The organism is Collimonas sp. GW821-FHT07E08, assembly GCF_059418905.1.
In genome coordinates, this window is record NZ_JBWKQR010000003.1 from 246,192 (window position 1) to 343,471 (window position 97,280).

General features: G+C 58.6%; 78 protein-coding genes and 4 tRNA genes (1 of these 82 only partly in view). 48 read left to right on the top strand and 34 right to left on the bottom strand.

Annotated features, from left to right (window positions below; genetic code table 11):
• Positions 1-195, top strand: partial view of a DUF4149 domain-containing protein gene (locus tag AC07RZ_RS05615; RefSeq protein ID WP_494667221.1) — the 3' end only. It extends 261 nt beyond the left edge of the window; only the last 195 of its 456 coding nucleotides appear in the window; its start codon lies beyond the left edge, outside the window; the stop codon is at positions 193-195.
• A gap of 49 nt (positions 196-244) precedes the next feature.
• On the opposite strand, the gene AC07RZ_RS05620 is transcribed toward AC07RZ_RS05615, so the two are convergent.
• Positions 245-715 (bottom strand): YhbY family RNA-binding protein, encoded by a 471-nt coding sequence (locus AC07RZ_RS05620; RefSeq protein ID WP_144736850.1) that lies wholly within the window; start codon positions 713-715, stop codon positions 245-247.
• Positions 716-746: 31 nt separating this feature from the next.
• Here AC07RZ_RS05620 and AC07RZ_RS05625 point away from each other — a divergent pair, with 31 nt between their 5' ends.
• The 7 genes from AC07RZ_RS05625 to AC07RZ_RS05655 all read left to right on the top strand — a co-directional run bounded on the left by AC07RZ_RS05625 (position 747) and on the right by AC07RZ_RS05655 (position 8,193).
• Positions 747-1,391 (top strand): RlmE family RNA methyltransferase, encoded by a 645-nt coding sequence (locus tag AC07RZ_RS05625; protein ID WP_494667222.1) that lies wholly within the window; start codon positions 747-749, stop codon positions 1,389-1,391.
• A 136-nt stretch (positions 1,392-1,527) separates the two neighbouring features.
• Positions 1,528-3,414: an ATP-dependent zinc metalloprotease FtsH gene (gene ftsH, locus AC07RZ_RS05630; protein ID WP_092394123.1), complete on the top strand. Its 1,887-nt coding sequence runs from the start codon at positions 1,528-1,530 to the stop codon at positions 3,412-3,414.
• Positions 3,415-3,526: 112 nt separating this feature from the next.
• A complete protein-coding gene (gene folP / locus AC07RZ_RS05635; RefSeq protein ID WP_494667223.1) occupies positions 3,527-4,372 on the top strand; it encodes a dihydropteroate synthase in 846 nt (281 codons plus the stop codon).
• 45 nt (positions 4,373-4,417) lie between these two features.
• A complete protein-coding gene (gene glmM / locus AC07RZ_RS05640; protein WP_092394117.1) occupies positions 4,418-5,755 on the top strand; it encodes a phosphoglucosamine mutase in 1,338 nt (445 codons plus the stop codon).
• 33 nt (positions 5,756-5,788) lie between these two features.
• Positions 5,789-6,487, top strand: coding sequence for a winged helix-turn-helix domain-containing protein (locus AC07RZ_RS05645; protein ID WP_494667224.1), 699 nt, complete (start codon positions 5,789-5,791; stop codon positions 6,485-6,487).
• Complete coding sequence (gene phoR, locus AC07RZ_RS05650; protein WP_494667225.1) at positions 6,484-7,827, top strand: phosphate regulon sensor histidine kinase PhoR; 1,344 nt, start codon at positions 6,484-6,486, stop codon at positions 7,825-7,827. Before AC07RZ_RS05645 ends, phoR begins: the two co-directional genes overlap by 4 nt.
• Positions 7,828-8,116: 289 nt before the next feature.
• Positions 8,117-8,193, top strand: a tRNA-Pro gene (locus AC07RZ_RS05655).
• A gap of 329 nt (positions 8,194-8,522) precedes the next feature.
• On the opposite strand, the gene AC07RZ_RS05660 is transcribed toward AC07RZ_RS05655, so the two are convergent.
• Positions 8,523-10,133 (bottom strand): sensor domain-containing diguanylate cyclase, encoded by a 1,611-nt coding sequence (locus AC07RZ_RS05660; RefSeq protein ID WP_494667226.1) that lies wholly within the window; start codon positions 10,131-10,133, stop codon positions 8,523-8,525.
• Positions 10,134-10,523: 390 nt separating this feature from the next.
• Between AC07RZ_RS05660 and AC07RZ_RS05665 the strand changes: the two genes are divergently transcribed.
• The gene (locus AC07RZ_RS05665; RefSeq protein WP_494667227.1) at positions 10,524-10,940 is read left to right on the top strand and encodes a hypothetical protein; all 417 of its coding nucleotides are present in this window, start codon (positions 10,524-10,526) and stop codon (positions 10,938-10,940) included.
• Positions 10,941-11,001: 61 nt separating this feature from the next.
• Here AC07RZ_RS05665 and AC07RZ_RS05670 read toward each other — a convergent pair whose 3' ends face one another.
• The 5 genes from AC07RZ_RS05670 to AC07RZ_RS05690 form a co-directional block, all read right to left on the bottom strand.
• Positions 11,002-13,389 carry a GspE/PulE family protein gene (locus AC07RZ_RS05670; protein WP_494667228.1) on the bottom strand — a complete coding sequence of 796 codons (2,388 nt, stop codon included), beginning with the start codon at positions 13,387-13,389 and terminating at the stop codon, positions 11,002-11,004.
• A 103-nt stretch (positions 13,390-13,492) separates the two neighbouring features.
• The gene (locus AC07RZ_RS05675) at positions 13,493-16,036 is read right to left on the bottom strand and encodes an EAL domain-containing protein (RefSeq protein ID WP_494667229.1); all 2,544 of its coding nucleotides are present in this window, start codon (positions 16,034-16,036) and stop codon (positions 13,493-13,495) included.
• Positions 16,033-19,683, bottom strand: coding sequence for a response regulator (locus tag AC07RZ_RS05680; protein WP_494667230.1), 3,651 nt, complete (start codon positions 19,681-19,683; stop codon positions 16,033-16,035). The genes AC07RZ_RS05675 and AC07RZ_RS05680 overlap by 4 nt, the downstream gene beginning before the upstream one ends.
• Positions 19,684-19,740: 57 nt before the next feature.
• A complete protein-coding gene (locus AC07RZ_RS05685) occupies positions 19,741-20,868 on the bottom strand; it encodes an ABC transporter substrate-binding protein (protein WP_494667231.1) in 1,128 nt (375 codons plus the stop codon).
• 335 nt (positions 20,869-21,203) lie between these two features.
• The gene (locus AC07RZ_RS05690; protein ID WP_494667232.1) at positions 21,204-21,575 is read right to left on the bottom strand and encodes a hypothetical protein; all 372 of its coding nucleotides are present in this window, start codon (positions 21,573-21,575) and stop codon (positions 21,204-21,206) included.
• On the opposite strand from AC07RZ_RS05690, the gene AC07RZ_RS05695 reads away from it, so the two are divergent.
• From AC07RZ_RS05695 to AC07RZ_RS05735, 9 genes are all read left to right on the top strand, one after another.
• Positions 21,574-23,361: a thiamine pyrophosphate-binding protein gene (locus AC07RZ_RS05695; protein ID WP_494667233.1), complete on the top strand. Its 1,788-nt coding sequence runs from the start codon at positions 21,574-21,576 to the stop codon at positions 23,359-23,361. The two genes, AC07RZ_RS05690 and AC07RZ_RS05695, sit on opposite strands and share 2 nt — an antisense overlap.
• Before the next feature lie 9 nt (positions 23,362-23,370).
• A complete protein-coding gene (locus AC07RZ_RS05700) occupies positions 23,371-24,120 on the top strand; it encodes an SDR family oxidoreductase (RefSeq protein WP_494667234.1) in 750 nt (249 codons plus the stop codon).
• A 25-nt stretch (positions 24,121-24,145) separates the two neighbouring features.
• The gene (locus AC07RZ_RS05705; protein ID WP_494667235.1) at positions 24,146-24,967 is read left to right on the top strand and encodes a citryl-CoA lyase; all 822 of its coding nucleotides are present in this window, start codon (positions 24,146-24,148) and stop codon (positions 24,965-24,967) included.
• Positions 24,964-25,770: a citrate synthase family protein gene (locus tag AC07RZ_RS05710; protein WP_494667236.1), complete on the top strand. Its 807-nt coding sequence runs from the start codon at positions 24,964-24,966 to the stop codon at positions 25,768-25,770. Before AC07RZ_RS05705 ends, AC07RZ_RS05710 begins: the two co-directional genes overlap by 4 nt.
• 103 nt (positions 25,771-25,873) lie before the next feature.
• Positions 25,874-27,985, top strand: coding sequence for a TonB-dependent receptor plug domain-containing protein (locus AC07RZ_RS05715; protein WP_494667237.1), 2,112 nt, complete (start codon positions 25,874-25,876; stop codon positions 27,983-27,985).
• 7 nt (positions 27,986-27,992) lie between these two features.
• Positions 27,993-29,123, top strand: a complete 1,131-nt coding sequence (locus tag AC07RZ_RS05720; protein ID WP_494667238.1) for an ABC transporter substrate-binding protein — start codon at positions 27,993-27,995, stop codon at positions 29,121-29,123.
• A gap of 88 nt (positions 29,124-29,211) precedes the next feature.
• A complete protein-coding gene (locus AC07RZ_RS05725) occupies positions 29,212-33,666 on the top strand; it encodes an EAL domain-containing protein (RefSeq protein ID WP_494667239.1) in 4,455 nt (1,484 codons plus the stop codon).
• A gap of 344 nt (positions 33,667-34,010) precedes the next feature.
• Positions 34,011-34,087: transfer RNA gene (locus AC07RZ_RS05730), tRNA-Arg, on the top strand.
• Between the two features lie 229 nt (positions 34,088-34,316).
• Positions 34,317-34,877, top strand: coding sequence for a hypothetical protein (locus AC07RZ_RS05735; protein ID WP_494667240.1), 561 nt, complete (start codon positions 34,317-34,319; stop codon positions 34,875-34,877).
• Positions 34,878-34,948: 71 nt separating this feature from the next.
• Here AC07RZ_RS05735 and AC07RZ_RS05740 read toward each other — a convergent pair whose 3' ends face one another.
• The 3 genes from AC07RZ_RS05740 to AC07RZ_RS05750 all read right to left on the bottom strand — a co-directional run bounded on the left by AC07RZ_RS05740 (position 34,949) and on the right by AC07RZ_RS05750 (position 38,005).
• Positions 34,949-36,295 (bottom strand): DEAD/DEAH box helicase, encoded by a 1,347-nt coding sequence (locus AC07RZ_RS05740; RefSeq protein ID WP_144736822.1) that lies wholly within the window; start codon positions 36,293-36,295, stop codon positions 34,949-34,951.
• Positions 36,296-36,577: 282 nt separating this feature from the next.
• The gene (locus tag AC07RZ_RS05745; RefSeq protein ID WP_494667241.1) at positions 36,578-37,045 is read right to left on the bottom strand and encodes a VOC family protein; all 468 of its coding nucleotides are present in this window, start codon (positions 37,043-37,045) and stop codon (positions 36,578-36,580) included.
• Between the two features lie 156 nt (positions 37,046-37,201).
• On the bottom strand, positions 37,202-38,005 hold the full coding sequence (locus AC07RZ_RS05750; RefSeq protein WP_494667242.1) for an inositol monophosphatase family protein: 804 nt from the start codon (positions 38,003-38,005) through the stop codon (positions 37,202-37,204).
• Positions 38,006-38,157: 152 nt separating this feature from the next.
• Between AC07RZ_RS05750 and AC07RZ_RS05755 the strand changes: the two genes are divergently transcribed.
• Positions 38,158-38,934: an RNA methyltransferase gene (locus tag AC07RZ_RS05755; protein WP_342828488.1), complete on the top strand. Its 777-nt coding sequence runs from the start codon at positions 38,158-38,160 to the stop codon at positions 38,932-38,934.
• On the opposite strand, the gene lexA is transcribed toward AC07RZ_RS05755, so the two are convergent.
• Positions 38,935-39,585 (bottom strand): transcriptional repressor LexA, encoded by a 651-nt coding sequence (lexA, locus tag AC07RZ_RS05760; RefSeq protein WP_092394063.1) that lies wholly within the window; start codon positions 39,583-39,585, stop codon positions 38,935-38,937.
• 315 nt (positions 39,586-39,900) lie between these two features.
• Between lexA and rpsF the strand changes: the two genes are divergently transcribed.
• The 8 genes from rpsF (at position 39,901) to AC07RZ_RS05800 (ending at position 47,668) form a co-directional block, all read left to right on the top strand.
• Positions 39,901-40,269, top strand: coding sequence for a 30S ribosomal protein S6 (rpsF, locus tag AC07RZ_RS05765; protein WP_038488331.1), 369 nt, complete (start codon positions 39,901-39,903; stop codon positions 40,267-40,269).
• Between the two features lie 49 nt (positions 40,270-40,318).
• Entirely contained in the window at positions 40,319-40,681 is a 363-nt protein-coding gene (gene priB, locus AC07RZ_RS05770; protein ID WP_144736814.1) for a primosomal replication protein N, read from the top strand.
• Positions 40,668-40,952: a 30S ribosomal protein S18 gene (gene rpsR, locus AC07RZ_RS05775; RefSeq protein WP_014006464.1), complete on the top strand. Its 285-nt coding sequence runs from the start codon at positions 40,668-40,670 to the stop codon at positions 40,950-40,952. Before priB ends, rpsR begins: the two co-directional genes overlap by 14 nt.
• Before the next feature lie 26 nt (positions 40,953-40,978).
• Positions 40,979-41,431, top strand: coding sequence for a 50S ribosomal protein L9 (gene rplI / locus AC07RZ_RS05780; RefSeq protein WP_144736813.1), 453 nt, complete (start codon positions 40,979-40,981; stop codon positions 41,429-41,431).
• A 117-nt stretch (positions 41,432-41,548) separates the two neighbouring features.
• Positions 41,549-42,949 carry a replicative DNA helicase gene (locus AC07RZ_RS05785; RefSeq protein ID WP_092394053.1) on the top strand — a complete coding sequence of 467 codons (1,401 nt, stop codon included), beginning with the start codon at positions 41,549-41,551 and terminating at the stop codon, positions 42,947-42,949.
• A gap of 186 nt (positions 42,950-43,135) precedes the next feature.
• Positions 43,136-43,762 (top strand): DUF47 domain-containing protein, encoded by a 627-nt coding sequence (locus AC07RZ_RS05790; RefSeq protein WP_014006461.1) that lies wholly within the window; start codon positions 43,136-43,138, stop codon positions 43,760-43,762.
• A gap of 3 nt (positions 43,763-43,765) precedes the next feature.
• Complete coding sequence (locus AC07RZ_RS05795) at positions 43,766-44,776, top strand: inorganic phosphate transporter (protein WP_144736811.1); 1,011 nt, start codon at positions 43,766-43,768, stop codon at positions 44,774-44,776.
• Positions 44,777-44,977: 201 nt separating this feature from the next.
• A complete protein-coding gene (locus tag AC07RZ_RS05800; protein ID WP_494667243.1) occupies positions 44,978-47,668 on the top strand; it encodes an autotransporter outer membrane beta-barrel domain-containing protein in 2,691 nt (896 codons plus the stop codon).
• Between the two features lie 108 nt (positions 47,669-47,776).
• Here AC07RZ_RS05800 and AC07RZ_RS05805 read toward each other — a convergent pair whose 3' ends face one another.
• The 6 genes from AC07RZ_RS05805 to AC07RZ_RS05830 all read right to left on the bottom strand — a co-directional run bounded on the left by AC07RZ_RS05805 (position 47,777) and on the right by AC07RZ_RS05830 (position 54,954).
• Complete coding sequence (locus AC07RZ_RS05805; RefSeq protein ID WP_494667244.1) at positions 47,777-49,354, bottom strand: DHA2 family efflux MFS transporter permease subunit; 1,578 nt, start codon at positions 49,352-49,354, stop codon at positions 47,777-47,779.
• Between the two features lie 75 nt (positions 49,355-49,429).
• The gene (locus AC07RZ_RS05810) at positions 49,430-50,644 is read right to left on the bottom strand and encodes an HlyD family secretion protein (protein ID WP_494667245.1); all 1,215 of its coding nucleotides are present in this window, start codon (positions 50,642-50,644) and stop codon (positions 49,430-49,432) included.
• Between the two features lie 40 nt (positions 50,645-50,684).
• Positions 50,685-52,202 (bottom strand): efflux transporter outer membrane subunit, encoded by a 1,518-nt coding sequence (locus AC07RZ_RS05815; RefSeq protein WP_494667246.1) that lies wholly within the window; start codon positions 52,200-52,202, stop codon positions 50,685-50,687.
• Positions 52,203-52,305: 103 nt separating this feature from the next.
• Positions 52,306-52,779, bottom strand: coding sequence for a MarR family winged helix-turn-helix transcriptional regulator (locus AC07RZ_RS05820; protein ID WP_494667247.1), 474 nt, complete (start codon positions 52,777-52,779; stop codon positions 52,306-52,308).
• A gap of 94 nt (positions 52,780-52,873) precedes the next feature.
• Positions 52,874-54,283, bottom strand: coding sequence for a sensor histidine kinase (locus AC07RZ_RS05825; protein WP_494667248.1), 1,410 nt, complete (start codon positions 54,281-54,283; stop codon positions 52,874-52,876).
• Positions 54,280-54,954 carry a response regulator transcription factor gene (locus AC07RZ_RS05830; RefSeq protein WP_092394033.1) on the bottom strand — a complete coding sequence of 225 codons (675 nt, stop codon included), beginning with the start codon at positions 54,952-54,954 and terminating at the stop codon, positions 54,280-54,282. Before AC07RZ_RS05830 ends, AC07RZ_RS05825 begins: the two co-directional genes overlap by 4 nt.
• Before the next feature lie 169 nt (positions 54,955-55,123).
• On the opposite strand from AC07RZ_RS05830, the gene AC07RZ_RS05835 reads away from it, so the two are divergent.
• From AC07RZ_RS05835 to AC07RZ_RS05845, 3 genes are all read left to right on the top strand, one after another.
• On the top strand, positions 55,124-56,140 hold the full coding sequence (locus tag AC07RZ_RS05835; protein WP_144736799.1) for an ABC transporter substrate-binding protein: 1,017 nt from the start codon (positions 55,124-55,126) through the stop codon (positions 56,138-56,140).
• Positions 56,141-56,240: 100 nt separating this feature from the next.
• Positions 56,241-57,089, top strand: a complete 849-nt coding sequence (locus AC07RZ_RS05840) for an ABC transporter ATP-binding protein (RefSeq protein ID WP_494667249.1) — start codon at positions 56,241-56,243, stop codon at positions 57,087-57,089.
• Between the two features lie 78 nt (positions 57,090-57,167).
• Positions 57,168-58,022 carry an ABC transporter permease gene (locus tag AC07RZ_RS05845; RefSeq protein WP_144736795.1) on the top strand — a complete coding sequence of 285 codons (855 nt, stop codon included), beginning with the start codon at positions 57,168-57,170 and terminating at the stop codon, positions 58,020-58,022.
• Positions 58,023-58,079: 57 nt separating this feature from the next.
• On the opposite strand, the gene AC07RZ_RS05850 is transcribed toward AC07RZ_RS05845, so the two are convergent.
• From AC07RZ_RS05850 to AC07RZ_RS05900, 11 genes are all read right to left on the bottom strand, one after another.
• Positions 58,080-58,820, bottom strand: coding sequence for a metallophosphoesterase family protein (locus AC07RZ_RS05850; RefSeq protein WP_494667250.1), 741 nt, complete (start codon positions 58,818-58,820; stop codon positions 58,080-58,082).
• Positions 58,821-58,966: 146 nt separating this feature from the next.
• Complete coding sequence (locus AC07RZ_RS05855) at positions 58,967-60,649, bottom strand: PhoH family protein (RefSeq protein WP_342828476.1); 1,683 nt, start codon at positions 60,647-60,649, stop codon at positions 58,967-58,969.
• Between the two features lie 219 nt (positions 60,650-60,868).
• The gene (locus tag AC07RZ_RS05860) at positions 60,869-61,339 is read right to left on the bottom strand and encodes a peroxiredoxin (RefSeq protein ID WP_494667251.1); all 471 of its coding nucleotides are present in this window, start codon (positions 61,337-61,339) and stop codon (positions 60,869-60,871) included.
• A 66-nt stretch (positions 61,340-61,405) separates the two neighbouring features.
• Positions 61,406-62,353 carry a polysaccharide deacetylase family protein gene (locus tag AC07RZ_RS05865; protein ID WP_494667252.1) on the bottom strand — a complete coding sequence of 316 codons (948 nt, stop codon included), beginning with the start codon at positions 62,351-62,353 and terminating at the stop codon, positions 61,406-61,408.
• An 87-nt stretch (positions 62,354-62,440) separates the two neighbouring features.
• Complete coding sequence (locus AC07RZ_RS05870) at positions 62,441-63,496, bottom strand: bifunctional UDP-4-keto-pentose/UDP-xylose synthase (RefSeq protein ID WP_144736785.1); 1,056 nt, start codon at positions 63,494-63,496, stop codon at positions 62,441-62,443.
• Positions 63,497-63,614: 118 nt separating this feature from the next.
• Positions 63,615-64,523, bottom strand: a complete 909-nt coding sequence (locus AC07RZ_RS05875; RefSeq protein ID WP_494667253.1) for a formyltransferase — start codon at positions 64,521-64,523, stop codon at positions 63,615-63,617.
• Complete coding sequence (locus tag AC07RZ_RS05880) at positions 64,520-65,476, bottom strand: glycosyltransferase (RefSeq protein ID WP_144736781.1); 957 nt, start codon at positions 65,474-65,476, stop codon at positions 64,520-64,522. Before AC07RZ_RS05880 ends, AC07RZ_RS05875 begins: the two co-directional genes overlap by 4 nt.
• A 16-nt stretch (positions 65,477-65,492) precedes the next feature.
• Positions 65,493-66,629, bottom strand: coding sequence for a DegT/DnrJ/EryC1/StrS family aminotransferase (locus AC07RZ_RS05885; RefSeq protein WP_144736779.1), 1,137 nt, complete (start codon positions 66,627-66,629; stop codon positions 65,493-65,495).
• A gap of 50 nt (positions 66,630-66,679) precedes the next feature.
• A complete protein-coding gene (locus AC07RZ_RS05890; protein WP_092394004.1) occupies positions 66,680-67,051 on the bottom strand; it encodes an EamA family transporter in 372 nt (123 codons plus the stop codon).
• A 12-nt stretch (positions 67,052-67,063) separates the two neighbouring features.
• A complete protein-coding gene (locus AC07RZ_RS05895; RefSeq protein WP_494667254.1) occupies positions 67,064-68,767 on the bottom strand; it encodes a glycosyltransferase family 39 protein in 1,704 nt (567 codons plus the stop codon).
• Entirely contained in the window at positions 68,760-69,158 is a 399-nt protein-coding gene (locus AC07RZ_RS05900; protein WP_092393998.1) for an Mth938-like domain-containing protein, read from the bottom strand. The genes AC07RZ_RS05895 and AC07RZ_RS05900 overlap by 8 nt, the downstream gene beginning before the upstream one ends.
• A 371-nt stretch (positions 69,159-69,529) precedes the next feature.
• On the opposite strand from AC07RZ_RS05900, the gene AC07RZ_RS05905 reads away from it, so the two are divergent.
• Together AC07RZ_RS05905 and AC07RZ_RS05910 are read left to right on the top strand one after the other, a co-directional pair.
• The gene (locus AC07RZ_RS05905; RefSeq protein WP_144736775.1) at positions 69,530-70,759 is read left to right on the top strand and encodes a pyridoxal phosphate-dependent aminotransferase; all 1,230 of its coding nucleotides are present in this window, start codon (positions 69,530-69,532) and stop codon (positions 70,757-70,759) included.
• Positions 70,760-70,850: 91 nt separating this feature from the next.
• Positions 70,851-72,161, top strand: coding sequence for a homoserine dehydrogenase (locus AC07RZ_RS05910; RefSeq protein WP_494667255.1), 1,311 nt, complete (start codon positions 70,851-70,853; stop codon positions 72,159-72,161).
• 161 nt (positions 72,162-72,322) lie between these two features.
• Here AC07RZ_RS05910 and AC07RZ_RS05915 read toward each other — a convergent pair whose 3' ends face one another.
• Positions 72,323-73,231, bottom strand: a complete 909-nt coding sequence (locus AC07RZ_RS05915; protein ID WP_494667256.1) for a YicC/YloC family endoribonuclease — start codon at positions 73,229-73,231, stop codon at positions 72,323-72,325.
• 106 nt (positions 73,232-73,337) lie between these two features.
• Here AC07RZ_RS05915 and AC07RZ_RS05920 point away from each other — a divergent pair, with 106 nt between their 5' ends.
• The 5 genes from AC07RZ_RS05920 (at position 73,338) to AC07RZ_RS05940 (ending at position 77,642) form a co-directional block, all read left to right on the top strand.
• Positions 73,338-74,354 carry a serine/threonine-protein kinase gene (locus AC07RZ_RS05920; protein WP_144736771.1) on the top strand — a complete coding sequence of 339 codons (1,017 nt, stop codon included), beginning with the start codon at positions 73,338-73,340 and terminating at the stop codon, positions 74,352-74,354.
• Between the two features lie 67 nt (positions 74,355-74,421).
• Positions 74,422-75,336 carry a PP2C family protein-serine/threonine phosphatase gene (locus AC07RZ_RS05925; RefSeq protein WP_144736770.1) on the top strand — a complete coding sequence of 305 codons (915 nt, stop codon included), beginning with the start codon at positions 74,422-74,424 and terminating at the stop codon, positions 75,334-75,336.
• 8 nt (positions 75,337-75,344) lie between these two features.
• Entirely contained in the window at positions 75,345-76,079 is a 735-nt protein-coding gene (gene rph / locus AC07RZ_RS05930) for a ribonuclease PH (RefSeq protein WP_144736768.1), read from the top strand.
• Between the two features lie 92 nt (positions 76,080-76,171).
• Positions 76,172-76,966, top strand: coding sequence for a TatD family hydrolase (locus AC07RZ_RS05935; protein ID WP_494667257.1), 795 nt, complete (start codon positions 76,172-76,174; stop codon positions 76,964-76,966).
• Positions 76,959-77,642, top strand: a complete 684-nt coding sequence (locus AC07RZ_RS05940) for an ankyrin repeat domain-containing protein (protein WP_494667258.1) — start codon at positions 76,959-76,961, stop codon at positions 77,640-77,642. The genes AC07RZ_RS05935 and AC07RZ_RS05940 overlap by 8 nt, the downstream gene beginning before the upstream one ends.
• 15 nt (positions 77,643-77,657) lie before the next feature.
• Here AC07RZ_RS05940 and AC07RZ_RS05945 read toward each other — a convergent pair whose 3' ends face one another.
• The 4 genes from AC07RZ_RS05945 to hpnC form a co-directional block, all read right to left on the bottom strand.
• Positions 77,658-78,788: an alpha-hydroxy acid oxidase gene (locus AC07RZ_RS05945; RefSeq protein WP_494667259.1), complete on the bottom strand. Its 1,131-nt coding sequence runs from the start codon at positions 78,786-78,788 to the stop codon at positions 77,658-77,660.
• A 115-nt stretch (positions 78,789-78,903) separates the two neighbouring features.
• Positions 78,904-80,247 (bottom strand): hydroxysqualene dehydroxylase HpnE, encoded by a 1,344-nt coding sequence (hpnE, locus tag AC07RZ_RS05950; protein WP_494667260.1) that lies wholly within the window; start codon positions 80,245-80,247, stop codon positions 78,904-78,906.
• Positions 80,248-80,294: 47 nt separating this feature from the next.
• Positions 80,295-81,128: a presqualene diphosphate synthase HpnD gene (hpnD, locus tag AC07RZ_RS05955; RefSeq protein WP_494667261.1), complete on the bottom strand. Its 834-nt coding sequence runs from the start codon at positions 81,126-81,128 to the stop codon at positions 80,295-80,297.
• A gap of 91 nt (positions 81,129-81,219) precedes the next feature.
• On the bottom strand, positions 81,220-82,032 hold the full coding sequence (gene hpnC, locus AC07RZ_RS05960) for a squalene synthase HpnC (protein ID WP_494667262.1): 813 nt from the start codon (positions 82,030-82,032) through the stop codon (positions 81,220-81,222).
• Between the two features lie 224 nt (positions 82,033-82,256).
• Here hpnC and AC07RZ_RS05965 point away from each other — a divergent pair, with 224 nt between their 5' ends.
• The 11 genes from AC07RZ_RS05965 (at position 82,257) to AC07RZ_RS06015 (ending at position 96,701) form a co-directional block, all read left to right on the top strand.
• Positions 82,257-83,474 (top strand): efflux RND transporter periplasmic adaptor subunit, encoded by a 1,218-nt coding sequence (locus tag AC07RZ_RS05965; protein ID WP_494667263.1) that lies wholly within the window; start codon positions 82,257-82,259, stop codon positions 83,472-83,474.
• A complete protein-coding gene (locus tag AC07RZ_RS05970) occupies positions 83,471-86,593 on the top strand; it encodes an efflux RND transporter permease subunit (RefSeq protein ID WP_494667264.1) in 3,123 nt (1,040 codons plus the stop codon). Before AC07RZ_RS05965 ends, AC07RZ_RS05970 begins: the two co-directional genes overlap by 4 nt.
• 116 nt (positions 86,594-86,709) lie before the next feature.
• Positions 86,710-86,796 (top strand) — tRNA-Leu (locus AC07RZ_RS05975).
• Between the two features lie 164 nt (positions 86,797-86,960).
• Positions 86,961-87,458 carry a CreA family protein gene (locus tag AC07RZ_RS05980; RefSeq protein WP_144736751.1) on the top strand — a complete coding sequence of 166 codons (498 nt, stop codon included), beginning with the start codon at positions 86,961-86,963 and terminating at the stop codon, positions 87,456-87,458.
• A gap of 171 nt (positions 87,459-87,629) precedes the next feature.
• Complete coding sequence (gene tig / locus AC07RZ_RS05985) at positions 87,630-88,985, top strand: trigger factor (RefSeq protein WP_144736749.1); 1,356 nt, start codon at positions 87,630-87,632, stop codon at positions 88,983-88,985.
• Between the two features lie 86 nt (positions 88,986-89,071).
• Positions 89,072-89,698: an ATP-dependent Clp endopeptidase proteolytic subunit ClpP gene (gene clpP / locus AC07RZ_RS05990; RefSeq protein ID WP_092393953.1), complete on the top strand. Its 627-nt coding sequence runs from the start codon at positions 89,072-89,074 to the stop codon at positions 89,696-89,698.
• A gap of 163 nt (positions 89,699-89,861) precedes the next feature.
• Positions 89,862-91,130 (top strand): ATP-dependent Clp protease ATP-binding subunit ClpX, encoded by a 1,269-nt coding sequence (gene clpX, locus AC07RZ_RS05995; RefSeq protein WP_014006420.1) that lies wholly within the window; start codon positions 89,862-89,864, stop codon positions 91,128-91,130.
• A 316-nt stretch (positions 91,131-91,446) separates the two neighbouring features.
• A complete protein-coding gene (gene lon / locus AC07RZ_RS06000) occupies positions 91,447-93,858 on the top strand; it encodes an endopeptidase La (RefSeq protein ID WP_092393950.1) in 2,412 nt (803 codons plus the stop codon).
• A 293-nt stretch (positions 93,859-94,151) separates the two neighbouring features.
• Positions 94,152-94,424 carry an HU family DNA-binding protein gene (locus AC07RZ_RS06005; RefSeq protein ID WP_014006418.1) on the top strand — a complete coding sequence of 91 codons (273 nt, stop codon included), beginning with the start codon at positions 94,152-94,154 and terminating at the stop codon, positions 94,422-94,424.
• 173 nt (positions 94,425-94,597) lie between these two features.
• Positions 94,598-94,674, top strand: a tRNA-Asp gene (locus AC07RZ_RS06010).
• Positions 94,675-94,766: 92 nt separating this feature from the next.
• Positions 94,767-96,701: a SurA N-terminal domain-containing protein gene (locus AC07RZ_RS06015; protein WP_494667265.1), complete on the top strand. Its 1,935-nt coding sequence runs from the start codon at positions 94,767-94,769 to the stop codon at positions 96,699-96,701.
• 50 nt (positions 96,702-96,751) lie between these two features.
• On the opposite strand, the gene AC07RZ_RS06020 is transcribed toward AC07RZ_RS06015, so the two are convergent.
• The coding region (locus AC07RZ_RS06020; protein ID WP_494667266.1) for an IS3 family transposase at positions 96,752-97,280 on the bottom strand (529 nt) is incomplete at its 5' end.

Consider the following 97,280-nt stretch of genomic DNA (forward strand, 5'->3'; position numbering starts at 1 on the left):
CTGGTTTGCACGCTGGTCGGTTATTTCTGCATCCAGCCGTTCATGGCGGATTTGCGGGAGGCAGCGGCCGGCGGCGTCATGAGCGCCGACGCCAAGACCCGGTTCGGTATCCTGCATGGCGTCGCCAGCGGCATCTACCTGATCCAGAGTTTGCTGGGAGTGGGGCTGGTCCTGCGTTTGCGCAGCTTGCGCTAGGCGGCTGGCCGCCCCGCGCAGGCTGTGGTATTTGCCGAAGCGGCAGGCATCAACGGCCCAATGCGGATTTCTTGCTGCTTTTCTGGCGCGGCTTGGCGCGCTTGATATTGCCGCCCTGGGTCACGCGTTCATTGCCTTTTACCATGACCTTGGTCACCGATGGCCGCTTGGTGCCGCTTGGGCTTGGCTTGACGATGGTCACTTCACGCATGCCCTTGCCACGGCTTTCGCTGCGTTCTTTGGCAGCATCTTTTTGCGGACGGTACAGGACCAGCAGCTTGCCGATGTGTTGTACCGGGGCGGCGCCGAGTTTTTCGCAAATGGTTTCGTAGATGGCAATCCGTGCCTCGCGATCATCACCGAATACACGCACTTTAATCAGGCCATGGGCGTCCAGGCTGGCATCGATCTCTTTCATCAGGGACGGCTTCAAGCCATCTTCGCTGATCAGGACCACCGGATTCAGTCCGTGGGCTTGGGAACGGAGCTCGCTACGCTCGGCGGATGTAAGTTTCAACATAAAAATTCCTTAAAAACGGTATTCTACGCGAATGGCAAAGAAGAAATTAAACAAAAACTGGCTGCACGACCACATTAACGACCCTTATGTGAAGCTGGCGCAGAAAGAAGGCTACCGTGCGCGGGCAGCCTACAAGCTGAAAGAAATCGACGAACTGGACAAGCTGATCAAGCCTGGCCAGATCATTGTCGACCTTGGATCGACCCCGGGCAGCTGGTCGCAATACGCGCGCAACAAGCTGGCTGGCCAGGACGGCGGCGGCATCCACGGCATGATCATCGGCCTGGATATCCTGCCGATGGAGCCGATCGCCGATGTCCATTTCATCCAGGGCGACTTCCGCGAGGCGGACAGCCTGCGCCAGCTGGAGCACCTGCTGGAGGGGCGCAAGGTGGACCTGGTGCTGTCCGACATGGCGCCCAACCTGTCCGGCATCGCCATTTCCGATGCGGCGCGGGTGGAGGAAATTATCGATTTGGCAATTGAGTTTGCGCAGCAGCACATGAAGCCGGGCGGCGCCTTGCTGGCGAAATGTTTCAACGGCACCGGCTACAATGAAGTGTTGATGAAATTCCGCCAGGAATTCAAAACCGTGGCCTCCCGGAAGCCCAAAGCCAGCCGCGACAAGTCCTCGGAAATCTTCTTGCTTGGCAAGATATTGAAAAATCCAAGGTAATTAACAAGTTTTCCTTGATTTATCGTGGGTGCGGCCACATATCCTGCCTAGCAAGCCGTATCTATTCCGAGTAAAATCTAAGGAATACCTCGAAGCTGTACCTATGTCAGGCGCGCAGCGCGTCCAAGGAGTTCTAGTGAACAACATGTTTTCCAAAGCCGCCATCTGGGTGGTCATCGCCCTGGTGCTTTTCACCGTATTCAAGCAGTTCGACGGCCGAGGACTGGCCAGCGGCGCAGGGCCGATTGCCTATTCCGATCTCATCACTGAAATCAGGGCCGGGCATATCACCGATGCGACGATTGAAGGCGGCAACATTGTCGCCAGCACTTCGGACGGCAAGAAAGTGAAAACCGCCATTACGTCGCTGGACCGCGGCTTGATCGGCGACTTGGTCAACAACAACGTCAAATTCGAAGTCAAGCAGCCGGAAGAACCATCGTTCCTGCAGCAGATCTTCATCTCCTGGTTCCCGATGATCCTGCTGCTCGGGGTCTGGATCTTCTTCATGCGGCAGATGCAGGGCGGCGGCAAGGGCGGGGCGTTCTCGTTCGGCAAGTCGAAGGCGCGCATGCTGGATGAAAACAGCAATTCCGTCACCTTTGCCGACGTTGCCGGTTGCGACGAAGCCAAGGAAGAAGTTTCCGAACTGGTCGATTTCCTGCGCGACCCTACCAAATTCCAGAAACTGGGCGGCCGTATTCCGCACGGCGTGCTGATGGTCGGTCCTCCGGGTACTGGTAAGACTTTGCTGGCGCGTGCGATTGCCGGCGAAGCCAAGGTGCCGTTTTTCACCATTTCCGGTTCGGATTTCGTTGAAATGTTTGTCGGCGTCGGCGCATCGCGGGTACGCGACATGTTCGAGAATGCCAAGAAACATGCTCCTTGCATCATTTTCATCGATGAAATCGATGCGGTGGGCCGTCATCGCGGCGCCGGCATGGGCGGCGGCAATGACGAACGCGAACAGACGCTGAACCAGATGCTGGTCGAGATGGATGGCTTCGAGGCCAATTCCGGCGTGATCGTGATCGCTGCCACCAACCGTTCCGACGTGCTGGACAAAGCCTTGCTGCGTCCGGGCCGTTTCGACCGCCAGGTGGTAGTGGGCTTGCCGGACATCCGCGGCCGTGAGCAGATCTTGAACGTGCACATGCGCAAAGTGCCGATTTCGACCGACGTCAAGGCCGATATCCTGGCGCGCGGCACGCCTGGCTTCTCCGGCGCCGACCTGGCCAACCTGGTTAACGAAGCCGCCCTGTTTGCAGCCCGCCGCGCCAAGCGCCTGGTCGAGATGCAGGATTTCGAGGATGCCAAGGACAAGATCGTCATGGGCCCCGAGCGCAAGTCTGCCGTGATGCGTGAAGAAGAACGCCGCAATACGGCGTATCACGAGTCCGGCCATGCCGTGGTCGCGAAGCTGCTGCCGAAAGCCGACCCGGTGCACAAGGTCACCATCATGCCGCGCGGCTTTGCGCTGGGCCTGACCTGGCAATTGCCAGAGCATGACCGCGTCAACATGTACAAGGACAAGATGCTGGAAGAGATCGCCATCCTGTTCGGCGGCCGTATTTCGGAAGAAATCTTCATGCACCAGATGTCGACCGGCGCGTCCAACGACTTCGAGCGCGCTACCAAGCTGGCGCGGGCGATGGTCACCCGTTACGGCATGTCCGAGACCCTGGGCACCATGGTCTATGAAGATACCGAGCAGGACGCGTACTTCGGCCGCATGTCGGCCAAGACCGTGTCGGAAGCAACCCAGCAAAAAGTCGACGCCGAGATCCGCAGCATCCTCGACCAGCAATACGCCTTGTCGCGCCGCCTGCTAGAGGAAAACAAGGACAAGGTCGAAGCCATGACCAAGGCCTTGCTTGACTGGGAAACCATCGACGCTGACCAGATCAACGACATCATGGAAGGCCTGGAGCCGCGCCTGCCGAAAGCCGGCAGCTCGGTGCGCAAGGCGCCTAGCGACAATTCGTCCGGCGGGGTTTCGCCGAACGCCACCGCACCGGCCTGACCTGGCCCGGAGCGCCTGTCTGGCGTCGCGGTTTGTGAAATGACCATCAGCAAGGGTGAGGAGCAATCCTCGCCCTTTTTGTTTATTTTCGCGCTTTCAATAGAATTTCTATATGCAACAGTATTTTCAATGCGGCCGCTACCGGCTGCCGGTCAACACGCCGCAGGCGCGGCCGCTGGTGATGGGCATACTCAACATCACGCCCGATTCGTTTTCCGACGGCGGGCAATTCCATTCGCTCGAATTCGCCTTGTCGCACGCGGAGCAGATGATCGCCGATGGCGTCGACATCATCGACATCGGCGGCGAGTCGAGCCGTCCCGGCAGCCCGGCGCTGTCGCTGGAAGAAGAGCTGGACCGCGTCATGCCGGCGATTTATGCCTTGCGCGATTGCGGCAAGCCGCTCTCCATCGACACCTACAAACCGGCCGTGATGCGCGAAGCGCTCGCCGCCGGCGCCGACCTGATCAACGATATCAACGGCTTGCGCGCGCCTGGCGCCCTGGAAGCTGTAAGCGACAGCGATTGCGGCCTGTGCGTCATGCACATGCAGGCCGATCCGCAAACCATGCAGATCAAGCCCGAGTACCAGGATGTGGTGGCGGAGGTCAGCGCTTTTTTGCATGAGCGGGTGGCGGCGCTGGAGCAGGCCGGGATCGGCCGGAATCGCATCAGCATCGATCCAGGCTTTGGTTTTGGCAAGACCTTGGCGCATAATGTTGCCTTGTTGCAAAGCATGGGAGATATCCAGCGTGCGCTGGATTTGCCCTTGCTGGCAGGCATGTCGCGTAAAACCATGCTGGGACAGCTGACCGGCAAGCCGTTGGAGCGGCGCCTTGCCGGCAGCCTGGCCGCGGCTTTGGCGGCGGTTTCGCAGGGTGCTAAGATAGTCCGGGTGCATGATGTGGCCGAGACGGTGGACGCGCTCAAGGTGTGGCAGGCGGCGCAGCGGACATGAGCAGCAAGACGGTTATGATTGAAATGCATGTGACTGAGGGTTGAGATGACAAGAAAATATTTTGGTACCGATGGCGTGCGCGGGCGCGTCGGCGTAGCGCCGATTACGCCGGATTTTGTAATGAAGCTGGGTTACGCCGCGGGTAAGGTGCTGGCCCAGGCCAAATCGGGAACCGGCAAGCCAACCGTGCTGATCGGTAAAGATACCCGGGTCTCCGGTTATATGCTGGAAGCCGCGCTGGAGGCGGGTTTTGCCGCCGCCGGCGTTGACGTGATGCTGGCAGGCCCCATGCCGACGCCGGCGATTGCCTACCTGACGCGAGCCTTGCGCTTGTCGGCCGGGGTGGTGATTTCAGCGTCGCATAACCCGTATGAAGACAACGGCATCAAATTTTTCTCGGCGCAAGGGAACAAGCTGGCGGACGCGGTGGAAACCGCCATCGAAGTTGCGCTGGAGCTGCCGATGGTTTGCGTGTCGTCGGATAAGCTGGGCAAGGCAAAACGCCTGGACGACGCGCCTGGACGTTATATCGAATTCTGCAAAAGCACGTTCCCCAACGAACTCGACCTGCGCGGACTGACCATCGTGGTCGATAGCGCCCACGGCGCCGCCTATCACATTGCGCCGTATGTCTTCCACGAACTGGGGGCGGAAGTCATTTCTATCGGCAACCAGCCCAACGGCTTCAACATCAACGCCGGTTTCGGCTCCACCGCGCCGGACGCGCTGGCGCTGGCGGTGCGCTCCAACCGTGCGGACATCGGCATTGCGCTGGACGGCGACGCCGACCGCTTGCTGATGGTGGATGCCGGCGGCCGCATCTACAATGGCGACGAGCTGTTGTATGTGATGGTCAAGGACCGCATGAAGACCGGGCCGGTCAAAGGCGCGGTCGGCACCCTGATGACCAACATGGCGCTGGAAGTGGCGTTCCGCCAGATGGGCGTCGAGTTTGCGCGCGCCAAGGTCGGCGACCGTTATGTGCTGGAGGTGATGAAAGAGCGCGGCTGGATCCTCGGCGGCGAGGGCTCCGGCCATCTGCTTTGCCTCGACAAGCATACTACCGGCGACGGCATCGTGTCCGCGCTGCAGGTCTTGTCGGCCTTGAAGCGCGACGGCGAAACGCTGGCGCAGCTGACTGCCGATATGACGCTCTACCCGCAAACCTTGGTCAACGTGAACGTGAGCGCAGGTTTCGACTGGCAGAAGAATCCGGCGATGGTGGCGGAGAAAGAAGCGGTCGAGCGTGAGCTCGGCGATAACGGGCGCGTACTGATCCGCGCCTCGGGCACCGAGCCGCTGATACGCGTCATGGTCGAAGCCAAGGATGCTGACCTGGCGCAAGCGATGGCGCGCCGGATCGCCGCTAAAGTCACTTCCTGACGATCGACTTCCCCTGAATAGAGCTTATTGCCGATGTCGAAATATCAAACCCACATCCTGATCGTCGAAGATGAACCCGGCATCGCCGAGCTGCTGCGGTTTACGCTCGACGACGCCGGCTTTTCCTGCGAAATAGCGTATAGCGCCAACGAAGCGCGGCAGGCGATCGTCGGGGTCTTGCCCAAGGCCGTGCTGCTGGACTGGATGCTGCCTGACACCTCCGGCCTGGCGCTGCTGCAAGAGTGGCGCAGCCAGCCGCGCAGCGCCACCTTGCCGGTCATCATGCTGACCGCCAAGGGGATGGATGAAGACAAGGTGCGCGGCCTCAATGCCGGCGCCGACGACTATGTCACCAAACCGTTTTCGCCCAAGGAACTGATTGCCCGGATCCAGGCGCTGTTGAGGCGCAAGATCCCGGAACTCGGACAAAGCCTGCTCAGCCACGGCTTGATCCAGATCGACACCGACCGTTACCAGGTGACGGTCGACAGCCGGGAAATCGAACTGGACCAGGCTGAGTTCAAGCTGCTGCGTTTCCTGGTGGCGCACCCGGACCGGATTTTCTCGCGCGCGCAGTTGCTCGATAAAGTCTGGGGCGACCATACTTTCATCGAAGAGCGCACGGTTGACGTCCACATCATGCGCCTGCGCAAATCGCTTGGCCTCGCCGCCGATTACGTGAAGACCGTGCGCGGCGTCGGCTATAAGCTCAACGCCGAGCCGGCAGCGTGACAAGAGCCAGACCCGGAACCAGGCCCGGAGCCGTCGCCAGCACCCGTAGCGCGCGCAAATTCTGGGTGCCGGCGCTGCTCTGGTTTGGCTTGCTGTCCCTGATTGCGGTAGCGGTGGCCGCGGTTGGCGGCGCTATCGTCGGCCTGCTGTTCTTTAGCTTGTCGCTGGCAGGCTTGCTGTTCCTGCAGATGTGGTCGCTATACCAGATCGAACGCTGGATGGATACGCCGGTCGGCGGCCGCCGGCCCAAAACCTGGGGATTGTGGGCGCACGCATTTGCCGCGCTGGAAGATATTCGCCTGGAAGACGAGCGCTCGCGCGCCGAGATGGCGGAATGGCTGGCGCGTTTTCGGCAAGCCATGAGCTTGCTGCCGGACGGCGTAGTGATCGTCGACGGCGTGATGCATCTGGAGTGGTGCAATCCCGCGGCGCAAACCCACCTGGGGCTGGACCTGAAGCGCGACGAAGGGCGTTTGCTGACCAACCTGATACGTTCTCCCGATTTCGTCGATTACATGCTCTCGGGGCGTTTCGAACAGCCTTTGCCGTTCATGCATCACGACAGGAAAATCCTGGTGCAGCTGATTTCATTCGAAAGCCGGCGCCAGATCCTGGTCACCCACGATGTCACGCAAAACGAAAAAATGGATACCATGCGGCGCGATTTCATCGCCAATGCATCGCATGAGCTGCGCACGCCGCTGACAGTCATCAACGGCTTTCTCGAACATGCGCTGAGCAGCGAAATGAGCGAAGAAACCCGGCAGCGCCAGTTGCATCTGATGGCTGAGCAGGGGCAGCGCATGCAAAGGCTGGTGGCCGACATGCTGACCCTCACCAGGCTGGAATCGCTGGTGCAGCCGCCATCGAACGATACGGTGCGCATCAAGCCGTTGCTGAATCGTTTGGTGGAAGAGGCCAGGGCCTTGTCCGGCGGCAGGCACAGCATCACTTTGCAGGTGCAGGACGTTGACCTGAAAGGCAATCACGATGAGCTGGAAAGTGCGTTTGCCAACCTGCTTTCGAACGCTGTCCGGTATACCCCGGACGGCGGCCGCATCGATGTCAGCTGGGGCATGGAAGAAGGGTGCGCCAGCCTGGTGGTTGCCGACGACGGCATCGGCATCGCGGCCGAACACCTGAGCCGGCTTACCGAACGTTTCTACCGCGTCGACAAAACCCGGTCACGCGCTACACAGGGAACCGGCCTCGGCCTGGCGATCGTGAAACATGTCCTGCTGCGCCATCGCGGCCGCCTTGAAATCACTTCCGAGTATGGCAAGGGCAGCCGTTTCAAGGTGAGTTTCCAGCGCGCGCAACTGGCGCTGCGGCAAGACTGATTAATTTTATAAATGATTTCGGCGCGGCGATTTTTGCGTGATATCGCTGCTTCTTTCCGTAGATTTGCCGATGTTTTAAGCAGAACCAAAAGCAGGCTGGAATTTTTGCCGAAATATGCGTTTTTCTCTCGCATATTTTTCCAAATTCTGGTCTAATCCGTCTCTCAAGTTTTTCAGCAGATAAGCTTTTGGCGGTACCGTTATTGGGTTGGTTTTTGCGGCAGGATTTGAAAATTTCCCTGTATAAAAATTTGACAAAAATCGGAATACTGTTTATTATCTTGCTTCTCGGAGTGTAGCGCAGCCCGGTAGCGCACCTGGTTTGGGACCAGGGGGTCCAAGGTTCGAATCCTTGTACTCCGACCATATTTAAGCTGTAAGATCAATGACTTGGAAGAGAAATCTTCCGAGTCATTTTTCTTTGTGCGCGATTTTTTTCGCACGACTTTCCGTTGATCACCCTGCGCAACCTGGGGATATTCCGCGTTTTCCGTACAAGATTTGCCATCCGGATAAGCGGTGCAATTGTCGGTGTAGGATAGTGCGCCGACATGTTGTTTACCCCATGGCCCATCAAACCCGCCCGGTCCTCGGAAAGGATGCCGGCATCACGCAGGCGCTGCCCGGATGTGCACCCTGAAAGCCCTCGGGGTGAGGGCATATTTTGCGGGACTTGCAAAGGGCCGCTGGCCGCTTTACAGGATGGCAGATGGCTCCTGTTCGGGGGCGGATCGATGGGAGCCAGTGGCGCCATGGTTTTCGCAAACGCGGTCACGCCCGCTGGATTTTGCCGCGTAAAGGGCCTTGTCAGCCGCCTGTATCAACTCTAACGGGTTATCCAGGTTTTGAATGGGAATAAACGCATCAACGCCAGCGCTGACGGTAACCACACCGGCTGAATTGCCGGTATGCTCGATACCAAGGTTATGGATCTCCAAACGGATTTTTTCTGCAATGGTCATTGCTCCGCGTACGTCAGTGCCGGGAAGCAGAACGCCAAGCTCTTCTCCGCCGTAGCGGGCAGCGACGTCGCCAGGCCGATTCTGATTGGTTTTAATTACCTGGCTGATTTTCCGCAAGCATTCATCGCCTGCTGCGTGACCGTATATGTCGTTATATTGCTTGAAGCAGTCAACATCAATCATGATGAGCGCCAATGAACTTGCCTCTCGCACCGCGCGGCTGAATTCTTTGTCCAGCGCGAGGTCAAAATGACGACGATTTGCGAGTCCCGTGAGACCGTCTTGCAATGCGAGCCTTTCGAGCGTCTGGTTGAGTGTTTCCAATGCATCCCGTGCTCGCACAAGTTCTGCTTCCGCATTCAGGCGTTGCTTGATTTGGCCGACCAGATGGAATCCCAGCATGCTCAATACGATGAGCAGTATCGCCACGCCGGTGGAGTGCAAATAGGTGTCTGTGAGCCAATCTGCGAGGATTTCATCTTCCGACAACGCCGTGGCGACGAACAAGGGATAGTGCTCCAAGTGTCGAAAGCTATTCAGGCGCCTCACGTTGTCTAGCGCAGAAACGATAAAAATCGTGCCGCTGGCCTTCTTCGCTACGTTGTCGCGAAACAGGGGGATGTTTGCAATATTTTTTCCATTGGTATCGGCCAAAAGCGGCCGGCGGGTCAGCATGATGCCATTGTTTAGCCCAAGCACGATCACGCCGTGCTGGCCAATCTCGAAGCTTTTGTAGAATTTGTTGAAATAATCCATGTTGATGGTGGCCAGCGCAACGCCGGCGAAGCTGCCGTCTGCATGTTCGATCCTGCGCGAAACGGTAATGATCCATGCGCCCGTTGAACGGCTTCGGATCGGCAGTCCAATGTACGGTTTCGGATCGGCGTGGGTGCTGTGATAGATGAAATAATCGCGATCCGAATTGTTAACGTTGGATGGCATGGCCGGTAAGGCGTTAACCAGCCAATTTCCTTTTTCGTCATAGACGAACAAGCCTTGGAGCTGAGGCAATTCTATAACCCTCCGCACCAGCAGTTCATGCATGCGCCGCAGGGCCTCGGGACCGGTACCGTCCGTTTGTACCCGTTCAACCAGGCCCACCAGCGTGGTGTCGGCTGCTTTAATCGTGTCGTCGGCGTGCTGTGCTATGGCTCGCGTCATGTTAGACGTGGAAATTCCCATCTCGCGCAGCTGGGTATTACGGGCGGTCCAGCTTCGCCAGCCGTCAATGAATACCAAGGATAGGCAGACAAGAACGACGAAAATAAAGGCCAACGACGTAATTGGTATCCGTTTTGTCACTAGTTCTGTTTGCCGCGCCAATGTGTCTCGAAGACCGTTCATGATTTTATGGAGGAGCTGATGACAAGTTTAAAAATCGGCGTATCTCTCTTCTGTCGCATAACCACGCGCTTGCGGATGCCGGAAAATATTTTCATGTGGAAACTATTATTGATCATAGAGCGCTATAGATCAATGCAATAGTAATTTATTAATTGCTTGGTGCCGCCGCGTTGGCGTGTGCTGTGCCGTCCATTCGCTGCCTTGCCCGCAAGAAAATTTTCCCCATCAGCTGCCGGTTACAGGTGATCGTAACGATTAAATAGGTGTAGAATTGATTCCAAATGGCAACATTTTGTAGGTTATTGTCGAACGTCAAGACTGACGCCAATCATTTGCCGGTGCCAATAGAACAGCTATTTCAACTCGGCATTCCCTCTTTTAGGAGGTGTTATGGACTCAATTCCATTCGAAAAAGTCTCGGTCTCGGAAGCAAAAGCCGTACTTGATGCAGAGCAGCGCAGGAAGCAAGAAAAGAATTGGGACCAATTGCGCCGCTTGCATGAGCCTGCCGATTTGAAATTGCAGGAACGGACATACAATTGGTTACTGTCGCTGCCTACGGAAATCTGGCCTTTATGGCTCATCAAACATTATCCGCGTATCGCCAATCAATTTGCCGCAGTTTGGCCGCGGCATGCCGCCAGTGAAAAACTGTTTGCTGAACTCTTGCTGGATCAACGAGGCACCCGCAAAGGTTTTCCTGCAGATGTCTCCAGGGAAATCATGGCTTTGAAGCTCTATTACGACACACAAAAAGTTCCAGCTGCCAAGCAGTCGAGCCCGCTGGAAAAGGCAAACGACGCTTGATTACGCCGAATCATCCGCCTCCTTGGAAGGGATTGATCTGGCAGGCCTGCCATTATTCGTCTTAGAGCATTCTTACTTGCTCCCAGTCGGTCAGGCCTTGAAATATCTTATCGATCCCGTCCTGTTTCAAGGTACGCATGCCTTCCCCAATGGCGGTTTGCAATATTTCCGGGACATTCGCTTTGGCATGGATTTTTTTCTTGATGGCGGGAGAGTTGACCAGTAATTCGTGTACGCCCAATCTGCCTTTATAACCGCTCTTGTCACATTTTTCGCATCCCACGGCCTTGTATAACTTGAGAGCAGTACCGTCGTGGCCATATTGTTTTTGCCATTGCGCTACCACGTCGTCTTCCCGGAGTCCGGTTTCCAGGCAATATTCGTAAGCAAGCATCTTGATTTGCTCGGCGGTGGCGGAATAAGGCTGGCGGCAGCTTGTACACAATTTACGCGTGAGCCGTTGACCGACTACGCCTAACAGCGCATCTGCAAAATTAAACGGATCCAGGCCGAGATCCAATAACCTGACGACGCTTTCGACTGCACTGTTGGTATGCAAGGTAGAAAATACCAGGTGCCCGGTCAGTGACGCTTCAATGACGGTCCGGGCCGTTTCCGGGTCCCTTGTTTCTCCTACCATGATGACATCGGGATCGGCTCGCAAAAAGCTCCGCAATACAGCGGCGAATGTCAGGTCGATTTTTGCGTGAACCTGCACTTGCCGCAGGCCTTTCTGGGTAATTTCTATAGGGTCCTCGACCGTCCATATTTTTCGTTCGCTGGTATTGATATAACTGAGCAAGGAATGCAAAGTCGTCGTTTTACCTGACCCGGTGGGGCCGCAGACGAATAGCAGGCCATGAGGTTTCAGGGCAAGTTTCTTGAGTCCTTCCAGCACCGCGGTAGACAGGCCTAGTGCGTCCAGGGATAAGGCCTTTGGCGCTGCGAGTATGCGCATCACGATATCTTCCAGGCCTTCCGTAGTCGGCATGGTGACGACTCGCAATTCAATTTTCGCAGGACCAAACTGCTCAAAATTCAGTTTCCCGTCTTGTGAGCGGCGCTTCTCGGAAATGTCGAGGCGGCTCATGATCTTAAGGCGGGAAACCAAGGCATTACGGTAGTTGGCCGGAATGTTCGAATAATCGACCATGATGCCGTCCTTGCGAAAGCGGACCCGGGTGGGCTCATTGCCTTTCATGACTTCGATATGGATGTCGGAGGCGCCTTGTTCGAATGCATCGAGGATGATCTTGTTGACCAGGCGAACCGTGGCGTTGTCGGATTCGGTAATGACCTCACTGCCAACCTGGCTTGGTTCGGCGCTGCCGCCATCATCCATTTTAGAAACAAACTCTGCGATATCCTGACGTTCCCCCTGCCGGCCATAAAATTTTGAAATGACCTCGGCCAGGTCAGTCTCCGACGCCATGACGGGATCAATCGTCAGCTTGGCGAAAAATGATAATGCCTTCAACGCTTCCGACGACAGCGGATCTTCCATTGCCACCACCATGCGTGACTGGGTTCGGTATAGCGGCATCACAATGTATTTTCGCGCCAGGTCGGCAGGCACTACCTTGGTTAAATTCAGGTCAAACTGGAACTGGGGCAGGGTAACGAAGGGGATGCCGAGTTTTTTCGCCAATATTCTTTTAATGCTTTCCTTGGTGACAAAGCCCATGCCGACAAGAATTTCGCCCAGGTGCAGCTTTCTGTCTTCATTCTGCTTCTTGAGCGCTTGTGCCAGCTGTTCAACGGTGATCAAATTCTCTTGAACCAATGCTTCCCCAAGCTTCAGGTGAGGCATCGATCTTTGTTTTTGCAACGCCTTTTCCACTTCCACTTCTGAGACCAGGCTTTCCAGCTGCAGATATTCTCCCAGCTTGGATTCCCGCAGCTGGCTTTGTTTCTTCAAACCCGCATCGACAGCGTCCGCCGACGCCATTCTCGTGTCTATCAGCATCTGGCCAAGCTTGTCGCCAATTTGATAACTGGCAATTGCTTCTGTTGGAATAAACCAGCGCAAAACGTTGTTGCCGACGCCAACAAGAAATAGAAAGATCCCGATTTCACGCGGAACGTAACCTATCGTTTCGGATAGCAAATGTTCCCCGTCCTTGAACAAAATCACGCATTTTTGCCGGATCGGGATGGGTAAATCTCCTTGTGTTTCGACCGTCGACGGCAGTTCCATTTTCTTTAGCTCTATCGGCGACGTTAAGCGGATGCTTTTGAAATTGGCAAAGCCGATACGCAAGTTGCCGCCGGCACGTTCCGGATGAAATTCTATCGACGAGGTTTGCAGGTCAAAACCCAGCAGATTTCCGACTTTCCGGTTGCCGTCGTTCATGGTAACGATGCATGGCGCCTTGCCATCATCCGCAGCCGGGGTTGCAGAGATTGATTCGAAGTGTGGCGGCAGCGGCCAGCCGAAATCGGTATCCATAGACTTCTCCGTTTTGATTCAAAAACTGTCGCATTCCAAGAAAAATTATCGTTTGGCGCAGCGCGCAGCGCGCAGCGCGTAGCGCGTAGCGAATGGCGATTCCTTATTTCAAAGCGGGTGCGATGACAGGCTTGATTTCCTGTTTCGGATTTTTACCCCTTGTGCGTGCTTCGTAGCGACGAAACGACTCCCTGACATGCTGCCGCAGCAATCGGTCATCCCACGGCTTTGTCAGGAATTTATAAACGGCTGTCTCGTTAATTTCACCGGTCGCCAGTTGTATTTCGGAATAGCCGGAAAGCATGATGCGGACTATATGCGGATAGAGTCCCCTGACCCGGCTTAAGGGATCGATTCCGGGTATTTCGGGTTTGCCCAAGTCGGATACAATGACGCCGACAGGATAGATCGCTAGCATTTCCAGCGCTTCAAGCGGACTGTTTGTGCTGAAAATCTGATAGCCGTCCGGTAGAAAAAGACGATTGAGGGAAGCCTGTATTTCCTCATCGTTACAGACAAGCAGCAGGGTGCGCTTGAGTTGCTCGCTGCGTTGATTGTCATCAAGGAGATGTGTTCCTGCGCTAAGCAACGCATCCATTTCTTCTATCGGCAATGGGCGGCTGAAATAATACCCTTGCATGGTGTCGCATCGGTTGCTGCTTAAAAATCCCAATTGGCCTTCTGTCTCTACTCCCTCGGCAACTGTCGTCATATGCAGGGACTCGGCCATGGCAATGATGGATTTGGTGAGCGAGGCGCCGTCGACGCTGTTGGTCACGTCGGTAATGAACGACTTATCGATCTTCACTACATCGAAGGGGAATTCCTTGAGATAGGAGAGGCTCGAATATCCGGTGCCGAAATCGTCCAGCGTTAACACCACGCCTATCTCTTTGAGCTGACGCAGTGTTTTTACCGCGGTCTGTCGATCCCGCATGAGTACGCTTTCCGTCAGTTCCAGTTCCAGATATTCAGCGGCGAGGCCGCTGTCAAGCAGAGCGCTACGTACGAGTTCGACAATATTCTGTTGTCGGAATTGCCGCGCTGATACGTTGACTGCCATGCTCAGCTCAAGATGTCCTGCAACTTGCCAGGCCTTTGCCTGGACGCAAGCCGTTCTCAATACCCACTCGCCCAGCGGCACGATCAATCCCGTCTCTTCCGCCAAGGGAATAAAGCTGTCCGGGGGGATCAAGCCGACTCCCGGGCGACGCCAGCGCAGCAGCGCTTCGACGCCATTGACTTGTCCACTTTTAAGATCGACCTTGGGTTGGTAGAAGAGCTCGAATTCATGCCGTACGACAGCCTGGCGCAGCGCATTTTCGAGCTCTGCCTGTTCCTCTACCTGAACCCCCATTTCACGGGTATAGAGCTGGAAGCAATTCCGGCCTTTTTCTTTCGCACTGTATAACGCGGCATCTGCCGTTTTAAGCAATGTTTCGCTATTGCCGCCATCTTCTGGATAAATACTCACCCCGATGCTGGTCGTGACATGCAGCGCATGGTCGCCGACCAGGAACGGGGAGGAAAACGCATCTAACACTCTTCGCACTGCGGTATCGGTATCGTTGGGGGCGCTGAAAGCCGGCAGCATGATGACGAATTCATCGCCTCCAATTCGTGCTACGGTATCTTCTTCGCGCGTCGCTGTTCTGAGCCTGGCAGCAACAGCCTTCAACAAATTGTCGCCTGCGGGGTGGCCGAAATTGTCGTTGATAAATTTAAATCGATCCAAATCGAGAAACATCACAGCCATGTGCTGGCCGGCACGGTTCGCATGGGCGATTGACTGCGTAATGCGATCGCTCAGCAAGTTGCGGTTGGGCAGGTCTGTAAGCGCATCATGGTTGGCCAGGTATTCGATCCGCGCCTCGTGCATCTTACGTTCAGTGATGTCTTGCAAAGTGCCTCGGAGTGTCAGGATCCGGCCTTGCTCGCGCAACGCTTCCGCCTGTTGGAGCACGATCCTCTCGTCTCCGTTGGGGCGTGTAATGCGGTGCTCCAGGCTATAGCTGATGCCTTCAGTGCGTAAATTCATGAAGGAATAAATCAGCTTGGGCTGCTCATCGTTGGGCGCCAGTTGCAGCAGCGATTCAAACCGTGGCGGACTATTACTCTCGTCGAGTCCCAGGATCCTGTAGACTTCCGGGGACCAGTAACCGTCGGCGCTTTCCGGGCTATATTCCCAGTTTCCCACATGGGCCAATCCCTGGGCATACGTCAGGCTCGCCTCGCTGCGTGCCAGGTCTTCCAGGGCTTCGCTGGCCCGTAACAGATATCGGACTCGATGCGGCAGCAATTTCCAGCGCATGGGCTTGGAGAGAAAATCGGTAGCCCCAGCCTCAAATGCCTGCGTAATCGACTCGTCATCGTCGTTTCCGGTAAGGACGACAATCGGTATGCGCTTGCCGTCAAGCAGTCCACGTATGTGCTTGCAGCACGCAAATCCGTCCATTCCGGGCATGCTGACGTCTAATAGAATGATGTCAGGCTGGAGGCGTTGAAACGCCTCGATGCCTTCGATGCCGCTTGCGGCTTCTTCCACCTTGAAACCCTCGGGTTCCAGCGCTTCTACAACAAGCATGCGGGTCATCGCATCGTCGTCAACGATGAGGACCACGGTAACGTCTTTAGTTTCCTTAGTCATGCGGCAACCCTTTCCAGAGCAAGCGCCACAAGGACGCGATCAAGTTCTTCCATTGCACCATCAAATGGAGCGGCGGTTGCCGCCACATCCGCAGAGCGCGCTAGTTGTTCGATTTCACGGCAGTACGCCGCAAGCAGCATGGCGCCGACATTTGCACTAGTCGATTTCAGCGTATGTGCAGCACGCTGCAAAGCATCAGCGTCATTCGCCGCAATGGCGTCACGCATTGCGGAAAGCAAGCGGGGAGCATCGAGGTTGAACATGTCGACAACCCGGGTGAGTACGTCGGGGCGGCCTGGCTTTTGCAGTGCGCGCAAGACTTCCAGCGCCTTGGGATCGATGGTGACGGCTTCCGGCGTGGCTGCCATGGCCGGAGCCGCGTCGGCGGCAGGAGCGGAGCTTGGCGCCTTTTTTTCATCTCGAGTCCAGTGCGCGAGTGTCTTTAATAATATGTCGCGGCGAAACGGCTTCGAAATATAGTCGTCCATGCCCGCTTCAAGGCAGCGTTCCCTATCGCCGCCAATGGCATTTGCAGTCAGTGCAATAACGGGAATGCGATGGCCGCCGGTTTCGTTTTCTCGCCGGCGTAGCTCGCGGGTCGCTTCGAAGCCGTCCATTTCCGGCATTTGGCAATCCATCAATATGACATCAAAATCGCTGCTCGCAAGCATGGATAGCACTACGCGGCCGTTCTCGGCTGCGGTGACCTGGTATCCGGTATCTTCAAGCATTGCTGTGGCGATTTCCTGGTTGATGGCATTGTCCTCAGCCAAAAGCACGCGAACCGTCATCCCGGGGAGCAGATTGGTTGCCGGAGCTGATGCAGGATCGATCGTCTTTATCATGGGCTGTGCGGTAGTTGGGCTGCCGGCTCCTGTTGCGGTGATGATGCAGTTGTAGAGATCGGTTCCACGTACCGGCTTGTTAAAGCAGTGTTCGATGCCCAGCTTGCGGGCAAGATTGATGTCGTCGACGGTGTCGAACGAAGTAAGCATGACAATCTTCGGCTGAAAAAGAGAAATATCGGCTTTGATCGCGTGTACCAGGGCAATGCCGTCCATGACAGGCATGCGAACGTCGATGATCGCTACGTCAAAATGCTTGCCGCCGGCCGCCGCGGCGCGCAGCTGATCCATAGCCTCTGCGCCGCTCGATGCGCTCACGGCATCCATATTCCATTCGCCCGCATGCTCCAGGAGGATACTGCGGTCGGTCGCATTGTCATCGACAATCAGCATCCTCAATCCGGCCAGGGATGTTCGTACGGCAGGAGCATGGGACGATATTTCGTCGGCCAGCCGCTCCAGCAGCAAGGTAACCGAAAAAATGGATCCCTGGCCTGGCGAACTTTTCAATTCGATTGTTCCCCCCATCATTTCGACGAGCTGCTTGGTGATGACAAGACCTAGTCCGGTGCCGCCATACTTCCGTGAAGTTGAACTATCCGCTTGCTGGAAGGGCTGAAAAAGATTCGCGGCCACCTCCGGTGCGATGCCTATGCCAGTATCCGAGATCGAAAAACAGACTCGGTCGCGATCGTCGCAGCGCACATCGACTACAATTTCTCCACGATCAGTGAACTTGATGGCATTGTTGATCAGATTCGTGATGATTTGGCGCACCCGGACCGAGTCGCCTCGCACATTTTGCGGCAGGTCCTCTGCCATAAGAAGGATGAGATCAAGGCCCTTGCGTTGAGCGCTATGAGCAAGCAGGACAACGACATCGTCGATCGTCTGTCTCAAGTTGAATCCGATTTTCTCCAATGTCAGCTTGCCTGCTTCGATTTTTGAAAAATCGAGAATGTCGTCGATAACTGTCAGAAGCGACTCGCCAGAGCGGTAAACCGAGTCGACGAAGCGTCGCTGCTTGGCATCCAGCCTGGTACGCAACAATAATTCAGTCATGCCCAGCACGCCGTTCATGGGAGTGCGGATTTCGTGGCTCATCTTGGCCAAAAACTCGGACTTCGCCTGGTTGCCGGCCTTTGCTTCCGCTGTCGCGTGCTTGAGCTGCGCGTCACGCCGCTCGATATTCTCGAGCATGCTGTTAAAACCGTTGATCAGTATTCCTATTTCGCCCGTGCCGTGCCCAGGCACCCGCAACGAAAGATCCTTCCCGCCTCGTATGCGTTCGATGGTGGCGGACAGGCTGGAAAGCGGGTGCGCGATCGATGTTCCGATCTTGGTATTGACAGCGATACCAGCGAAAGCCAGTAATAATGTTGCGATCACAATCACGACAAACGATCTATTTACCGAACTCTGCAAATTCGATACGACGCCTTGCTGTTGCTTGCCGATTTTTTCCACTTGCAAGTCGCTGTAAGCCAGTTTTTTCATCGAGACGGCATTGACCTGTCCGACGATTTCGCGTAACGCGGCGTCGCTTGCAAGCACACGCATCTTTGCCGTGATGATTCTTTCAGAGCCTTCATTGAGTATCTGGATAAGCCGGTTGATGGCATTTTCCTCTGCAATGTATTCGTTCTGCTGCGTGCCCAACAGCTCCTTCCTGAACAAAGAATCGCTCTCTTTCAATTCTTTTGCCTGGATCCTTGCAGCGGTCACGCTGGTTTTTAATTCAGGCTCCGATTCGCTCAGGATCACTCCCCCGATTGCGCTATTCAACTCGTTGACATCAATGGTGATGGCATTTCCAGCGTCTTTCACACGCGTCGCCTTTTGCAAGAATGCAACGGCTTCTTCAAGTTTGTGGCGGTCGCGGACCAGTTGCATTTCAATCGGATCGATAGCCTCGGATACTTTCGCGTCAATGGATTCAAATGCCTGAATGATGTTTGCTTTTTCCGAAAAATAGTCGGCCTCTGAGGCGGCGTTCGACAGGGCGTTGGAGCGCAACGCGATCAATCCGCCTTTATTGTTGAGAACACGTTCAGTCAATGCCGAAATGGCGTCGCCTATTTCCTTCATTTTTGTCGTGCCGTCCTGCGCGTAAGCAAGCCCTTTAATCGCATTTTCCGCAGCTTTCATGCGTTCTTTCAAGGGAGTGAGCCGATAGCGATTCTTTACCGTTTCAATCTCATCGATGATGATGATCATGTCTTTCACGCGCATTCTGATGCCGGAGAATTCTTTGATAATCTTGTTCGACGAAAGACTTGCCTGCTGCGCCGCCGCGACCACTGTTTCGGCCTGGGTATTCAGCGTGCCGATACTGGTCTTGATGGTGCTTATCGAGCGCTCTATGTTCTTTAGCGTCTCTTTGATGTTGTGAGCCTCGTCCTTGAATATTTCGGTATCCCGCAGGCGGTCGCCGACCGCAAGATTCATCTTTCCCTGCATCGCCTCATATAATGCAGGATCGATGTCAATCCCTTGCCGATCCATTTCTTGGATATTGCTCGTAAGAGTTCTGATCGACTTGATATTGCTAGCGATTGCCGATGACGACTGTTCTTGCTGTTGACGATCTGTCGACATGCCGAGCTTGAAAAAATTGTCTGACGTTCTTTCGATGGTGCGTTGCAGTTCGCCTGTTTTCAATTGCAGGGGCAGCGATTCCTTGGTAAGCCTGTACACGCTCGAAGAAACGCCATTCAGGGCGATGAGGCTAGCCGCCGCGATCGCGATCACTCCTAGCAGCAGCAATCCTGTACTCGCAAACAGCTTTGTTCTGATTTTCACCAAGGCCTCACTTTTGCAACGCGCGGTTCGTTCTTTTCAAGTCGGCTGTCTTGTGTGCTACTTTGGAATTGTGTCGATCGAGGTTATTTTCCCTTGCGATATTCTGGTCAAGAATACCGAATTGGATGCTTGATGATTATCCTGGCCGAGATTGAACTGCAGGCCGCCGATATCCAACCCCTTGATCGATTCGAAGGCGCGGATCAGTCCCGGCCGTGTCAACGCCGGCCCGGTCCTGTCCAAGGCGATGACCATGGCCTTGGCGCTGATACACCCTTCGAAATTGACAAATCCGAGTTTTTCTCCCGGAGCATATTTATTGATGAGTGCCGCGCATTCCCTGGCGAGCGGCAAATCATGATTTTGCGGGAATGGGACCACCTGCGATATGACGACTCCATCGCCGTCGGCGCCGACCAGCCTGACCAGATTGTCGGTGCCGACGAACGACACGGTCGCTAAACTGGCTTTCAACCCTTCGGTTCTCGCATTTTTGATGAATGTCGACAGCGGCGTATAGGGTCCGACCATGATCACGACGTCGGGCTTGCTCTCTATTAATGTGGCAAGCCCAGCCTGGATTGCAGTCGTCCCGCGCTGGAAAGTCGCCTTGGCCACGACATCAATGCCGCGCCGCTTTAATGCCGTCTCGGTTCCGGCCAGGACCGACAGGCCGAATCCATCGTCTTGGTAAAACACTGCAAAACGTTTGGCGCCTCTGTCCTTGATGAAATGATCAACCAGGATTTCCGTCTCGTCGCCATAGCTGGCGCGAAGATTGATCACTTCCGGAATGACTGGCCTGCGCAACAGCATCGCCCCGCTGAAGATGCCAACAAGAGGTATCTTGGTGTCCTTGATGATAGGCAGAACGGCGTTGGCGGTTGGCGTGCCGACATAGCCGAACAGAGAAAAAACATTTTCCTGGTCGATCATTTTCAATGTTGCATCGATTGCCTTGTCGGGATCGTAGGCATCGTCATCCACCAGTAAATTTATCCGTCGCCCGTGAATCCCGCCGTTGGTGTTGACGTCGTTGAAAACCGCCATGGCGCCAATCCGCATGCCTTGGCCCAGTCCGGCGGCCGCCCCGGATTGCGCATTAACCATGCCCAAGCGGATTTCAGTATCGGAAATTCCCGGATCCGCAGCGAATGACGGGCCCGCAAGCATCGTGCTGAACATGAAAAAGATAAGCGATTGCCTTACCACCAGTTACCTCCTAAATCCGTTGTCAGTTCTGTAAATATGGAGGAGAAGATTGACATCAGGCTGTCCGTGCGGCCATGGCAATAGTTGCCTTTTGTCTATAGCTGGCCAGAAAGATAACAAGGCAGTTCATGATCGACATATAGCCCCCCACACACATATGGCATGGCAATGACCGTGGCCGATTTTTCCCTGGTGAATAGCAGGTTGCGTCCGACGGCTGGGCAGTTCAATAGCCATTAACCGCTTTTTTAACATTAATGCATTAGATGTCACAAAAACAGCTGTCAATATTGATAGGTGGCAATCTATTAATAAGGTGGCAATATTGGCATCAAGCGATCAAGACCTGACCAGCATTTCCCGCCTGTGGTTTTTTGCATATTTATCTTCGGCTGCTGGCCGCTGGATGCCGGCGATGCATGTCTTCCTGGTCTGGATCGTTGTTGAAGCGCGTCGATCGGATTCTTTGCTTTGTGATTTGTTAAGACAAGACTACACTTAATTTCCATGTGGGAATATTTTTTCTTGCCCATTGGCCCTGTGAGGATGAACGGTGCGCATTGACGTGCCGCAGCAATCTTCCTGCCATCAGGAGAGGGATTTGGTATGGGTGCTGATAATTTTCCGGTATATGACGATATGCCGAGGAAGAATTGGGAGCGGCCTTCCGAGCCACCCATGGTAGTAGCCGACCTGCTGGTGGCCTATCTGGACCAGATGGAAATCGAATGCGTCTTCGGGGTTCCAGGCGGCGCCATCGAGCCTTTTTTCGACGCCCTTGCCAGAAGCAGCCGCAGGGGAGGAGTGCGCCATGTCCTGGCGCGGCACGAAGCGGGAGCTGCCTACATGGCCGACGGTTATGCCCGTGAAACCGGCAAAATCGGCGTCTGCTGCGCTACCTCCGGCCCCGGCTCCACCAATTTGATCACCGGGGTGGCCTGCGCCTACGATAACAATATTCCCTTGCTGGTGATTACAGCGCAGCCAGCCCTGCCTACTTTCGGCAAGCATCCGCTGCAAGAGTCGACTTGCACCGGCGTCGATACGCTGGGCATGCTGCAGCACTGCACACACTACAATTCTCTGGTGTCCCATCCGCAGCAGTTCGAAAACAAGCTCATGACCGCTCTGCAGCGCGCCATCCGCACGCCGGTCGGGCCCGTGCACTTAAGCATACCCATCGATGTGTTTCGCAGCCCGAATACGCAGTTGGCTCCCTCTTACGATTTACAAGCGCTGTTGCAGCCGTCGTCGTCGGTTGACGACGAAGCGCTGGCAACGCTGCTCCTGATGCTGTCCAGGGCCGAAAATATCGTTTTGCTAATTGGCGTGGGTTGCGGCGAAGCTATCGGCTCGATACTCCAGTTCGCCGACCTGAGCGGTGCCGCCGTGATTACCACGCCAGACGGCAAGGGCCTGGTAAGCCCGCGACATCCGCTTTTTCGCGGCGTATTCGGTTTTGCCGGCCACGCCTCCGCCGAGACGGCGATACGAGACAAGTCGGTCGACCTGATCATGGCGATCGGCACCGGGATGGGGGAGTGGAGCAGCGGCGGCTGGAGCGACGGTTTGCTCAATTCCCGGCTGGTGCACATCGACGATACCGAGGAGCATCTCAGCCAGACCCCGATGGCGCGCTTCCACATGCGGGGACGGATCCTGTCAATTTTCAATCGGCTGGTCAAGCATATGCAGGACGTTCGCCGTTCCGGCAATTTCGAGTATGAACAGAGGCGCTTCGTCCGCAAGCAGCATAGCAGCCAATGGGAGCCGGAGACCATGCTGATTGCTCCCAAAAAATACGAGAGCAGCGTCATGCCGATTCTGCCGCAACGGCTGATGCGCGAATTAAGCCGGCTGTTTCCGCCGACCACGCGTTTCCTTGCCGATACCGGCAATAGCGCCGCCTGGGCGATTCATTATTTGCAACCCCGGGACAGGCGCATATCCGAAAGACGCCAAGGCGGGGGAGGGAGCGCCCGCGCGCCGGGACGACGCAAAACCTACGGCGGCTGGCTGCGCGTCATCATGAATTTTGCACCGATGGGCTGGGCTATCGGCGGGGCCATCGGCACCGCCATCGGCAATCCAAAAATGCCTGTGGTATGCATTACCGGAGACGGTAGTTTCTTGATGAACGGCCAGGAAATATCGGTCGCTGTCGCCGAAAAGCTGTCCGTGATTTTTGTTGTCCTCAACGACCAGGCCTTGGGAATGGTCAAGCATGGCCAGCGGCTGGCAGAAGCCGAGCATATCGGCTGCGATTTGCCGCCTACCGATTTCGCTGCCCTGGCGCGGGCCATGGGAGCCGCAGGGCATACCATTCATGCGCCTGAAGATCTGGCCAAGCTGGATATCGCTGCGATGTGCGCGCGACCGGGGCCGACGCTGCTGGACGTGCTGATAGACCGCGACGAGGTGCCTCCAATAAATCTTCGCATGCGGGTTCTGGCCGGAACTTTATAAGGAATAGACATGGGCAAACTGGACGGTAAGACGGTACTCATCACAGGTGGTTCCAGCGGCATCGGTTTGGCAAGCGCCAAGCTTTTCCTTGAGCACGGCGCCCGCCTGGCGATTACCGGGCGTGATCCGGATGGCTTGGCGCGCGTCCGGGAGGAGCTGGGCAGCGACGTCCTGACGATCCGCAGCGATACGGCGAATCTCGCCGAAATCGCATCCTTGATGCAGCAGGTAGAGCGCCGCTTCACGCGTCTGGACGTATTGTTCGTCAATGCCGCCATCGCCACGGCGGCGCCAGTGGAATTGATCTCTGAAACACAGTTTGACGACATCATGGGAATCAACTTCAAGGGAGCGTTTTTCACCATCCAGAAAGCGTTGCCGTTGTTTAGCGGGGCGGCGTCCATCATTGTCACCACCTCTATCGCCAACCAGTTGGGATCGCCGAATTTCAGCGTCTACGGCGCCAGCAAAGCCGCATTGCGCTCCTTGGTGCAGTCGCTGGCGCTGGAGCTGATCAGTCGCGGGATCAGGATCAATGCGATCAGTCCTGGGCCCATCGCCACACCGATCTTCGACCGCTTCGGCCTGCCGCCCGCCGTAGCCGACGGCATAAAAACCGAGATTGCGCAAAAGTCGCCGAGCAAACGTTTCGGCCTTCCTTCAGAGGTAGCCAAGGTTGCCCTGTTCCTGGCGTCGGACGACGCTGCTTACGTGGTCGGCGAGGAAATCGTTGTCGATGGCGGCATGAGCCTGCTTTAGCCGTTTCTTTCGAATAAGGAACCAGATGAACGATAAAGAAAGCCCGCACAGCATCCGCAGCAGCGTCTGGCAAGAAGACGCTGAAGCGGACAACCCTTTTGCTGCCGCAGCCTGCTATTGCCGAGGTTACGATGTCTATGGCGATTTGCTCGGCAAGATCGGCTACATCGAATACCTGTATCTCCTGTTCAAGGGCGAACGCCCGCAACCGGCCGTGGCCGCGGTCTTGGAGACATTAGCCGTAGCCTTGGCCAACCCCGGCCCGCGCGATCCTTCTGTACATGCGGCGATGGCGGCCGGCGTCGGCGGCTCGACCGCTGCCTCGGTGCTCATGGCGGCGCTGGCTGTCGGCGCCGGTTCGCACGGCGGGGCGCGAGAAATCTTCCTGGCAGTGGAGGCATGGAAGAAGAATGGGAGCGAACTCGCAAACTGGCGCTCCGCTCTTGCCAGCCCGGCCGCACCGACCCGCCTGCAAGTATGGCCTGAGCCAGGCCACCCTCCAGGGTTCGATCCCTACGGCAAGAGTTGCGCAAATCCGGTACGCCAGACCCTCTCGCAATTGGCCGCGATGATGCCCGCAGGCCACCTGGCGTGGCTGTCGCAAGAAAGAGAGGCGTTGGAATCGATGGCCGGCCACCCGTTGGCGATGACCGGCGTGGCCGCCGCGGCGCTTGCCGATATCGATTTTTCTGCCAGCGAAGGTGAGATGCTGGCCTTGCTGCTGCGGTTGCCGGGCGCAGCCATCCATGCTTTGGAACAAGGCAGGCAGGGTTTTCGCCAGTTTCCATTCTTTGAACTGGATCTGGAAAACGATCCCGGCCCGGCCTTCGCCAAGGAGCAAGCATGAGGAACATCTTGCTGGACTATGAAGGTCCCCTGCGCACCGCGATGGGCGCATGTTTCCCGGGGGAGCGAGCGGTATTTCGCGGACACGATCTGCATGCCGATCTGAAGGACATGGATTGGATCGCACTATATGCCTTCGGCATCACCGGGCGTCGCTACTCGCCTGAGCAGATAACCATCCTGCATGCGCTCTGGACTTATACCAGTTACCCGGACCCCCGATTGTGGAACAACCGCGTTGCCGCCCTGGCAGGTAGCGCCCGCAGTACCGGCGCGCTCGGCATTGCCGCCGCGATCGCGGTTTCGGAAGCCAGCATTTATGGGTGGCAGCCGGAATTCGCTGCGGCAGATTTCCTGGTCCGCGCTCATGACCGCATCAATGCCGGGGAGTCGCTGGAAGCAGTTCTGCAGCAGGAGCTGCTGCAGCATCGACGCATCCTGGGATACGGCCGCCCGGTGGCGACATTGCAGGTGGATGAACGTATTCCGGCGATTCTCGCGCGCATGGAAAGCGAAAAAATGGCGCAGGGTCCGTATCTGCGATTGGCTTTTGATATTGAGCGGGAGCTGTCTCGAATGGGGCGCCGGTTACCGATTAACTACGCAGCTGTAGTGGTGGCCATCCCCTTGGATCTGGGCTTTTCTCCGCGCGAATGTTATTTATTCCTGCTTCCCTCGTTCATGGCGGGCATGCCTCCTTGTTATCTGGAGGCCAGCGAACGTCCGGCAGGAGCGACATTTCCGTTGCGCTGCTCACAGCTGCGTTACGAAGGACCCGGGCGACGGCTCTGGCGGGAGGAATAAGGCAGCAAGAATAAGGCAGCAAGAATAAGGCAGCTGATGCGAGAGGATGAAGGGCAGTGGCTCGGCATCCTGTGATACCTGGGTTCGATCGAATGGGGCAGCAATGAAAAACCGTTGGCAAACTCAAATTCCGTGTGCCGCCATCCTGTTCCTGGGCGCCGCTTCGGCCGCAGCGCAGCAAAATGCCGATGAAGACGATTTGGTGCTTTCCTACGGGAATAAAGCGTTCGTCAGCATCGCCACCGGCAGCCAGCAAGATATTTCCCGGGCGCCGGCGGTAGCCTCGGTGATAACCGCCCAGGACATCCAGGCCATGGGAGCGACCAGCATGAACCAGGCGCTGGAAAGCGTGCCAGGTTTGCACGTGTCTTACTCGGGCCTTTACAACGATCCCATCTATTCGTTCCGCGGCATCACCACGCAATACAATCCGCAGGCATTGATGCTGGTGAACGGTATCCCCGTCAACGATGCTTTTCTCGGTAATCGTGACTTTGCCTGGGGCGGTGTACCGATCCAGAACATAGCCCGTATCGAGGTTATCCGTGGCCCTGGATCGGCGCTGTACGGCGCGAACGCATTCGCCGGCGTCATCAATATCATTACCAAGACCGCGGCTGATATCAACGGCACCGCGTATGGCGCACGGGCGGGATCGTTCGATACGCACGAAGCCTGGTTCCAGCATGGCGGCAAGATGGGGCCGCTGGATGTGGCGTTCTATCTTGGAGCGGGCCACACCAGCGGCGCGAATAAAACGATAGACGCCGATGCGCAAACCAGCCTGGACAAAATTTTCGGAACGCAGGCCTCGCTAGCCCCTGGGCACGAGCAACTGATGCGCAACAGCCTGGACATGCAGGTCGATGTCGCCTATGACCTTTGGCGTCTGCGCGCCGGCTATCAGAACCAGGAAACCGGCACCGGCGTCGGCCTGGCCAACAGCCTCGATCCCGGTGCGCGAGTGCGGGCGCAGCGCTGGAATGCCGACCTGACCTATTCCAATCCCAATTTTTTCCGCAATTGGGATGTCACGGCGCAGGCGTCGGTGAAAAATATCAACGAACTGCCGGCGTCGCCGCCGACGGTGCTGTTCCCGCCGGGAGCTTTCGCGGGATCTTTTCCTGATGGCGTGATAGGCAATCCCGGCCACGCCGAACGAGACAGTCAATTCAGCCTGTCGGGGTTTTATACCGGGTTTGACAAGCATCGGATCCGGCTCGGCGCCGGCTATCGGATTGAAAACCTGTATCAGACCAGCGAGAGCAAGAACTTCAAGATCGTGGCGGTTCCCGGGGTCGGGGTCGAGTTCGTTCCGCTAACGAGCGTCATTGATGTAAGCGGCACCAGCGATGTATACCTGACCCCGCACAAACGTACGATCAGCTATGCGTTTGTGCAGGACGAATGGACCCTGGCGAAAGACTGGACGCTGACATCGGGGGTGCGGGTGGACCGCTATTCCGATTTCGGCAGCACGGTCAATCCGCGCCTGGCGCTGGTTTGGGATGCTGCCTACAATTTTTCCGTCAAGGCTTTATACGGCAGCGCGTTCCGCGCACCATCCTTCACCGAGCAATACAGCATCAACAATCCGGTCACCATAGGCAATCCCCATCTCGAACCGGAAACCATCAACACACGTGAGCTGGCATTCACGTGGCAGCCTACCCAGACGCTGCAAACAAACTTGAGCCTGTTCTACTACCGTATGCACAACATCATTCAGTTTGTGCCGAATCCTGACCCCTCGACCGGCTCGACCGCGCAAAATGCGGGCGACCAGACCGGCCGCGGCCTGGAACTGGAAGCAACCTGGGACGCCACGCGCAACCTGCGGCTTTCCGGCAGCTATTCCTTGCAGCACTCTACGGACCAGACCACAGGACAGGACGCCGGCCTGGCGCCGCGCCAGCGCTGGTTCGGCCGCGCTGACTGGCGTTTCGCATCATTATGGCAATTTGGCGCCACCGTCAATCGCGTAGTCGACCGCAAGCGGCAACCTGGCGACACCCGCCCCCAGATTCCCGATTACACCACTGTCGATTTGAATTTGCGCAGGGAGAAATTGATCGGCAACTGGAGCGTCAGCGCGATGGTGCTGAACGTGTTCAATCGAGATGCCAGGGAGCCCAGTTTCGCCCCAGGCAATATTCCTTTCGATTTCCCACTGCCAGGCCGTACTTTCTATGTACAGTTCCAGCACAAACTGTGAATCATCCGTGCTGATTCAACTGCCCAGGGTCTCCTGTGCGGTTGTATTGCGGATCGAAGCGAGCTTGCTTCTTTTGCTGGCGTGTACATTCGGCTACGCTGCCCAGGGGGGCGTCTACCAGGAGCCTGGCCGGCGCGCCGGCGCCAGCCACTTGCCGGACTGGTACGAAAATACGGCGGGGATGCGCGCTGCGCGCAGCCAATTCCAGCCGCTGATCATCGCCGCCATGGCCGCGCTGGACGCGCCAAGACGACAGGAGATCATGGATGGCAAAGGTGCGATCGCTGTCATTTATCCAGACATTGGCGAACCCTATCGCAGCATCTTTTCCAAGATTATCGAAGGCATCCAGGAGCAAGCAAAAGTGCCGATAAACACTTACGCCGTCGGTCCCAACACCAATGCCAGCGACCTTGGCGCGCAATTGGCGCGCGGCGGCGTCAAGGTGGTGATAGCGCTGGGGCGCCAAGGATTGAAGGCTACATCCGGGTTGGCGCCGGAGATAGCGGTAGTGGTTGGCGGTGTGCTGTCGGTACCCGAAAACGAAAGCCGCAACCTGACCGGCATCAGTTTGACGCCGGATCCGGCCCTGCTGTTCGTACTATTGAAACGACTGCTGCCCGGCATAAAAAGGGTGACCGTGATCTACGATCCGCAGCATAACGACTGGCTGATCAAACTGGCGCGTGAGGCAGCCAAGGCGCAAGGCCTGGAACTGGTCGCCCGCGAAGCCCGTGACCTGGCCTCGGCGGCGCACCTCTATGACGCTGCTTTCGCTACCGCTGACAGCCGCCAGGATGCAATCTGGCTGCCTCAGGATGCTACTACGGTAGATGATGAAACCATCTTGCCGCTGGTCCTGAAGGAATCCTGGAGTCGCGGTTTGCCGGTCTTTTCCAGCAGCTTCCTGCATGTCAAAAAGGGTGTCATGTTCGCCTTGTATCCGAACAACCTGGGGCTGGGACGCGACCTGGCAAGTTCCGCCTTGGGCGTACTTTCAGGAGAATCACGCAAGCGTGGCGTGTCGCCGCTGCGCGAGGTGCTGACGGCAGTCAATCTGCGCACTGCCAGTCACGTCGGGTTAAATCTCGATTATCAGCAGCAGCGCAGTTTTGATTTTGTTTTTCCGGAGCCTTAGCGTACGAGCATGTTCATTCAGTACAGGTGCAATTCGCGTGGCCAGCCGGTATGCGATGCCTTTTTTTCCTCATCTTGACGAGCCCATCATGTTGCAATCCTACTTACGCCGCACCGGATTTCGCCGTCAACTGATGGCGATTGTCACTATCTCGATCCTGGGCCTGGCGTTGTTTTCGTCCTTGATGAATTCCTGGCAAACCAATCGCAGCGTGCGGGGTTACCTGATTGAGCAAGGGCTGCATATCGCAGAGAACCTGGCGCGTCAAAGCACCCTGGCCCTGCTTTACCATTCCGCCGACAATGTGCGTGAGGAGGTCGCTACCACGCTTGCGTTTCCTGACGTGCTCCAGGTGGAGATTACCGATACCGCTAACAAAGTTCTGCTGTTTGAAACCAAGGCAGGCAAGGTAGCCGGGCCGATTCAAGGGCCGCAGACTGGCATCGCTCCGACCAAGGCCATGCTGGAGCAGGAAAACGATAAGGAATGGCGTTTCGGCGCGCCGGTCTATCAAGGCCATGCAGCAACGTCGCCGTTCGAGCTGCAGGAAAGCAAGCCGCAGCTCCTTGGGTATGTATATATCGTGCTTGGCAAGGGAACCATGAATCACCTGGTGCTCTCTTTGCTGATGGTCAATCTGGCCATCACGCTTTCCTTCGCTCTTATCTTGCTGGGAATCATGCGCCTTTTGGCGCACAACCTGATCCGCCCCTTGAATGCCTTGTCCGAGCTGATGGGGCGCGCCGAGTCAGGCGAGTCGGGCATGCGCGCAGCGGGCGAGGGGCCGCGCGACATCATAGACATGGCCAAAGCCTTCAATAAAATGATGGCGGTACTGGAAGAGCGCGAGCTCGAATTGAAGCAGTCACGCGACCAGGCATTGCACGCAGCAATGATGAAGGCCCAGTTTGCCGCGACGGTGAGCCATGAAGTGCGTACACCGTTGAGCGGCGTGGTGGGAATGCTGGACATGCTAAGGGAAATGCGGCTCACCAAACCGCAAATGGAATGCGTCGAAGTGGCCTGGAGTTCGGCCCATACGCTGATTGACTTGATCAACGATGTCCTCGATTTCTCCAAGATAGAGGCCAACAAGCTGATATTGGAAGAAATCGATTTCAACTTGCGCAAACTGGTGGAAGAAGTCCTCGATCTGTTCGCCAAGCAGGCCCGGGAAAAAGAACTGGACCTTGGTTATCTACTGGCAGCCGACGTTCCTGATCTGATCAAAGGCGACTCCATGCGCTTGCGGCAGGTTCTCACCAACCTGGTGGGAAACGCCTTGAAATTTACCGGACATGGCGAGGTGGCTGTCCGCATTTCCCGCAGTCAGGACAGCGGCGAACATTTCGGCCTGAGGATAGAAGTAAGCGACACCGGCATCGGCATGGACCATGATGCGGCGCTCCATGTATTCGATTCTTTTGCCCAGGCCGACAGCGCCACCGCTCGCCAATACGGCGGGACCGGCCTCGGCCTGGCGATTTGCAAGCAGCTGGTGGAGCTCATGGGAGGCGGGATCGGGGTGGTCAGTGCGCCGGGCCAAGGCGCTACATTCTGGTTCACGATTGTTTGCCAGCCGGCTGAGAAGCAGGCTGCAGTTGCGCCGGAGCCGGACTTGCAAGGGATGCATGTCCTGATTGCAGCGAAAAGCGAGATCGTACGCAGGTTCCTGCTGCAAAGCCTGGCAAGTCACGGGATGCAATGCCGCATAGCCTACAGTGCCGGGGAAGCGCGGGAAGAACTGGAGCGGGCGGCGAAAACGCCATATGCGCTGATCATCACCGAATGCACGCAGGCAGAAGGCGAGGACGCGGACTTGCTGCGATATATACGCACCGCGCCGGCGCTGGCGACGGCACGTCTGCTGCTGTTGCAGCACTATGGCGCAGCGAAAGACGCACAGTTCAAGGGAGTCGATGCCTATCTGGACAAGCCGTTACGCTTGCAGCGTCTATTGGAGGCGATCCGCCAGCCGCGGCCGGACCGGCAATCAGGCGCCGCCGAAATCCTTGCCGCACAATCGCCCGGCGCACTGCCTGCCAAGGCAAAACAATACCGGGTATTGGTCGTCGATGACAATCGCACCAACCAGGTGGTGGCTACCGGCATGCTTGTCATGAGCGATTGTTTCTGCGAATGCGTCGACAACGGCTGGGCGGCGATCGAGGCCGTTCAGCGCAGCCACTTTGATCTGGTCCTGATGGATTGCAATATGCCTGAGATGGATGGATATGAGGTCACTGCGCGGATCCGCAATATCGAAGGGCCTGGGTTGCGGCACACGCCAATCGTCGCCATGACCGCCAATACCCAGAGCGGCGATGTGGAGAAATGCCTGGCGGCAGGAATGGATGATTACCTGGCAAAGCCGATCACGCTGATCGAGCTACGGCATAAGCTGGAGAAGTGGCTGATTCGCGCTGCCGGCGGCAGGTCAAAGGAATCCGAAACGGCATCGATGGCAGCCAGCCTGAGCGAGACTGAGGCCAGTCCTTTGGATCGGACTGTATTCGATAAGCTGCAGGAGATATTAGGGCCCAGCTTGCAGCAAGCGGTGACGCCCTACCTGGAAGATATGCCGCTTAACCTGGAACAGCTGGAGCAAGCCGTAAGGCAGAAAGACGCGGATGCCATCCGGTCTTTAGCCCATGCCATCAAGGGCAGCAGCGGCAACCTGGGAGCAACCAGCATGACCCAGTTGGCCAAGAAAGTGGAAGAACTGGAGCTGGCCGGGCAGATCGATGAAATCCGTCTTTTGCTGCCGCGGTTGCGTGCGGCGTTCGATGATGTCGCCGCCTTGCTTTACAGCGAGGTCTCAAGTGAAAACTATTTCAGCACAAAACCGACGGAAGGCAGCGCCTTGGTGCTTGTGGTCGATGATGACCGCAGCACCCGCAGCGCCCTGCGCTATACCTTGTTAAGAGACGGTTTCCGGGTGGCGGAGGCGGAAAACGGCGCCCAGGCGCTACGTGTCCTTAAGCGGATAAAACCAGACGTCATATTGATGGACGCCGTGATGCCAGTCATGGACGGATTTGCCGCCTGCGCCCGCATGCAAGAGATTCCCAGCCGCCAGCATATCCCGGTATTGATCATCACCGGCCTGGAAGACAACTTGTCGGTAGAGCGTGCGTTCGCCGCAGGCGCCAGCGACTATATACCGAAGCCGATCCACTTCGCGGTCCTGCCGCAGCGGGTACGCCGCATCGTCGAAGCCAATCGCGCGGAGCGGCGAGTGCGCGACCTGGCCTTCAGCGATTCGTTGACCGGCTTGCCGAACCGGGCCATGTTTTTCGATCAGTTGAAGCGCAGCATCGAGCAGGCGCAGCGGAGCGGGAACGGCGCGGCCGTGCTGTTCCTGGATTTAGATCGGTTCAAGTACGTGAACGACACGCTCGGCCACGATGTCGGCGATCAGTTGCTGATAGCTGTAGCGCGGCGCATCCAGCGCAGCGTACGCATAGTCGATTGCGTGGCCCGATTGGGCGGCGATGAGTTCACCGTCGTACTGGCGGATGTGGCAACTTCGGATACAGCCACGCTCGTTGCCCAGAAAATTTGCCAATCCCTGGCTAAACCCTTCCTGATCAGCGGCCACGGTATCGTCGTTAGCGCCAGCATCGGCATTTCGCTCTATCCTCAGGACGGTGCTGATGTCGGCACCTTGCTGCAGCATGCCGACGCCGCAATGTACCGTGCCAAGAAAGCCAACTCGGGCTTCATGTTTTTCGAAGCTTCCATGGAACACTCAATGTCCGAACACCTGTCCTTGGAAAGCGATTTGCGCGAAGCGTTGAACCGGAAGGAACTGGAGGTGTTTTATCAGCCGCAGATCCGGTGCGACACAGGTCGTATCGTCGGCGTGGAAGCGCTGGTGCGTTGGCATCATCCGACCCGAGGCATGCTGGCGCCCAAGGATTTCATCCCGCTTGCGGAAGAAACCGACCTGATCAATATGATTGGCGCCTGGGTGATGCGTACAGCATGTGTTCAGTTGCAAAGCTGGATCAAATCTGGCATGCCGGCAATGAGAATGGCTGTGAATTTTTCCGTGCGACAGTTAAGGTCCGATTTCACTGACGCTGTGGAACAGCTCCTGGTAGAAACCAGTTTGCCTCCACAGTTGCTGGAGCTGGAGATCACCGAGAGCACCCTCATGGAAAATGCCGAAAATAATTTACAGGCGCTGTATCGGCTGCATACTCTCGGAGTGCGCCTGACCATCGACGATTTCGGTACCGGCTATTCCTCGCTTGCCTACCTTAAGCGCTTTCCTGTTGATGTCGTCAAGATAGACCAGTCCTTCGTGCGTGATGTCCCCCATGACCTGGATGACGTCGCCATCATTAAAAGCATTATTGCGCTGGCGCATAGCTTGCGTCTCGAAGTGGTTGCCGAGGGAGTGGAAAACGAAGCCCAGCTTGCTTTCCTGAGAGGTAATTCATGCGATATGATGCAAGGCTATTACTTTGGAAAACCCATGGCGGCGGAGCAGTTCATGCATTTTTTCATGGAGCAAGACAGCCTTCAGCGGGCATGAACTTTTTGATTTCGAAATAGGCGCCCTAATTAAAAGAGGAGCTTTAGGCGGATAGTTTTTTTTGGATATTTTGCGCGACTTTTGCGCGAGCCTCCTATTTTCTTCCCCGCGCAGCTCTGCTATACTCCTGCGACGGGCAATAGCCAAGCCTTTGATTTATAAGACGTTCCGATTTTATTGCCTGGTTTGGGCCAGGGGTCCGAGGTTTGAATTGTTATGCTTCGACCAAAAAATAAAAAAGAGGCTGTCTTCGGACGGCTCTTTTTATTTTTTGTGCTTGAAGAGCGGCAGGCTCGGCAATGAAGCGATCTCCCGATCGGAATCAAGGCAACAGGCGCATGAATCCGGCCGTAGCTCAACTGGATAGAGCATTCGGCTTCTACCCGAAATGTTGGGGGTTCGATTCCCTCCGGCCGGACCAGTTTTAGCCTGACTTTCAACGCGGCATTCCATTGTCAAAATCCATCTTTGTAAAATTTCGTCTGCGACACGTGTTCGCGGATTTTTCCTGCCTGTTTTCTTCTCTTCAAATTTCCCCTCGATCAGCTTAGGCCCGCGCTTATTGGCTGGGCGGCGCGAGCAACATTATGATGTGTCAATGGCATCCATCCGGTGCCGCACACCGTTGCCTCTCACCGAAGGAGAATTGCATGCCTGCCATAGCCAGCTTATCCAGTAATTTACGTTTTTTCGCATGCTGCAAGATCGTGCTTGGCCGGTTCGCCGGCAGTGCGCTGGTTTGGGCCGCGGCGTTCCTGTGCGCGGCCGGCGCCTTGACGTTTTGCGCGATACCGGCGAACGCGGCCGAATATGTCGACGCCGTGCATTATCCAGGCGATGGGCAGGGCTGGGATGCCTTCCACGACCTGGAGCGGCGGCTGCATCGGGATTTCGACGATATCTGCGGCGATACCATCTGCGAAGGCGAGTTCAGCAATATGCAAGCCTTGCGCTACCGCTGCTCGGTGCGGCAGTCCGACGGCACGATGGGAGAGTGTGTGTGGGTGTTTGCGGGCAGTAACGCTGAAATCGATGCCGCCAACGGCAAGGTCGTGACCGATGCGCGCACTTGGGCCTGCCGCTCGCCGCTGGCGGCGCAGACGCCGGTAGCGTCGTTTTACAGCGCACTGGCGGGCGACAGGCCGCTCCGTGCGCCGTTGCCAGGCTCGAGCATGACGATCTTTGACGGTTTGTTTGATTGCCTGAACTGAACCGGAGAGGAGGGCGCGGCGCCGAATGTGCGATGCCGGCTGAGCCGGCATCGCACTGCCACCAGTGAGGTTTAGCGGCCGCGGCCGCCGGAGCGGCGTGGAGCCGCAGGACGCGGTGCCGCACCATTGCCGCCGCCGTGGCCGCGGGATGGTCCCTGGCCTGGCTTGACGCCAGGCGCGGCGCCTTGTGAGCGTCCACGTCCGCCGCCGCCTCCTGCGCCGCGATTGCCGCCGCCACCGCCGCTACGCAGCTGTATAGGCTGGGCGCGGGCATTTGGATCAGGTTCAAAACCGGCAACCACTTCCTTCGGCAATTCACGCTTGATCAGCTTCTCGATATCCTTCAGCATCTGGTGTTCATCCACGCACACCAGCGATACCGCTTCACCGGTAGCGCCGGCGCGGCCGGTGCGGCCGATCCGGTGGACATAGTCTTCCGGCACGTTAGGCAGGTCGTAGTTGACCACGTGCGGCAGCTGGTCGATATCGATGCCGCGTGCCGCGATGTCGGTTGCTACCAGCACCTGCAGGCTGCCGTCCTTGAATTCGGCCAGCGCGCGGGTGCGTGCCGACTGGCTCTTGTTGCCGTGGATCGCCATGCCGCTGATGCCGTCTTTTTCCAGTTGCTCGACCAGTTTGTTGGCGCCGTGCTTGGTGCGGGTAAACACCAGCACTTGCGACCATTGGTGAGTCTTGATCAAATGCGCCAGCAGCGGATGCTTGCGGTCGCGGTCGACCGGGTGGATCTTTTGCTGGATCACTTCGACCGTCGAGTTGCGGCGCGCCACTTCGATCATGGCCGGCGAGTTCAGCAGGTTGTCGGCGAGGATCTTGATCTCGTCCGAGAAGGTGGCCGAGAACAGCAGGTTCTGGCGTTTCTTCGGCAGCACGGCAAGGATCTTCTTGATGTCGCGGATAAAGCCCATGTCCAGCATGCGGTCGGCTTCGTCCAGGATCAGGATTTCCACGTGGTTCAGGTTGACGGTGCCTTGCTGCATATGGTCCAGCAGGCGGCCCGGGGTGCACACCAGGATATCGACGCCATGCTTGAGCAGCTTGATTTGCGGGTTGATGCCGACGCCGCCGAAAATCACGGCCGAGGTCAGCTTCAGGTATTTGCCGTACAGGCGCACGCTTTCTTCGACCTGGGCGGCCAGTTCGCGGGTCGGTGTCAGCACCAGCGCGCGGATCGGGCGCTGGCTGCCGACCGGGTTGGTGGCCGATGTCGACAAGCGGTGCAGCACCGGCAGCGTAAAGCCGGCGGTCTTGCCGGTGCCGGTCTGGGCGCCGGCTAGCAAATCGCCGCCTGCCAGCACTGCAGGAATGGCCTGGGTCTGGATTGGAGTAGGGGTAGTGTATCCGTGTTCGGTTACGGCACGAACGATGGCTTCGGACAAGCCGAGTTCAGAAAAAGACATGACAACTCAATAGAATAGTATCGGCCTGTCGCCTTCTGCAAGGCGCCAGTCGCAGGCAAACGGATTAGAGGAGATTGGAGTCAGCTGGGCTGGCATTTGCTTTTCAGCCCGATAACATCCTTGACAGCAGTATTTGACTGGAGAATTTGCTGTGTCGCCGCAGAGTATAACAACGGCGCGCTGCAGGCAAGCAATTCCCGCATGTTGTGGGGCCGGGGGTGATAAAAGAGCCGCTGGCGATCCGCCTGGAAATAAAGCGGACCGCACGGTGTGCAACGCGGGTCAGCTGGCTTGCTTCATGGCGGCAGCGGCGCGCTCGCGCACTTCTTCGTCCGAATAGTCGGCGATGTGCGTGCCTACGGTCCAGACGTGGCCGAACGGGTCTTTCAGGGTGCCGGAGCGGTCGCCGTAGAACTGGTCTTGCAGCGGCCGCACCTGCGTGCCGCCGGCAGCGATTGCCCGCGGGAAAACCACATCCACGTCTTCAACATAGAGCATGATGCTGACGCCAGCCCCGCCCAGTGTTTTCGGGCTGCGGATATCCATCTCAGGGAATTCGTCGGCCAGCATGACGTGGGAATCGCCGATCTTGATTTCTGCATGCCCGATTCTGTGGTCAGGCCCGTCCATGCGCATTATTTCCACTGCGTTAAAAGCTTTTTTGTAAAACGCGATTGCGTCGGCCGCGCCGTTGACAATGAGGTAGGGAGTGACGGAAGAATATCCGTCCGGAATTGGTTTGACTGCCATATTGTTCTCCTGCGAGTTGAGAAATGGTCGTTAGGGCTGTCCAATTGCGCTGTTGCGCATGCATTGTAGTCGCCCGGCCACGCAGTTGAAATGACAAAGCAGAGTTTTATGATGCTTCCGAGGCAAGGTTCCTCTTGCCCCGGAAAATTCAGGGGGTTATTTGGCGGCGTACGGCGACAGCAAGCCAACCATCTGCGCAAATACTTTCGGGCTGCCGGCCAGCACGTCGCCCTTGTACAAGTAATCGGATTCGCCGGTGAAATCGCCGACGATGCCGCCCGATTCGCTGATCAGCAGGGAGCCCGCAGCGATGTCCCAAGGCTTCAGGCCTTTTTCAAAGAAACCGTCAAGGCGGCCCGCTGCGACGTAAGCCAGGTCGAGGGCGGCGGCGCCCGGACGGCGCAGGCCGGCGCAGCTTTGCGTCATGATGCGGAACATTTTCATGTATTCATCCATGGCCGGGCCTTCGGTTTCGCGGAAAGGGAAGCCGGTGCCAATCAGGGCGTCGGCGATCTTGTCGCGCTTGCCGACGCGGATCCGCTTGTCGTTCAGGTAGGCGCCGGAACCCTTGGTGGCTGTGAACAAATCGTTGCGAGTCGGGTCGTACACGACTGCCTGGGTAATCTGGCCGCGGTGCTGCAGCGCGATCGAGACGCAGTATTGCGGGAAACCGTGGATGAAATTGGTGGTGCCGTCGAGCGGATCGATGATCCAGACGTTTTCATTATCGTCATGCAGGTTGGCGGAGGCGCCAGATTCCTCGGCCAGGATGGCGTGGTCCGGGTAGGCATTCTTCAGTACATCAATGATCGCCGCTTCCGCAGCCTGGTCGACTTCGGTGACAAAGTCGTTATGCTGCTTTTTGGTGACTTTCAGCAAATCGAGGTCGAAAGAGGCGCGCGAGATAACCTTGGCGCCATTGCGGGCGGCCTTGATGGCCGTATTGAGCATTGGATGCATGATAGTGTTCCGTTAAAATGGCGGCACTGTGCCAACCGGGAACAGAACCACCTATATGATGAATAATAATGAACGATGCGGATGTTTCAGTGAATATTTCGAAAAATAAGCAACTTTTAGTCGAAGAAATCCGCGTAATGGCGCTATTTTAAATGAACCCGGCAAAAATCAACACGTCTCTTTTCAATCGGCTGCGCTTTGTGCTGGTCGAAACCAGCAGTCCCGGCAATGTCGGTGCTGCTGCACGCGCTATCAAAACCATGGGGTTTTCCGAGCTGGTCCTGGTCAACCCGCGTTTCCCCGACGTGTTGCAGCGTGAGGAAGCGGTCGCGTTTGCCAGCGGCGCGCAGGATGTCCTGGCGGCGGCGCGGATTGTCGACAGCCTGGAGCAGGCCCTGGAAGGCTGCAACTTCGCTGCCGCCCTGAGTGCCCGCTTGCGAGAATTTTCCCCGCCCTTGATGGCGCCGCGCGCCTTGGCGGCACAGCTGGCCGGCGATGCCAGCCTGAATGCGGCCGTCATCTTCGGCAGCGAACGTTACGGGCTGCCTAACGAGATTGTCGAAAAATGCAATGTGTTGCTGAATATCCCGGCCAATCCCGAGTATTCATCGCTGAACCTGGCGCAGGCAGTGCAGGTGCTGGCGTATGAATGCCGGGTTGCAGCCAGTGAAGATGTGTCGCCGGCAAGCAGCGGAGAGATCGGTTTCCAGGGCAACGCCGCCAGCCTGACCGACATCGACGGCATGTTCGCCCATCTTGAACAAGCCTTGATAGAGATCGAATTCCTTGATCCGGCCAGCCCGAAAAAGCTGATGCCGCGCTTGAAGCGGCTGTTCTCGCGCACCCAGCTGGAAACCGAGGAGGTCAATATTTTGCGCGGCATCGCCAGCCAGATACTGACCAAACGGCGTCGCCTTGATCGTTCCTGATTAATTCCAGCTGCGCAATAGTCCGACCGCCAGGCCCTCCAGGGCGAAATCCTCTTGGCTGGATGTCACGATGATCGGCTCGAAATCAGGATTTTCCGGCAGCAGCTGGATAGTGGAGCCGGTTTTCTGGTAACGCTTGACGGTGACGTCGTCGCCCAGGCGGGCCACCACGATCTGGCCATTCCTGGCGCTGTCGGCTTTCTTGACCGCGAGCAGGTCGCCGTCCAGGATGCCGGCGTCGCGCATCGACATCCCGCGCACCTTCAGCAGGTAATCCGGTTTGGCGCTGAACAGGGCAGGGTCGACGTTGTAGCTGGCCTGGATATGTTCTTGCGCCAGGATCGGCGAGCCCGCCGCGACCCGTCCGACCAGCGGCAGGCTGAGCTGCATCAGGGCCGGGTGCGGCAAGGCCAGCTGCGTGCCCTGGCTGCGGCTGGCGCTTTCGGTCAGCCGGATTCCGCGCGAGGTGCCGGCCGAGATCACGATGGCGCCCTTGCGCGCCAGCGCCTGCAGATGTTCTTCTGCCGCATTGGCTGAGCGGAAGCCGAGTTCCGTTGCTATTTCGGCGCGCGTCGGCGGGAAGCCGGTGTTTTCGATGGCGTCCTTGATCAGATCGAGGATTTGCTGCTGACGTGCGGTCAATTTGATCATGGCGTATTTTGGTGTAAAAAAATGGTGTGGGAGTGCTTGGAAAAGCGGTAAAAAAACAGTAAAGGCAGCGCTGGCGCGCCCAACCTATGCTGTGCATAACAACAGTCTGTATTTTTGTACAGTATTTGTGCAAATGCAAGACAATTTGATGCGATTTGACCACTCTTTAGCTATTTACTTACATCCCGGCCAGGGCCAGGGTCTGAAATCATTGAGTTTTGTTGCAATTGCTAGTACTATTGCTGGTTTTCCTCTTCCCACACTCGTCTTGACGCCGAGGTGGGCGATTTTTCAATCCGTCCAAAAGGAGCTTACATGCGTCATTATGAAATCGTATTTATCGTCCATCCAGATCAAAGCGAGCAAGTGCCTGCGATGATCGAGCGCTACAAAGGCATCGTCACTACACGTGGCGGCACTGTGCATCGCGTGGAAGACTGGGGCCGCCGCCAACTGGCATACCTGATCCAGAAACTGGCTAAAGCACATTACGTCTGCCTCAACATCGAGTGCGACAGCGAAACCCTGGCTGAAATCGAAACCGGCTTCAAGTTCAATGATGCAGTGCTGCGTCATCTGACCGTCAAGCTGAAGAAGGCCGAAACCGGTCCTTCGCCAATGATGAAGGCTGTGCAGAAGGAAGATGCTGCCAAGAGCCATCGCACCGAAGCGCCGGCAGCCTGATATCAGCCGCCTACCAGCATTCATTACGTAGCCGACGAGTTCATCAGGAGTGGATCAACCCAATAATGTGTTTCAACTGGTTGCCGTAGTCGCCGAACGTGAAGTCATACGTTATACACCGGCAGGCATCCCGATCGTATCTGCGATATTGCAGCACCGCTCGGAACCGATTGAAGCAGGCATCAAGCGCTTGATCGAATTCGAAATTGCCGCGCTAGCCGTCGGCGAGATTTCGGGAAGGTTCAGCAAGGCGCAATTGGGCGAGACATTCTGGTTTACGGGATTCATGGCACGCAAGAGCCGCAACGGTAGAAGCCTGGTATTTCACATCACGGATTTCGCTGCAACCGAAATTGCAGATGAATCAATTAGTCAAAATTTAGATACAGGAGCCAAAAATGGCATTCGGTAAAAAGTTCGATAAAAGCAAACTGAAAAACAAGCGTCAACAACAAAACCCGCTGTTCAAGCGCAAGAAATTCTGCCGTTTCACCGCTGCACACGTTGCCAGCGTTGACTACAAAGATATCGACACGCTGAAGGATTTTGTTCAGGAAAACGGCAAGATCATGCCAGCACGTCTGACCGGCACCAAGGCAATCTACCAACGTCAAGTGGACACCGCGATCAAGCGCGCGCGTTTCCTGGCGCTGCTGCCGTACACCGATCTGCACAACGCTTAATTGACGACTTGAAATAGGAGAAAAACATGCAAGTCATTCTGTTGGAAAAAGTCGTTAATCTCGGCAATCTGGGTGAAGTTGTTCGCGTCAAGGACGGTTACGCACGTAACTTCCTGATTCCGCAACGTATGGCACGTCGTGCTACAACTACTGCCATCGCTGAATTCGAAGCGAAGCGCGCCGACCTGGAAAAAGCTGCCGCCGCCAAGCTGGCTGCCGCTCAAGTCCAGGGCGAAAAACTGAACGGCCTGACCGTGCAGATTTCGCAAAAATCGGGTGTTGACGGCCGTCTGTTCGGTTCCGTGACCAACTTCGACATCGCTGAAGCGTTGACCAAGCAAGGTTTCGCAGTCGAAAAAGCACAAGTTCGTTTGCCTATCGGTCCTCTGAAGACCACCGGCGAGCACGCTGTTGCGGTTGCCCTGCATACCGACGTCGTAGTCGACATCGTTATCGCCGTGATCGGCGAGCACGTTTGATACGTTGCCTGGAATAGTTGTTGTAGTGTTAAAAAGCCGGGTTTTCCCGGCTTTTTTTATGTCCTTTTTCTGGACGCGATGGCAAGACCGATATCAGAAACGGGTATAATTCGCGCCATGAAAGCACCTTCCAAAGCACCGTCCGATCCGCAGTTAGATTCTCTCCGCGTACCCCCCCATTCCATCGAAGCAGAACAATCCGTTTTAGGCGGACTGCTGCTGGATAACGCGGCCTGGGACAAGATCGCCGACTTTGTGAACGCCGACGATTTCTATCGGTACGACCACCGCATCATCTTCCAGCACATGGTCAAGCTGATCAACGGCAGCAAGCCTGCCGACGTGATCACTGTCTATGAATCGCTGAGCGGCACCGGCAAGGCTGAAGAGGTCGGCGGCCTGAGCTACCTCAACGCGCTGGCCCAGAATACGCCGTCCGCCGCCAATATCCGCCGCTACGCCGAGATCGTGCGCGACCGCGGCGTGCTGCGCAAATTGATCACCGTCGCCGACGAGATTTCCGGCCAGGCCTTCAGCCCGCAGGGCAAGGAAGTCAAGCAGATGCTGGACGAGGCCGAATCGAAGATCTTCGCGATCGCCGAGGAAGGCGCGCGCGGCGCCCAAGGGTTCCAGGAAATCCAGCCTTTGCTGACGCAAGTTGTGGAGCGCATCGACGAACTCTACAACCGCGACAACCAGAGCGACATCACCGGCGTCTCGACCGGCTTCATCGATCTCGACAAGATGACTTCCGGCCTGCAAAAGGGCGACCTGGTCATCGTGGCCGGACGGCCGTCGATGGGCAAGACCGCATTCTCTGTGAATATCGGCGAAAACGTCGCGCTCGACAGCGGCTTGCCGGTAGCGATCTTTTCGATGGAAATGGGCGGCACCCAGCTCGCCATGCGTATGCTGGGTTCGGTCGGCAAGCTCGACCAGCACCGCTTGCGCACCGGCCGCCTGAACGACGAAGACTGGCCGCGCCTGACGCATGCGATCCAGAAGATGAACGACGCCCAGCTGTTCATCGATGAAACCCCGGCTCTGAGTTCGATCGAGCTGCGCGCCCGCGCGCGCCGCCTGTCGCGCCAATGCGGCACGCTGGGCCTGATCATCATCGATTACCTGCAGCTGATGTCAGCCAACAACGCCGGCGAAAACCGTGCGACCGAAATTTCTGAAATCTCGCGTAACCTGAAGGGCCTGGCGAAAGAGCTGCAGTGCCCGGTGATCGCGCTGTCGCAGCTGAACCGTTCTCTGGAGCAGCGTCCCAACAAGCGTCCCGTGATGTCGGACTTGCGCGAATCCGGCGCTATCGAGCAGGATGCCGACGTCATCCTGTTCATCTACCGCGACGAGGTGTACAACCCCGATTCGCAAGAAAAGGGCACCGCCGAAATCATTATCGGCAAGCAGCGTAACGGCCCGATCGGCAGCGTCCGGCTGAGTTTCCTCGGCCAATACACTAAATTCGACAATTACGTTGGTAATCTGGATGCGCCGTACGGCGGCGACTGACCGCCGTTTCCATTTTTTGTTGCAGTAATGCGAAACAGGTAAAACCAGCTTAACAACGTTTGGGCGAGCCTGATATATTTCAGTTTCGTGACATTTGTTTGCTTTAAATCAATATATTCGGCAGATAATAGTTAGTAAGTAGCGCAGTAAGTAGATTCAGCTTAACCCTCAGAAGAGAGAATAAACATGTTTGGACGATTGATGCCCACCGAGGGCAAATTCTTTGAGCTCTTTAACCAGCACGCAGAGTTATGCGTCAAGGGCGCCAAGGAAATGGTGGCGTTGATGACTAATTTCGACGATCTGGAAATCCGCGTGCACGCTATCGAAGGCATTGAGAAGCAGGCCGACCAGGTCACCCATCATGCGATCGACATGCTGCACAAGACTTTCATCACGCCTATCGATCGCGACGATATCCATCAGCTGATCACGCGCATGGACGACATCCTGGATTTGCTGGAAGACGCGGCGCAGACCATTTCCCTGTACGACATCAAGGCCATCACGCCGGAAGCCAAGCGCCTGGCCGAGCTGTGCCTGGGTTGCGCGGAAAAGGTCAAGGCAGCGGTGGGCCTGCTGCACAACATGGACAACTCGCGTGAAATCCTGGCCATCTGCGTCGAGATCGACCGCCTGGAATCGGATGCCGACCACGTGATGCGCGCCGCCATGTCGAAGCTGTTCCGCGACGAACCGGACGTGCGCACCCTGATCAAGCTGAAAGCCATTTACGAGTTGCTGGAAACGGTAACGGACCGTTGCGAAGATGTCGCCAACATCATCGAAGGCATCATCGTAGAAAACGCCTGATCCATGCACACTCTTCAAATCAGTATCTACGTTCTCGTTTTCCTCATTGCACTGGCGCTGGTATTCGATTTCATGAACGGCTTCCATGATGCCGCCAACGCTATCGCTACCGTGGTTTCCACCGGCGTCCTGAAGCCGCAGCAGGCAGTCGCCATGGCAGCCCTGTTCAATTTCATTGCGATCGCGGTATTCCAGCTGCATGTGGCCGCCACGGTGGGCAAGGGCACCATCGATCCGAATGTGGTCGACCATTACGTCGTGTTCGGCGCGCTGGTCGGCGCCATCTGCTGGAACATCCTGACCTGGTACTACGGCATTCCGTCGTCGTCTTCGCACGCCTTGATCGGCGGCCTGGTCGGCGCCGCGGTAGCCAAGGCCGGCACCGGTTCGCTGATCTCGGCGGGCCTGATCAAGACGATTGCGTTCATCGTCCTGTCGCCGCTGCTGGGTTTCGTGTTCGGCTCGATCATGATGGTGCTGGTGTCGTGGATCTTCGTGCGCTCCACGCCGCGCAAGGTCGACAAATGGTTCCGCCGCCTGCAGCTGGTGTCAGCCTCGATGTACAGCCTGGGCCACGGCGGCAACGATGCGCAAAAGACCATCGGCATCATCTGGATGCTGCTGATCGCCACCGGCTTTTCGCAGCAGAGCGATACGCTGCCGCCTTGGTGGGTGATCATTTCCTGCTATAGCGCGATCAGCCTGGGCACCTTGTTCGGCGGCTGGCGCATCGTCAAGACCATGGGCCAGAAGATCACCAAGCTGAAGCCGGTGGGCGGCTTTTGCGCCGAAACCGGCGGCGCCATCACCTTGTTCCTGGCGACCATGCTGGGCGTTCCTGTCTCGACCACCCACACCATCACCGGCGCCATCGTCGGCGTCGGCGCGGCGCGCCGGGTCTCCGCGGTGCGCTGGGGAGTGGCTGGAAATATCGTCTGGGCCTGGGTGCTGACGATCCCGGCGTCGGCCTTCATGGCCGCGATTGCCTGGTGGATAGGCAGGCACATCTTGTAAGAAATTTTGCAAGAGAAAGTGGAAAAGGGCGATGCAGCGGGATTGTGCATCGCTTTTTTTACGCTTGATAGGGATATTTTTTGTGTACGTTTGCCTGGTTGCCATGGTCTTCCATAGCTACTACAATAATTTCCGCGGGGAAATCAATGGTAGTTTGACTACAATAAGCACATGCATTGTGCACTGACTGAGGAGCGGACCATGCAGCGAGCACTCAAGAAAAGCATGAATGGTGTTGTCATCGCATTTGCCGGAACCTTGATTACCCAGGCGCACGCTGCCTGCAGCAGCAATGCGCCTGCCAGCGGCGTTTCGGTAAGCTGTTCCGGCGCCGTCGCCACACCGGTTGCGGCGCAGGCCGGCAGCACCGGCGTGACGGTCACGCTGGATTCCAGCGTAGTGGCCAATATTCCGCGCAGCGCCAGCCCGGTCGGTTTTCAGGTGGATACCTCGAGCACGGTCAGCAACAGCGGCAGCATTACCCTGACCGGCGGCGGCGGCACCGGCGGCAACCGCGGCGCCGCGCTGCTCGGCTTGAACAATAACAACCAGCTGACCAACGGCGCCCAGGCCAGCATCAGCACCACCGGCGCCTTCAACGACGGTATGGCCGCCAACGGCAGCGGCAACACGCTGATCAACCAAGGCACCATTTCCACCACCGGCCCCAACGCATTCGGCATATCCGCCGCCTGGGGCCAGACCAATCTTGGCCAGTTGAACAACACCATCAGCAACTCAGGGACGATTGCCACCGCGGGCAGCAACGCCCGCGCCATCTCCATCCTCGGCGGTAGCGGTGCGGTGACCAACAGCGGCAGCCTGTCAACCAGCGGCGCCAGCAGTCCTACCGTGTACATGCAGGGCAATAACGACAAGCTCGTCAACAGCGGCACGATCAACGCTTCAGGCACCGGTTCCGACGCGGTGTTTTCCAATACCGTGGGCTCCAGTTTTACCGCCAGCATCGAGAACCAGGCCGGCGGCCAGATCATCAGCCAGCAGGGCGCGGCGGTGCGCACTCTCAACGGCAGCAGCACCGTCATCAATGCCGGCCTGTTGCAGAGCGGCTCCGGCACGGCGATTTCGATGGGCACCGGCGTCAATACGCTGATATTGAGAACCGGTTCGGTGATCAACGGCGCTGCCAATGGCGGCGGCAACGCCGGCAGCGGCGTAGTGCTGCAGGGATCGGGCACGGCCTCGAATGCATTTACGAATTTTGCCAGCTTGCAGGCGCAGGGCGACAGCTGGACCTGGAGCGGCAACGGCGTTTTCACTACTGCGCAAATCCAGAGCGGCCTCTTCAATCTCACCGGCAGCCTGGGTGGAGCAACCACCGTCGCCTCCGGAGCAACCCTGGCCGGCAACGGCGGCACGATTGCCGGCAACCTGCTGAACCAGGGCACCCTGCATCCTGGCGCCGGCGACGGCAGCGGCGGCCTGACCGTGACGGGAAATTTCACCCATGCGGCAAATGGCATATTCCAGACCGAGGCGTCGCCGGTGTCCGCCGGTTTGCTGACTGTAGGCGGCACTGCCAGCCTGCAAGGCGGAACCGTGAATGCGGCCATGCTGCCGGGTTCTTATCCTGACCAGGTCCGGCTGCCGATTGTCACCGCCGCGGGTGGCGTCACCGGTACTTTCGGCCAGCTGCAAGCGAACGCAACGGCGCTGCTGACGCCAACGCTGGCGTATGACAACGGCAATGCCTACCTGGTGATTACCCGTGCGCCGATCGCGACGGTGGTCACCAGCGGCAACAATGCCGCGATCGGGCAAGCCATCGACGCCAGCCGGCCCCAGGCCACGCCCCAGGAACCGGCGCCGCCCGCAGTGACGCCAGCCGGCGTGCCGGTAGCCACGGGTGCGCTGGCGGAGACGGTCAATACCCTCAACTTGCTGGATAAAGCCGCGTTGCAGGCTACCGTAGGCAGCCTCACCGGCGGCGTCCATGCTACCTTCTCGCAACTCGCCCTGCGTGAAAACGACCTGTTCGGCCGCGCGCTGTCGATGCGCCTGGACGCCCAGCGCGAGGGCGCGCGCAAGGCTGGCGACAACGGCGCATGGGTGCGGCCCTACGGCTCTTTCGGTAAATTGAGCGCTACCGCGGACACCTCCGGCGCGAGTTACCGGATCGGCGGCATCAGCGCCGGCGCCGACCGTGCGGTCAGTAACGATTGGATAGTCGGCGCCGGCTTCGATTATGCCCACCTGAACGCCGATTTCGACGATTACAACGGCAACGGCAAGCTCGACAGCTACAAGATAGGCGCCTATGCCAGTTACGCTCCAGGCCCGCTGTATGTCGACGCGATCGCCAGTTACGCGCTACAGCGTACCGACATCCAGCGCGACGTGCTGACCGGAACCGGCTCCACGCTGCGCGCCAAGAGTTCCTATGACGGCCAGCAGGCAAGCGCCTACGGCGAACTGGGCTATCGCGCCAAACTGAACGAACGTTTTGTCCTGCAGCCGTTCACGGCCTTGCATTACACGCGCTTGCGCCAGGACGGCTTCACCGAAACCGATGCCGAGAACCTGGGATTGTCCACCCGCAGCACTACCTTGAACAGCTTGCGCAGCAGCCTTGGCATCAAGGCCAGCCAGGACCTGCCGCTGTCCACGGGGTTCATGACGTTCGGCGCGCAGCTGCGCTGGATGCATGAGTTCATGGACGCCCAGGCGCAATACCAGGCGACCCTGATTGGCGCCCCGGGCAGCGATTTCACGGTGAAGGGCGTGGACCTGGGACGCGATGCGGTGCTGGCAGGGCTGAGCCTGTCGTACGCCGCTTCGACGCGCATGAACCTGTTCGCCGACTACGACTACCAGGCGGAATCGCATAACCGTGTGAACCGGGTCACTCTCGGTTTGCGTTATCTCTGGTGAACCCGGTTCAACAGTTTGGCGCGCTGCGGTAAGCAAGATTTGCGCATAAAAAAAGAGCGATGCCGTCTCAACGACGGTATCGCTCTTTTCACAACTGCATCCGGTCCTTTAGTGGGCGCCGCCAGCGTCGGCCGGCACACTGGAGCGCGAAGGCTTGGTCAGCCACACCAGCGCGATCAGCATCAGGAACAAGACCGCCGAGATCCAGAAAATATCGGTGGCGCCCTGGGTCGCGGCTTTCACCGTAATCAGGCGCTCGACAGTGGCCCAGGCCGCGGGTTCCGACATGCCTTGGGCGGTCAGGTTATGCACCGCTTCGGTGAATGCCGGGCTGTGCGGACCGCTGAATTCGGTCAGCTGCGAATGGTGCAGGGACGTGCGGCGGTCCCAGAAGGTGCTGGTGATCGAGGTGCCCATGCCGCCGAACATGATCCGCACGAAATTGGACAAGCCGGCCGCCGACGGCATCTTTTCCGGCGGCTGGCCGGACAGGATGATGGAGGTCAGCGGAATGAAGAACATCGCCATCGCCGCGCCCTGGATCACGGTAGGGATCATCAGCGTGAAGGTGTCGACGTTTTCAGTGAACTGCGAGCGCAGGAAAAACACTACCGCGAAGATCAGGAACGCCGTGCTGGCGACCCAGCGGGCATCCACCTTCGGCAATATCTTCCCGATGAACGGCGACAGGATGATGGCAAAGATCCCGACCGGCGCCATCACTTCGCCCGCCAGCGTCGCCGTATACCCCAGCGTGGTCTGCAGCCACAGCGGCAGGATCACCAGGCCGCCGAACATCAGGCCGTAGCCGACCGAAATCGCGATCACGCCGCCGCTGAAATTGCGGCCCTTGAACAAGGTCAGGTCGACCACCGGATGATCGTCGCCCAGTTCCCAGATCACGAAATAAATGAAGGCAACCAGCGCGATTGCGCCCAGTATCACGATGGTCGAGGAATTGAACCAGTCGAGCTCCTTGCCCTTGTCCAGCATGATCTGCAGCGAACCGACCCAGATCACCAGCAGGCCGAGGCCGATTTTATCGATCGGCAGCTTATAGACTGCCGACTCGCGCTTGTGATAGATCGACCAGGTGGCCCAGGCGGCAAATACGCCAACCGGGATGTTGATGTAGAAAATCCACGGCCAGGTGTAGTTGTCCGAAATCCAGCCGCCCAGCAGCGGCCCCATGACCGGCGCCACCAGTGTCGTCATGCCCCAGAAGGCCAGGGCCATGCCGCTCTTGGAGGGTGGGTAGCTGGAGAGCAGCAGCGACTGCGACAAGGGAATCATCGGTCCTGCCACCGCGCCTTGCAGCACGCGCGCGGCAATCAGCACTTCCATGCTGGGAGCCAGGCCGCACAATATGGAGGACAGCACGAACAGGATGATCGACGTGACGAACAGGCGCACCTGGCCGAAGCGCTGGGTCAGCCAGCCGGTCAGCGGCACCGAGATAGCGTTGGCGACGGCAAACGAAGTGATGACCCAGGTGCCTTGCTGCGGCGATACGCCCAGGTCGCCCGAGATGGCCGGGATGGAAACGTTGGCGATAGAAGAATCGAGCACGTTCATGAACACGGCTAGCGATAACGCCACCGTGCCCATGACAAGTTTGCCGCCGGTCAGCGGCGGCAGTGGTTGCGATGGCGGCCGCGCGGGCATCGCTGGTTTTGGGGAACTCATGAAGGCATTCCGGTAAGGGTTCGCGCGCCGGAGGCCGCCGCGACGACGGCATCCGGCAGGGCAGGCGGCAGCAGCTTAGCGTGCAGCAGCTGCATTGTTATTGGCGGCGATGATGCTGGCGATACGTGCATCGGCTTCCTGGCCGCTCTTGTCGAAGACGTCGGTGGTGTAAGCCGGCGTCGTACGCGCTGTGCCTGCGGTCAGCGAGGTGCCTTCGGTCTGGGCGATGTCGACCGTGGCGTCCATCGATACGCCGATGCGCAGCGGATGGGTTTCAAGATCCTTCGGGTCAAGCGAAATCCGCACCGGGATCCGCTGCACGATCTTGATCCAGTTGCCGCTGGCGTTTTGTGCCGGCAGCAGCGCGAAAGCAGAGCCGGTGCCGGCCGCCAGGCCGACCACCTTGCCGTGGTATTCGATCTTCGAACCGTACAGGTCCGATTTCAAGGACACCGGCTGGCCGATGCGCATGTTGTTGATCTGCACTTCCTTGAAATTGGCGTCAACCCACAGTGCGTTCAGCGGCACGATCGACAGCAGCGGCGTGCCGGCGGCGACGCGCTGGCCGACCTGCACCGAGCGTTTGGCGACGTAGCCGGTGGTCGGCGCCAGCAAAGTGGTGCGGGCCAGGTTGATATAGGCATTGCGCACCTGGGCGGCAGCGTTTTGCACATTCGGATGCTGTTCGACCGAAGTGCGGTCGGTCAACACGCGGTTCGACGCCAGCTGTTCGCGCGCGGCCTGCAATGCAGCTTCGGCGCCTTGCACCGCGACCTTGGCGTGATCCAGTTCTTCCTTGGAGACGGCGCCGGTGCTGATCAGCTGCTGGCGGCGCGCCAGGTCGGAACGGGCACGGTCCAGTTCAGAAGTACGGGCGGTGACGTTGGAAACCAGGGCGTTGTTGTTGACGAACAGCGTGCGCACCTGACGCACGGTTTGCGCCAGCTGGGCTTCCGCCTGGTCCAGCGCAACCTTGGCGTCGGCCTTGTCCAGCTCCACCAGCGGTTTGCCGGCTTGCACCAGTTCGGTATCGTCGGTATTGATCGCCAATACCGTGCCGCCTACCTGCGGCGTGACTTGCACCACGTTGCCGCCGACATACGCGTCGTCGGTGTTTTCGTAGTGGCGGGCATAGATGAACCACCAGATGCCATAAGCGATCAGGACGATGATGAGGGCGATGGTGACGCCGATCAGCAGGCTGCGGCGTTTGCCGTTGCCATTGGCGGCCGGGGCCGGGGCAGCGGCAGCTGGGGACGGATTTTCTGGGGTTTGATTTGGTGTGGTCATGATGCGGGTTTCGCAATAAGTGAACGGTTTATTTGATGGATCAGTTAGCTGCGTTTGCTTGCGGGCTGGCGGTGCCTGTGCTTGCTTCGGCCGGATTGAGTCCTTCGGCCGCGGCGTCAAAGCCGCCGCCCAGCGACTTGATCAGGTTGACGCGCAGGTCCGCCCTGCGGGCGCGCGTATCGAGCTCAAGCTTGCGCTGCGCCAGCCAGGAAATCTGGGTGCTTACCACCTGCAGCATGTTGGCGGTGCCCACCTGCTGCCGCTGTTCAGCCAGTTTCATGCCGCGCTCGGCGGCATCTACCGCAGCCTGCTGGTTCTTGCCCTGGGTTTCCGCCGCCTGCAGCGACTGCACGCTGTCGGCTACTTCATGGAACGCATCGTTCAAGGCCTGGTTGTAAGTCGCCACGGCGCCGTCATAAGCGGCGACCCGGCCCTTGAGCTGGGCGCGCAACGCGCCGCCTTCAAAGATCGGCAGGTGGATCGCGGGGCCGATGCCGACCACCTTGCTGCTGTGGTTCAGGAATTGCGAAAAGCTGAGGCTGGAAAAACCGGCCATGGCCGACAGGTTGATATCCGGGTAGAACTCGGTCTTGGCAACCTTGATGTCGCTCTGCGCAGCTTCTACCTGCCAGCGGGCGGCGACCACGTCCGGACGACGTCCGAGCAGGCCGAGCGGCAGCTGGTCTGGCAGGGCGATGGCGGCGTCCGCCGGCAATGCCGGAGGCGCGATTTTCAGGCCGCGGTCAGGACCTTGGCCCATCAGCGCGGCGATCTGGTTGCGGGTCAGTGCGATCGCTTCTTGCCATTGCGCCTGTTCTGCGCGCAAGCCGGCTACCTGCTGGCGGCTTTGCTGGTTGTCGCTTTGGGTGTCAAGGCCGGCGGCGAAGCGCTGCTGGGTCAGCTTGTCGAGCTTGTCGCGCAGCACCAGCTGCTGGTTGGTCAGGTCCAGTTGCGCGTACTGGCGTCCCAGCTGCAGCCAGGCTTTCGAGATGCCGGCGGTCAGCGCCAGGCGCGCCGCATAATGCTCAGCTTCCGCGGCCTTGCTTTGCGAAATGGCCGAGCGCAGCTGCGCGCTGTGCTTGCCCCAGAAATCCAGGTCGTAAGTGAAATTCAGCGCGGTTTCATAATCCGTCACATACATGCCGCCGAACGGCGGCGGATAAATGCTGTTCTCGGAAAACCGTTCGCGGGTGGCCGACAGGCTGGCTCCGACTTGCGGCTTGCTGGTGGCGCCGGCTGCCTCGACCATGGCGCGTGCGGCGCCGATGCGGGCTGCAGCGGCCTGCAGGTTGGGATTGCCCGCCAGCGCTTCATCCACCAGCTGCTGCAGCTGGCTGCCGCCGATCGTGTTTACCCAAGAGCTGGCCGGCCATAAACCGCCTTGTCCCGGCAGGGAAGCGGAGGAGGCGTAGTCGTCCGGGTTGTTGGTGCTGGCGGTGCTATGGATGCCGCTGAAGTTGGCGCATGCCGCCAGCAATAGTACGGCGGCGCTGATCACAAGACGCTGGGCGCCGAGTTTCGGCAGGTTGCGTCGGGCTGAAGATGGAAGAGAGTTCATGTCGGCGTTGATTTGACGGATTGGTTGAGCGGCCACAGGCAGAAAGACTACCGGGAACTGCTGCTTGTTTAAAAGTAATATTGAATAAATTAATCTTGCATAGTCAATGTGTTTTCTCTGGCGGCGCATTGCTTGCCAGCAGTCGCCTGAGCATCGATTTCAAAAAGCCGATCTCTTCCGCGCTGAATTCCGAAAAATGCTTGTTCAGCACGCCGCAAAACGCCTGCGGCACCAGTTTCGACAACTCCACGCCGCTTGCCGTCAGGTGCAGCTTCATCAAGCGCCTGTCATTTGCGCAGGGCTCGCGCTTGATCAGGTCTCGCGCCACCAGGCGGTCGATCATGCGCTTGGTGGAAGCGGCGTCGGTATACGTCTCGCGGGCCAGGTCGGCGGCAGTCGAATATTTTCCTGTTGATAACATCAGGAGGATGGCGCCTTGCGCATGGGTGATTCCGTACTGCATCAGAGATTCATCGGAGCTCTTGACCAGCATGGCGCGCGAACGCGCCAGCAGGTAGCCTATGCTTTCTTCAATCTGGTAAGTATCCAGAGTGAACAATGGGGGTGGGTTGCTCACGATTTTTTCAACTTGTTTTGCTTGACTTGTTGCTTCAATATTCATTGCCTAGGCAAGAATATACTGCAAAATAAAGTTTCTTGCTGACGACACTTTAGAATTGTTGTTCAGGTCCTGGCGCGGCGCAGGCAGGCAGTTGCAGCAGCACCGTCAGGCCGCGCTGCTGCTCGCCGATGCCTAGCGTCACCGTGCCTTGCGCCGCAATCACGATTTCCCTGACGATGGCCAGGCCGAGGCCGGTGCCGTCCTGTCCCGGAGCAGCATTGCGGAAGAAGCGTTCAAACACGCGGTCGCGCACTTCGGCCGGGATGCCCGGACCGTTGTCGCTGACGCGGATCTCGACCTCTCCGTCACTCGCCGCGATGGCTACCGTCACCTTGCCGTCCACCGGGGTATAGCGGATAGCGTTGTCGACCAGGTTCATCATCATGGCGCTGAACAAAGCTTCGTTTCCCATCACCCAAGCATGCTCGATTGCTGTCTCCAGCCCGAGGTCGATATTCTTGCGCTGCGCCAGGTCGACGATTTCTTCCAGCACCGTGGCTGACACCGCCAGCAGGTCTACCGGCTGGCGCAGGAAGGCCGTGGTGTTGGAGGCTTCCGCCTGCGACAGCAGCAACAGCTTGTTGGTCAGTTCGGTCATGTTGCGGCTGCTCTCCTGCATCGCCTGCAGTACCTGCAGCACTTCGGCGCGCCGGCTTTCGTCGCTCAGGCGGTGCGCAAACTGGATTTGCGAATCGAGCAGGGTGAGCGGGGTGCGCAACTGGTGGGCGGCATCAGCGATAAAACGCTTTTGCGCCGACACCTGCGTGTTGAGGCGCTGGATGGTCTGGTTGATGGCTTCGACGATCGGCCTCAGCTCCAGCTGCAGCTGGCCGGCCTTGATCGGCGACAGCGAGGTCGCGTCGCGCGCCGCCAGCTGGTTTTTCAGATGCATCAGCGGCCGCAATTCCATGCTCAGGCCGATCACCACCAGCGCCGCGGCCAGCAGCAGCATGGCGATCTGGCGATGCAGGGCAGGGCGCCACAGGTCGGCCGCCATCTGGTCGCGGGCGCCGGTGGTCTGGCCGACCAGCACGGCGATCTTGCGCAGCTGGCCAGCATTGTACAGGGTGCGCACCTGGCTCACCACGCGCAGTACCTGGCCGTGGTAGTCGATGGTGCTGAACGCCGGGGTGCCCAGGGGAAAACGCAGCGCTTGCGGGAAATCGGGACGGCCTGCCAGCAAGCTGTCGTTATCGGTGATGACCTGGTAGTAGACCTGGTCCTGCTTGGGCGAGACCAGCAGCTCCAGCGCCGCCGGCGGGATGCTGGCATGCGGTACGCCGTCCAGCCAGTGGATCTCGCCGGCGATCACTTGCGCCGACGCCAGCAGCGCATGGTCCTGGATCAGGTCTGCGGTCTGGCGCGCGCTGCGATAGGAAAGCATGGCGCTGATGGCGACAAACACCGCCAGCGGAATCAGCAGCCATAACAGCAAACGCAGGCGCAGGCTGATGATCAATTGGCGTCTTTCTGTTTGAGCAGGTAACCGAGTCCGCGCAAGGTCATGATGGCGGCCTGGCAGTGTTCCAGTTTCTTGCGCAGCCGGTGGATGTAGATTTCGATGGCGTCGGCGCTGGGTTCGTCGTCGAGGCCGAATACGCCATCCATCAAGGCGGTCTTGGAGACGGTCTTGCCTTGCTTTAGCATCAGGATTTCGAGCACATCGTGTTCCCGGCCGGGCAGCGCCAGCAGCTGGCCGGCGATCGAGAACTGCCGGGTGTTGCTGTCGTAGCGCAGGTCGGCGCAATGCATTTCGGCCGCCTTGTCGGGCGTCTGGCGGCGGATCAGGGCCTTGATCCGCGCGACCAGCTCGCGCACCTCGAACGGTTTGACCAGGTAGTCGTCGGCGCCGGCGCCGAGGCAATCGACTTTCTCGTCGACCGAGCCGCTGGCGGTAAGGATCATGACCGGCACATTGTTATGCCGTTCGCGCAGCCGGCGCAAGACGCTCTTGCCGTTCATCTTCGGCAGCTGCAGGTCGAGCAGCACGACGTCGTAGCTTTCGCTTTGCAGCAGGCGGTCGGCGGCTTCGCCGTCGCTGGCGAGGTCGATGGTGAATTTGTCTTCCTTCAAAATCTTGCTGAGCCATAACGCCAGCGGCGGATTGTCTTCGATCAGGAGTAGTTTCATGGATGTGGCTGCTTACGTAGCATTTTATGTTGCACTGCAAGTTAAATAAGGCGGTTTTGGAAAGCTGGATGAAAGTTAGCGCATCCTAGAATACGCCCAAGACTGGAACAATGGCATGCTGTCCTGCGGATCCGGTCATTATCCCAAAAAAACAAACGGAGACAACTCAATGCATACCCTCATCCGCGGTTCCCTGCTTTCCGCTGCACTGCTTGGCAGCGGCGTTCTTGGCGCCAGCCAGGCCATGGCGGCCGATTCAGGAAAAATCACCATCATGGTCGGCGGCATCACCAAGATGATCTACCTGCCGGCCAAGCTGACCGAGCAGCTCGGTTACTTCAAGGAAGAGGGCCTGGACGTTGAGCTGCAATCGCAGCCGGCTGGCGTGGATGCGGAAAATGAATTGCTGGCCGGGGCGGTGCAAGCGGTGGTCGGCTTCTACGACCACTCCATCGATTTGCAAAGCAAGGGCAAGGAAGTCACGGCGATCACGATTTTCGGCCAGGTTCCAGGCGAAGTCGAAATGGTGTCGACCAAGGCTGCCGCCACCATCAAGAGCATGGCTGACGTCAAGGGCAAAACGCTGGGCGTGACCGGCCTCGGCTCGTCGACCAATTTCCTGACGCAATACCTGGCAGCCAAGGCCGGCATCACTTCCAGCCAGTATTCGGTGTTGCCGGTGGGCGCCGACAATACGTTCATCGTCGCCATCAAGCAAGGCCGCATCGACGCCGGCATGACCACCGAGCCGACCGTGTCGCAGCTGCTGAAGACCGGCGAGGCTTCAGTGCTGGTCGACATGCGCACCGTCGAAGGCACGGTCAAGGCGCTGGGCGGCCTGTATCCGGCCTCCAGCCTGTACGTCCAGGGCCCATGGCTGAAGGCGCACAAGGCCGAAGCGGCCAAGCTGGCGCATGCTTTCGTCAAGACGCTGAAATTCATCAACACCCATAGCGCTGCCGAAATCGCCGACAAGATGCCGAAGGATTACTACGGCAATAACAAGCCGATGTATGTGCAGGCCCTGCAAAATTCCCTGCCGATGTTTTCGGCCGACGGCAAGATGCCGCCAGGCGGCCCGGAAACCGTGCTGCAGGTGCTGTCGGGTTTCAATCCTAACGTCAAGGGCAAGCACATCGACCTTGCCAAGACCTATACCAACGAGTTTGTCAGCCAGGCCAAGTAAGGCCGAAGCTTAACCATCCGGCAGGCCGGAAGCGCAGCTTCCAGGCGGGGAGACCCGCGTCCAGCGAATTGCTCCGGCCTGCATAGCAAAGGAATTTCAAATGACTCAAGCAGCACATGCCTCGCAACCGGCCACGCCTGCGGCAACTTCGCCGGCGCCCCAGGTTTTAAGGGACACGCCCGCCATCGAACTGCGCAATGTTTCATGCCGCTTCATCTCTCCTGACGGCAAGGCCACCGTGGCCTTGCGCGATTTCAGCATGAGCGTGGCGCGCGGTGAGTTCGTGGCAGTCGTGGGACCGACCGGCTGCGGCAAATCGACCACGCTGAGCATGATTACCGGCCTGCTCAAGCCGACCGTGGGCGAGGTGCGCATCATGGGCGAGCCGGTCAGCGGCATCGACCCGCGCATCGGTTTCGTATTCCAGAACGATGCGGTATTCCCTTGGCGCAGCGTGATCGACAACGTGGCGGCCGGGCCGCTGTTCCGCGGCAAGCCGAAAGATGCCGCGTATGCCTTGGCGGAAGAGTGGATACGCCGCGTCGGCCTCGACAAATTCGCCAATCATTATCCGCATCAATTATCGGGCGGCATGCGCAAACGCGTCGCGCTGGCGCAGACATTCATCAACAGCCCCGAGATCCTGCTGATGGATGAGCCATTCAGCGCGCTCGACATGCAGACCCGCACCCTGATGCAAGACGAGCTGCTGCAGCTGTGGTCGTCGCAGGCCGGTTCGGTGGTGTTCGTCACGCATGACCTGGAAGAAGCGATTGCGCTGGCCGACAAGGTCTACGTGCTGACCGCGCGTCCGGCCACCTTGAAGAGCGTGTATGAAATCGACTTGCCGCGGCCGCGTGTGATGTCGGAGGTGCGTTATGAACAGCGCTTCATCGATATCTCGCGCAAGATCTGGGCCGACCTGCGCGAAGAAGTGCACATCAGCTGATTACAGGCAGTCATCCATTTACATACCGTCGCTTATGAAGATATGGATGTCGCATAAGCGAAAGGAAAAAGGCAATATATGAACCAAGTACAAGCAATCGACAAACTCAGCGCGGCCAGCCTGGCCACCGTCGAACAAGAGGCGCAACGAAAAATCAAGCAACGCTACTGGCTGGTGATATCCCTGCGCGTCGCCATCCTGGTGCTGACCCTGGGCGGCTGGGAGCTGGCGGCCAGGCTGCATTGGATAGATCCATTCTTCTTTTCGCAGCCGTCGCTGATCGTGGTGCAGATCTATGACTGGATCGTGGAAGGGACCTCGCAAGGCCCGCTCTGGACCCAGGTGCTGGTGACGCTGGAAGAGACGGTGCTCGGCTTCCTGATCGGTTCGGTCGCCGGCGTAATCTGCGGCATCCTGCTGGGCCGTAACAAATTGCTATCGGATGTCTTCAGCATCTACATCCAGGTTGCCAATTCGATTCCACGGGTAGTGCTGGGCTCGATTTTCGTGATTGCGCTGGGCCTGGGCATGGCTTCCAAGGTTGCGCTGGCGGTGGTGATGGTGTTCTTTGTCGTGTTCGGCAATGCATTCCAAGGGGTGCGCGAAGCGGACCGTTACATGATTGCCAATGCCCAGATCCTCGGCGCTTCGCCGCGCCAGGTAACGATGTCGGTGGTGATCCCTTCCGCGCTGAGCTGGATCCTGGCCAGCCTGCACGTCAGTTTCGGCTTTGCCCTGGTAGGCGCCGTGGTCGGCGAGTTCCTCGGCTCCAAGCAAGGCATCGGCTTGCTGATCTCGACCGCCCAGGGCGCTTTCAACGCCAGCGGTGTATTTGCGGCGATGATCGTGCTGGCGGTGGTGGCCCTGGCAGCGGATTATTTGCTGACGACGCTGGAAAAACGTTTGCTTAAATGGCGTCCTGTGGCATTCTAGTTTTAACTGAAGATTAGTGACTTAAGGTTGCGGCGCATTGAAAAATGCGCCGTTTTTTTATGCCTGGATTCTTCCCGTCGACAGCCACGCGGCCCAGTCGGCCCGGCCGTTCTTCAGCGCCGTCGCGGCCGCCTTGTGGTGGTCGTAGCTGATGTTGACATGGCGGACATTCCAGCCGTGGGCGGCTTTTTCGCAGATTGCGTAACGGGCGTGCGGGCTGCCGTTTTCGATAGCGTGGAAGTAGGGCTGGTCGTCGTCGTAAGCCTGCAGGCCGACGCTGCCGGGATTGACCACCAGGCGTCCGCCGGAGATCGCATGGGCGCGCGGCTTGTGCGTATGGCCGCAAATGATCAGGCTGTGGCTGATGCCGGCCGCATGGGCTTCGATGTCCGCCGCTTCGGCCAGGCGGCAGCCTTGCTGGTCGACCTGTTCCAGGAAATACACCAGGTCGCTGGCCGGCGTGCCGTGGCACATGAAAATCTCGTCCGAGATGGCGAGCGTGGCAGGCAATCCCCTGATCCAGTCGCGTTGCGCCTGTGTCGTGTGCTCGAAGGCAAACTGGTCGCTGGGGTGTCCCGGACGCTGTTCGCAGTCCAGCAGCTGGCGTTCATGGTTGCCGCGGATGGTGGGCAGCTGCAAGGACATCAGCAGGTCCGCGGTGGCCGAAGGCTCCAGCGGGCCGGACAGGATGTCGCCGGCGTTGACGACCAGGTCCGCTCCTTGTTTGCTGATGTCCGCCAGGACGGCTTCCAGCGCCCAGATGTTGGCATGAATGTCGGAGACGATAGCGAGTTTCATTGGCGGCTTTCTTCACGGAAAATGGCGGGATGTCACATCATCAAATTGCATTATCAAATAAAACGGGTGCAATTCAACCGGAATTGAATTGCACCCGTTCTGCCATCCGGCAAGCGCATCGCTGCGCCGCCGTTCAGGCCATCTTGTTACAGTACGTCGCTGGCATGGTCGGCCAGGCGCGAGCGCTCGCCGCGCGCCAGCGTCACATGGCCGCTGTGCGACCAGCCCTTGAAACGGTCGACTACATACGTCAGGCCGCTCGAACCTTCGGTCAGGTACGGCGTATCGATCTGGGCGATATTGCCGAGGCAGATGATCTTGGTGCCCGGACCGGCGCGCGTGACCAGGGTTTTCATTTGCTTCGGCGTCAGGTTTTGCGCTTCGTCGATGATCAAGAACTTGTTGACGAAGGTGCGGCCGCGCATGAAGTTGAGCGACTTGATCTTGATGCGCGAGCGAATCAGGTCCTGGGTGGCGGCGCGGCCCCATTCGCCGGCATCCGAATCGGATTTGTTGAGCACTTCCAGGTTGTCGTCGAAGGCGCCCATCCATGGCCCCATCTTCTCTTCTTCGGTGCCCGGCAGGAAACCGATATCCTCGCCGACCGGCACCGTGACGCGGGTCACGATGATTTCGTTGTAGGTCTTGGTTTCCAGCACTTGCGCCAAGCCGGCGGCCAGCGCCAGCAGGGTTTTGCCGGTGCCGGCCTGGCCCAGCAAGGTGACGAAGTCGCAGTCGGGATTCATCAGCAGGTTCAGCGCGAAATTCTGCTCGCGGTTGCGCGCGGTGATGCCCCACACGCTGTTCTTGGCGTGGCCGTAGTCGCGCAAGGTTTGCAGTACTGCCGTCTTGCCGTTGATCTGCGTGACTTGTCCATAGAACGCCGGTTCGCCGTTTTTCGGTTCGATGAAAACGAACTGGTTGACCAGCAGCGTCGGCACCAATGGCCCGCTCAGGCGATAGTAGGTATAGCCGGTGCCGTGCTTGTTTTCTTGCCAGGATTCGATGCCCTTGCCGTGCTTGATCCAGAAATCGTCCGGCAATTGCTGGATGCCCGAATACAGAAGGTCGGTGTCTTCCAGCACATGGTCATTGAAATAGTCTTCCGCCGGCAAGCCCATCGCCCGCGCCTTGATGCGCATGTTGATGTCTTTCGACACCAGCACCACCGGACGGCCCGGGGTTTCGGCTTCCAGGCCGCGCACTACGCCGAGGATCTGGTTGTCGGCCTTGCCTACCGGCAGGCCTTCAGGCAAGTCTGCGTTCTGCAGCTTGGTCTGGAAGAACAGGCGGCCTTTGGCGTCCTTGTTGCCGAGCTTCGACAAAGGAATGCCATGGTCGATCTGGTCGTCGACGATGTCGCCTACCAATGCATCCAGCGAACGCGACACCTGGCGTGCGTTGCGCGCAACTTCCGACATGCCTTTCTTGTGGTTGTCGAGTTCCTCCAGCGTCACCATCGGCAGGTAGATGTCGTGTTCCTCAAACCGGAACAGGGAGGTCGGATCATGCATCAGCACGTTGGTGTCCAGCACAAACAGCTTGGTCGTGCCGGATTTGTCGGCGGCGCGGCTGGTGCTCGATTTCGGCCGGCTGTCGGCCGGCTTTGCAGGTTTGTCGGCAACGGCACGCGAATTCTCTGCGGGGGCCTTGTCGGTCTTGCGGTTTTCTACTGGTTTGTTGCGGGCTTGCGGAGCAACTTCCTTGTTACGGGTAATCGGTTCAACGACGGCGATACGTGGTTTGACGGCTTTGCCGGCTTCCGCTTTTGGGTAATCTTGAACGGAGAGTAAAGCAGCGGGTTTGGTCGGTAATTTTGGTAAGGGCATCAGAACCTCGCTTTAAAGATGAAAAAAGTGTTCGCTTTGGTGATAACACGAACCGGACCAAACGGGTGAGGCTACGGCGGGTACGACTTAAATATATTTAAAAAACATCAGGAATGAAGCGGCCTGGCTAACAAAACACAAATTAAAAAGTAAAAAAGCCGTTTGGGAAGGCCCTCAGGCCTTTTCCGCAAACGGCTTCCAAAATTATTTTTTTTGAATTCAATGACTTACAAACTCCAATACTTCTTCAACATGCGATGGCACCTTCACTCCACGCCATTCTTTCACCAATGTGCCGACGCCGTCAATCACAAACGTGCTGCGCTCGATGCCGCGTACTTGCTTGCCGTACATGTTTTTCATTTTCATGACATTGAACATGGCGCACAGCGTTTCGTCGGGGTCGGCGATCAGGTCGAAAGGCAGCCCCAGTTTGGCTTTGAAACCTTCATGGGAGCGAATGCTGTCGCGGCTGATGCCAAATACCAAAGTGTTTTTCTGTTCGAATTCCTGGTGCAGGTCACGGAACTGCATGGCTTCGGTGGTGCAGCCAGGCGTGTTGTCCTTGGGGTAAAAATACAACACTATGTTTTTTCCATGATAGTCCGACAACTTGAATGTCTGTCCGCCGGTCATGGCTGCGGAGAAGTCGGGCACCGTCATGTTGGTGATGGAAGGTTGGTCAGCCACTGTATTGTCCTGTTCATTAGATGATGATGAATCGGTCGCCAATCAGGGTCCTGCTGCACACGCTGATCAGCTGCTGCTTGCCTGCATGATCATTTCGCCCGATCGTCCCGGCAATTCCGCCCATGCAAGAGGGACCGTGGGTAATTGCCGGTCTTTGACGTGTCGATGATAGTCTTCCATCGCGACCAGATCATAGCCCTGCGCCTTCCAACCCCGCAGCAACTGCTCGAATATGGGGGCGAGTTTTTGCCCTTCAAGCTCTGCATGCAGAGTAAATACATGATCGCGCGGCGAGGCCGTCAGGGCAAGGATATGGGCGGCGATATTCGCCGGCGTCAGTTCTACGCCGCCGAAACTCCTGCCCAGCAGTTCATCCAGCGTCGGCAGGGTGGTCGGCAGCTGTATGCATGCCAGCGTCTTGCCGTTGACCTGCAGGCGATGCGGGCCGGCGGCCTGGTCGGCCAGGGCGCCGTCATCGGCCAGCATGGCGCGGCCATCGGAGGCATAAGCGATGCCGAATTTTTCCAGCTGCTCGAAGGCATGGGGATTCATTTGCCAGCCGGCGGCGCCGTGGGTCTTGGGCGCCTGGCCGAAAATCTGGGTGAAGCGGTCGAACGAACGCTGCATCTGCAGGGCGGTCCACTCGGCGCCGCGCTGCCGCACATGGTCTTGCCACACGCGGTGATCCCAGGTGTGGACGCCGCATTCGAAGCCGGCGTCGCGCACCGCCTGCATGTAGCTCGCGCACGTCTTGCCGATGTCCGGCGCAGGCAGCAGCACGCCGTACATCAGGGTCTTGAGGCCGTAATGTTCGACCACCGAGGTGCGCGATACTTTCTGGAAGAAGCCGGGCCGGAACACTTGCTTCAAGGCCCAGCCGGTATGGTCGTGCCCGAGCGAGAACAGGAAAGTGGCGCGTGCCTGGTATTTGCTCAGCAGGCGCACCAGGTTCGGTACTCCTTCACGGGTGCCGCGATAGGTGTCGGCGTCGATTTTTAAGGTGAGGAGGGGCAAGTTGTCTGGTCTGGCAGTAATAGGAAAAACAGCGCCCGCGAAACGCACGAAACAGCGTCGTGGCTTGCGCGGGCGGCAACGTAGGTCTTAGTCCATCAAGGCGCGTGCTTCGGCTACCTGGCCGCGGTACGCATCAAAAATATTGCGCAGGGTGTCGGCCATGGTGGTGGTCGGCTTCCAGTTCAGTTCGTCGCAGGTATTGGTGATCTTCGGCACGCGGTTCTGCACATCCTGGTAACCCTTGCCGTAGTAAGCGGCGGAAGTGGTCTCGACCAGCTTGACCTTCTTCGCCGAATCGGCGTACTCAGGATATTCCGCAGCCAGCTTGAGCATCATGTCGGCCAGGTCGCGGATCGAGTAGTTGTTGACCGGATTGCCGATGTTGTAGATCTTGCCGCTGGCGACACCGTCCTTGTTGGCGATGATCTTGATCAGCGCGTCGATGCCGTCGTCGATGTAGGTAAACGCGCGTTTCTGCTGGCCGCCGTCGACCAGCGAGATATTCTCGCCGCGCACGATATGGCCGAAGAACTGGGTCACCACGCGCGAGCTGCCTTCCTTCGGCGTATGGATCGAGTCGAGGCCGGCGCCGATCCAGTTGAATGGACGGAACAGGGTGAAGTTCAAGCCTTCTTCCATGCCGTAGCCCCAGATCACGCGGTCCATCAGCTGCTTGGCGCAAGAGTAGATCCAGCGCGGCTTGTTGATCGGGCCGCAGATCAGCTCGGATTGCTCCGGGTCGAATTCTTCATCGTGGCACATGCCATACACTTCGGACGTCGACGGGAACACCAGGTGCTTGCCGTACTTGGCGGCCGAACGCACGATCGGCAGGTTGGCTTCGAAGTCCAGTTCGAATACGCGCAGCGGCTGCTTGACGTAAGTCGATGGCGTGGCGATCGCTACCAGCGGCAGGATCACGTCGCATTTCTTGACGTGGTATTCGACCCATTCTTTGTTGATGGTGATGTCGCCCTCGAAGAAATGCATGCGCGACTTGTAAGCCTCGTTGTCCAGCAGGTCGCGGATACGGTCGGTCATCATGTCCATGCCGTAGACGTGCCAGTCGGTGGTTTCCAGGATCCGCTTGGACAGGTGGTGGCCGATGAAACCGTTGACGCCGAGGATGAGGACTTTTTTCATAGTGATCTATTGTTGTTGGATTGGCATTCCGCAAAACGGAATTTCAAGCGCTGCAGTTCTTGCCGGGCAGGGCGCGGTAAACAAACTGAAACCGCCCCGCCTGCCAAAGCAGCCGGTTTTATAAAAGGATGTTCTTTAAGGCTTCTGGCGTCACGGTTTGGCCGTCCGCCAGCAATTCGTTAATCAACAGCGTGCGGCCATCGCCACAGACGCCAACAATGCGATTATCCACTACCGCCAAGCCCCGAGGCAAATTTGCCGGCAGGTTTTCCACCAGTTTGGCCGATAAATAGGCTTTTCCGACGATAAACGTGCGCTCTTTGACAATAGTCCAGGCGCCAGGATAAGGCGGCGCCACTGCGCGGTACAGGTTGTAGACTTCTTGCGCCGGCCGGTTCCAGTCGATTTTGCCGTCCTCAGGCTTGCGTCCGCCGAAATAGCTGCCTTGCGCCAGGTCGTTCGGCAACCGGGGAATATTGCCGGCCAGCATGGCAGGCAACACCTGCCACAGCGTCTGCTCGGCGGCAACCACGACCTTGCCGAATACTTCGTAGGCGGTATCGTCGGGCAGGATCGGCACCGAGGTTTGCGCCACGATGGCGCCGGCGTCCGGCTTGGCCGCCATTTCATGCAGGGTGGCGCCGGTCTCGGTTTCGCCATGCAGTACCGCCCAGTTGATCGGCACCCGGCCGCGGTATTTCGGCAGCAGCGAACCGTGCATGTTGTAAGCGCCGTGTTTTGCCAGCGCCAGCAGGGCAACCGGCAGCATGTGGCGGTAATAGAAGCTGAAGATGAAATCCGGCTGCAGGGCCGCTACCTGGGCCAGCAGTTCTGGCGCAGCGGGATCGTTCGGGGCGATGCTGGCAATGCCATGCTGGCGGCACAGCGACGATACCGATTCGAACCAGATGGTTTCCTGCGGATTGTCTTCGTGGGTAACCACCAGTGCAATGTCGACGCCGCGCGCCAGCAGGACTTTTAGGCAGCGCACGCCAACGTTGTGATAGGCAAAGACGACGGCTTTCATGACGCCTGCTTGTCGTCCGCCGACGGCTGTTCCAGCATGGCTTGCACTACATAGCGCGGCCGTGCCCGCACCTGCTGGTAGATCCGGCCGACGTATTCGCCGACCAGGCCGATGCCGAACAGGATCATGCCCATCAGGAAGAAGGCAAACGCGAACAGGGTGAACACACCCTGTACTTCAGCGCCGAACAGGAAACGGCGCGCGACCAGGATGAAGAACAGCGCCGCGGAAGCGAAGGAAAGCACGATGCCTATCAGCGAGAACAGCTGCAAAGGCATGATCGAAAAGCCGGTGACCAGGTCGAAATTCAGGCGGATCAGGCTATACAGCGAGTACTTCGATTCGCCGGCCGAGCGTTCTTCATGCTCGACCACGATTTCAGTCTCTTTGCGGGCAAAGGTGTATGCCAGCGCCGGCACGAAGGTGTTGACTTCCTGGCACTGGTTGATCAGGTCGACCACGTTGCGGCCATAGGCGCGCAGCATGTTGCCCTGGTCGGTCATCCTGATGCCGGTGATCCTTTCGCGCAGCAGGTTCATGGCCTTGGAGGCGACCGTGCGCCAGGCTGAATCCTGGCGCTTGCGGCGGATCGAGCCGACGTAGTCGTAGCCCTCGCGCATCTTGGCGACCAGGTTGCCGATTTCTTCCGGCGGGTTCTGCAGGTCGGCGTCGAGCGTGACGACGATGTCGCCGCGGGTCGCTTCAAAACCGGCCAGTATCGCCATGTGCTGGCCGAAATTGCCGTTGAACAGGACTACGCGGGTAACGTCGGGACGCAAGCGGAACTGTTCCGCCAGGATGGCCGCCGACTTGTCGCGGCTGCCGTCGTTGACGTACAGGATTTCATAGCTGATGCCGAGTGCGTCGAGCGCCGGGTAGAGGCGCTCGAACAGTTTGGGAAGGCCCGATTCCTCGTTGTATACCGGGATGACGACGGAAAGTTCTGGTTTCATCAAGCGATCGTTCAATTTATTGAAGCACGGATTTTACCGCGGACACTGCGCGTTCGACATCGTTCTTCGTCATGGCATTGAACATTGGCAGCGAGACGATCAGGCGCCCGACCTTTTCGGCGACCGGGAACATGCCTTCCTTGAAGCCGCGTGCGCGATACATGCTGAGCAGGTGGATCGCCGGGTAGTGGTAGCCGATGCCGATGCCGCGTTCCTGCATCTGTTCCATGAAGGTGGCGCGCGCCGGTTTGCCGTCCCGGCGTTCCGGCAGCACCAGCTGGAACATGTGCCAGTTGCTGTTGGCGAAGTCGGCGACCGGCAGCTGGGCGCCGTGTTTCGCCTCGAAATCGCTGCCGAAGCAGGCAAAATAATGCTGCGCCAGTTCGCGCCGGTGGGCGGTGATCGCTTCGATATGGGCAAACTGGCCGAGGCCGATGGCGGCGGCGACGTCGGTCATGTTGAATTTGCCGCCGAGGACGTCGACATCGAGGCCGTCGAAGCCGCTGCGGGTCACGCCTTGCAGGCGGTATTTTTCCGCCAGGCGCGCTTCCTCGGCATTGTTCAGCACCAGGCAGCCGCCTTCGGACGAAGTGATGTTCTTGTTGGCCTGGAAGCTGAACGAGGCAAAATCTCCGAAAGAGCCGATGCGCTGGCCGTTCCAGGTCGAGCCCAAGGCTTGGGCGGCGTCTTCCACCACGCGCAAGCCATGTTTTTTAGCCAGCGCGTAGAGGCGGTCCATGTCGACCGGCAGGCCCGACAGGTAGACCGGGATGATGGCCTTGGTGCGCGGCGTGATGGCGGCTTCGACCTGGGCCAGGTCGATATTGCGGGTGACCGGATCGATATCCGCGAACACCGGCGTGGCGCCGGTTTCGATAATCACGTTGGCGGTGGCGACCCAGGAAACCGGCGTGGTGATGACTTCATCGCCGGCGCCGATGCCGGCGATGCGCAAGGCGATTTCCATGGTGCAGGTGCCGGAATTGAAGGTGCGCACCGGCCGGCCGCCGAAATACTCCGACAATTGCGCTTCGAATGCCTGCACCTTGGGGCCGCTGGTAATCCAGCCGGAGCGCAAGACGTCGCCGACCGCTGCGATCGTGGCTTCGTCGATGGTGGGTTTGGCAAACGGCAGGAAAGGTTGTTGGCTCATGTTGGTTTTGAAATCCGATGTAAGTTTGACGGAAAGTCGTGATGCACTGGTTAGCTGCGTGTCAGCAATACCACGCCGACGATGATGATGCCGATTGCCAGCAGGCGCTGCATCGAAACCGCTTCTCCCAGGAAGTACCAGGCGCCGACGGCGCTGATGATGTAGCCCATCGACAGCATCGGATAGGCGATCGTGACGTCGACCCGCGACAAGCCGATGATCCAGACCCCTACCGAGATGACATAACAAGCCAGGCCGCCCAGGATCGGCAGCTGGGTCGCCAGCTTGATGCCGGTGGCAAGCCAGTTCTGCGGCGTCAGGTGGATCACGCCGACCGCATTGGTGCCGGCCTTCAGCAGCAGCTGCGCGACGGCGTTAAGGCAGACGCCGCCGAGGATGAAGGCAAAAGTGGTGATATTCATATGCGTGGCGGGTTACGGTGCGGTTGTTGTGGATGCCGCAGGCGAAGCAGCAGCAATTCCCTGGTTGGTCACCACCACGCGGCGCGGATCCTGGCCGATGACCCGCATCGGCACGCCGCGCTGTTCCAGTTCGCGGTAGTTTTCCGGGCGGATGATGGCGATGTCCTTCTTGCCGGCAGCGTGATCGGCCGTCCATTTGACGACAAACGCATCGATGGTCGGAATCCATAGCTCCGGCTGCTGGCCGATGCCGAATTCCAGCTCGTCCATGTGCTGCACCATGGTCATGGTGCGGCGCAGGTAGAACGGCAGCGCCTGCTCGTATTTGCCGACCACGTACAGCGTGGTTTGCGGCGTCATTTCGGCATTGATGGCCGGCACCAGGTCGATCCCCGCCGAGTAGCGTCCTTGCGGATCGTGGCCGTACATCAGCAGCTGGCCGCCGATGAAGCCGCTGGCGGCGAGGGCGACGATGGCCCATTCGCGCTGCCGGCGCACCAGCAGCAGGGCCGCGACGGCGCCCGCGAAAGCGACTGCCGATGCGGCGAACACCCAAGGCACGTGGGCCTGCATCAAGGGCAGGCTGTAAGCATCCTTGGCCAGGTTCGGGATCTTGTGCGACAGGACCAGGCCGATCGCGGCCGGCGCCAGCAGCAACAGCGCCGAAGCCTGCACCGACTTGTTGCTGGCGTTATCCAGGTGGCAGGCGATCAGCAGCGCCAGCGCCGGGAAGATCGGCAGGATGTAGGACGGCAGCTTGGAATCGGAAATGCTGAAGAACACGAAAATGAACACGCTCCAGATCAGCAGCATCTTTTTCGGCTGGAAACCCGACGCAGCATTCTGTTCGCGCGCACCGTTCCACAAGCTTTGGAACAGGACGCCCAGCCAAGGCACGATACCCAATACCAGGATGGGAACGAAGTAATAAGGCGGGCCGTAGCGGTTGTGGATCTTGCTGGTGAAGCGCTGGAATTGCTCGTGGATGAAGAAGAATTGCGGGAATTCGGGATTCTTCAGCGAGATCAGGACAAACCATGGCGTGGTGATGAGGAAGAACAGGATCAGGCCCAATACCAGGTGCAGGCGTTTCCAGATCGGCCAGTCGCGCGAAAACAGCGTATACAGGACCAGCACCGCGCCGGGCAGGAGCAGGCCGATCAAGCCTTTCGACAATACCGCCAGCGCCATGCCGGCCCAGCACAGCAGCATCCAGTTGCGCTGTTCGGCATGGCTGATGTCGCCGCGCTGCGCCAGCAGCAGGGCGCACAGGGAAATCGTCATCATGCCGGACAAGCCCATGTCCAGCGTATTGATGTGGCCGAGGCCGGCCCACAGGAAGCTGGAGCCGAGCACCAGCGCTGCGTAGAAGCCGATGCGGGCCGAGAACATGCGGGTGCCGGTGAACGCAACCAATACCACGCCCAGCAAACCGCACAAGCCGGTCCACAAGCGCGCTTGCCATTCACCCAGGCCGAACAGCTCGAAGGTGAGGGCGTTCATCCAGGTTTGCAGCGGCGGTTTCTCGAAGTACTTGAGGCCGTTCAGGCGCAGGGTGATCCAGTCGCCGGTGGCGACCATCTCGCGCGCCATTTCGGCGTAGCGGCCTTCATCGGTGGGCACCAGCGTGCGCGCCCCGAGCATGTAAAACCAGATGATGCAGAACAGCAGGAACAACAGCCAGGCGAAAGTTTTTGATTTATGCAGTTCACGCATCTTGGGCGGTTTCCTCGTCGGTATTGAAAATCAGGGCCAGGGCGACTTTGCGCCCCTCGGCCATCAGGATGTTGTAGGTGCGGCAGGCAGCCTTGTTATCCATGCATTCGACGCCGATGCGGCGCGCGGTCAGCACGCTGGTCAGCTTCGGATGGACGAAGCGCTGGCGCGCGCCGGTGCCGAGGATCACGACATCGGGCCGGGTGCTGTCTATATGCGCGAAATGTTCGGCATGGAGGGCATCGAAGCCGCTCACCGGCCATGGCACCGGCGCAGCTTCCGGCAGCACCAGCAGGCTATGTTCGTAGCGGACGGCGTTGATTTCCACGCCCTTGTCGTCGTAGGCCGTGACTGTCTGGTACTGTTGGGTCGGGGTGGTATGTAGCTTCATTGCATTATCTTTACACGTTGAGGGGTTGATCCTATCCACGAATACTTAGCTGAACCAAAGGATAGACCGCAGACGATGTGCAAATTCCCAGGAAATGGAAAATAAAGTGCTGCATTGTAGCGTTTTCCGTCCAGGAACTTGCGGTATTGATTGATAAAACCTCACGCTTTCGGCAGAATGGGTGGTTCGGGCGGTGGATTGTGCACTGCCGAAAAGCTGTCTGAAAAGTCGTGAAATAGCGTGGAGCGCCCTTACAAGGGGTTGTTGCAGGCATTTGTTGCGGCGCACTGACCCGCGTGTGACGATAACCCAATTTTCCAGACAGCTTTTTAATGCTGGATAATGTTGCGTAAAATACAGGGGATTGCGCTGTGCGACCGATTCAAAAATCGAAAAAACTGGACGATGTCTGTTACGACATCCGTGGACCCGTGCTGGAAAAAGCGCGGCAAATGGAAGAAGAAGGCCACAAGATCATCAAGCTGAACATCGGCAACCTGGCCGTGTTCGGTTTCGAGCCGCCCGATGAAATCGTGCAAGACATGATCCTCAACATGGGCAACGCTTCCGGTTATACCGATTCCAAGGGCATGTTCGCGCCGCGCAAGTCGGTGATGCATTATTGCCAGCAAAAAAAGATCCAGGGCGTCACGATCGACGATATCTACCTGGGCAACGGCGCCTCGGAACTGATCGTGATGAGCATGAACGCCTTGCTCAACACAGGCGATGAAGTCCTGGTGCCGGCGCCCGACTATCCGCTCTGGACCGCGGCGGTCAGCCTGTCCGGCGGCACCCCGCGCCATTACGTCTGCGACGAGCAGGCCGGCTGGTTCCCTGATATCGAAGACATCAAGAAGAAAATCAACAGCAACACCCGCGCGATCGTCGTCATCAACCCGAACAATCCGACCGGTGCGCTGTACCCGGTGGAGCTGTTGCAGCAGATCGTCGACCTGGCGCGCCAGCATCAGCTGATCATTTTTGCCGACGAGATCTACGACAAGGTGCTGTACGACGGCGAGACCCACACCTCGCTGGCGGCGCTGGCCGACGACGTGCTGTTCATCACTTTCAACGGTTTGTCGAAAAACTATCGTTCCTGCGGCTACCGCGCCGGCTGGATGGTGGTGTCGGGCGAGAAAAAACATGCCAAGGGCTATATCGAGGGCTTGAACATGCTGGCGTCGATGCGCCTGTGCGCCAACGCGCCGGGCCAGTATGCGATCCAGACCGCGCTGGGCGGCTACCAGAGCATCAACGACCTGGTGGGGCCGGGCGGCCGCCTGACGCGCCAGCGCGACATGGCGTATAAATTGCTGACCGATATCCCGGGCGTCACCTGCGTCAAGCCGAAGGCTGCGCTATACATGTTCCCGCGCCTCGATCCGAAGATGTACCCGATCAGCGACGACCAGGATTTCGCCTACGAATTGCTGGCCGAGCAGCGCGTGCTGATTGTCCAGGGAACCGGCTTCAACTGCCCGACGCCGGACCATTTCCGCGTGGTGTTCCTGCCGAATACCGACGACCTGGCCGATTCCATGGGGCGCATCGCCAGCTTCCTCGAAGGTTATCGCCGGCGCCACGGCAAGGCTTGACGCGGCTTGAAGCAGAATTTTCATTAAACCCGCCGGATCGGCTTGGCAGCCGGCCCGGTATCAGCAGATTTTTTTACAGACAGCAGAGATCATGAAATCCATCAAGGTAGGTTTGCTTGGCATAGGTACGGTCGGTTCCGGCACGTTCAACGTATTGAAGCGCAACCAGCGAGAGATTGCAGCGCGCGCAGGGAGAGCGATCGAAATTACGATGGTGGCCGATCTCGATGTCGAACGCGCCAGGCAGCTGACCAATGGCGAAGTGGCCGTGGTCAACGACGCCAGGCTGGTGGTCAACAATCCCGATATCGATATCGTCATCGAGCTGATCGGCGGCTACGGCATCGCCAAGGACCTGGTGCTGCAGGCGATTGCCAACGGCAAGCATGTGGTGACCGCCAACAAGGCGCTGATCGCAACGCATGGCGATGAAATTTTCAAGGCGGCCCAGGAAAAGGGCGTGATCGTGGCGTTTGAAGCGGCGGTGGCCGGCGGCATCCCTATCATCAAAGCCTTGCGCGAAGGCTTGACCGCCAACAGCATCCAATGGATCGCCGGCATCATCAACGGCACCACCAACTTCATCCTGTCCGAAATGCGCGACAAGGGCCTCGATTTTGACGTCGTGCTGAAAGAAGCGCAGCGCCTGGGTTACGCCGAAGCCGATCCGACTTTCGATATCGAAGGCGTGGACGCCGCCCACAAGCTGACCATCATGGCCTCGATCGCTTTCGGCATCCCGGTGCAGTTCAGCAAGGCGCATGTGGAAGGCATCACCAAGCTGCAGGCGACCGATATCCGCTATGCCGAGCAGCTCGGCTACCGCATCAAGCTGCTCGGCATCACCAAGCGCACCGCCGGCGGCATCGAGCTGCGCGTGCATCCGACCCTGATCCCGAGCACGCGCCTGATCGCCAATGTCGAAGGCGCCATGAATGCGGTGCTGGTGCGCGGCGATGCGGTTGGCGATACGCTGTATTACGGCAAGGGCGCCGGCGCCGAGCCTACCGCTTCGGCCGTGATCGCCGACCTGGTCGACATCACGCGCCTGGCGACCGCCGATCCCGAGCATCGCGTGCCGCACCTGGCGTTCCAGCCGAACGCCATGGCTGACACGCCGATCCTGCCGATGGCGGAAATCACCACCAGCTATTACCTGCGCATGCATGTGGCCGACCAGCGGGGCGTGCTGGCCGATGTCACGCGGATCCTGGCCGATTCGTCGATTTCGATCGACGCCATGCTGCAGAAAGAACCGGCGGCAGGCGAGACCCGCACCGACATCATCATGCTGACGCACCAGACTCAGGAAAAGAATGTCGAAGCGGCGATTGCCAAGATCGAAGCCTTGGCGACCGTGGTCGGCAGCGTCACCAAGATCCGCCTGGAAGAATTGGGTTAAGCGCCTGTCTTGATGGAAGATGATCGGCGCTTCCAGCGTCAACGTAAAAAAACGCAGCAGATGAATAATCTGCTGCGTTTTTTTTTCATCTGGCGCAGGGCGGCAGATTTTGCATTAATGACAATTGCCGCCTGCAGGATCAGGCGCTGGCGGCCCAGCTGTCATTCGAGGTTCTGCACCTGCTCGCGCATCTGGTCGATGAGCAGCTTCAGTTCCATGGAGGCGTCGGCGAGTTCCTTGATCGCAGCCTTTGAACCAACGGTGTTGGCTTCGCGATTGAGTTCCTGCATCATGAAGTCGAGGCGCTTGCCGACCTGGCCGCCTTTTTTCAGGATATGGCGGGTTTCGCCCAGGTGCGCCGCCAGCCTGGACAGCTCTTCCGCGATATCGATGCGGATGCCGTACAGCGTGACTTCCTGGCGGATCCGGTCCAGCGCTTCTTCGCGCGACAGGCTGGAATTGCCGGCGTCCTGTTGCGCCAGGCCGAGCGCTTCCTGCATGCGCTCTATGGCTTTTTGCTGGAACTGCGCCACTACCTGCGGCACCAGCGGCGTGATCCTTTGCACGATGGCTTCCATGGCGTCGATGCGGGAAATCAGGGTGGCTTGCAGCGCAGCGCCTTCACGGGCGCGCGAATCGACAAACGCTTCCAGCGTGGCGCTCATGGTGGCCTGGATGTCGGCTTGCAGCGTGTCCTGGCTGATCACCGCTTCCTCGATCACGCCCGGCCAGCGCAGCAGCTCGTTGACGGTGAGCGGCGCCGCTTCGATGAATTGCTGGCGCACGGCGCTTTGCAGGTCCGCCAGGGAGGCCAGCAGCGCGGTGTTCAGCGCCTGCGACGCGCCGGACGCGGTCTTGCGCCCGAAACTCAGGCGGCATTCAACCTTGCCGCGCGCAACGCGGCCGATGATCGCCTCGCGCAGCGCCGGTTCGAGCGAGCGCAGATCGTCGTTGATGCGAAATTGCAGGTCGAGGAAGCGCGAATTGACGCTCTTGATTTCGATGGTAATCGTGCCCGCTGCCGTCTCGCGATTGTTGACGGCGTAACCTGTCATGCTACAGATAGTCAAAATGCTGTCCTTTGTTTCTGGTTTGCAAGGGTTTTTCTTTACAATTCAGCGATTTATCAAGACAATCCTTACACCATTGACTAAGCATTGATTAAGGTAGGATCGCATGGCCGCGCAAAACAATGCACCATTGCCTGACGGGCTAAAAATTGCTGGATACCGCATTGTAAAGAAGATTGCTTCTGGCGGGTTCAGTATTGTCTATCTGGCATACGACGAGGATGGCAACGCAGTCGCCATCAAGGAATATCTGCCGAGTTCGTTGGCTTTACGCCAATGGGGAGAACTGGCGCCGGCCATCTCGCCGGAAAACCTGCCGACCTTCCGCATCGGCCTCAAATGCTTCTTCGAGGAAGGCCGCGCGCTGGCGCGCATCGCCCATCCGAACGTTGTGAGCGTGATCAATTTCTTCCGCGCCAATGAAACCGTGTACATGGTGATGGCCTACGAATCGGGGCGCTCGCTGCAGGAACACATCCTGCGCCGCCGCGACAAGGGGGAGAAACCGCTGGTGTCGGAAAAATTCATCCGCAAGATGTTCCGCCACGTGATGAACGGCTTGCGCGAAGTGCATACCCACAAGTTGCTGCACCTGGACTTGAAGCCGGCGAATATCTACCTGCGCGCCGACGGCACGCCGATCCTGCTGGATTTCGGCGCCGCCCGCCAGACCTTGCGTTCCGACTCGCCCAAGCTGTACCCGATGTATACGCCGGGTTTTGCCCCGGCCGAATTGTATGAGCGGAATGGCAACCTGGGGCCGTGGACCGACATCTACAGCATCGGCGCCTCGATTTTCGCCTGCATGGTCGGTGCGCCGCCGCAGCCGGTGGACCAGCGCAAGGTCAACGACAAGATGGAAGGCCACTTCCGCAAGCTGGAGGGCCTGTATTCGCCGGAGCTGATCCAGGTGGTGCGCTGGTGCCTGATGATCGATCCGCTGCAGCGGCCGCAAAGCGTGTTCGCGGTGCAGCGCGCCCTGATGGAGCCGGTGCAGGAAGAGGAGGTCAGCGTGCGCGACATGGTTACGCGCAAGATACGCAACGTGTTCTTCACGCATATCCAGTTCCGCCGCAAGCCCGAGAGCAACCCGGATACGACCATCCAGGAAAACACGCAGTAAACAAGTAAAAAACGCCGCTTCATTGCCCCAGCATTCGCTGTATTTTTAGCAAGAACCAGACATAGTCATGCGATTTTCAGTTTATCAAGAAAGCCATATCGGCGGCCGCAAAGTCAACCAGGACCGGATGGGCTACAGTTTCACGCGTGACGCCTTGCTGCTGCTGCTGACCGACGGCATGGGCGGCCACCTGCACGGCGAGATCGCCGCCAGCATTGCGATGCAGACCATCGGTTCGCTGTTCCAGAAGAATGCCCAGCCGTATATCAAGAAGCCGGAACGTTTCCTGGAAGACGCCTTCTATGCGGCCCATATGGAAATCCACCGCTACCGGGAAGTGCACAAACTGTCGGAAACCCCGCGCACCACGGTGGTGGCCTGCCTGATCCAGCACAACAGCGCGTTCTGGGCGCACTGCGGCGATTCACGGCTGTACTGGATGCGCAACGGCCAGATCCTGGCGCGCACCCGTGACCACTCACGCATCGAGAGCCTGATTGCACAAGGCAAGGCCGATCCTTCGGAGCGCGCCACCCACCCGGACCGCAACAAGCTGTTCAACTGCCTGGGCGCGACCAACATGCCGATCGTCGAACTGTCGCGCCGCGTCAGCCTGCAGGCGGGCGACGTCATGCTGCTGTGCTCCGACGGCTTGTGGTCGATGCTGCCTGACCACGTACTGGCGCAACGGCTGCAGACCAGCACCATCGTGCGGGCGGTGCCGGAGCTGGTGAACAATGCGCTTGGGATTGCCGGCAAAACCAGCGATAATATTACCGCTTTGGCAATGGCCTGGGGCGCCGACCCGAACATCGACGATCCGGCCAGCTCGATCGTCACCCACACGCTGCCGATCGGCAGCCTGACCACCACCATCCAGGCGCCGCGGCTTGGCGCGACAGATGCCCCGGACGGCTTCAGCGATGCCGACATCGAACAGGCGATCGCGGAAATCCGCGGCGCAATTGAGAAAAATATTTAAGGAACTGCATGTCAACCATTACCCGTCCTAGCGGCCGCGCCGCCGATGCCTTGCGCGCCGTGCGCCTGACCCGCAACTACACCAAGCACGCCGAGGGTTCGGTGCTGGTCGAGTTCGGCGACACCAAGGTCATCTGCACCGCCAGCCTGGAAGAAAAAGTCCCGGGTTTCCTGAAGGGCAAGGGGCAAGGCTGGCTGACCGCCGAATACGGCATGCTGCCGCGCTCCACCAATACCCGCATGGACCGCGAGGCAGCGCGCGGCAAGCAATCCGGCCGCACCCAGGAAATCCAGCGCCTGATCGGCCGTTCGCTGCGTGCGGCGTTTGACCTGGAGGCTTTCGGCGAACGCACCTTGCATCTTGACTGCGACGTGATCCAGGCCGACGGCGGCACCCGCACCGCATCGATCACCGGCGCCATGGTGGCGGCTTACGATGCTTTTGCGCGGCTGCTGGAGAGCAGGGCGATTGCCGCGATTCCCTTGAAACATTTCGTGGCGGCGATTTCGGTCGGCGTCTACCAGGGCACGCCGGTGCTGGACCTCGATTATGTCGAAGATTCCGGCTGCGACACGGACATGAACGTGGTGATGACCGACACCGGCCATTTTATTGAAGTGCAGGGCACCGCGGAAGGCGTCGCCTTCGACCGTCCTACGCTGAACAGCCTGCTGGACCTGGCGCAAGGCGGCATCGGCGAACTGATCCAGCTGCAAAAGCAGGCTTTGGGCCTGGCCGACTGAGGTGCCGCCGCCGGCAAAACCGCGAGGCTGAAATATCGGTTGCGCGCGCAGATCGTCAATGATGCGCGCGCGCAAGCGATATAATCCTGCCTATGTATATCGATTCCCACTGCCATATCAATTTTCCGGAGCTGTCCGCCAGGATGCCGGAAGTGCTCGCCAAGATGGCGCAAAACCAGGTGACCCATGCGCTATGCGTATCGGTTGACCTGCCCGATTTCCCGCAGGTGCTGGCGCTGGCCGAGACCTATCCGCACATCTATGCGTCGGTCGGCGTGCATCCCGATTATGAGGATACGCCGGAACCCAGCGTCGACGACCTGATCCGCCTGTCCGACCATCCGAAAATCATCGCCATCGGTGAAACGGGGCTCGATTATTACCGCCTGCAGGGCGACCTGGAATGGCAGCGCGAGCGTTTCCGCCGCCACATCCGGGCCTCGCGCGCGACCGGCAAGCCGCTGATCATCCATACCCGCGCCGCTTCCGCCGACACCATCCGCATCATGCAGGAAGAGGGCGCCGGCACCAATGCCGGCGGCGCCGGCGGCGTGATGCACTGTTTTACCGAATCGCTGGAAGTGGCCGAAGCGGCGATGGCGATGGGTTTCTACATTTCGTTTTCCGGCATCGTCACCTTCAAGAGCGCCAAGGAATTGCAGGCGGTGGCGCTGGCGGTGCCGCTGAGCAGCACCCTGATCGAAACCGATTCGCCCTACCTGGCGCCGGTGCCGCATCGCGGCAAGATGAACGAGCCGGGCTGGGTCATGCACGTCGGCGAGTTCCTGGCGAATCTCAAAGGCGTGCCGGCAAGCGAGGTAGCGCAGCAGACTACCGACAATTTTTTCAATTTGTTCAAACTGGCAAAGGATCAGGCGCATGGTTAACTTATCTAGCCGCTGGAGCGGCGCTTCGCGGTTTTCGGCAATGTTGCTGTTGCTGGCGCTGAGCTGCCTGCCGTCATTGAGCCAGGCCAGCAACCTCGACGACTATGTCAAGGCGGTCAGGCTGGACGACGAGCGCGGCATGAAGAAATTGCTGGCTGCGGGCGTCAGCCCTAACCTGGCGGAGAAACAGCGCGGCGATACCGGCCTGATACTGGCCTTGCACGAAGATTCCAAGAAAGTTTTCGGGCTTTTGCTCAATGCAAAAGGTATCGATCTCAACCTGCGTGCGCGCAACGGCGACACGGCGTTGATGGTGGCTTCCTACAAGGGTGATGTGGCGGCGGTGAAGGCGTTGCTGGACAAGGAAGCCGAGCCCAACAATACCGGCTGGACCGCGCTGCATTATGCGGCGGCGATCGGCAATAATGAAATCGTGCAGATGCTGCTGGACGCATCGGCCTACATCGATGCCGGCTCGCCCAACAATACGACGCCGATCATGATGGCCGCGCGCGGCGGCAAGATCGAGACCGTCAAGCTGCTGCTCGATAGCGGCGCCGACGTCACCCTGAAAAACGATCTCGGCATGACCGCCATCGACCTGGCTAGGAAATTCGACCACGACGACATCGCCGACGGCTTGACCAGCCGCCTCAAGAAAGCCGGCAAGCTGTAGTCCTTGATTAATTGATTATGTAAGGATGTGGGGACCCGCATCCTTGATATTTTTAGTGCCGGTCAGCGCCATGCTGACATCCAGTTCCTGCTGCAATATCTGCAGCATCCTGGTGACGCCGGCTTCTCCCATCGCTCCCAGGCTATACAGGAAGGCGCGGCCGATCATGGTGCCTTTGGCGCCGAGGGCCACCGCTTTCAGCACGTCCTGGCCGCTGCGGATGCCGCCGTCGAACCAGACTTCGATCTGGTCGCCTACCGCCTCGACGATCGCCGGCAGCGCCGAGATCGACGATACCGCGCCATCCAGCTGGCGGCCGCCGTGGTTGCTGACGACGATGGCGTCGGCGCCGGTGGTGGCGGCGATCTTGGCGTCCTCGACGTCGAGGATGCCCTTCAGGATCAGCTTGCCGCCCCATTGTTCCTTGATCCAGGCGATGTCGTCCCAGTTCAGGGTCGGATCGAACTGGCTGGCGGTCCATTTGCTCAGGGTCATGATGCCGTCGGCGCCGGAGACGTGGCCTGCCAGGTTGCCGAAAGATTTGCGGCCGCCTAGCGCGCGCAGGGCCCAGCCTGGTTTGGTGGCGAGGTCGAGCAGGTTGGCCAGGGTCATTTTCGGCGGCACCGACATGCCGTTTTTCAAGTCTTTGTGGCGCTGGCCGAGAATCTGCAGGTCCAGCGTCAGCACCAGGGCGGAACATTTGGCGGCCTTGGCGCGTTCGATCAGGGACTTGATGAAACCGCGGTCGCGCATGACATACAGCTGGAACCAGAACGGCTTGGTGGTCACGCTGGCGACGTCTTCGATGGAGCAGATGCTCATGGTCGACAGGGTGAACGGGATGCCGAATTTTTCGGCGGCGATGGCGCCGAGCATTTCACCGTTGGCCCATTGCATGCCGGTCAAGCCGGTAGGGGCAATCGCCACCGGCATCGTCACCTCTTCACCGATCATGCTGCTGCGGGTAGAACGCTGGTCGACGTTGATGGCGACCCGCTGGCGTAGGTGCAGGGCGGCCAGGTCGCTGCTGTTGGCGCGATAGGTGGATTCGGTGTAGGAGCCGCTGTCGGCATAGTCGTAAAACGCTTTTGGCACGCGCTTCTTGGCCAGTACGCGCAGATCTTCGACGCAGGTGATTACAGGCATGGGGGCTCTCCGCTAGATTTTGTCATGTGACGCTGTTGCCGCGCTGTTGCCACTATCTTAGATGAAAACAATGCATGCACGGTGCAATTCAATTGACGCCTGGCATGAAGCATTTTCACCTGGCCTCGCGTATCTGCGCCAGCAGTTCCTGCGCCGCCTGCCTGCCGCTGCGCACCGCCGATTCCAGCGTCGCCGGATAATCGCTGGCGGTATAGTCGCCGGCCAGCAGCAGCTTGCCCAGGCCGGTGTCGTTGGCCGGCCGCGCCAGGCCCGGGGTGCAGGCAAATGTGGCGCGCTTTTCTGAAATGACCTGGGTCCAGGCGGGCGACGCCAGCTGCGGCTGCCTGAAGGCTGTGGCCAGCTGTGCGGCGACCGCTTTCGCCAGCGCCTCATGGCCGGCCTGTATGGCCTCGGATGAAGCGCTGATGACGACTGCCAGCAAACCGGCCTGGGTCGCATCGAGCTGGCCGCGGTCGAATACGAACTGGCCCCAGGCGGCGCTGCCGCCGGCGTTTCCCGGATCGTCCAGCAAGGCGAAGAACGGGCGCGGCAAGCGCGTGGCGGCCGGGTATTGCAGGTAACAGGTGGTGATCGGCTCGTAGTCGAAACCGCGCAAGGTTGCCAGCAGCGCCGCATCTGCACAGCCGTCCAGCAGCGTTGCCGCGGTTTCGGGCGGCGTGGCGATCACGACGGCGTCGAAATCCATGCTTGCCTCGCTGCCTTGCAGCTGCCATCGTTCGCTGCTGCGCTGCAGTTGCCTGATGCTGTGGCCGGATTCGACGTTGCCGCCGCGTTCCTCGATGAAGGCAGCCGCCTGTTGCGGGAACAGGTTGCTCAGATCGGTGCGCGGCAGCAGCATGTCCGAGGCGCTCCTGCGGGCGCCCAGGCTGTCGCGCAGCACTGCCAGGAAAACCTGCGCCGAGGCTTGCTCCGGCGGGGTATTCAGCGCGGCGATGCAGAGCGGGCGCCACATCAGCCGGACCAGGCGCTCGGTCTGGTCGAACCGTTCCAGCAGCGTGCTGACGCTGCAATCGTCGTGCAGCTGCCAGCCCATCCAGCGCGCGGCGGAAGAAAAGCGCGCCAGCGCCAGCTTGTCCTGGCGCTCGAGGCCGTCGGCGCGCAGCAATGCCGCCAGCAGGTGCAAGGGCGCCGGCAAGCGCGGCGCCACAAAAGTCATGCCGCCGCTATCGGCCGGGTAACACATCTGCAGCGGCAGCCGCAGCATGACGCTGGCCGGATCGATGCCGACCTTGCGCATCATTTGCAATGTCTCGCGGTAAGCGCCCAGCAGGATGTGCTGGCCGTTGTCCAATATGGTTTCGTTGATGTCGACACGCCGGGCCCGGCCGCCGAGCTGGCGGCTGGCTTCGAACAAGGTCACCTGGTGGCCGGCCTGGGTCAGTTCGACGGCGGCGCTGCAACCGGCCCAGCCGGCGCCGATCACTGCGACCTGTTGCATTTCCATGGCCATGTCAGCGCAGGGGCAAGGGCCGTGATGCGGCGCAGTCAACCGCGCACATAGGTCTTCCATGCCAGCCAGAGTTTACGGATCGGCGTGAGCGAAATGCGCTGGTTCAGTACATGGAAGCCGTCGCGCTCGATTTCACCCAGCAGCGCGCGGTAGATGGCCGCCATCATCAGGCCGGGGCGCTGGGCGCGCCGGTCTGCCTTGGGCAGCAACGCAAATGCTTCGTCGTAAGCCTGCTGCGCACGCGCCACCTGGAAGCGCATCAGGTTGACGAAATTCTCGCTGTAACGCGCATTCAGGATATCGGCGGCAGTGACATTGAATTGCTGCAGCTCGTTGACCGGCAGGTAGATGCGGCCCTTGCGGCCGTCTTCGCCGACGTCGCGGATGATATTGGTGAGCTGGAATGCCAGGCCGAGCTTCTCGGCAAACTGCAGGGTTTGCGGCTGGCTCACGCCGAAGATGCTGGCCGACAGGATGCCGACCACGCCTGCCACATGCCAGCAGTATTGCTTCAAGCCCGGATAATCGAGGTAACGGGTCTGGTTCAGGTCCATTTCCATGCCGTCGATGATCGCTTGCAGGTGCTTGCCGTCCAGTCCGTAGGGCTGCAGGTGAGGTTGCAGGGCCTGGGTGACCGGATGGGACGGATTGCCGGCCAGCATGGCGGAGATTTCCTTGCGCCACCACATCAGCTTGGTGCGCGCCACGCTTTCGTCGGTGCAATCGTCGACCGTATCGTCCACTTCGCGGCAGAAGGCGTACAGCGCAGTGATGGCGCGCCGCCGTTCCGCCGGCAGGAACAGGAAACTGTAATAAAAACTGGAGCCGCTCTGGGCGGCTTTTTGCTGGCAGTAATCGTCTGGGGACATGAATGTGGGAAGCAGCTTAAAAAACAATTTGCCCGAAGTATACGTAAGAATGCGTAAGAGCGGCGTTATTGGTTTGCGGAATTTTGCCGGTTCATCTCATGCGCAGGGCGCGCCAGGCAAGCAGCAGCCAGTCGGCCTTGCCCAGTTTCGGCCGCTGGCGGAACATGTCGTAATCCGCCGCTTCCAGCAGCTCAAGGATGCGCAGGCCGCCTTGCACCACCAGCCGCAACTCCCAGCCGATCCGGCCCGGCAGCCGCAGCGCCAGCGCCTGGGCGCCGGTCATCATGCCGCGTGCGCGCTGTACCTCGAACTGCATCAGGCGGCGCCAGGCGTGGTCCACCGTGCCGCTGGCAAGCTGGGCCTGCGACACGCCGAAACGCTGCAAGTCTTCCAGCGGCAGATAAATCCTGGCCTTGTCCCAGTCGATCGCTACGTCTTGCCAGAAGTTAATCAATTGCAACGCCGAACAGATGGCGTCCGAATCGCGCAGGTTCTGTTCGTTCGCCGCGCCGTACAGGTGCAGCATCAGGGCGCCGACCGGATTGGCCGAGCGCCGGCAGTAGTCGAGCAGCTCGGGAAACTGGCTGTAGCGGGTGGTGGCCACATCCTGCTTGAAGGCGGACAGCAGGTCGCGGAACGGCGCCAGCGGCAGCCGGTATTCCACGATTACCTGTTCCAGCGCCTGAAACAAGCTGCTTTCCGCGGCCTGCTTATGTTCTATCCTGTCCAAAGCGGTCTCGTACGCATGCAGCGCGCGCAAGCGCTGTTCGGGAGCGGCGTCGCCTTCATCGGCGATGTCGTCGGCACTGCGGGCAAAGGCATAGATGGCCCTGACTGCGGGACGCAGCCGGGCTGGCAGCAGCAGGGAAGCGACCGGGAAATTTTCGTAATGGTTGGTGGACATTAGGGCGGGCAGAATATCTTTGTCAAAAAAGCATTATTTGTCTCTAATTGTCCGGTATAAAAAAAGCTTTGGTCAAACTTAATCCGGCGCAATTATAATAACTGACCTGAAAGTTATTAATTTGTGAGAAGCTTCGGCAATCGATTGTTTTATGGCATGCCGGACGGTGCTGCATAAACCGGCGACGACAGCTAACGACCGCCCAGAATAGTAAAGGAAAAAACGTGTTGACCCAGATAAATCCGCGTCCGTCCGCAGCTACCTTGGTGCGCATGCGCGCTCCCGGTTTGTTGCTTATTTGCACATTGCTGTTGGCTGCCTGTTCCAAGCACGCTGAAAAGGTCGAAGATATCCGCCCGGTGCGGGTGGTGGTGCTGAACCCGGCCAATGCCGACGTCACCTCTGAATTTCCGGGCGCGGTGCAGGCCCGCTATGAATCGCAGCTGGGTTTCCGGGTGGCCGGCAAGATCATTGCGCGCCAGGTCGATGTCGGCACGGTCGTCAAGCGCGGCCAGGTGCTGATGCGGCTCGATCCCAAGGACCTGCAGCTGGCGCAGGCGCAAGCGGTGGCCGCCGTCAGTTCGGCCGCCAGCAACCGCGATACCGCCAAGGCCGACCTGAAACGCTACCAGGAGCTGCGCGACAAGAACTTCGTCAGCCAGGCCGTGCTGGATGCGAAAGATACGGCGTACAAGGCCGCGCAAGCGACTTATGACCAGGCCGAAGCCGCATTCAAGGGGCAGTTGAACCAGACCGCTTACGCGACCCTGGAGTCGGATGTGGATGGGGTGGTCACCGCCATCAGCGCCGAAGCCGGCCAGGTGGTTGCGGCCGGCACGCCGGTGGTCAGCGTGGCTCGCCAGGGCGCCAAGGAAGTGGTGGTCGGCGCGCCGGAAAACCAGGTCGACAAACTGCGCGGCAGCAGCGATGTGCAAATACGGTTGTGGGCCGATCCAAAACAGGTGATCCGCGGCACGGTGCGCGAGGTTTCGCCGATTGCCGATCCGGTGACGCGCACTTACGCCATCAAGATCTCGATCCCGGACGACGCGCCTAACGTCAAGCTGGGCATGACCGCCTACGCCAGCTTCACCAGCAAGACCAGCGACAATGCGATCAAGGTGCCGCTCACTGCGCTGTTGCGGGTGCAGGACCACAGCGCGGTATGGGTGGTCGACGGCGCCGCCGTGCGTCAGGTGCGCCAGGTGCCGGTGCAGATCAACGGCCAGCACGGCAATGAAGTATGGATACAAGGCGACCTGCGCGCCGGCCAGCAGGTGGTGACCGCCGGCGTCAACCAGCTCAAGCCGGGACAGAAAGTCACGATCCTGAATGCGCCGGAAGGCAGCCTGCCGCCCGGCAAAGCGGTGGCGAGCCCGCCGCTGGCGTCCAATAATGCCGAACCTTCCGCAGCGGCGGCAACGGGCGGAGCAGCCCGATGAGCGATGACAAAAAAACCGGTTTTAATCTGTCGCGCTGGGCCCTGGAACACATACCGCTGACGCGTTACCTGATGGTGGTGCTGGTGATCGGCGGCATCCTCAGCTATGGCCGCCTGGGGCAGGATGAAGATCCGCCGTTCACCTTCCGCGCCATGGTGGTGTCGGCGCAGTGGCCGGGCGCTACCGCCTTGCAGATGGCCGACCAGGTCACCGACAAGCTGGAAAAGAAGTTGCAGGAAACGCCGCACATCGACACCATCCGCAGCTATTCCAAGCCGGGCGAAACGCTGATCATCCTGACCTTGCAGGAATCGGCCCCGCCCAAGGAAACGGCGGATGCCTGGTACCAGGTGCGCAAGAAAATCAACGACATCAAGCTGACCTTGCCGCCAGGCGTGGTGGGGCCGTTCTTCAACGATGAATTCGGCGAAACCTACGGCTCGATTTTTGCGGTTTCCGGCGACGGCTTCAATTATGCCGACGTCAAGGACTATGCCGATTTCGTGCGGCAGCAATTGCTGACCTTGCCCTCGGTCGCCAAGGTAGATTTGTTCGGCGTCCAGGATGAAAAGATATTCATCGAATTTTCGCAGAAAAAATTCTCGCAGCTGGGCATTACGGTGCAGGACATCGTCAACCAGCTGAGCGCGCAAAACGCCTTGCAGTCGACCGGGGTGCTGGCCACTGCCACCGACAACCTGCAGATCCGCGTCAGCGGCGCGCTGGCGTCGCCCAAGGACCTGGAGAACCTGCAGCTGCGGGCCAACGCCACCACCTTCAGGCTGGGAGATTTTGCGGTCGTCAAGCGCGAATACCAGGATCCGCCGCAGACCAAGATGCGCTTCAACGGCAAGGAAGTGATCGGACTCGGCGTGTCGATGGCGAAGGGCGGCGACATCATCTCCCTGGGCAAGGACATGGAGAAGATGACTGCCCAGATCAAGGCCAAGCTGCCGGTCGGGATCGACCTCGAGCGGGTTTCGAACCAGCCGAAAATCGTCGCCGAATCGGTCAACGAATTCCTGAAGACCTTGATGGAAGCGGTGCTGATCGTGCTGGCGGTGAGTTTCCTGTCGCTGGGTTTCCATACCAAGCCGTTCCGCATCGACGTCCGGCCCGGCCTGGTGGTGGCTTTGACCATTCCGCTGGTGCTGGCGGTAACGTTCCTGTTCATGAGCATTTTCAGCATCGACCTGCACAAGATTTCGCTCGGCGCGCTGATCATCGCCCTCGGCCTGCTGGTGGACGACGCCATCATCGCGGTGGAGATGATGGTGCGCAAGATGGAAGAGGGCTTGTCGCGGCTGGAGGCGGCGACCTTTGCCTATACCTCCACGGCAATGCCGATGCTGACCGGAACTCTGATCACCGCCGCCGGCTTCCTGCCGATCGGCCTGGCCAAGTCGGCCGCCGGCGAATATACCTTTTCCATGTTTTCAGTGAATGCGCTGGCGCTGCTGATTTCGTGGCTGGTGGCGGTGCTGTTTACGCCCTATATCGGCTTCCTGCTGCTGAAGGTGAAACCGGCGGCCGGCGCCGACGGCCACCATGAACTGTTCAATACGCCGTTCTATACGCGCGTCCGGCGCGCGGTCAACTGGTGCGTCGAGTGGCGCAAGACCACCATCGCCTTGACCTTGATGGTGTTTGCGCTGGGCGTGTTCGGCTTCAAGTTTATCGAAGAGCAGTTTTTCCCCGATTCCAGCCGGCCTGAGCTGATGATCGAACTGTGGCTGCCGGAGGGCTCGTCGTTTGCCGCCACCGAAGCCCAGGCCAAGAAATTCGAAGCGTATATCCACGCCGCGCCCGAACTGGAAAGCATGACCACTTACGTCGGCAGCGGCAGCCCGCGTTTTTACCTGCCGCTGGACCAGATCCTGCCGCAGACCAATGTGGCGCAGCTGGTGCTGCTGACCAAGGACCTGGCGGCGCGCGATGCCTTGCGCCTGCGCATTACCGAAGCCTTCAAGCACGGTTTCCCGGAAGTCCGGGGGCGCGTCAAGCTGCTGCCTAGCGGCCCGCCGGTGCCGTATGCGGTGCAGTTCCGCGTCAGCGGCACCGACGCCGCCAAGGTCAGGACGATTGCCGACCAGGTCAAGAGCGTCATGAACGGCAATCCGAATATCACCGGCCTCAACGACAACTGGAACGAGTCGGTCAAGGTGCTGCGGATCGACCTCGACCAGGATAAGCTGCGCACGCTGGGCATCGGTTCGCAAACCGTGATGCAGACGGTGAACACCATGCTGACCGGCACCACCATCGGCCAGTACCGCGAACATGACCGCCTGATCGATATCGTGGTGCGCCAGCCGCTGGACGAGCGCGCCACCATCGATGCCCTGAACCAGGCCAACGTGCCGACCGCCAGCGGCAAGTCGGTGCCGCTGGCGCAGGTCGCCACGGTCAAGCTGGTGTGGGAGCCGGGCGTGGTGTGGCGCGAATGGCGCAACTGGGCGATCACGGTGCAGGCGGATGTGATCGACGGCGTGCAAGGGCCGACGGTGACCGCCCAGATCGATCCGCAGCTCGACAAGATCAGGGCCCAGCTGCCGCCCGGCTATATCATCGACGTCGCCGGCGCCGCCCATGACAGCGGCAAGGCGCAGGATTCGATCGCCGCCAATGTGCCGCTGGTGATTTTCATTATCTTCACTTTGCTGATGCTGCAGCTGCACAGCTTTTCGCGTTCCTTGCTGGTGTTCCTGACCGGGCCGCTCGGCGTGGCGGGTGCGGCGGCGGCGTTGCTGTTGTTGCAGCGGCCGTTCGGCTTCGTCGCCCAGCTGGGCGTGATCGCGCTGTTCGGCATGATCATCCGCAATTCGGTGATCCTGATCGACCAGATCGAGCACGATATCGCCAACGGCGTGGCGCCGTGGAATGCGATTGTGGAGTCCGCGGTGCGGCGCTGCCGGCCGATCATGCTGACCGCGGCGGCGGCGGTGCTGGCGATGATCCCGTTGTCGCGCTCGGTGTTCTGGGGGCCGATGGCGGTGGCGATCATGGGCGGCCTGATTGTGGCGACCGGCCTGACCCTGCTGTTTTTGCCGGCGCTGTATGCGGCCTGGTTCCGGGTCAAGAAGCCGCAGCCGGAAAGCGCGGCGGATCACCACGGTTAAACGTGTAGAAATATGGCGAGAAAACAAGGCAGCCTCTCGCCATATCGGATGGCTTGCAGTAGAATAGCGGGCTGTCCAATCCTGCAATGCGGGATTGCGCTGTATTTGTTGGAAATGCGACCGTGGCGAAATTGGTAGACGCAACAGGTTTAGGTCCTGTCGAGAGCAATCTTGTGGAGGTTCGAGTCCTCTCGGTCGCACCAGCTGTGTCGATGATATTGACGTATTGGCGGCTGGCTAAGCATGGAAGAACCCTCTTGAAGAGGGTTTTTTTACGTCTGCGCCCACAGTCCGCCCACAGTCTCGAAATGCCGAGCGGCGGATCGATTGTTCGGCATACAATCGCATTTTCTTTCCTGGAACAAACATGCATACAAAATCCCTGGGACTGGCCGCTTTACTTGGCTTGCTTGGTTTAGCAGCAATCGCCGCAGGCCCTGCGCAAGCGGCGTCGGAGCAGGTGGGCGAGGTGAGCACCGCATTCCGCTGGGTCGGGCGCAATGACCGGGTGGTGGTGGAGGCGTACGACGATCCCAAGGTGCAGGGCGTGACCTGCTACGTGTCGCGCGCACGCACCGGCGGCGTCAAGGGCACCGTCGGGCTGGCGGAGGACAGGGCGGAAGCCTCGATCGCCTGCCGCCAGGTTGCCGCGGTGCAGTTCAGCGCCAAGCTGCCGTTGCAGGAAGATGTGTTTACCGAGCGCATGTCGGTGCTGTTCAAGCGCTTGCATATCGTACGGCTGGTCGACCCGAAGCGGAATACACTGGTCTACCTGACCTATTCGGATAAATTGGTCGACGGCAGCCCGCAAAACAGCGTTACGGCGGTGCCGGTGCCGGTCGGCAACCCGATTCCGCTCAAATAAGCAAGCTTATTGCCCCGGCGGAGCGACGCGTTTTGGCGCAACCGCCTGTTTTACGTATAGAATATCGGACTTTAGCGCGGCAAGGTTGGGGTGGAAATGACAACTTTTCATCGTTTTACCCCGCATTTACCTTAGCCGCACCACGGAATTTTTAATTTTTGGACGATCCACATGGCAACTGCAGTCGAAACTCTGGATAAACTTGAACGCCGCCTTACCCTCACTATCGCTGTGAGCGAAGTGCAAACCGAAGTCGAAAAGCGCCTGAAGGTCCGCGCCCGCACTGCAAAAGCGCCTGGCTTCCGCCCAGGTAAAGTGCCGATGAAGATGGTCGCTGCACAATACGGCTACCAGGTCGAAACCGAAGTGCTGAACGACAAAGTCGGCAATGCCTTCAACACCGCTGCCAATGAAAACAACCTGCGCGTTGCCGGTTACCCGAAGATCGAGCCAAAGAACAGCGAAGGCGTGGCTGAAGGCACGCTGGCATTCGATGCGACCTTCGAAATCTACCCTGAAGTCAAGATCGGCGACCTGGCCGCCGTTGAAGTCGAAAAGACCAAGGCTGAAGTCAGCGACGCTGAAATCGACAAGACCATCGACATCCTGCGCAAGCAGCGCGTGCACTATCACGTCAAGGGCGAGCAAGGCGCGCACGGCGATGGCGGCAGCGACCTGACAGCCAAGAACGGCGACCGCGTGACTGTCGATTTCGTCGGCAAGATCGACGGCGTTGAATTCCAGGGCGGCAAAGCCGATGACTACGCTTATGTACTGGGCGAAGGCCGCATGCTGCCTGAGTTCGAAAACGCGACCATCGGCCTGAAAGTAGGCGAAGCCAAGACGTTTGAGCTGGCTTTCCCTGCCGATTACCACGGCAAGGACGTCGCCGGCAAGACCGCGGAATTCACCATCACGCTGAAGAAGCTGGAATGGGCGCACCTGCCGGAAGTCGACGCAGAATTTGCTAAATCGCTGGGCATCGACGACGGCGACCTGGTCAAGATGCGCGCTGACATCAAGCTCAACCTGGAGCGTGAAGTCGGCTCCCGCGTCAAGGCCAAGAACAAAGACAGCGTCATGGATGCGCTGATCAAGGTCAGCGACCTGGAAGTGCCGAAAGCGCTGGTCGAGCAGGACGTCGAGCGCCTGGTTGAAATGACCCGCCAGGATATGGCGCAGCGCGGCATGAAGGTCAACGACATGCCGTTCCCGCCGGAGCTGTTCACAGCCCAGGCTGAGCGTCGCGTACGCCTGGGCCTGATCCTGGCCGAAGTGGTCAAGGAAAACAAGCTGCAGGCAACCCCGGAGCAAGTCAAAGCCCAAGTTGAAGACTTTGCGCAAAGCTACGAAGACCCGCAACAAGTCCTGAAATATTATTTCAGCGATCGCCGCCGCCTGGCAGAGGTCGAAGCCCTTGTTTTGGAAGAAAACGTCGTTAACTATGTGCTGGGCAAATCGAAAGTGACTGAAAAGTCGGTTGCGTTCGATGAATTAATGAGCAACAACGGGCAACAACAAGCTTAATCAGGTGCAGTACGACGGTCCAGGCGGCAAGCCTGGGCCGGTTCGGTGGTTTGATTAAGTTTTGAGCGCTCTCCATAAGGAAAAATATGACAGGCTTTAATCGTAATTCGGCACTGGATACTGACATGCTTGGCATGGTGCCTATCGTGATTGAGCAGAGTGGCCGCGGTGAGCGTTCCTATGACATCTATTCGCGCCTGCTGCGCGAACGCATCATTTTCCTGGTAGGCCCGGTCAACGACCAGACCGCCAACCTGGTGGTGGCGCAGTTGCTGTTCCTGGAAAGCGAAAATCCTGACAAGGATATTTCTTTATATATCAATTCTCCTGGCGGTTCGGTGTCTGCCGGCATGGCGATTTTCGACACCATGCAGTTCGTCAAGCCGGAAGTCTCCACCTTGTGCACCGGCATGGCAGCATCCATGGGTGCTTTCCTGCTGGCTGCAGGCGCCAAGGGCAAGCGTTTCTCGCTGCCTAACTCGCGTATCATGATTCACCAGCCTTTGGGCGGCGCCCAGGGGCAGGCTTCGGATATCGAAATCCAGGCGCGTGAAATCCTGTACCTGCGGGAACGCTTGAACGGCATCCTGGCTGACAAGACCGGCAGAAGCATTGAGCAGATCAGCAAGGATACGGATCGGGACAATTTCATGTCCGCGGATGCGGCTGTGGAATATGGCCTGATTGATAAAGTCCTGGCGACACGCGCTTGACTGCTGCGTAACGAATGAAACGCCCGGCCCCAAAGGTACGGGCGTTTTGCTTTTCAAAAATCGCCCAGGCGTGACGAATCCGGATTTCGCGGGTAAGATAAAATCCATACCGCGAATCGATGCTGTGGTCCACCCCCTATAGTTTTACTTAAACTCTGCCTTTATGTCTGATAAAAAATCTTCCAGCGGCGAAAAACTGCTTTATTGTTCCTTCTGCGGCAAAAGCCAGCATGAAGTGAAAAAACTCATCGCCGGGCCATCGGTATTCATTTGTGATGAATGCATCGACCTCTGTAATGACATCATTACCGATGAAGCATCGAACGTCGAAACGCTGGATGGTCAAAAATCGGAACTGCCGATCCCGCAGGAAATCAGCGAGCTGCTCGACCAGTACGTGATCGGCCAGGAGCCTGCCAAGCGGATCCTGTCGGTGGCGGTGTACAACCATTACAAGCGTCTCAAGCATCTTGGCAAGAAGGACGACATCGAACTGGCGAAGAGCAATATCCTGCTGGTCGGTCCGACCGGTTCCGGCAAGACCTTGCTGGCGCAAACGCTGGCGCGCATGCTGAACGTGCCGTTCGTGATCGCCGATGCGACCACGCTGACCGAAGCCGGTTATGTCGGCGAGGACGTCGAAAACATCATCCAGAAACTGCTGCAGAACTGCAATTACGAAGTCGAGAAGGCGCAGCGGGGCATCGTCTACATCGATGAAATCGACAAGATTTCGCGCAAGTCGGATAACCCGTCGATTACCCGCGATGTCTCGGGCGAGGGCGTGCAGCAAGCCTTGCTGAAGCTGATCGAAGGCACCATGGCCTCGGTGCCGCCGCAAGGCGGGCGCAAGCACCCGAACCAGGACTTCGTGCAGATCGACACCACCAACATCCTGTTCATTTGCGGCGGCGCCTTCGACGGCCTGGCCAAGATCATTTCCGAGCGCTCGGAAAAGAGCGGTATTGGTTTTTCGGCAAATGTGAAGAGCCAGAGCCAGCGCACCTCCAGCGAAGTGCTGCTGGACGCCGAGCCTGAAGACTTGACGCGCTTCGGCCTGATTCCTGAGCTGGTCGGCCGTTTGCCAGTGATCGCGACGCTGGCCGAGCTGAACGAAGAAGCGCTGATCGAGATCCTGATCGCCCCCAAGAACGCGCTGGTCAAGCAATATTCCAAGCTGCTGCAGATGGAAGGCGCCGAGCTGGAAATCCGCCCCGCGGCGCTGCAAGCCATCGCCAAGCGCGCCCTGGCGCGTAAGACCGGTGCGCGCGGCTTGCGCTCCATCCTCGAGCACGTGCTGCTCGACGTCATGTACGATTTGCCAAGCCAGCAAAACGTCGCCAAGGTCGTGGTTGATGAAAATACCGTCAACAGCGGCGCTAAACCGTTGCTGATTTACCATGAACAGCCGAAGGTGTCCGGCGCGAAATAAGGCGGCCACGTTTATCTGCCGGGGCAGGCCTTGCCAGAGGCCGGTTCCTGGCGGCGGCGCAAAACCGGGAAATTTGTAAAGCCATGTAAAAAGCAGGGGTTTAAGCCGGTTTTTAAGCCAAAAGTAGTACAATTTGCCAAAACATACGATTTGGCTTCAATCGCAAAGCCACCCGAAGTTACCTTCGCGTGTGGCTTTTTTATTGGCCATCGCAAACTAGTTGCAAATAGAAGTGGTGATTTATTGTTGAAACCGGGGCTTGAGTTTCGGCCACTCGTGCCAACATCATTAATAAGATTTTTTGATAGGGCTCACCATGACGACTTCTACATTTACTGAACAAACTCAGTTGCCTCTCTTGCCTTTACGGGATGTCGTGGTATTCCCGCATATGGTGATTCCACTGTTCGTCGGCCGCCCAAAATCGATCAAGGCGCTTGAAGCCGCGATGGAGCAGGGCAAGAGCATCATGCTTGCAGCGCAGAAAGCCGCAGCCAAGGACGAGCCGTCGCCGGACGATATTTATGAAATCGGCTGCGTCGCCAATATCTTGCAAATGCTGAAACTGCCCGACGGCACCGTCAAGGTGCTGGTGGAAGGGGCGCAACGCGCGCGCATCCATCACATCAGCGAGCTCGACACGCATTTTGTCGCCGACCTGACACCGGTCGAATCCGAACTGGGCGACGAGGCTGAGGTGGAAGCGATGCGCCGCGCCATCGTTCAGCAATTCGACCAGTACGTCAAACTGAACAAGAAAATTCCGCCGGAGATCCTGACTTCGCTGTCGGGCATCGACGATGCTGGCCGCCTGGCCGACACTATCGCTGCCCACTTGCCGCTGAAGCTCGAGCAAAAGCAGGTCATCCTGGAAATCTTCAATATCGCCAAGCGTTACGAGCACCTGCTGGGCCAGCTCGAAGGCGAACTGGATATCCTGCAAGTCGAGAAGCGCATCCGCGGCCGCGTCAAGCGCCAGATGGAAAAATCCCAGCGCGAATACTATCTGAACGAGCAGGTCAAGGCGATCCAGAAGGAATTGGGCGAAGGCGAAGAAGGCGCTGACCTGGAAGAGCTGGAAAAGAAGATCCTGTCTGCCAAGATGCCTAAGGAAGCGCTGGAAAAGGCGCAGAGCGAGCTGAAGAAACTGAAACTGATGTCGCCGATGTCAGCCGAAGCGACCGTGGTGCGCAACTACATCGATACGCTGGTCGGTTTGCCATGGAAGAAAAAATCCAAGGTCAACAATGAACTGGGCAATGCCGAAAAAGTCCTGGAAGGCGATCACTACGGCCTCGACAAGGTCAAAGAACGCATCCTGGAATATCTTGCCGTGCAACAGCGCGTCGACAAGCTGAAAGCGCCGATCCTGTGTTTCGTCGGTCCTCCGGGCGTGGGTAAAACCTCGCTGGGGCAGTCGATCGCCCGCGCCACCAACCGCAAATTCGTGCGGATGGCCCTGGGCGGCGTGCGCGACGAGGCCGAGATCCGCGGTCATCGCCGCACTTACATCGGCTCCATGCCAGGCAAGATACTGCAAAGCCTGGCCAAGGTCGGGGTGCGCAATCCGCTGTTCCTGCTGGACGAGATCGACAAGCTCGGCATGGATTTCCGCGGCGATCCGTCGTCGGCGCTGCTGGAGGTGCTGGATCCTGAACAGAACCATACCTTCTCGGACCATTACATCGAAGTCGATTTCGACTTGTCGGATGTGATGTTCGTGGCGACGTCGAATTCCTTCAACATCCCGCCGGCGCTGCTGGACCGGATGGAAGTGATTCGCCTGTCGGGCTACACCGAAGATGAAAAGACCAACATCGCGCTGCGTTACCTGCTGCCCAAGCAAATCAAGAACAATGGTTTGAAGGTCGAGGAAATCAGCCTGGCTGAAAGTGCGATCCGCGACATCATCCGTTACTACACGCGTGAAGCCGGGGTACGTTCGCTGGAACGGGAAATTTCCAAGATCTGCCGCAAGGTGGTGAAGCTGCTGCTGTTGAAGAAGCAGGAGAAGAAGGTTGCGGTCACTTCCAAGAACATCGATAAATTCCTCGGTGTGCGGCGCTTCGATTTCGGCGTTGCCGAAAAAGAGAACCAGATCGGCCAGGTGGTCGGCCTGGCATGGACCGAAGTGGGCGGCGAGCTGCTGACCATCGAAGCCGTCAAGATGCCGGGTAAAGGTGCAATCATCCGTACCGGCACCCTGGGCGACGTGATGAAGGAATCGATCGAGGCTGCGCGCACGGTGATGCGCAGCCGCGCCGCGAAACTGGGCATCAGGGGCGAGGCGTTCGAAAAGAGCGATATCCATATCCACGTGCCGGAAGGCGCGACGCCAAAAGACGGACCGTCGGCCGGCGTCGGGATGACCACTGCCCTGGTTTCGATCTTTACCGGGATCCCGGTACGGGCCGATGTCGCCATGACCGGTGAAATCACCTTGCGCGGCGAAGTCCTGCCTATCGGCGGCTTGAAGGAAAAACTGCTGGCGGCGCATCGCGGCGGCATCAAGACGGTGCTGATTCCAGAGCAGAACGTGAAAGACCTGGCCGAGATTCCGGACAACGTCAAGAACAAGCTGGAAATCGTGCCGGTGCGCTGGATCGACAAGGTGCTGGAGATCGCCCTGGAACGGCAGCCTGTGCCTTTGACCGACGAAGAAGCGGTGCTGGATGCGGCCGTCGCCAAGAGCAGCGAGAAGTCGGATCCCAGCGTGGTCAAGCACTGAGCCGGCGGCGGATCCGGATAAGCTATCGGATTCGCCAGCCTGATTCCTGTTTTAAAAAAGCGCTCGCGAGAGCGCTTTTTTTCGTATGTGCAAATGTATTTAATGTTGAATATATCAAGTTTGTAAAATCAGGTTAAACCTCCGCGCATCGCCGGGAAAGCGCTTGACACAAGGCTTTGCGGCTTGTTTAATACCAGCTGCAGATTTTTTTCTGCAGTCCATCTGCGATGATCTTTCGCACAAAATGCGGAACAAGCATCATCTCGAATTTCAATTCATGTGAGGGGGCTTCAGTGAACAAAACCGAATTAATCGATCACATCGCCAAGTCAGCAGACATTTCCAAGGCCGCGTCGACCCGCGCTTTGGATGCCGTGATCGCCGCAGTTAAAACCACGTTGAAAAAGAACGGCTCAGTGACCCTGGTCGGCTTTGGCACATTCTCGGTAGGCAAGCGCGCAGCACGCACCGGCCGTAATCCGCGTACCGGAGAGGCGATTAAGATCAAGGCAGCGAAAGTTCCTAAATTTAAGCCTGGCAAAGCGTTGAAAGATGCTGTAAACTAGCGTCTTTTGGCGTGGTGACAAACGCCAAATAAGTGGGCCTTGCAAAACCGTAGCGAGCGACCCAAGGCCGGTAGGAGAAGCGGAGGCGTGCGAAAGCACGATGAGCGTCGCAGTACCGGGATTGGGCCGCGCAGCAGGTTTTCGAGGTCAACTGAGATTTGCAAGCAGTTTTAGGAGTGGTAGTTCAGCTGGTTAGAATACCGGCCTGTCACGCCGGGGGTCGCGGGTTCGAGTCCCGTCCACTCCGCCAAAATACAAAAAAGGCGAACGAGAGTTCGCCTTTTTTCTTATGTACATCCGGTTTGCATTGCAGCCTTCCTTTTTGATCTTGATTGGCCGACCATGTTTGAATTTGTCCGTACCCATCAGCGCTTGATGCAGTTCTTGCTGCTGCTCCTGATCATCCCTTCGTTTGCATTAGTCGGGCTGCAAAGCTATAGCAGCTTTGGCGACGGCGCCAACACGGTGGCGAAAGTCGCCGGCCAGCCGATCACCCAGCAGGAATGGGACGCTGCCCTGCGCCAGCAGATGGACCGCATGCGCCAGGCATTCGGCGACCGTTTCGACCCGAAGATGGTCGAGACGCCGCAAGCCAAGCAAGGCGTGCTGGATAACCTGATCGCGCAGCGCGTGCTGGTCGCGGCGGTGGGCAGCGAGCATTTGTCGGTATCCGATCAAAGCCTGCAGCAAGCCATCATGGGCGTGCCGGAATTGCATGGCGCCGACGGCAAATTCGATAATGAACGCTACAAGGCATTGCTGGCGGCGCAGGGCATGACGCCAACCATGTACGAGGCGCGCCTGCGCCAGGACATGGCAATGCAGCAGCTGAACGGTGCAGTGCAAACCACTGCGTTTACGCCGAAAACAGTTGCCATGCGCTTGTCGGACATCAACGATCAGGAACGCGACGTGCAGGAGCTGCTGTTCAAGACTGCCGATTATGCCGCGCAAGTGAAAGTCACTGACGCCATGCTGCAGGATTACTACGTCAAGAACGCCAAGGAATTCGAAATCCCTGAGCAGATCAAGGCTGACTATGTCGTGCTCGACAGCGCTGCGGTTGCAGCCCAGGTAACGGTCAGCGATGCCGACATCAAATCCTATTACGACAATAACCTGAGCCGTTACACGACGCCGGAAGAACGCCGCGCCAGCCATATCCTGGTCTCGGTGAAGAAAGACGCGCCGGCGGCGGAACTGGCTGCGGCAAAAGCCAAGGCAGAAGGCTTGCTGGCCCAGGTGCGCAAGAATCCGGCCGATTTCGCCAAAGTGGCCAAGGCCAATTCGCAAGACACCGCGTCTGCTGAAATGGGCGGCGATCTCGGTTATTTCGGCCCAGGCATGATGGTCAAGCCTTTCGAGGACGCAGCCGGCAAGCTGAAACAGGGCGAGATCAGCGACCTGGTGCAATCCGATTTCGGTTATCACATTATCGAAGTAACCGGCATCAAGCCTGCAGTGGTCAAGCCGATCGATGAAGTCAAGGCCGATATCGGCGCCGAGATCAAGAAACAGCTGGCAGCGCGCAAGTTCACCGAACTGGCGGAAGCGTTCAGCAACACGGTGTACGAGCAGGCCGACAGCCTGAAGCCGGTCGCCGACAAGATGCACCTGCAGATCCAGTCGGCCGCGAACCTCGGCCGCCAGCCGAATCCTGCCGCTGCGCCAGCCGCCGCTCCGTACAACAACCCGAAATTCCTGGCCGCGCTGTACTCGGATGAGGCCTTGAAGAACAAGCACAATACCGAAGCGATCGAGATAGCGCCGAACACGTTCATCGCCGGCCATGTAGTCGAATACAAGCCGGTGACCAAGCGTTCGTTCGAGGAGGTCAAGGCAATCATCAGCGACAAGGTCACGCGTACCGAAGAGGCCGCGCTGGCCAAGAAAGCCGGCGAAGAAAAACTGGCCGCGCTGAGAGCGCAAGACAGCGCCGGCGGTTTCGGCGCGGTGCAAACCGTGTCGCGCGTCAAGAACCAGGGTGTCAATCCGGTGGCGTTCGAGGCGGTGATGAAGGCCAAGGTGAATAAACTGCCGGCCTATGTCGGCGTGGTGCTGCCGCAGCAGGGTTATGGACTGTACCGGATCGCCAAGGTCGGCCAGCCGGCGGCCCAGGACCAGGCGCGGCGTACTGCTGAACAGCAGCAGATCACCAGTGTCCTGGGACAGCAGGAAATGCTGGCGTATGTGGATGTGCTGAAAGAGAAGGCCAAGGTCAAGATACTGAAACCGGTGGCAACCATCACCGCTGGCGGCGACGACAAGCAGAACTGATCGATGCCGTTACTAAGGTAGTGTCCAGTCCTAAAATAGGTTGACAGGTTTTATTGCAACAGAGACGCCCGATGCACCGCATCGGGCGTTTTGTATTTCAAGGCGGTATGCGGCCGTTCCTGGTTGTAGATTCGAACCGACTGCGCCACCATTTTGGTGGCTTGTTGCAGATCTGCAGGGCGGTTGAGCAGGAATTCTCCCTTGAGGATACCGTTGATCCGTTCGGCCAAGGCATTCTGGTAGCAGTCGTATCCATCAGTCATCGAGCAGACTAAGCCGTGCCGGCGATGGATCTCTTGGTAATACGTCGAGCAATATTGAATACCTCGATCAGAGTGATGAATCACCGGCATGTCGCCGCAGCGTCCGCGCAGAGCCATTTTGAGTGCTTCGCTCACTTCCTCCGTCTGCAAGCTGCTATGTACATGGTAGCCAACGATCTTGCGCGAGTAGGCATCCGTGACCAAACTCACGTAGACGAACTTCCCTCGCGTGGGCAGGTAGGTGATGTCTGCAACCCAGACCTGCTCCGGACCGGTAGGGACGACCTGAGATGGCCCCGCCTTGAGTAGATTGGGA

Coding starts and splice junctions, on each gene's coding strand:
- AC07RZ_RS05815 (WP_494667246.1), bottom strand. CDS start 52,202: ATGAACTCTCTTCCATCTTCAGCCCGACGCAACCTGCCGAAACTCGGC.
- rpsR (WP_014006464.1), top strand. CDS start 40,668: ATGGCATTCGGTAAAAAGTTCGATAAAAGCAAACTGAAAAACAAGCGT.
- AC07RZ_RS05665 (WP_494667227.1), top strand. CDS start 10,524: ATGGACTCAATTCCATTCGAAAAAGTCTCGGTCTCGGAAGCAAAAGCC.
- AC07RZ_RS05700 (WP_494667234.1), top strand. CDS start 23,371: ATGGGCAAACTGGACGGTAAGACGGTACTCATCACAGGTGGTTCCAGC.
- rplI (WP_144736813.1), top strand. CDS start 40,979: ATGCAAGTCATTCTGTTGGAAAAAGTCGTTAATCTCGGCAATCTGGGT.
- AC07RZ_RS06015 (WP_494667265.1), top strand. CDS start 94,767: ATGTTTGAATTTGTCCGTACCCATCAGCGCTTGATGCAGTTCTTGCTG.
- AC07RZ_RS05830 (WP_092394033.1), bottom strand. CDS start 54,954: ATGAAACTACTCCTGATCGAAGACAATCCGCCGCTGGCGTTATGGCTC.
- AC07RZ_RS05745 (WP_494667241.1), bottom strand. CDS start 37,045: ATGGCAGTCAAACCAATTCCGGACGGATATTCTTCCGTCACTCCCTAC.
- hpnD (WP_494667261.1), bottom strand. CDS start 81,128: ATGTCCCCAGACGATTACTGCCAGCAAAAAGCCGCCCAGAGCGGCTCC.
- rph (WP_144736768.1), top strand. CDS start 75,345: ATGTCAACCATTACCCGTCCTAGCGGCCGCGCCGCCGATGCCTTGCGC.
- AC07RZ_RS05920 (WP_144736771.1), top strand. CDS start 73,338: ATGGCCGCGCAAAACAATGCACCATTGCCTGACGGGCTAAAAATTGCT.
- AC07RZ_RS05715 (WP_494667237.1), top strand. CDS start 25,874: ATGAAAAACCGTTGGCAAACTCAAATTCCGTGTGCCGCCATCCTGTTC.
- AC07RZ_RS05800 (WP_494667243.1), top strand. CDS start 44,978: ATGCAGCGAGCACTCAAGAAAAGCATGAATGGTGTTGTCATCGCATTT.
- AC07RZ_RS05925 (WP_144736770.1), top strand. CDS start 74,422: ATGCGATTTTCAGTTTATCAAGAAAGCCATATCGGCGGCCGCAAAGTC.
- AC07RZ_RS05695 (WP_494667233.1), top strand. CDS start 21,574: ATGGTAGTAGCCGACCTGCTGGTGGCCTATCTGGACCAGATGGAAATC.
- AC07RZ_RS05735 (WP_494667240.1), top strand. CDS start 34,317: ATGCCTGCCATAGCCAGCTTATCCAGTAATTTACGTTTTTTCGCATGC.
- AC07RZ_RS05725 (WP_494667239.1), top strand. CDS start 29,212: ATGTTGCAATCCTACTTACGCCGCACCGGATTTCGCCGTCAACTGATG.
- AC07RZ_RS05705 (WP_494667235.1), top strand. CDS start 24,146: ATGAACGATAAAGAAAGCCCGCACAGCATCCGCAGCAGCGTCTGGCAA.
- glmM (WP_092394117.1), top strand. CDS start 4,418: ATGACAAGAAAATATTTTGGTACCGATGGCGTGCGCGGGCGCGTCGGC.
- AC07RZ_RS05870 (WP_144736785.1), bottom strand. CDS start 63,496: ATGAAAAAAGTCCTCATCCTCGGCGTCAACGGTTTCATCGGCCACCAC.
- AC07RZ_RS05795 (WP_144736811.1), top strand. CDS start 43,766: ATGCACACTCTTCAAATCAGTATCTACGTTCTCGTTTTCCTCATTGCA.
- AC07RZ_RS05840 (WP_494667249.1), top strand. CDS start 56,241: ATGACTCAAGCAGCACATGCCTCGCAACCGGCCACGCCTGCGGCAACT.
- AC07RZ_RS05980 (WP_144736751.1), top strand. CDS start 86,961: ATGCATACAAAATCCCTGGGACTGGCCGCTTTACTTGGCTTGCTTGGT.
- AC07RZ_RS05785 (WP_092394053.1), top strand. CDS start 41,549: ATGAAAGCACCTTCCAAAGCACCGTCCGATCCGCAGTTAGATTCTCTC.
- AC07RZ_RS05790 (WP_014006461.1), top strand. CDS start 43,136: ATGTTTGGACGATTGATGCCCACCGAGGGCAAATTCTTTGAGCTCTTT.
- hpnC (WP_494667262.1), bottom strand. CDS start 82,032: ATGTCCACCAACCATTACGAAAATTTCCCGGTCGCTTCCCTGCTGCTG.
- tig (WP_144736749.1), top strand. CDS start 87,630: ATGGCAACTGCAGTCGAAACTCTGGATAAACTTGAACGCCGCCTTACC.
- AC07RZ_RS05880 (WP_144736781.1), bottom strand. CDS start 65,476: ATGAAACCAGAACTTTCCGTCGTCATCCCGGTATACAACGAGGAATCG.
- folP (WP_494667223.1), top strand. CDS start 3,527: ATGCAACAGTATTTTCAATGCGGCCGCTACCGGCTGCCGGTCAACACG.
- AC07RZ_RS05620 (WP_144736850.1), bottom strand. CDS start 715: ATGTTGAAACTTACATCCGCCGAGCGTAGCGAGCTCCGTTCCCAAGCC.
- AC07RZ_RS05935 (WP_494667257.1), top strand. CDS start 76,172: ATGTATATCGATTCCCACTGCCATATCAATTTTCCGGAGCTGTCCGCC.
- clpP (WP_092393953.1), top strand. CDS start 89,072: ATGACAGGCTTTAATCGTAATTCGGCACTGGATACTGACATGCTTGGC.
- AC07RZ_RS05755 (WP_342828488.1), top strand. CDS start 38,158: ATGAACCCGGCAAAAATCAACACGTCTCTTTTCAATCGGCTGCGCTTT.
- AC07RZ_RS05850 (WP_494667250.1), bottom strand. CDS start 58,820: ATGAAACTCGCTATCGTCTCCGACATTCATGCCAACATCTGGGCGCTG.
- rpsF (WP_038488331.1), top strand. CDS start 39,901: ATGCGTCATTATGAAATCGTATTTATCGTCCATCCAGATCAAAGCGAG.
- lon (WP_092393950.1), top strand. CDS start 91,447: ATGACGACTTCTACATTTACTGAACAAACTCAGTTGCCTCTCTTGCCT.
- AC07RZ_RS05835 (WP_144736799.1), top strand. CDS start 55,124: ATGCATACCCTCATCCGCGGTTCCCTGCTTTCCGCTGCACTGCTTGGC.
- AC07RZ_RS05900 (WP_092393998.1), bottom strand. CDS start 69,158: ATGAAGCTACATACCACCCCGACCCAACAGTACCAGACAGTCACGGCC.
- AC07RZ_RS05740 (WP_144736822.1), bottom strand. CDS start 36,295: ATGTCTTTTTCTGAACTCGGCTTGTCCGAAGCCATCGTTCGTGCCGTA.
- lexA (WP_092394063.1), bottom strand. CDS start 39,585: ATGATCAAATTGACCGCACGTCAGCAGCAAATCCTCGATCTGATCAAG.
- AC07RZ_RS05675 (WP_494667229.1), bottom strand. CDS start 16,036: ATGACTAAGGAAACTAAAGACGTTACCGTGGTCCTCATCGTTGACGAC.
- AC07RZ_RS05875 (WP_494667253.1), bottom strand. CDS start 64,523: ATGAAAGCCGTCGTCTTTGCCTATCACAACGTTGGCGTGCGCTGCCTA.
- AC07RZ_RS05625 (WP_494667222.1), top strand. CDS start 747: ATGGCAAAGAAGAAATTAAACAAAAACTGGCTGCACGACCACATTAAC.
- AC07RZ_RS05885 (WP_144736779.1), bottom strand. CDS start 66,629: ATGAGCCAACAACCTTTCCTGCCGTTTGCCAAACCCACCATCGACGAA.
- AC07RZ_RS05970 (WP_494667264.1), top strand. CDS start 83,471: ATGAGCGATGACAAAAAAACCGGTTTTAATCTGTCGCGCTGGGCCCTG.
- AC07RZ_RS05890 (WP_092394004.1), bottom strand. CDS start 67,051: ATGAATATCACCACTTTTGCCTTCATCCTCGGCGGCGTCTGCCTTAAC.
- hpnE (WP_494667260.1), bottom strand. CDS start 80,247: ATGCAACAGGTCGCAGTGATCGGCGCCGGCTGGGCCGGTTGCAGCGCC.
- AC07RZ_RS05645 (WP_494667224.1), top strand. CDS start 5,789: ATGTCGAAATATCAAACCCACATCCTGATCGTCGAAGATGAACCCGGC.
- AC07RZ_RS05910 (WP_494667255.1), top strand. CDS start 70,851: ATGAAATCCATCAAGGTAGGTTTGCTTGGCATAGGTACGGTCGGTTCC.
- AC07RZ_RS05855 (WP_342828476.1), bottom strand. CDS start 60,649: ATGCCCTTACCAAAATTACCGACCAAACCCGCTGCTTTACTCTCCGTT.
- AC07RZ_RS05750 (WP_494667242.1), bottom strand. CDS start 38,005: ATGCATCCAATGCTCAATACGGCCATCAAGGCCGCCCGCAATGGCGCC.
- AC07RZ_RS05670 (WP_494667228.1), bottom strand. CDS start 13,389: ATGGATACCGATTTCGGCTGGCCGCTGCCGCCACACTTCGAATCAATC.
- AC07RZ_RS05690 (WP_494667232.1), bottom strand. CDS start 21,575: ATGGGTGGCTCGGAAGGCCGCTCCCAATTCTTCCTCGGCATATCGTCA.
- AC07RZ_RS05895 (WP_494667254.1), bottom strand. CDS start 68,767: ATGCGTGAACTGCATAAATCAAAAACTTTCGCCTGGCTGTTGTTCCTG.
- AC07RZ_RS05805 (WP_494667244.1), bottom strand. CDS start 49,354: ATGAGTTCCCCAAAACCAGCGATGCCCGCGCGGCCGCCATCGCAACCA.
- AC07RZ_RS05710 (WP_494667236.1), top strand. CDS start 24,964: ATGAGGAACATCTTGCTGGACTATGAAGGTCCCCTGCGCACCGCGATG.
- clpX (WP_014006420.1), top strand. CDS start 89,862: ATGTCTGATAAAAAATCTTCCAGCGGCGAAAAACTGCTTTATTGTTCC.
- AC07RZ_RS05945 (WP_494667259.1), bottom strand. CDS start 78,788: ATGCCTGTAATCACCTGCGTCGAAGATCTGCGCGTACTGGCCAAGAAG.
- AC07RZ_RS05660 (WP_494667226.1), bottom strand. CDS start 10,133: ATGAACGGTCTTCGAGACACATTGGCGCGGCAAACAGAACTAGTGACA.
- AC07RZ_RS05940 (WP_494667258.1), top strand. CDS start 76,959: ATGGTTAACTTATCTAGCCGCTGGAGCGGCGCTTCGCGGTTTTCGGCA.
- AC07RZ_RS05810 (WP_494667245.1), bottom strand. CDS start 50,644: ATGACCACACCAAATCAAACCCCAGAAAATCCGTCCCCAGCTGCCGCT.
- AC07RZ_RS05845 (WP_144736795.1), top strand. CDS start 57,168: ATGAACCAAGTACAAGCAATCGACAAACTCAGCGCGGCCAGCCTGGCC.
- AC07RZ_RS05685 (WP_494667231.1), bottom strand. CDS start 20,868: ATGTTCAGCACGATGCTTGCGGGCCCGTCATTCGCTGCGGATCCGGGA.